This is a genomic window from Amycolatopsis sp. NPDC049868, assembly GCF_044461365.1.
Lineage (GTDB): Bacteria > Actinomycetota > Actinomycetes > Mycobacteriales > Pseudonocardiaceae > Amycolatopsis.
In genome coordinates this window covers 109622-221333 of sequence record NZ_JBITKV010000002.1, presented here as the reverse complement: position 1 = coordinate 221333, position 111712 = coordinate 109622, and the positions used below count along the sequence as shown (strand labels likewise).

Sequence of the window (111712 nt, the reverse complement as noted above, 5' to 3'; positions counted from 1 at the left end):
ATGATCGCCCGACGGAGTGACCGCTCTGGCGTGTCCGATTCGTGCGGACTAGGCAAGGGGCATGCGCCCCGTCCCCACACTCGCCCTCGTCCTGTCCGCGGCCGCATTGGCCCTGACCGCCGGCGCCGGGCCGGCCACCGCCGTCCCCGGCTCCCGGGTCCACGTGATCACCGCCAAGAGCGGCCTCACCATCTACAAACCCGATCTGGTGCCGCCCGGCGCCCGCGCGCATGTCTTCGGGTTGACCTCCAAGGCCTTCGGCACCTCGACCGCGATACTGGTGACCGGCCTGCTGCCCAACCGCGAATACGGCGCCCACGCGCACACGAAGCCCTGCGGCGCCACCGGAGATCTCGCCGGCCCGCACTACCAGAACGTCGAAGACCCGGTGAAGCCGTCGGTCGACCCGGCCTATGCCAACCCCCACAACGAGATCTGGCTCGACCTCACCTCCGACGCCACCGGCCGCGGCGTCGCCGTGTCCAAAGTGGACTGGACGTTCACCGACCGGCGCGCGAACTCGATCGTGATCCACGAAACGCATACGCACACCGACCCGGGCCATGCCGGGACCGCGGGGGCCCGGCTGGCCTGCGTGACCGTCGGTTTCTAGAACCCCCAGGTGCGTTCAGGCCGGATCCTGATCCGGACGCTGTACTCCCGGTCGAACTTTCCGACGTCGTAGTCGATCGCCGGGTAGTGCTTCTCGTACTTGTCGAGGAAGCCCGGCTGCTCCGACGCGAGACCGTCCGGCAGGATCTCGGCCTTGCCGCCGATCACCAGGATCGAGCCCCCGTGCTCGTCGCTGTTGAAGTGGAGGCTGACCTCGGAGTTGGCTTCGATGTGGCGGGTCTTCGCCGTGTCCGGCTGACTGAAGACGATGAAATCCTCACCGTCGAGCACGAACCACACCGGGCGCGGCGAAGGGCGTCCCTTCGGGCTGATCGTGGTCAGCCAGGCGACGTTCTCCTTCGCCCGCTCGGCGAGCCGCGGATCGGGTTGGTAGGTCATGAACCGACCAACCACGGCCCCGCGGCTTTTCTTCCTCGTCCGCTCAGCGAGACGCGACGAGCTTCGCGTAACGCGTCCCCGCGCCGAGCAGCACCAGCCCGGCGATGAGGAAGGCGGCGACCCTGGCCAGGCCGTCGAGCGCGGAGAGATCGAACAGGACCAGCTTCAGCACCGCGGCGCCGACCAGCACGAACCCGATCACCCGCAGGTTGACCGCCGAGATGCCGCGGATGAGCAGTACCAGCGCGGCGACCGTCCACGACACCGTGATCACCACGTGGCCGAGCAGGAAACCCGACCGGCCCGGAACGACCAGCAGCGCACCGCACAGCACCAGCGCGCCCGCGCCGTAGAGCCCGCAGACCCCGGCGAGGAGCCACGGCACCACGTTCTCCGCCGCGGCCTTGAACAGCCCGAGCCGGTGCGAGACCCACGGAAGCGCGATCGAGGCGGCCAAGATCGCCAGTGCCACCAGGAACGCGGCGGCGAGGTCGGCGTCCGGACGGTTGCGGATCAGGAAGAACAGCGTCGGCGGGACGTCGAAGGCCAGCGCGATCAGGCCACCGATGACGGCGAAGCCGAGGCCACCGAAGAGCGCCACGTGCTTCTTCGTCCACAGCGCGACCAGCGCCAGCAAGACCGCTTCGCCGATGAGGATCCCCGAGCGGGCGCTGCCGTCGAACAGCGTCATCGTCGTCTGCAGGGCCGCGACGAGCCCGGCGGCACCCGCGAGCTCACCCGTCCAGCCGTCGAGCCACTGCCCGGCCGCCCACACCGCGAGCAGCACCAGCGCGACCGAGGCGGTGACGAGCACGGCCGAGGTCTTCGGCAGGAACAGCGCGGCGAGCAACGACGGCGCGGGGGCGACGGCGAGCAGCGCGAGCGCGGCGGCGTCCCCGGTCCGCTTGAGGGTGACGATCAGGGCGAGGACGAGTCCGACTCCGCCCGCGGCCAGGGCGGCGGCGGTGTTGCCCGTGCTTCCGCCCAAGCCGACGAACGCCGTGCTGCAGACCGAGGCGAGCAGCGGCGGAATCCCGGCCGCGACCGCGACCGACGGCCACGACTGGCGCAGCTGCACCGGCGTCGAAGCGACCTGGACCACGAGCAGGAACGCGACCAGTTGCGGGGTGAACCCCTGCGTGATGATGGGCGCGCAGATCACGCAGCCGAGCACGACGGCCGTCGCGAGCAGCGACGACTTCCACCGCACGGCCAGCAGCAATCCGCCGACCGCGATCAGGAGCCCGATCGCGAGCCCGGCGTAGGCCGGGAGGTACTCGTACATCGTCGTCGCGGCGATGGCGTCGAGGTACAGCGCGCCGATGCCGGTCGCGGCGAGCGCGAACGCACCCGTGCGGCCCGCCGGCGTGCGATGCAGGCGGAGCCCGATCCCGACCAGCGCCGCGCCGAGCACGGCGCCGCCGAGCACGCGCGGCAACGGGCCGAACCAGCCACGCTGGATCGCGAGCACGAGGAACAGCACGATGCCGAGCAACGTGACCGCGCCGCCGATCCAGGCGAGCAGCCTGCTGCCGGCACCCTCCTTGCCCAGCTTCTCGGCGAGCGACACCTTCGGCGCGGGCTGGTACGGGCGGTAGGGCTGCTGCGGCTGCTGATACTGCTGGCGGTACTGCTGCTGCCACTGCGCGTACTGGGCCTGCTGATACTGCTGCTGGTACTGAGGGGCCTGCGGGAAGTAGTGCTGGTACGGCTGCTGCGGCTGGGCCTGGTGCGGCTGCTGCGGCTGCTCGGCCTGCGGCTGCTCTGTCCGCGGTGTCGCCTGCTGCTCTTCCTGCTGCCCGGCGGGCTTCTCCGCCTGCTCAGGTGCCTCTTCGTGCTTCGGCTCCGCCGCGGACTGGACGGTCCGCAGCTCAGTGCCGACCCGCGCGAGGCGGGCCCCAAGGTCGTCGATCTCCCCGGCGAGCCTGAGGAGCACATCCCCATCGGTGGTCATGGCGATCAGCATGCGGCCTGACGCCCGCCGGCGGATCCGTAGCACTACTCAATCGTGATGACGATGTGGTCGCGACCTGCAAGATCATCGTGATCGTGCCCATACGCGGAGCGCCCGCAAGAGGTCGACGTACCGGAAGCCCGGCCAGTTGACGTCGCAGAAGTACAGCCGGGAATCCTTGGCCTGCCAAAGCAGGAATCCGGACAGCCGGACCTCGCCGCTGGTCCGGATGATCAGGTCCGGATCGGGACAGCCGACCGTGTACAGATGCGCGGAAAGTGCGTCCACGGAGACGGACTCCGCGATCTCCACAAGGGACTTGCCGTCAGCCGCCCCTTCGAGCACGAGATCTCGGACGGCGTCGACGATCTCCTCGCGGCTTCCGTACCCGATCGCGAGGGTCAGCTCGGGCCCTGTCGCGTCCCGAGTGTCCTCTTCGGCCTGCTTCAGCACTTCGGCCGTGGACGACGGCAGCATGTCGAGACGTCCCACAGGCGCGACACGCCAGTTCGCGCCAGGCGCGGTGAGCCGCTCACGGACGACGTCCTCGATCACCTGCATCAAGAAGGCCATCTCCGGCGACGCGCGCTTCGTCAGGTTGTCGACCGAGGCAAGGTACACCGTCACGTGCCCGATGCCGAGGCCTTCGCACCACGACATCAACCGGGCGATGTGCTGTGCTCCGTGACGATGCCCTTCACGGACGTCCGCGAAGCCCATCGCGCGGGCCCAGCGGCGGTTGCCGTCGATGATCACGCCGACGTGGCGGGGCAGAGGACCTTGCAGGAGACGAGCTCGGAGCCGTCGCGCGTAGAGGTCGTCGAGTCTGGTCCGGGCGCTCATGAAGGCGAAGCTACCGAAATCCGGCGATGCGCAGCGGCAAGGAGACGACCTTTTCCATCCCCTCTCGGAAGATGTCTAGCCCGGCCTTGACGCTTGCGTCTACCCCTGCCTAGACATACGCTGTGAGAAGACGAGACGTCATCAAGAAGATCGCTGTCGCCGCCAGGCGGCAACGCGCGGCATGGGTCCTGGAACGGGAACTTGCCAACCACACCATCTACACCTTGAACGGCGTGGTGGTGCCCATCCCCCGCCATACCGAGCTGGGCGAGGTCTTCGCCATCGACATCTTCAAGGAATGCGAGGGCGTCCTCGGGAAAGGATGGTGGAGGAAGTGAAGACCTATCACGCCGAAGTCACTCGCGATGGCAGATTCTGGCTCATCCGCGTCCGCGAGATCGACCGCTCGACCCAGGCACTCCGTTACAAGGACGTCGTGACGATGGCCAACGAGCTCATCGAAATCATGGACGGCGTCAAGGACGACGAGTACGACCTGCATCTCGAGGTGCACCTGCCGAGTTCGGTGAAGGACCACCAAGCCCGCGCCGAAGTCCTGCGCGAAGAGGCCCAACGCAAGCAGGCCGAAGCGGCCGCGGAACACCGTGCTGCGGTCCAAGAACTGCTCGCTCTTGGCGTTTCACAACGCGAAGCGGGTGAGATACTCGGCATGTCCTTCCAGCGAGTCAGCCAGCTGGCGAAGTCTTCCTGACAAGACGCCGTCCCCGATGGGGTTGTCCATAGTGCACTGGATCGGGAGACAGGCGCGGCCTCGCCAGGGGAAACCGCTGGTCGGTCCGTCTGTCGTGGCGTCGTTGTGCACAGCTCAACAGCACCTGTGTCTGTGGATCTGCCGATGGTCGCGCCGTGTATCTGCCGGCGGCGGAACCCGGCCCACCTGCGAGTGACAGACACCACAGGCGACAATGGAGGACGTGACAGCCACCCTGAGCAAGCCCAGCCTGAAGATCGGCCCCTACGAGGTCGATCCGCCGGTCGTGCTCGCTCCCATGGCGGGCATCACCAACGTCGCCTTCCGGCAGCTGTGCCAGGAGTACGGCGCCGGCATCTACGTCTGCGAGATGATCACCGCCCGCGCGGTGGTCGAACGCCACCCCGGCACCATGCACATGATGACCTTCGGCGAGAACGAAAAGCCCAGGTCCATGCAGCTTTACGGGGTCGACCCGAAGACCATGGCCGAGGCCGTCCGCATCATCACCGGCGAGGGGCTCGCCGACCACATCGACAGCAACTTCGGCTGCCCGGTGGCGAAGGTGACGCGCAAGGGCGGCGGAGCGGCGTTGCCGTTCAAGCGCAAGCTGTTCGCCGACATCGTGCGCGAGTCGGCGAAGGCCGCGGCCGAGGCGGGCGTGCCGTTCACGGTCAAGTTCCGGGTGGGCATCGACGACGACCACCTGACGTACCTCGACGCCGGTCGTATCGCCGAGGCGGAGGGCGCGGCGGCGGTCAGCCTGCACGCGCGCACCGCCGCACAGCGCTACTCCGGCCAGGCCGACTGGACGAAGATCGCGGCCCTCAAGGAAGCCGTCACCAGCATCCCGGTGCTCGGCAACGGCGACATCTTCTCCGCCGAGGACGCGCTGCGCATGGTCGACGAGACCGGTTGCGACGGCGTCGTCGTCGGCCGCGGCTGCCTGGGCAGGCCGTGGCTGTTCGGTGAGCTGGAGGCCGCCTTCGCCGGTCGCCCGCAGCCGACGCCGCCGAATCTCGGCGAGGTCGCGAAGGTACTGCGCCGTCACACGGAACTGCTCGTGGAACACGACGGCCACGACAAGGCCATGCGCGACATCCGCAAGCACATGGCTTGGTACTTCATGGGTTTCCCGGTCGGTTCGGAGCTGCGACGCGGCTTCGCGATGTTGTCCGGCATGGACCAGCTCGACGACCTGATCGCCAAGCTCGACCACGACGCGCCGTTCCCCACCGCGGCCACCGGTCCGCGCGGGCGGCAGGGTTCGCCGGGCAAGGTCACGCTGCCGCACGGCTGGCTCGACGACCCGGACGACGACTGCGTCCCCGAAGCCGAGGACATGCACTCGGGGGGCTGAAACGAAAAACGCTCCCGCCGGGCGGCGGGAGCGTTTCGTTCACGACTCAGGTTCCCCTGGTCTTGTAGGCGAAACTTAGTACCGGGCCATGTTGCTCTGCTCGATGAGACACGCCTCGTAGGTCGGGTACGGCCCGAGATGACATCCCGGGTTGCCGTCACAGACCCCGAGCACCGAAACCGGCGCCGCCAATGGACGGTCGAGGAACACTCGTCGTCAATCCCTTGCCGCCTGCCGGAAACCGGAGGCCCGTAGAGTCGGCGTCGTGATCGAGCAGCTGAGCGTTCCCACCGCGGCCGGTTCCTTCGACGCCATCGCGGCGGGCCCCGAGGACGGCCGCCCCGTGCTGCTGCTGCACGGGTTTCCCGAGGCCGCGGTGGAATGGGAGCACCAGGTCGCGACGCTCGGCGTGCTCGGCTATCGCGCGGTCGCGCCGGATCAGCGCGGCTACTCCCCGGGCGTCCGGCCGGAACAGGCGTCCGAATACGGGATCGACGACCTCGTCGGTGACGTCATCGCGATCGCGGATCGCTTGGGGTGGAACGAATTCGATCTTGTCGGACACGACTGGGGCGGAGCCGTCGCGTGGTGGACGGCCGATGCGCATCCCGGCAGGCTCCGCAGTCTCGCCGTGATTTCGACGCCGCATCCGGCGGCGCTGGCGGCGGTCATGAAGACCGACGAGGACCAGCATCTCCGTTCGGCGTACATGACCGAATGGCGGCAGACCCGCGTCACCGAACGGCGGATGCTCGAGAACAACGCCGAGGCGCTGCGCCGCATGTTCGACTGGAAAGTGCCGCCGAGCAAGGTCGACGAGTACATCCGACGCCTGTCCGAGCCGGGCGCGCTGACCGCCGCGCTCAACTGGTACCGCGCCGGGCGGCCCGGCGGGAAGATCGGCCCGATCGAGGTACCGACGCTCTACATCTGGAGCACCGAAGACGCCGCCTTCGGTTCGACGGCCGCGCTCGACACCGCGAACCGGGTCACCGGCCCGTACCGCTTCGAGATGATCGAGGACGTCTCTCACTGGGTCGTGGAAGAGGCGCCCGAAGCCGTCACATCTTTGCTCGTGGAGCACCTTTCATCCCACTAACAGGGGTAACTCTGGTCGCGGTACCGGTTACAGCGAGCCTGCTGGTTCAGTGGGTCCGATGAAGAACATGACCGAAGCGGACACCGAACGCATCGTCTACGTCACCGAGGACGGCGAGCCGACCGGCGAGACCGCACCCAAACTGGCCGCCCACCACGAGCACACCCGGCTGCATCTGGCGTTCTCCTGCTATCTGTTGCGCAGCAGCGACCAGGCCCTGCTGATCACCAGCCGCGCCGCCACCAAGAAGGTGTGGCCCCGGGTCTGGACCAACAGCGTCTGCGGGCACCCCGCACCGGGTGAACCGATCGAAGAGGCCGTCCGGCGGCGCGCCGCCTTCGAGCTCGGACTGCCCCGGCTGAACGGGCTTCGATGCGTCCTTCCGGCCTACCGCTACTCCACGCCGCCGTTCGAAGGCGTGGTCGAGAACGAGTTCTGCCCGGTCTTCGTCGCCTGGGTCGACGACGATCCGGAACCGCATCCCGACGAGGTCGGCGACTGGCGGTGGCTGAGCTGGAATGATTACGCACTGTTGCTGAATGACGATGTGACTGACGTGAGTTACTGGGCGAAGGATCAGTTTTCGCAGCTCAAGGACGCCGAGCCGTTTTCGTCCTTACAGAAAGGCACTTCGGTGCGTGACAATGGTGCCGGACCGTCGTCCTCTTGAGCGATATTCACTTTGGCCCGTACTCATACCTCAAGAGATCCCTCCTATACGACGAAAACCAATTCGTGGCGGAGGTGAGCGTGGCAGCCGACGACGAGGCCGCGCTCCCATCGGGCGCGCCGACCACCGATCTGCTCAGCCTCCACGAGTCGATCGCCGGGATATTGGCCATGCAGGGCGACTGGCGACGCGCGTACCACCACCTCAAATCCGCCTTCGACCTCGCCAGGGCGGGCAACCTGCGGGACACGCTGACGTCCAGCTACAACCGCCGCTACCTCGACCAGTGGCTGCACGGCCCGGCCGTCGACCACCGCGGCCCGCCCGGCGTCGCGATCGCGCTGGTCGACCTCGACCTGTTCAAGGACGTCAACGACACGTTCGGGCATCTGGTGGGCGATCGGGTGCTCCGCGAAGTGGCCGACCTGCTGCAACAGGGACTTCCGCCGGAGGCGTTCTGCGCCCGCTACGGCGGTGAGGAGTTCGCGCTCGTCATCCCGGACGTCGACGCCGCCCGCGCCGTGCGCATCGCCGACACCGCCCGTATCCGGGTGGCCCGCCATCCGTGGCGCCGCATCCGTCCCGGTCTCTCGGTGACGATCAGCGTGGGGCTCGCGCACGAAAGCCGCGTGGAGCCGGATCTCGCGGCCGAACCGGAACGGCAGTTGCGTAGCGCCGACACTTTGTTGTATATGGCGAAACGGGCAGGACGAAACAAAGTGGCCTATCGGGATAAGGAATCTTCACGCACGATTCCGCATCCGATGAACGCCGCGGAGTCCGCCGGCGCTTAAGCACTCCCCAACCACTCACACAGTCGACTGTCGCACTCTGCGTAGTGGTTTCACCCCTTTTAACGCAGCTTTAACCACGACCGCTCACCCGATCGCATGGACCGTTCGGCGATTCTCAGTACCTTGGGTGAAGAAAATTCCGGGATGGTTGTCGCCACGAACCAGAGGTGTCCGTACGATAACGAAAGAGCTTCGACGCCAGGCCTGAAAGGAGACCGAGTGCCCGACGAGCACCACAACCCGGGGACCGGTCGCCACAGCAACACCGACGGAAACGCCGGTGAGCGCGGCCGCAGGGCTCGACGCCGCTCGATGGACACCCACGGCGGGATCAGCGTTTCCGACGTCGTCGCACGTCATACCGGTGAACGCCCGATCTTCGACCCCTCCGCCGAGGCGCCCGCTCCGCGCAGGCTCCGGCAGAGCGAGCCGTCGCCCGAACCTGGAAGACCCGGTGCGCGAGCCGCCCGGACCGAACCGCCCGCACCTCGCCGCCCTCGTCCGGCCGCCCCGGCCGAAAGCCCGGCACCCGCGCCTCGCGCGGCCAAACCCGCCGCGCCGCGTGCCCCGATGCCGCCGCGGAACCCGCAACCCGACGAAACCCCGCGCCCGCCTCGCGCGCGCCAGCCGCGCCGCACCTCCCAGGCCGCGCCCAGCCCCGAAGCGCCGACGCAGCGCCGCCCGCCGGTGGTGAACCCCGGCGCGCAGCAGCAGCCCGCGGTACCGCCGCCCCCGCGTCGTCCCCGCCGCCCGGCGCAACGACCGGCGCAGCAGGCGCCGGTCCCGCAGTCGCCCGGTGTCCCGCCGCGGTCCGAGATGGACCGGCTCACGATGACCGACGAGCTCGAGGCGATCGACGACGCGACGATCACCAAGCGCAAGATCGATCACACCCTCGCCCGGTTCTCCGCCGCGCACGACGAACTCGAGGCCGAAGAGGCCAAGAAGCGCGAGCGCCGCGAGCGGCTCGCCTCCCGCCCCGCCGCGCTGCTGGAGCAGACCCGCACGGCATTGCAGCGGGTGGTCATGACCACCGATGCCGAGGTGGGCGAGGAATCCGCGCCGCAGACCCGGCTACAGGAGAAGAAGGAACGCAAGACCAGGCAGGCGGCCAAGGCCGGCCGGATCGCCGCCGCCGTGGTCGCCGCGCTCGTGTTCCTCTCCATCGGTTCGGCGTGGGGCGCCCAGACCTGGTTCGACGCGAAGTTCAACAACGTCGCCTCGCTCGACGAGGACTCGGCCGACATCCAGGACGCCGCGGGCCAGACCGGCGACGAGAACTTCCTGATGGTCGGTTCCGACACCCGTGACGGCGCGGCCGCCGAGGACGGGGTCGGCGACGCGGACGGCACGCCGGGCGCCCGTTCGGACACGGTCATGATCGCGCACGTCCCCGCCGACAGGCAGCGTGTCGTGATGGTGTCCTTCCCGCGCGACCTGGAGATCAGCCGCCCGGAATGCAAGCGCTGGGACCCGGCGACGTCGTCGTACTCGGAAGAGACCTCGCCGGCACAGAAGATCGCGAAGCTGAACACGGCCTACGCGGTCGGCGGCCCGCAGTGCGTCACGAAGGTCATCCAGCAGATCACCGGCATGAAGATGAACCACTTCGTCGGGATCGACTTCAACGGCTTCAAATCCATGGTCGACGCCGTGCAGGGCGTCACCGTGTACAACGAGAAGCCGGTCGACGACGGCACGCTCGGCATGATCATCCCGCAGGCGGGCGAGGTCCGGATCTCCGGCGACCAGGCGCTGAACTACGTCCGGGCGCGGCACGTCAAGGGCGACCCGACGTCGGACTACGGCCGGATCAAACGGCAGCAGGCCTTCCTCGGCGCGCTGCTGAAGACGGTGATGTCGAAGGAAGTCATCCTGGACACCGGTAAGCTCAGCGGTTTCATCGACGCGTTCGCCAAGGCCACCTTCGGCGAGAACCTCGGCATCAAGCAGATGATGACGCTGGCGAAGTCGATGCGCGGGATGGGCTCGGACAAGGTCAAGTTCCTCACCGTGCCCACCACCGGCGAGGCGAACGGCCGCGGCAACGAGGTGCTGGTGCAGAGCAAGGCGAAGGCCGTCTTCGAGGCGCTGATCAACAACACCCCGCTGGAAGAGAAGGCCCCGGCGCCGCCCGCTGCCGGCACAGCTGACACGGCGCCGACCAGCACCGCCAAATCGGGTGGCGCCAAGAAGAGCAGCAGCTCAGGCTGAGGATCATTCGTTAGTCCGGGTTCACGTCAGGTTCACTCTGGGATGCGGCTTTTGGTCCCTCTTGCCCGTAGGGTTGGGCCATGCGTGAGGCTTACCATGTCGAACTCGAACAGCTCGCCGAGAACCTAGCGAGCATGTCCCTCCAGGTCGCCGACGCGATGGAGCGGGCGACCCGGGCGTTGCTCGAGGTCGATCTCGGACTCGCCGAGCAGGTCATCAGCGACGACGCGAAGGTCGACGACGCGCGCGCCGAATGCGAGGAGCAGGCGTACGCGCTGCTGGCCCTGCAGGCACCTGTCGCGACCGACCTCCGGACCGTGCTCGCCGCGATCCACGCGGCGGAAAGCCTGGAGCGGATGGGCGATCTGGCGCTGCACGTGGCCAAGGCCGCGCGCCGCCGCCACCCCGACCCCGTACTGCCCGAAGAGGTGAAGGCGGACTTCGCCAAGATGGGCGAGGTCGGCGTGAGCCTGGCCCGTCAGGTCGAGCAGGTCATCAAGTCCAAGGACGTCGAGGCCGCCCGCACGATCGAGTCGGACGACGACGAGGTCGACGAGATCCACAAGCACCTGTTCACGGTCATCATGGACCGGAACTGGGACCACGGCGTCGCCGCGGCCGTGGACGTCACCCTGCTGGGCCGCTTCTACGAGCGCTTCGCCGACCACGCCGTCTCGGTCGCGCGCCGGATGATCTTCGTGGTGACCGGCAAGATGCCCGGCTACGGACCCGACGAGTTGTAAGGGGACTTTCCCCGCATAGGACATAGCGAAGGGGCCCTTCACCGCATCTCACGCGGTGAAGGGCCCCTTCGTCATGCTTGGCGCCCGGGCGACCGCTCAGGGCGTGTCGCGAAAGCCACTTTCGGGACATCTGATGTCCTGAAAGTGGCTTTCGCGACGTGCCTCAGGCTTCACGCGCTCAAAGATCAGCCGAAGCGGCCCGAGATGTAGTCCTCGGTCGCCTTCTCGTCCGGGTTCGAGAAGATCTTCTCCGTGTCGTTCAGCTCCACCAGGCGCCCCGGCTGGCCGACGCCCGCCAGGTTGAAGAACGCGGTCTGGTCCGAGACCCGCGCCGCCTGCTGCATGTTGTGCGTCACGATGACGATCGTGTACTCCTTCTTGAGCTCACCGATCAGGTCCTCGATGGCGAGCGTCGAGATCGGGTCGAGCGCGGAGCACGGCTCGTCCATCAGCAGCACGTCGGGCCGCACGGCGATCGCCCGCGCGATGCAGAGCCGCTGCTGCTGACCACCGGAGAGGCCGCCGCCCGGTTTGTTCAGCCGGTCCTTGACCTCGTTCCACAGGTTCGCGCCGCGCAGGGCGCGCTCGGCGACGTCGTCGAGTTCCTTCTTGCCCTTGGTGCCGCCGAGGCGCAGGCCCGCCACCACGTTGTCGCGGATGGACATCGTCGGGAACGGGTTGGGGCGCTGGAACACCATGCCGATCGTGCGGCGGACCTGCACCGGGTCGACCCCGGCGCCGTAGATGTCCTCGCCGTCGAGCAGCACCTCACCCTCGACGCGGGCACCGGGGATGACCTCGTGCATACGGTTCAGCGTGCGCAGCACCGTCGACTTGCCGCAGCCCGACGGGCCGATGAACGCGGTGACGTTCCGCGGCGGCACCGAGAGGGTGACGCCGTCCACGGCGTGGAATTTGCCGTAGTAGATGTCCACGTCTTTGACGTCGATTCGTTTGGCCATCTCAAACAGCTCACTTCTTCTTCGGGGCGACAAGACGGGCAAAGAGCATGGCGAGGAGGTTCACGATCGCGATGATCAGTACCAGGGTGAGCGCCGCACCCCAGATCCTGTCGAACGCGACGGTACCTTCGTCGAACGGGTTGCTGACCCGTTCGTTGTTCATCAGAAGCGGCAGTGCGGCCTGTTCGCCACCGAAGATGTCCCAGTTCACGTAGGCGGAGTACCCCACGAGGACCAGCAGCGGCGCGGTCTCGCCCATGACCCGGGCGAGCGCCATCATGATGCCGCCGATGATGCCGGACAGCGCGGTCGGCAGGACGATCTTCATGATCGTCTTCCACTTCGGCACGCCCAGCGCGTACGAGGCTTCGCGCAGGTCGTCCGGGACGATCCGCAGCATCTCCTCCGAGGAGCGCACGACCACCGGGATCATCAGCAGCACCAGGGCGAGTGACACGGCGAAACCACTGCGCGGCAGGCCGAAGGTCGTGATCCACAGCGCGTAGATGAACAGCGCCGCGACGATCGAGGGGACACCGGAGAGGATGTCCACCATGAAGGTCGTGATCTTCGCGAGTTTGCCGCGGCCGTATTCGACCAGGTAGATCGCGACCAGCATGCCGATCGGGACCGCGATGACCGCGCAGACCAGGCCCTGCAGCACCGAACCGATGACCGCGTGCACGACGCCGCCGCCGACCTCGTCCGACAGCACCGAGCCGAAGTCCTCGGTCCACCAGTTGCTGTAGGGGATCCGCTTGACACCGTTGATGACCACCGTGGCGAGCAGCCACACCAGCGGCACGACGGCGATCAGGAACGACAGCCAGATCAGCGCCGTCGCGAAGCCGTTCTTGACCTTCCTGGCCATGCTGACCTGCTGGAAGGCGGGGGTGGTGGCGGGGGTCTTTTCGAGCGTGGTGGACATGCTCAGTCCCCCTTCTTGGCGATGACGGATCGCGCGATGAAGTTGACGACGAGCGTCAGCAGGAACAGCACGAGACCCGCCGCGATGTACGCGCCCGCCGAGATCTCGTTGTTGAGTTCCGCGTAGTCCGCCGCGATCTTCGAGGCGAACGTGGCGCCGCCGTCGAAGAGGCTCCAGGTGAACTCGCGGCCGACCGCGCCGGTCAGGATGATCGCGAGCGCGATCGTCTCGCCGAGCGCGCGGCCGAGGCCGAGCATCGAAGCGCCGATGTAGCCCGCCTTGCCGAACGGGAGCACCGTGGTGCGGATGACCTCCCAGCGGGTGGCGCCCAGCGCCAGCGCGCCCTCGATATGCGGGGTCGGGGTCCGCTCGAAGATCTCACGGGACAGCGAGGTGATGATCGGCAGGATCATCACGGCCAGCACGATGCCCGCGGTGAAGATGGTGCCCCGCAGGTCCGGCGAGACGTTGCCCGCCGCGAAGAGCGGGATCCACGAGAAGGTGTCGTTGACCCACTGCGAGAACGGCTCGATCGCCGGCGCGAAGACCATCAGGCCCCACAGGCCGTAGATGATCGAGGGGACCGCGGCGAGCAGGTCGATCACGTAGGCGAAGGGCCGCGCCAGCCGCTTCGGCGCGTACTGGGTGAGGAAGAGGGCGATCCCGAGCGAGATCGGCATCGCGATGATCAGCGCCAGCAGGGACGAGTACACCGTGACCAGCAGCAGGCCCATGATCCCGAAGCGCATGTTGTCCGGGGTGGTCTGCCAGACCTGGCTGGTCAGGAAGTTCACGTTGTCGGCCTGGAGCGCCGGGATGGCCTGCACCAGCAGGAACAACCCGATCAGGCCGATCAGCGAGACGACGAAGACGCCGGCTCCGGTGGTCAGGATCTGGAAGATGCGGTCACCGGGTCGCACCGTCCTGGAATTGGGGCTCGCGAGGCGCACCGAGGACTGCTCGGGCGGTGACGCGGCAGATTGCTCCGAAATCGGGTCCTCCGTGAAGGTCTCGCGGACGCCAGAACGCCCACCGGGGTCGCCGGTGGGCGTTCTGGGCGAAGACGAATCGCTCATCGACTAACTTCTGTCCAGCCTGCTACTGATCAACCTAGAGGTCGTCGACTGATCAGGCGATGGCCTTGACGGCGGTCAGGACCTTGTCCTGCAGGCTCTGCGGGATCGGCACGTAGCCCTTCTCCGAAAGCGGCTTCTGACCATCGGTGGCGGAGACGTTCAGGAACGCCTTGACGGCCTTGCCGACCTCGGCGTCCGCGTACTTGGAGCAGACGATCTCGTAGGTGACGAGCAGCAGCGGGTACGCGCCGGCCACGTTGCTGGAGTAGATCGCGTCCAGGTCGAGGGCGAGGTCGTTCGAGCCCTCCTTCTTGAACTTCGCCGCGTCGAGGGACTTCGCGACGTTCGCCGCGCTGAGCTCGACACCACCGGAGCCGCTGTCGATGAGGGCGGTGCTGATGCCGTCCTTCGCGAACGCGGACTCGACGTAGGTGATGGCACCGTCGGCGGACTTCACGGCGTTGGCGACACCGTTGGACTTCTCCGCGCCGTTGCCGACACCGCCGTTGAACTTCTTGCCGTCACCCTGGGTCCAGGCGCCCTTGGACGCGACCTTCAGGTACTTCTGGAAGTTGTCGGTGGTGCCCGACTCGTCGGTGCGCGAGATGACCTGGATGGCCTTGTCCGGCAGGTTGAGGCTTTCGTTGCCCTTGACCGCCTTGATGGCCGGGTCGTTCCACTTGGTGATGCCACCGTTGAAGATCTTGGCGGTGACCTCGGGGGTCAGGGTCAGCTTGTCGACCCCGGAAAGCTTGTAGGCGACGGCGACCGGGCCGACGACGAGCGGGAGGTTCCACGCGTCGGAGGCGCACCGGGCCTTGGCCTTCTCGGCCTCTTCGGCCTTGAGCGCCGAGTCCGAACCGGCGAAGTCGACCTGGTTCGCGTTGAACTGCTTGATGCCGGCGCCCGAACCGCTGGGGTTGTAGTTCACCTTCTGGCCGGAGCACTTGGCGGCGTAAGCCTGCACGAAGATGTCGATCGCGTTCTTCTGCGCGGACGAGCCCTCGGCCGAAAGGGGGCTCTTGCCGCCGCATTCGACGTTGGCCGCGCCACTCGGAGCGGCGGCGGCACCGGTGCTGCCGGGCTTGGTCGCCGCCGGGTCGGATCCACAGGCGCCGAGCACGAGGGCGGCGGTGGCCACGATGCCGATCGCGCCCGCGGGCCGCATGATCTTCACTGCATTTCCTCCACTGGGAGACTTTCGCCGGATCGGTGGAACGGGAGCGTTCCTTCCGGACCCGGACACTAAGCACTGACAGTGGACAGGCGGCCGTCTAAGGGTGAACGGCAAGTGAACAAGGCAGCCGATGTGAGCAGCGCGACTACTCCGAAAGTGGCCCGTGTCCCGCCCGTGACCTGCGCGTCTGCTCTCCGTGACCGGTCAAGTGCCGCCCGTGTGAACGCGGTTACCGTGCGTACTGAACGTCTACCTCGTATCGGGTGAACCCGAGCTTCGAATACACGGCCAGTGCGGGCGCGTTGTCCCCTTCGACATACAGGATCACTTGCCCCAGCCCGCGATCACGGAGATACCGCAGCCCGGCGAGCGTGAGGGCCTTTCCGAGGCCGCCGCCCTGCGCGTCCGGGTCGATGCCGACGACGTAGACCTCGCCGGCGGGCTCGCCGCCGAACCGGCCGGGGACCGCGTCGTGGACCTTCGTCCAGTGGAAGCCGACGACCTCGCCGTTCTCTTCCGCGAGGAAGAAGCCTTCGGGGTCGAACCAGGCGTCCTTCTCAGTCGCCCGGACCTCGTCGGCGGTCAACGCGCCCTGCTCGGGATGCCAGTCGAAGGCGCGGGCGTTGACCCGCACCATCGCCTCCTCGTCCTGGCCGGGGACGAACGTGCGCAGCGTGACACCTTCGCGCGTGACGGGTTCCGGCCAGTCGGCCGTCTCCACGTCGGCATGGAGGATCAGCAGCTCGCGGGCGCGTTCGAACCCTTCGGTCCCGGCGAGGTGGACGGCGGCGGGGTGGTCGCCGTGCGCCCAGACACGCAGCGGCTTCCCCGCGGCCTGTTCGACGAGCGCCCTGGTGAGCGCCCGGCCGTGGCCGGAGCGGCGGTGCGCGGGATGGACGAACAGTTCGGCGACCTGGTTGCCGTGCGAGTCACCCTCGGTGTCCAGGTGCGCATACGCGACCAACACGCCGTCGACGCGACCGAGGAGGTGCCGCCCACCGTCGAAACCGGTGTCCTCCGGGCGGCCGTCGGCCTCGCGCACGGCGAGGAGGAAGTCGTGGATCTCTTCCGTTTCCGGTTCACCGGTCCACACCAGATCAAGCATGAAACCGACCCTACCGGGGAACCTGCCGGGTGCCCGGGCGTCTTGTCAGACAGGAAAGGGGACTCAGTGCGAGGAAAGTTCGCTCGGCTCGTAGACGCTCGCGTCCGGGGCGACGGCCTGCTTGGCCGGCCCCTTGGACGGCCGCTCGAACTTGTAACCGACGTTGCGCACGGTCCCGATCATCTGCTCGTGCTCCGGTCCGAGCTTCGCCCGCAGACGCCGGACGTGGACGTCGACCGTGCGCGTGCCGCCGAAGAAGTCGTAACCCCAGACCTCCTGCAGCAGCTGGGCCCGGGTGAACACCCGGCCGGCGTGCTGCGCGAGGTACTTGAGGAGTTCGAACTCCTTGTAGGTGAGTTCGAGAGTGCGCTTGCGCAGCTTCGCGGTGTAGGTCGCTTCGTCGATGACGAGGTCACCGACGCGAAGCTCGGCGTCGACCTGCGAGGCACTGCCGTCGCGGGTGGTGACCAGCCGCAGCCTGGCGTCGACCTCGGCGGGACCGGCCGTCGGGAGGAGGATGTCGTCGGTGCGCCATTCCGCGCTGACCGCGACCAGCCCGCCTTCGCCGACGACGGCGATGACCGGGGTGGAGGTCTCGTCCTCACCCGCGCCCTTGAGCAGACGGCAGAGGCTCTTCGCGGAGGCGAGATCAGTGCGCGCGTCGAGGACGATGACGTCGCGGTGGCCGGCGTCGAGCAGCGCGGTCACTTCCGGAGCACGGACGCGTACGGTGTGGGGCAGCAGATCCAGGGCGGGCAACACCGTGGTGGCATCTGCTTCCGCGGTCAGTACCAGAAGGTCCAGGCTCATCGCCGCACCGCCTTCGCTATTGGCCGCCTCGAACGTGGCGACAGCCGGTGCTTAGTGAGAATAGCGGGTGAACGGCCGAGGACCTACCCCGTGCTGGATCGATCACACCTGGCCAAAGAGGTTTACGAAGGAGACTTGACGAGATGGTGAGCAGGCCAGTGGCGCACGACGGACGACCGTCCCCCGGCCGGTCCGCCAAGCGACCGAAGCGCCGCGGCCGGGGCTGGCTCATCGCCCTCGCGGTACTGGTGGTGCTGCTGGTGGGGGCCGATTTCGGAGCGGCGGCGTTCGCCGAGCACACGATCTCCCAAAAGGCCCGCGAACAGCTGAACCTGGCCAACGACCCGGCGGTCACGGTGCACGGTTTCCCGTTCCTGACCCAGGCCCTTTCCGGTGACTACAGTCACATCACGATCAACGCGCAGGGCGTCGCCGTCCCGCCGAAGCTGCGTGACGTGGACTTCAACGCGGACATGAGCGACGTCACGGCGCCGCTCTCGGACCTGACGTCCGGCAACACCAAGGCGATCACCATCGGCACGCTCAAGGGTGAGGTGACGATCAAGGCCGCCGACATCGCGAAGCAGGCCCCTCTCGACAAGATCGAGAACCTGAAGATCGAACCGGTCACCGAGGACTACGTCCGCAACGGCGACAGCGGCCAGGGCGAGACGAAGCCGACGGCGACCAACGAGAACGGCGAACCGGTGGACACCGCCAGCGCCGGGATCCGGGTTTCGGGCAACGTCCAGATCGCCGGGCAGAAGGTGGAGATCTTCTGCTTCGCGATGATCGAACTCGACGGGCAGAAGATCCGTCTCGAGCCGAAGCGGCTGCAGTTCGGGAATGACAAGGAGACCACCGTCGTTCCCCAAGCCGTACAGGACGCGCTGCTGCCGAACTTCAACGCGACCATCGACACCGGCACGATGCCGTTCTCGGTGACGCCGACGTCGGTACGCGTGAACAGCGGCTCGGTGACCATCAAGGGTGAAGGCAAGAACGTGGCCTTCAGCGGAGCGAAGCCTCAGGGGTGACTTGCGGATGACCGGAGTGTGGGTGCTGCTGGGCGTCTTGGTGCTCGGCGGGGTCGCGGGCGCGCTGATGCGAGCGCGCAACGGCCGGATCCGCGCGGCCAAGCCGGGCGCGCCCACACTGCCCGGTCGCGTCTCGGGCGCCCTCGCGCCCGAAGGTGTCACCCTGGTCCAGATCTCCACCACGTTCTGCGCGCCGTGCCGCCACACCCGCGTGCTCCTCTCGGCGCTCGCGGACAAGACCGACGGCCTCACCCACGTCGATCTGGACGTCACCGAAACCCCCGAAGTCGCACAGGCACTTTCGATATTGCGGACTCCGACGACGCTGGCCTTGACGCCGGACGGCCGGGAGGTCTTCCGCGTCGGCGGCGTTCCCCGAGGTCAGGAGCTTCTCGAAGCCCTGAAGCCCCATCTGGCGAACGTCTGATCCCGAATTTTGGGAAGCGTCCCAAGGTGTGAACACGGTTCCCAACCTGAGGGAGCTCTGCGTACCCTCGTGCCCGTGAACAGGCTGCCCCGAACCTTGCTGACCCAGCGCCGCGCAGTGGATCTGTGCCGCGTTCGCAGCAGCCTGTGTCCCGGCGTTCGCTGAACCTCGCCTGCGCGTGCCCGTCCGGCACGCATCTCCTTCCCTCTCGTTCGCAGGAGGAACCATGTCCGCAGGACCGGCAGTCGACCCCCGTGGTCCGCGTTTCGCCGCCATCCTGACGACGATCGTGCTCGCGGTCGTGCTCATCACCCAGTGGTGGCCACTGCTCGCGGCGCAGGCGGTGGTGTTCGCGATCGGTGCCTTCATCGGACTGAAGCCGGCGCCGTACTCCCTGCTCTACCGCTACCTCGTCGCGCCGCGGCTCGGCCCGGCGACCGAACGCGAGGACGCCGCCCCGCTGCGGTTCGCGCAGGCCGTCGGGTTCGTGTTCGCCGTCGCCGGCACCGTCGGTTTCGCCGCCGGCCTGACCGCGCTCGGCTTCGTCGCCACGGCGTTCGCGCTGTTCGCGGCCTTCCTCAACGCGGCGTTCAACTTCTGTCTCGGTTGCGAGATGTACCTGCTCATCAAGCGTTTCAGCCCCAGCCCTCGCGCGTCCTAACCCAGAAAGAGAGTCAGCTCCATGAGCCGTGAAGACGTCCTGGTCACCACCCAGTGGGCCGAGGAGAACCTGGACACCCCGGGTGTCGTGTTCATCGAGGTCGACGAGGACACGACCGCGTACGACAACGGACACATCCGCGGGGCGGTGAAGTTCGACTGGCGCAAGGACCTGCAGGACGGGGTCCGCCGCGACTTCGTCAACAAGGAGGGCTTCGAGAAGCTGTTGTCCGAGAAGGGCATCTCGAACGACGACCGCGTGATCCTCTACGGCGGCAACAACAACTGGTTCGCCGCGTACGCGTACTGGTACTTCAAGCTCTACGGCCACGAGAACGTGCAGCTTCTCGACGGCGGCCGCAAGAAGTGGGAACTCGACGGCCGCGAGCTGAACGCGGACGAGGTCAAGCGCGAGGCCACCACGTACCAGGCCAAGGAGCAGGACCTGTCGATCCGCGCCTTCCGCGACGAGGTCGTCCAGGCCATCGGCGGCAGCAACTTCGTCGACGTGCGTTCCCCCGACGAGTTCTCCGGCAAGCTGCTCGCCCCGGCGCACCTGCCGCAGGAGCAGTCGCAGGTCCCGGGCCACATCCCGGGCGCGCTGAACGTCCCGTGGGCGAAGGTCGCCAACGAGGACGGCACCTTCAAGACCGAGGACGAGATCAAGGAGCTGTACTCCGACGAGGGCCTCGACGAGTCGAAGTCCACGATCGCGTACTGCCGGATCGGTGAGCGTTCGTCCATCGCGTGGTTCGCGCTGCACGAACTCCTCGGCTACGACCAGGTGAAGAACTACGACGGTTCGTGGACGGAATACGGCTCGCTCGTCGGCGTGCCGGTCGAGTTGGGAGCTAAGTGATGGCAGACGACAGCTGCGGCGCACCGGTCCAGGAGGCCACGCCCGCCGATTACGACACCCGCGGCCAGGTCGTGCTGGCCGGCAAGGTGACCGGTACGGAAGGCCCCATCGGCGGCGCCTTCGTGCGGTTGCTGGACGGCGGCGGCGACTTCACCGGCGAGGTGGTCTCGTCGGCCGACGGCGACTTCCGCTTCTACGCGGCCCCCGGTGACTGGACGGTGCGCGCGCTGCACCGCTCCGGCAACGGCGAGGCTTCCGTCACCGCGCAGGGACCCGGCGTGCACCAGCTCGCCATCTCCGTCGCCTGACGTTTCGCGCGTGAAGGCCCCCTTCCCTCGGCTCAGCCGCGTGAAGGGGGCCTTCACGCGCGTGTGGGCACTGCCACGCGACCTCGGCAGGCCTGTCGGGGCAGGTAGCGACTAAGGTGCGTGTCGTGGAGATCCTGTTTACGACCCTGCTGGTGCTCGCCGGCGTCGCGATCACCTGGTTCGCCGTGTACGTCGTCTACCGGCTTTACGCGGACCAGCGCTGACCCATGACGGCTAGTGGCGACGAGGCCATCCAGGCCGCGGAAAAGCGCGCGGAAAGCACGCGCGACCGGAACCTTCCCCAGTTCGACGACATGCCCGTCCCGGGCGACACGGCGAACTTGCGCGAAGGCCCGAACCTCAACGACGCCTGCCTGGCGCTCCTGCCGCTCGTCGGTGTCTGGCGCGGTGAGGGCGAGGTCGACTACCCGACCATCGAGGGCCCGTACCGGTTCGGCATGCAGCTGACCATCGCGCACGACGGCCGCCCGTTCCTCACGCACGAGGCGCGCGCCTGGCTGCTCGACGAGGACGGCAAGGTCATCCGTCCCGCCGCGCGCGAATCCGGGTTCTGGCGCCCGCAGGCCGACGACACGATCGAGCTGCTGCTGACCCACAACACCGGCATCGTGGAACTCTTCTACGGCAAACCGCGTGGCAAGGCCTCGGTCCCGGCCTGGGAGCTGGGCACCGACGCGGTCGTCCGCACGTCGACGGCCAAGGACGTCACGGCTTCGCAGCGGCTCTACGGCATCGTCAACGGCGAACTCGGCTACGTCGAGGAGCGCGCCATGATGGGCCAGGAACTGCAGCCGCACACGTCGGCGCTGCTGCGCCGCGTGGTGGGCTGACCCCGACCTCATGCGGTGGCGTGCCTACGGCGAGCACGCCGCCCTGCTCGACTGCGCTTCCCTCACCGAAACGATGGCGGCGCACGCGACGGTCTCCTCCGCGCGCCCGGCCGGGATCACCGAGCTCGTTCCCGGCGCCCGCAGCCTGCTCGTGGTGGAAACCCCGGGCTCGGGCGCGCTCGCTGCCGTCCGCGAGCTGCTGGCGGACGCCGACCTCGAACATCCGCCGCACGGCGAATCCCGCGAGATCACTCTCGACGTGACCTACGACGGTGAGGATCTCGAACTCGTCGCCCGGGACGCCGGAGTGTCCATTGAGGACGTCGTCCGGCTGCACACCGGCGCCGTCTACACCGTCGCCTTCACCGGGTTCGCACCCGGATTCGGTTACCTGACCGGACTTCCCGAGCCGCTCCGGCAGCCGCGGCTGCCGGCTCCGCGCACTCGCGTGCCACCGGGTTCGGTCGGTATCGCGGGTGAGTTCACCGGCGTGTACCCGCGCGTCTCGCCCGGCGGCTGGCGGCTGATCGGCCACACCCGGACCGTCCTGTTCGACCCCCGCGCCGACCCGCCCGCGCTGCTGGCACCCGGCGACCGCGTGCGGTTCCGGAGTGCCGGATGAGGGCCCTCGAAGTGGTCGAGACCGGCCCGCTCGCGCTGATCCAGGATCTCGGCAGGCCCGGCTACGCGCATCTCGGCGTGCCGCCGTCGGGCGCGCTGGACGTCCCGGCGCTGAAACTGGCCAACCGGCTCGTCGGCAACGACGAGGACGCGGCCGGGGTGGAATGCCTGTTCGGCGGGCTGCGGCTGCGCGCGACGACGTCCTGCACGGTCGCGGTGACCGGCCCGTCCGTCGCCGTCGAGGTGGACGGGCGTCCCGTCGGCTCGCACGCTCCGGTGTGGCTGGCGGGCGGTCAGGTCGTGGCGATCGGCGCGCCCGCCACCGGCTTACGGTGCTACCTGGCGGTTTCCGGCGGCATCGCGGTCGACACCGAACTCGGCAGCCGGTCGAGGGACGTCCTTTCGGAGATCGGTCCCGCGCCGCTGAAGAAGGGCGACGTCCTGCCGCTCGGCACAGCGTCCGTGCCCGGAGGCGCCGACGTCGTGCTGCCCACGACGGCACCGGCGGAACTGGTCGTGCGGGTGGACCCGGGCCCGCGGGCGCACTGGTTCGAGAACCTGGCGGCGGGGCTCGCGAAGACGTGGACGGTGACGACGGAATCCAACCGCGTCGGGCTCCGGCTCGACGGGCCAGCGTTGACCCGCGGGGACGAATACACGGAGCGGGAGCTGCCGAGCGAAGGCCTGTTGACCGGCGCCGTGCAGGTACCGCCGAACGGGTTGCCGGTGGTGTTCTTGGCGGATCATCCAACTACCGGTGGTTATCCGGTGGCGGCCGTGGTGAGACAGGCGTCACTCCAGGCCCTCGCGCAGGCCAGACCCGGAACCCTTCTCCGCTTTCACTCGTCCACGAGGGTGTGGAACAGGTAAAGGTCGACGGTGGCACGGGTGTCATCGACACGAATTCGGTACCAACCCAACCGGAACTGCCGCAGTCGCTGCGGATCGCGCTGGCCACCGGCCAGATGCGGCGTCCGCTCGGCGACACGCTCCGCCCGCTTCTCGAACTCTTCGCCGACGGCGAGTACCAGGTCACCGGACCCGAGCGGCTCGCCGAGGACCGCTACCTGACCCCGAGCGCCGACTGGCCGCCCGCCGACGTGTCCCGGGTCGGCTACTACCGGACCGCGATCAAGAGCGGGCACCGGCCGGTCGCGGTCGTGCTGGAGACCACCGACGCGACGGTGATCCTCGACGGGCACCACAAGATCGCGGCCTACCGCGAGGAAGCGATCCTGCCCCACCTGCTGATCATCAGCCCGCTCGGCTGATGGACGGCCCGCGGTTCCGCGATCCCCAGACCCGGATCGAGGACTTCGCGGACGAGCCGATCCTCGTCGTCTGCCCGCGCTGCTCACTCCGCGCCTCGGTCACTCACGAACGGCTGACCTGTCCCGCGTGCGGCCTGGTGCGCGAAGACTCCCGGCCTGATTTCCACGCTTGGAACCGGCCCACCGATCCGTTCTTCCACGAGCCGCTGTGGCTGCGCGCCGACTGCTGTGGCGGGAACACCCTCTGGGCGTTCCACGAAAGTCACCTCGACCTGCTCGAACGATTCGTCGCGGCGAAGCTGCGCGAACGCGGGCTCGGGAGTCGTCCCGGCATGACCTTGGTCGCCCGGCTGCCCGCCTGGATCACGACGGCGAAGCACCGGGACGAGGTCCTCCGGACCATCGCCAAGCTGCGCGCGACGCTCAGCTGATCGCGTACTCGCTCTCGTAGGCGGCGGCCAGCTCGGCGTGGATCGCGCTGGAGTCGGTGAGCGCGGCGCCGTCCAGTGTGTGCACCCTGGTCAGCTTGCGGACCGACGAGGCGAGGAACAGCCCTTCGCCACCGGTGAGGTCCGAAACCTTGAGCGGCTCGACCTTGACCGACCAGCCCGCGCGTTCGGCGCCACGGAACAGCGCCGCCTGCGTCGTCCCCGGCAGGATGCCGATGGTCGCCGGCGGCGTGTAAAGCGTCTTGTCCTTCGCGAGGACGACCGTCGAAGTCGGTCCTTCGAAGACCGTGCCGTCGGCGGCGGTGAAAATCACATCGCTCGCGCCACGGCGGCCCGCCTCCCGCAACGCCGCCATGTTGACGCCGTACGAAATCGACTTCGCGCCCAGCAGCAGCCACGGCGCGCGCTCGGCGAGCTCAGGCTCGATACCGCGTTCGAGGGTGATCGCCGCGACGCCTTCGACGCGGGCCCGCTGGACCTTCTCGTCGATCTCCACACCGAGCGCGAACCCGAACGGCTTCGCCTCCGGATCGCCATCGATTCCCCTGGTGTACACCAGTTTCAGCGCGATCTCGGCAGGGCCCGACCAGTTGTCGATAACCGTCTGCGCGGCCCGCTCCCAGACCGCGAGGTCCGGCTCCGGCAGGTCGAGCATGGCCGCGGAACGGGCCAGCCGCTCCAGGTGCGGCCGGAGCTCACGAGGCCGTCCGTCGACGACGAGGATCGTCTCGAACACGCCGTCGCCGCGAAGCAGTCCCAGATCGTCTACCCGCAGGTGGGCGGCTTCGGGGTCGGCCAGGGTCCCGTCGAGGAAGGCAAGCACGCGCATGGGGACACGGTACTCACTAGCATGGGTTTCATGCCCTACCGCTCCCCCTTGCTCGACCTTCCCGGACCGATCGCGGCACCCGACGGGCATCCGGAGGAAGGTGTCCCGTGGCATTGGGGTGATCCCTTCGCCGAGCAACGGACCGCGGCGCGCGGCGCGGTCGTGATCGACCGTTCGCACCGCGAAATCCTGGCCGTGACCGGGGAAGAACGGTTGTCCTGGCTGCATTTGGTGATCTCGCAGCATGTCACCGGGCTCGCCGAGGGCACCGGCACCGAAGCGCTCGTGCTGGACAGCCAAGGCCGCGTCGACACGCATATGGTCGTCGCGCACGCGGACGGCACGGTGTGGCTGGACAGCGACCGGGGCGCGATGGCGTCCAGCGCGTTGCCGTCCGGCGGCAAACAGACACTGCGCGAGTACCTCGAAGCGATGAAGTTCTGGTCCAAAGTGGACATCCGCGATGTCTCGGACGAGCTGGCGCTGCTGACCGTGCTCGGCCCCGACGCGGACCGCGTGCTGGACTCCGTTGGCGTCTCCGTGGGCTCGGACCCGTACTCGGTCGTGGCGATCCCCGGCGGTTTCGCGCGGCGGATGCCGTGGCCGGGACGGCACAGCGTCGACCTCGCCGTGCCCCGCGCCGAACTGGCCGGCTGGTGGCGGCGCCTGACCGACGCCGGCGCGCGACCGGCGGGCAGCTGGGCCTTCGACGCGCTGCGGGTCGAATCACTGCGGCCGCGGCTGGGCGTCGACACCGACGAGCGCACGATCCCGCACGAGGTGAACTGGGTCGACTCCGCCGCGCATGTGGCGAAGGGCTGCTACCGCGGGCAGGAGACGGTCGCGAAGGTCCACAACGTCGGGCGGCCGCCGCGGTACATGGCGCTGCTGCACCTGGACGGTTCGCCGGAGATCACGCCGGAGACCGGCGATCCGGTGGTGCTCGGCGAGCGGACGGTGGGGCGCGTCGGCAGCGTGGTGCAGCACCACGAACTGGGTCCGATCGCGCTGGCGCTGGTCAAACGCTCGACGCGGCCCGGCGCGGAACTGCTGGTGGGCGCCGAGGACCGGGTAGTGCAGGCGACCATCGACCCGGACTCGGTTCCGGGTGAGGCACCGGCTCCTGGACGGGAAGCGGCTCAGCGGTTGCGGGGCTGAGGCTGCTTCTCTGACTTGCGTCGTTCCGTGCTGCTTGCCGCTGTCCGCTGTCCGTGAAGGCCTCCTTGAGGGACTCTGGGTCCCTCAAGGAGGCCTTCACTACCCGGCGGCATGGCACTTTGGCCTCATCCGCCACTTTCGCCACAGCGGCCGCGCGTGAAGGCCCCCATCCCTCGGCTGAGCGCTGGAAACTCGGCCTTCACTCGCGACCGAAGTACATGAAGGTCCCCTTCACTGCGCTAGACGCAAGGAAGGGGGCCTTCATGTACTTCACGGCACCCATCCACAGGTTGTCCACAACTCCGCCCACCTGTGGACAACTCCGCCGACCAGCACTTTTCCCCGCCCACCCCCGGTAGACTGGACCAGGGGCCGCCCCCGGGACGGGTGGGGGGCGGGCTCTGGAAGGGACCCACGGAGCAGCGGCCCGGCGGAGGGTGCCGGGAGGGGCGGAGATCCTTGTGGTATCGCTCCCTGCGGAACATTTCCGCTGGAGCGCGATAAGCTACGCGGGTGATCGAAGTCCGGCCCGGTGGTCGCCGTCGTATCGACCGCGTGCTCGGCCCTGGGTATCTCAGCGACCTCGGCGAGCTGACCCTCTCCGTGCTGCGCGAGCGCCGTGACGAGGCCGCGCAGGAGGAGACCGACCTGTCGTACCTGCGGCGCCTGCTCCACGCGCGCATCGACATCGTGCGGGCCGAGCAGGAGCGCCGGAGTTCCGGCGGCGAGAGCAGCGTCGTCGAGCGGCTGGCCGCGATCCTGGCGGACAACGCGATCGGCCCGGCCACGGGGTCGGGGAGGCATCAGCGGCTGGAGCCGTCCCGCGCGGGCGAGCACCGGCGGTTCGCCGAGGCCCTCATCGGCGACACGGACCTTTCCGACGTCAGCACGCTCTCGGACGAGAAGCTGGTCAACGCCCTCAACCGCTACGCCGACGAAGAGGTCTCCGTCTCCTCGTACCGCCGCGAGGTGCAGGGTGTGATGGACACGATCAACGCCGAGATCGCGACCCGCTACCGCAAGGGCACGGCCTCGGTCGACGACCTGCTCGACACCGAACGCGGCGGGTCCGTGTGACGAATCCGGCCCTGGTCGAGGTCGTCCGATCCGGTTTCGTGGAGAGCGTGCACCGCGGCGCGCTCGTGATCACCGCCCCGGACGGCTCGGTGCGCTTCTCCGCGGGCGACATCGAGCGGCCGGTCTACCCTCGCTCGTCCAACAAACCTCTGCAGGCCGTCGGGATGCTCCGCGCCGGCCTCACGATCGGCGACGAGGAGCTCGCGCTGGGCTGCGGATCGCACAACGGCGAGCCCGGCCACGTCGAGGGCGCCCTGGCGATGCTTTCCCGCGCGGGGCTCACCGAGGACGCGCTGGCCTGCCCGCCCGCCTTCCCGCTGCACGAGCCCAGCATGCTGGCCGTGGCGCCGGCGGGGAAACGCCGGGCCGCGATGAACTGCTCCGGCAAGCACGCCGCGATGCTCACGACCTGCGCACAGCTCGGCTGGCCGACCGGCGACTACACGGCCGAGATCCACCCGCTGCAGAAGATCATCCAGGACGCCGTCGCCGACCTCACCAGCGAGACGATCGAGACGGTCGGCGTCGACGGCTGCGGCGCCCCGCTGTTCGCGTTCTCCCTCACCGGCCTCGCCCGCTCCTTCGGCAGGCTGGTCACCGCCATGGGCGGGCCGGAACGCCGGGTCGCGGACGCGGTCCGCGCGCATCCGTGGCAGGTCGCGGGCACCGGCCGCGAAGACACCGTGCTGATGCGGACCATCGACGGCCTGCTCTCGAAGGGCGGTGCCGAGGGAGTGCACGCGTTCGCCCTCCCGGACGGCACGGCACTGGCGCTGAAGATCGACGACGGCGCGGCCCGTGCCCGGCTCCCGCTGCTGCTCGCGACCCTGCGCCACCTCGGCATCGACCCGGGCGACGAAGCAGCCGGACTCGCGCGCGACGCGGTGCTCGGTGGCGGGAAACCGGTCGGCGAGCTGAAGGTCACCGCCGGCCTCTTCGGCTAGTTCGCGCGTTCCCGCGCGGCCAGATCGCCCCAGAAGTCCCGCAGATCGGCGAACAGTTCCGCCAGCTCGTCGACATTGCCGGTGCGGAGCGCGTCGAGAATGTCGTGCACCTCTTCGGCGGTCGTGTCGGCCTGCAGGATCGGGTCGGCGAAGAGCTGCACAAGACCGCCGTAGTCGAGCTCGACCGCGGAGCCGGGGTGGAAGCTGTCGAGCCAGCGCCGCGTCTCGAGCAGCACCCGGCCGGGCCCCGAGTCACCGAAGGTCGCTTCGAGCAGGTCCCCGACCTCGCGGGCGCGATACCGCGCGTCGGCGATGGACACCCGCCACGACACCTCGCGCTCCGGGTCGTCGCGTCCCTTGCCGAGTTTGACCCGGCGCATCCCGGGATCGAACAGGACGAACCACGGGAGCGGAACGGTCCACGTCGTCGAGAGCGTGTGCGAGGCCGAGGCGGACAAGTCGCCGATAGCGGACTTCGCCCGCGAGCGGATCATGTCCAGCGACGCGCCGCCCGCGTCGAGCACCGCGTTCTTCAGCGCGGGATGCGCGTCGCCGAGGAAGGTCACCAACGCCGCGGCCGAGCGCGCGCGGATCTCCATCGGACAGATCAGCGGACCCGGGCCGGCGTCGCCGTGCTCACCCTCCGGCACGTCTTCGGGGTCCAGGACGAGAACGTCGGTGACGAGACTGGGGGCGGCCCTGCCGTCCGCGAGTTCGGCGGGCAGCAACCGTCCGACATGCTGTGACTTGAGCCACAATGCCTGCTCGCGCGTCCCCGCGGCCGAACGATCGAGCCGGGCCGCTTCGACGGCCTCGAGCAGGCGTTCGTCCGGAGGATCCCCCAGCGCGAGCAGGGGCTCATAGACGCGGAGATAAGCCGCGAACGGACGGGGCACACGAGCATCGTGGCACGCCGACCTGCGACTATCGCCACCGACCGGCCGGTAACCGGCGTTCGGGGAACACTGTCGCCACCGGCACACCGTGCCACGTCGCATCCAACCCCCCGGACACGGTACGGTGTCAGCAGGAAAGAATTGTCGAGACGATGCGGGGCCGCCGATTCCCCCGGCCGCCCCGCCCCTGTGCGAGGGGGTCGAGCCATGGGGCGCGGCCGGGCTAAGGCCAAGCAGACGAAGGTGGCGCGCGAGCTCAAGTACAGCTCGCACGAAACCGACTTCGATGCTTTGCAGCGCGAGCTGTCCAGTAGTTCCTCGGAAGACAGGCACGAGGACGACAAGCGGTACGACGAAGACCCGTACGACGGGTACGACGAATACCGCCGCTGAGCAACGCGTGACACGCGAGGGTGGATCCGGGCTTGCCCCGGTGACCACCCTCGCGTGTCGCGTGCTGCCCAAAATATGAGGAGGTGCCATGTCTGACGTAGCGCGAGTAGGTGTCGTCGGGGCCGGGCTCATGGGCTCGGGCATCGCCGAGGTGCACGCGCGGGCCGGGCTGGACGTGATCGTCACCGAGGTGAACCAGCCGGCGCTGGACTCCGGGCGGGCGCGGATCGAGAAGTCGCTGCAACGCGGCGTCAAGAACGGGAAGCTCTCCCAGGAAGACGCCGACGCCGCGCTCGGACGACTCCGCTTCACCACCGAGATCGGCGAGTTCGCCGACCGCGACCTCGTCATCGAGGCCATCCTGGAACAGGAGCAGGCCAAGGTCGAGGTGTTCCGGTCGCTGGACAAGATCGTCGAACGTGAGGACGCGCTGTTCGCTTCCAACACGTCCTCGATCCCGATCATGAAGCTCGGGATGGCCACCGGCCGCCCGCAGCAGGTGGTCGGTATCCACTTCTTCAACCCGGTCCCGGTGCTGCCGCTCGTCGAGCTGGTGCCCTCGCTGCTGACCAGCGACGACACCGCCCGCCGTGCCGAGGAGCACGCGACGACGGCGTTGAGCAAGACGGTGATCCGGTCGCAGGACCGGGCCGGGTTCATCGTGAACTCGCTGCTCGTGCCGTACCTGCTTTCGGCGATCCGGATGATCGAGTCGGGCTTCGCGTCCGCGGAGGACATCGACCGCGGTATGGAGCTCGGCACCGCGCACCCGATGGGCCCGCTGCGCCTGTCGGACCTGATCGGCCTGGACACCATCAAGGCGATCGCGGACTCGATGTACGCCGAGTTCAAGGAGCCGCTGTACTCCTCGCCGCCGCTGCTGCTGCGCATGGTCGACGCCGGCCTGCTCGGCAAGAAGACCGGCCGCGGTTTCTACAGCTACTCCTGACCCGAGCCACTCAGCGACGGAGCGCCGCGACCGATTTCCGGAGGCCGCAGCGCTCCAAAGCGTCGAGAACCTCAGAGGCGCTGGTAGGCGGAGCACGGCGTGAGTCCACGATTCGCCGTACCGCTTCCACGACCACTCGCTCGCAGAGCTCGATCCGATCGAGGACCCGCTCCGGGAGTCCCGCGGGTTCTCGGTCACGATGACACGAGCCTGCGCCTTGATCGCGATTGCGAGCACATGGCGTTCAGACAAGTCGATTGTGGCGATGAGTGGTTCGTAGCCGGCGACGAGACAATCCCGGACCGAGGCCTTCATCAGGTGCCGCGTCCTGCCAGCTTGCAGGATCGATCAGGCCGGTTCTTCCGTAGGTTCCGGAAGAATTCGTCGAGAATCTCGTCCGTCCGCTTGGCCTGGACGTAACCGCTCTACGCGATCCAGCGCAGGAGAACACGCAGAACGTTGTGATGCGGCGGCTAGGTCAGCCCCATCTCCTGATTCAGGGCGGAAAGCTCGTCCGCGGCTTCGCGGCGCCGTTGGTCGTCTTCACGCAAGTAGTCGTGAAGGGAACTGGCTTTCACGCGCCGGTGCTTACCGACCGTGCGGTACTCGATCCGGCCCGCTTCGAGCAGACCGATGAGGAACGGTCGCGAGACGTTGAGCAGGTCAGCCGCCTGCTGCGTGGTCAGCTCGGCATGTGACGGGACGATAGCCACGCTCTCACCCGCCGCCACCAAGGCCAGCACCCGAGCCATCAGGTCGACGACCCCGCGGGGGACGACCACGGACTCCTCATGCTCATCGACGAGGACGCGCACGGTGTCCCTTTCATGCCGCCGGGCCAGGTAAGCCTCGACGTGCGGGAGTGCCTCGAGTGCCACGTCGATGTCGCGGCGCCCTGGGACGATCTGGTCAATGGTCAGCGCAGTCATCACTGCTCCTGTGTTCAACGTGGTCCCAGTATCGGCTCTCAAACGAATTATTCGCAACAAACGCAATAAACGCAACTCGATGGTGCGTTCAGCTTGCGTGAGGGCACACCTAGACTCGGGAGCGTGGGACAGGGACAGCTGCGCGCGGGTTTGGTCGGTGCCGGTCCGTGGGCGAAGACGGTGCACGCGCCAGGTCTCGCCGATCACCCCGGGACGACGTTGCGCGCGGTCTGGGCCAGGCGTCCCGAAGCCGCGAAGGAGCTGGCCGAGACGCACGGCGCCCAAGCCGTCGACAGTTTCGACGAGCTGCTCGACCAGGTGGACGCGGTCGCGTTCGCCGTGCCGCCCGCCGTTCAGGCGGAGCTGGCGGTCCGGGCGGCGGAAGCGGGCAAGCATCTCATCCTGGAGAAGCCGATCGCCGCGGATCTCGACGGCGCGCGGAGGCTCGCGGACGCGGTGGAGGCCGCCGGCGTGGCCGCCCTCGTGGTCCTGATCCTGCGTTTCTCGCCGATGACCCGCGAGTGGCTCGACGGCATCAAGGAAGCGGGCGGCTGGCGGGGCGGCGGGGCTCGATGGCTTTCGGGCGCGTTGCTCGGCGGCCAATATCAGTCCTCGGCGTGGCGGCACGACTCCGGCGCGCTCGCCGACATCGGCCCGCACGCCCTCGATCTGCTGGACGCGGCGCTCGGTGAGATCACCGGCGTGCTCGCGGCGAACCGGACCGATGACGATCTGTGGCACTTGCTGTTAGCCCACGAGGGTGGCGCGACCAGTACGGCCACCCTGTCGCTGCGGCTGCCGATCCAGCCGACGGTCGTCGAAGTCGCCGTCTACGGCGAGCACGGTTACCGCACTCTCGGCCGGAAGCCGGGCTCGGCGGGCGAGTCGTACACCGCGCTCCTGGACGATTTCGCCGCGATGGCCGCGAGCGGGACGACCTCGCACCCGTGCGACGTCCGCCGCGGACTGCACCTCCAAAAGCTGCTCGAACACGCGCGGGAGCTCGCCGGACACGGCAAGTAGTACACAGGTCACCCACAAGGCTTTTCCTTGTGCGATAACGCCTTCTTCCGGTTACTTCGCGGCCGTCCACAGGTTTGTCCACAGGTTCCTTTGTGGACGGTTCCGATCATGGGAAAACCTTTTCCGCCACCGGAAAAGATCACCTCTTAGTGCAGCCACTCCGCCATGCCGAGTTGATCTTGTGATGCGAAGGTGATCTTGGGCGCTCCGGAAGGGAAGGTCATGGGTGAGCTGCTCCGCGCTTTCGGTGTGATGATCCCGTTGACGATCACCGCGATCCCGTACGCACTGCTCGGGTGGCCGCTGCTCGCGGCGCATCGACGGCGGCGAAGACAAGCCGACCCCTTCTCAGCGTCGGCTACGGCCGCTGTCGACATGACGCTCGTTCTGACCTGTTTCCTGGTGTTGTGCCTGGTCACGATGCCGGTGACCGGCGCGCAGGGCAGCAGGCTGAGCCTCGAACCCGGCACCGACCTGCGCCTCGCGCTGAACGACAGCGCCAACCTCTGGCAGGCGCTGGGCAACGTCCTCATGCTGAGCCCGCTCGGCGCCCTGCTCCCGATGCGGTCGCGCCGCCTGCGGTCTCTGGGCCGGATCGCGCTGGGCGCGCTGGCCGTCTCGGTGCTGGTGGAGGGTACGCAATATCTGATCCAGGCGGGCCGGGTGACCTCGGCGGACGACATCCTGCTGAACACCCTGGGCGCCGTGGCGGGTGCCGCGATGAGCAAACGTCTGTGGCGCAGCTTGGACGTCCGGCCGCCGGTGAAGATCCCGGCGCAGGTCCGGCGGGTGTGCGACGCCCCGGTCCGGCTGCGGGTCCCGAGGTCGGTCTGGGACGAGCGGTACTCGGCCGTCGCGCATCCGCGGCGACGGTAAATCGGTTGACCATCGTGCGAAGGTGATCGCGAAAGCCCTTCCTACAGAGAAGAGGGATGCCTCATGCCTGACGCCTTCAGCGGCGTCGGCACGAGCTAGCCGGCGCCCACGCCAGCCCATCACGCACGCGGTTCCTCCCGTGCGTCTCTTCTTCTTGCCCGAAAGGCTTTCCACCAGTGCTTTCCGAGACGATTCGTGCTCTTCAGTCCTACATCCGCCTCACCGCGGCGAAATTCCGCGAAACCGAGCGGATCGGGCCGTTCCTGGCCACGTACTACCTCGAATCCAGCAGCCCTTTCCTCAACTACGCGATCCCCGACGACGGCGCCGTCCCCACCGAGGACGACGTCGCCGCACTCACCGAGGCGTTCCGTAAGCGCGGGCTCGCGCCGCGTCTGGAGTTCCTCACCGAAGCCGTTCCAGCTGCCGAAGCCGTGCTCGTCCGGTGCGGTTACACACTGGAGCGGCGGGTTCCGCTGATGATCTGCACTCCGGGGCAGGTCGCCGAACAGCCGAAACCGGCCGGGATCAGCCTGGTCACCCCGAAAACCGGGAGCGAACTCCGGCAGATGATCCGGGCGCAGAACGTGGCGTTCGGGGAGACCGACCCCGATGAGCACCTCGACCCGTCGCCGGATCAGCTGAGCGGCGAGACCATCTCGGTGATGGCGGTCGGCGAAACCGGGGAGGTCGTCGGCGGCGGGGTCGCGACCGCGATCCTCGACGGCGCGTCGGAGATCGCCGGGATCGGGGTGCTCGAGGAGTACCGGAGCCGCGGGATCGCCGCGGCGATGACGGAGTACCTGACACGTGAGGCACACTCGCGCGGCGGCCGGTCGGTGTTCCTGACGCCGGGCGCCGGGCAGGCGGAACGCGTCTACGGCCGGGTCGGGTTCGAGACCGCGGCCGAATGCGTGCACCTGTCAGTCGTCTGAAAAGCCGCCGCGGCGGGACTTCTTGACCTCGCCGCGGCGCTTCTTCGACGCCAGGCGGCGTTCCTTCGAACCTCGTGAGGGTTTGGTGGGACGCCGCTTGGCGGCCGGGGGCGCCGACGCGTCCGTCAGGAGCATCACCAGCCGCGCCCGCGCGGCTTCCCGGTTCATCAACTGGGAGCGGTGTTCGGACGCGGCGATCGTGACGACCCCGTCGACGAGGCGCGACGAAAGCCGGTCCAGCATCCGCGCCCGGAGATGCTCCGGGACGGACGCCGAACCGGCCACGTCGAAGGACAGTTCGACCCGCGAGTCCGTGGTGTTCACGCCCTGCCCACCCGGGCCCGAAGACCGGGAGAACCGTTCGCTCAATTCGGCACCCGGGATCACGAACCGGGTACCGATCACCACGTCATCAGCCACGGACCCAGTGTGTCACCCGAGGCCAAGCCGTTAAATCAGAAGCGGGGGTGGTCGCCCGACAGGACGGCGCGCGGGCCGTCCGGGTCGTCCGCGGGCTGCACGTCGCCGAGGATCCACGCCGGCACGTGCCGCGCGGTCAGCATCGCGAGCGCCCGGTCGACGTCGTCGGGGCCGACGATCGCGACCATGCCGACGCCCATGTTGAACGTCTTCTCCAGTTCGGCGCGCTCGACCTTGCCTCGGTGGCCGATCAGCGCGAACACCGGTGCCGGGGTCCAGGTGCCGCGTTCGAGCCGGGCGACCAGGCCGCGCGGCATGACCCGGGCGAGGTTCTGCTCCAGGCCACCGCCGGTGACGTGCGCGAACGTGCGGACGTCGGCCTCGGCCGCCAGCGCGAGGCAGTCCTTCGCGTAGATCCTGGTCGGCTCCAGCATCTCCTCGCCCAGCGAGCGGCCGAACTCCTCGACGTGCCCGTCGAGCGGCATGCGCGCGATGTCCAGCAGCACGTGCCGGGCGAGCGAGTAGCCGTTGGAGTGCAGGCCGGACGAGCCGAGCGCGAGGACGACGTCACCGGGGCGGACCCGCTCCGGGCCGAGCACGTTCGACGCTTCGACGACACCGATGCCGGTACCCGAAAGGTCGTAGTCGTGCTCGCCCATCAGGCCGGGGTGCTCCGCGGTCTCGCCGCCGAGCAGCGCGCAGCCCGCCTGGACACAGCCTTCGGCGATGCCGCCGACCAGCGCCGCGATCTTCTCCGGCACGACCTTGCCGACGGCGATGTAGTCCTGCATGAACAGCGGCTCGGCGCCGGTGACGACCAGATCGTCGACGACCATCGCGACCAGGTCGATGCCGACCGTGTCGTGTTTGTCGAGCGCCTGCGCGACGGCGATCTTGGTGCCGACCCCGTCGGTCGACGAGGCCAGCACCGGCTCTTTCCACTTGTCCAGCTTCAGGGAGAACAGCCCGGCGAAACCGCCGACGCCGCCCATCACCTCGGGCCTCGTGGCCCTTTCGGCGTGCGGTTTGAGCAGCTCGACGGCTTTGTCGCCGGCGTCGATGCTGACGCCGGCGGCGGCGTACGTGGCGCTCGTGGACTCGCTCACGGAAGCGGACTCCAACTCTGGAAGAGAGGTCTAGGGACGCCGGATGGCGTCCTCAGCACCGTACCCGGCAGGGCTGACGGGCTTCGCCGCGCCATTCACCGAGTCCAGGCTCTCCAGCAGGTGCTTCCCGATCAGCGCGTCTTCGGGCAGTGCGATCGGGTACTCGCCGGAGAAGCACGCGGTGCACAACCGCGACTTCGGCTGCTCCGACGCCGCGACCAGCCCGTCCAGGGAGATGTAGCCCAAAGTGTCCGCACCGATGGAGCGGCGGATGCCGTCGAGGTCGACGCCGTTGGCCACCAGCTCGGCGCGGGAGGCGAAGTCGATGCCGTAGAAACAGGGCCAGCGGACGGGCGGCGACGCGATCCGGACGTGCACCTCCAGGGCGCCCGCCTCCCGCAGCATGCGAACCAGCGCGCGCTGGGTGTTGCCTCGGACGATGGAGTCGTCGACCACCACGAGCCGTTTGCCGCGGATGACGTCGCGCAGGGGGTTCAGCTTCAGCCGGATGCCCAGCTGCCGGATGGTCTGCGACGGCTGGATGAAGGTGCGGCCGACGTAGGCGTTCTTCACCAGGCCGGTGCCGTAGGGGATGCCGGAGCCCTGCGCGTAGCCGATGGCGGCCGGGGTGCCGGATTCGGGCACCGGCATGACCAGGTCGGCGTCGGCCGGGTGCTCGGCGGCGAGTTTGCGGCCGATCTCGACGCGGGTGGCGTGCACGCTGCGGCCGGCGATCGAGGTGTCGGGGCGCGCGAGGTACACGTACTCGAAGACACAGCCCTTGGGCTCGGGGTTCGCGAACCGCGAGGAGCGCAGGCCCTCGGCGTCGATCGCGATGAGCTCGCCGGGCTCGACCTCGCGGACGAACGACGCTCCGCAGATGTCGAGGGCGGCCGTCTCGCTCGCGACCACCCAGCCGCGTTCGAGCCTGCCGAGCACCAGCGGGTGCACGCCGTGCGGGTCGCGCGCGGCGTACAAAGTGGACTCGTCGGCGAAGACCAGGCAGAACGCGCCCTTGAGGGTGGGCAGCAGTTCCAGCGCGGCGGCTTCGATGCCCTTGTCGGCGGCGTTGGCCGCGAGCAGCCCGCACACCAGGTCGGAGTCGCTGGACGAACCGGTCAGCCCCGCGTGCGGCTTCAGCCCGGCCTCGACCGTGCGATCCCGCAGCTCGGCGGTGTTGACGAGGTTCCCGTTGTGCGCGAAGGACAATCCGCTGCCGGTCGCGGTGGTGCGGAAGATCGGCTGCGCGTTCTCCCAGATGGTCGCGCCGGTGGTCGAGTAGCGGCAGTGCCCGACGGCGATATGTCCCTGCAGCGACTGCAGGACCTGCTCGTCGAACACCTGGCTGACCAGGCCGAGATCCTTGAAGACGACGATCTGCGAACCGTCGGAGACCGAGATGCCGGCCGCTTCCTGGCCGCGGTGCTGAAGTGCGTAGAGCCCGTAGTAGGTCAGCTTCGCGACCTCTTCTCCGGGCGCCCAGACACCGAAGACACCGCATTCCTCGCGGGGTTCCGGATCGGGCTGGTCGGTCACGGGCTGTCCGGCGAGGGACGGGTCGGAAACCACCGAGGTGCTCCCAGGGAGAAAGAGGGCAGGCCGCCACCAGTGTAAACGGTGGGCAGGAGATCAACGCGCCGCACGAAGTGGCACTGGACACGCTTCGGTTGATGACCGTGAGTGACGAGCGGGTGTCAAGACCCGTCACTCACGACCCCCGACCAGCCGACCGCTCCCCCTCGACAGAGGCGGTCGACTGTGCTTAGGAGCTGTCAGCCCGCGGCAAGCCATTTCGATGTGCCACCGCGGCCGGGGACCCAGCAGCCCTTGGCCGCGGTCTCCGGAAGATAAAGCGAGCCGGGCGTGCGCTCGTCCGGGAGCGCGAGCAATGCCGTCAGCACCGTCGCCGCGTCGCCGGCGGACCGCCACAGCCAGACCTCGGGCTCGAGGATGTCCTCCTCGGTGCCGGGCATGCGGGTCGCGACGACGTCGTCCTCGGCGTTGAGCCGGACCACGTCGACCACGTTGTCGTGGACTCGCACGCCGACCACGGCCATGACCTCGCCGTTCGCGTCGCACGGGTGCACGAACTGGTACCCGCGGTGGATCAGTTCCTGCAGGCCGCTTTCGATGTCGGTGATTTCCGCGGTGATGGTGTCACCTGAGAACGTCATCGAATTCGCCGTCCTTGGCACCCGCGAGGAACGCGGCCATCTCCGCCTGCGTGTAGATCAGCGCCGGACCGGTCGGGAAGCGCGAGTTGCGCATCGCGATCTCTCCGGAAGCGAGCGGCGCCACCTCGACGCAGTTGCCGATCGCGTTGCTGTAGCTGGCTTTGCGCCATTGCGCGCCGGTAAGACGATCGGCCGGGATGCCGTTGTCGAACTGTTCAGCCATGGTCCCCACCTTCCCCGACAGAAGACTTCGGGCGATGCATCTGCATGTGCATTTGCCTGTGATCCCAAAGTTAGCACGTGTGACTGCAGCGGTAAATGCACGTGCAGAAGTTTCTGCAGAATTCGCGTGCAGTGATGACTTAGGTCCTCTTTCGTACCACCAAAGCGTGATCGCCACAGCCACCATCGAGTGACCAACTACTGTTCGTGGTCGGTTTTTTGGCTGCACGCAAGAAAAGCCCGCTCGTCACCGCAACGGCGGGATAACCCCACAACGGTGAGTGACTCAGATTTCGGCGCGGCGCTTCATCAGCATCTGTCGGCTGCGGTCCGGCGTCTCCGCGTCGACCGCGAGCATGTCCAGTGCCCGGCTGTATCGCTCGATCTCGTCGCGCTTGTCGATGTAGTGCGCGCCGGTCAGGTACTCGGTGTACGCGATGTTCGGCAATTCCTCTTCCGCGAACCTGAGCAGCGAGAACGCGCTGTCCGCGGAGTAACCGCTCCGGTCGAACGGGAGGATCTGCACCGAGATGTTCGGCTGCTGGATCATCTCCAGCAAGTGGTCGATCTGGGCCTTCAGCACCTCGCGGTCGCCGATCGGCCGATGGAGCACCGACTCGTCGAGCACCAGCCACAACCGCGGCGCGTCCGGCCGCGACAGCATCTTCTGGCGCCGCATCCGCAGTGCGACCCGGCGGTCGATCTGCTCGTTGACCATGTCCTTGCGGCCGTGGCTCATGATCGCCCGCGCGTAGTCCTCGGTCTGCAGCAGACCCGTGACGTACAGCGGCTCCCAAACCTGGATACGGGCCGCGGCCTCTTCGAGCCCGACGAGGTCGTTGAACCAGCTCGGCATCAGGTCGCCGTAGCGGCGCCACCAACCCGGCTCGTTCGACTCCTTGACCATGTCGAGGAACTGCTGCCGCTCACCGGGATCGGTCATCCCGTACATGGTCAGCAGGTCGGCGACGTCGCGTTCCTTGAAGCCGACCCGGCCGAGCTCGAGACGGCTGATCTTCGACTCCGAGCCGCGGATGCTGTAGCCGGCCTCCTGGCGCGTGATGCCCGCGTCCTCGCGCATCCGGCGGAGCTGAGAGCCGAGGATCATCCGCCGCGCGGTGGGACCCAGGGACTGCTCACCGCCAGGCGGGGTGACCGCGTTCATCGACCGGGACCTTTCACACGACGACACTCACAGGAGAACAAGCCGATTACTGAAAGTACACGTTTGGGCCTCGACACGACAGGCATGGCTCGGTTTACCGGTCGCGCACGTGGTTCTACTCTACGTAGAGCCCGAGACTTCCGACACAGTTTTGTGAGGTTCAAGATGCCCGACGCCCCGACCCGGACGGAACGAGTGCCTGTGGGTGTCGACCCGACCCGGGCCAGCATCGCCAGGGTGTACGACGCCTTCCTGCTCGGCAAGGACAACTACGAGATCGACCGGGAGGTGCTGCGCAAGGTCCAGCAGGCCGCCCCCGAAGCGCAGGACCTGGCGACCGAGAACCGCGGCTTCCTGATCCGCGCCTGCCGGTTCCTCGCCAGCCAGACGGGCATCACGCAGTTCCTGGACCTCGGATCCGGCCTGCCGACGGCCGAGAACACGCACCAGGTCGTGCAGCGGATCAACCCGGAGATCAAGGTCGTCTACGTCGACAACGACCCGGTCGTGCTCGCCCACGGGCGCGCGCTGCTCGAAGAGAACGAGAACACGCACTTCGTCTCGGACGACATCTTCGAGCCCGAGCGGATCATGGAGAACCCGGACATCCGGCGGCACATCGACTTCACGCAGCCGATCGCGTTGCTGCAGCTCGGGACCCTGCACCACTACAACGGGCCGCACGACGAACCCGCCAAGATCATGAAGAAGTACATCGACGCGCTGCCGTCGGGCTCCTACGTGGCGATCTCGCACTTCTCCGACCCGGAGGACGAGCTGTCCGAGACCGCCCGCAAGATGGAGGACTTCTTCATCCACAGCCCGATGGGCTCGGGCACCTTCCGCACCAAGGCCGAGATCGAGGAGCTGTTCCACGACCTCGAAATGGTCGAGCCCGGCGTCAAGCTGTGCGTGGACTGGTGGCCGGACGGCCCGCGGATCAAGGAGCTGAACGCGGCCCAGCGGACGATCTCGGGCGGCATCGGCCGTAAGGCTTAAGACCGCCTTCCGGCTGCTATGAACGGTCCGTTCCTTGCAAATTTCGCAAGGAACGGACCGTTCATTGCACGCCGGAGCGGGGTCAGATGCGGACCAAGGGCAGCCAGCGGGCCAGATCGGCCCTGCTCCCGGAGGCGGTGACCCGCCCCGATTCGACGGCCTCGGCCCAGCCGAGCAGCCCGGTCGCCAGTTCCAGCCACGTGCGCGGATCCGTTTCGACAACGTTCGGCGGAGTCCCGCGGGTATGGCGCAATCCTTCGACACACTGCACAGCCGCGAACGGCGGCACCCGCACTTCGACACTCTTCCCGGGGGCGTCCCCGGCCAGCGTCCGCAGGCTCAGCCGCACCGCCGCGGCCAGCTCGGGACGGGCCGGATCCGGACCGGATCCGCTCAACCAGGGGGAAATCGCCGCGATCGCGGCTCGTAACTCAGCGGGGTCGACCGAACGCGAAGAGGCCATGGGAGAACAGTAGAGTGAGCGCGAACAAACCTTCAGGCACCCGGAACGTGGGGATGGCGATGGCTCAGCGGGACGAGGCGGATCGGTTGGCGTCGAGCCCGGCGGGCAAGAAGAAACCGGGCAAGCCGAAGATCACCGAAGAGATGCGCGCCAACGCCAAGGCCAACCCGAACAGCTGGCTTTATGTCATCGACGAGGCCTTCGACCCCGACGGCCCGGTGCCGTCCTGGGCGGTCGTCGGCGCGTACCCGGTGAACGGCGGGGGCGAGATCGTCGAGGACTTCCACCCCAACGATCGCTACCGCCCCTCGCCGAAGGCGCTCGGCTTCCCGGAGCCGCGCAACGAGCTCGAACAGCTGCTCCAGCTGGTGCGCACGAACCACCGCCCGGCCGCCGACCTGCCGCGGGTCATCCTCGACTCGACGCTGTTCGTCTACGCCCTTTCCCCGGTGCAGCGCACGGTGATCGGCTTCCACAACACCGACGGCAAGGTGCTCGTGCCCGCGTACACGGCCAAATCGCTGGTCCCGCGCGAATGGCCGCACGCCCGCGCGGTGCTGGGCCGGGACATGGTCCCGCTGCTCGCCGGGCACCCCGTGACGATCAATCCCCACGACCGGCTCACCGCGATCGTTCCCTCGGAGCACCTCGACAAAGCCCTTTCAGACGAGCGTCGTTAGGCCCCGATTAACCCACTCGGCCCAATTTTTTCGGCCGGAAAGCAACTCTTTCGGGTGATGTTCGAGTCGCTGATTCCCTTTCCCCGGGGGATCGTGGCGACGTGATGAGTCGCAGAGTGTGTTCGAAAGGCTGGGGGGCCGTCCTCGCGGCGGGGGTTTTGCTGCTCGCGCAGACCCCCGCCGTCGCACGGGAAAGCGGGCCCAGGTACGACGGGGCAGAGGAGCACTACGCCGGTTCACAGATCGCGCTGCACGAAGGCGTCAACGTGTCGGTGGGGCCGCTGTACGGCGGCGAGGCGCAGACGCTCGGCCACGACGTCAGCGGCCATCAAGGCGACGTCGACTGGCCCGGGGCGGCCAGGACCGGCGCGAAGTTCGTCTACGTGAAGGCGACCGAGGGCACCGGCTTCGTCAATCCCCGCTTTCCCCAGCAGTACAACGGTTCCTACGGCGTCGGCCTGATCCGCGGCGCCTACCACTTCGCGCGCCCCGACATCTCGGACGGCGCGGCGCAGGCGCACTACTTCGTCGACCACGGCGGCGGCTGGTCCGGCGACGGCAAGACGCTGCCGGGCGCGCTCGACGTCGAGTACAACCCGTACGGCGAGACCTGTTACGGCAAGACGCCGGCGCAGATGGTCGCGTGGATGGCGTCGTTCGCCGAGACCTATCTGTGGCGGACCGGGCGGCATCCGGCGATCTACACGTCGACGAGCTGGTGGAAGCGCTGCACCGGCAACAGCGCCGTGTTCTGGCAGAACCCGCTGTGGATCGCGCGCTACAACACGGAGATCGGCGAGCTGCCCGCGAGCTGGAAGACCCACACCATCTGGCAGTTCTCGAACAAGGGCAGTCTTCCCGGTGACCAGAACTGGTTCAACGGCACGATCGACCGCGTGCGTGCGCTCTCGCTCGGCTGAACGATCACCCGAGTGGGCGTTACAAGATCACATAGCTCACTCTAATTGGAAATGAAAATCACCCACGCGTAGTACCAATTTCACGGAAGTTAGTGACAAACCCGGCACCCGTCGTCAACAATCGTGCCCGGACGGCTACCACCTGCAAGGTCGCCGTCCTCAGCGAGGGTTATCCGTGAAGGGATTGTCGTGATGCGCACTTCCCGAAGAATCGCCATCGCCGTCGGCTCCGCGCTGCTCCTGCTCAGCAGCACGGTCGAGGCGTCGGCCGCCCCGTCCCCCGAGATCATGTCGATCGAACAGGATCTCCAGCAGAACAACCACACGATCGGATCGCAGATCCGGCGCGTGGAAGGCGACACCTCCACCCCGGACTCAAGGGCCAAGGCCGCCCAGCCGCAGCCCGAGGTCGGCGTGCTCGCGACGGTCGCGGGGATCGACGTGGCCAGTTACCAGGGCAACGTCGACTGGAACTACTGGTGGAACCAGGGCAAGCGCTTCGTGTGGACCAAGGCCACCGAAGGCACGAGCTACAAGAACCCGTACTTCGCCCAGCAGTACAACGGTTCCTATAACAAGGGCTTCATCCGCGGCGCGTACCACTTCGCCCTGCCGAACGTTTCGAGCGGCGCGGCGCAGGCCGATTTCTTCGTCAACAACGGCGGCGGCTGGTCCGGGGACGGCAAGACGCTGCCGGGCGCGCTGGACATGGAGTACAACCCGTACGGCGCGACCTGCTACGGCCTGAGCCAGTCGGCCATGGGGTCCTGGATCCGGGCGTTCCACGACCGGTACAAGGCGCGTACCGGCCGCTGGCCCGTCATCTACACCTCGACCAGCTGGTGGAGCACCTGCGTCGGCACGTCGCAGAACTTCGGTGGCACGGTCCCGCTGTGGATCGCGCGCTACGCGTCCACCGTGGGCACGCTGCCCTACGGCTGGGGCTACTACACCGTGTGGCAGTACACCTCCAGCCCGCTCGACCAGGACACCTTCAACGGCGCTTACGACCGCTTGCAGGCACTGGCCAACGGCTGAGCCACGCATTCCGTGACGAAACGGCTCCCGGCCCCGGCCGGGAGCCGTTTTCGCGCGCAGCCTTCGGCGCACGGTACCTTCCCCTTGAAATCCCTGGCACGAGCGGATCCGGAACCAGCGCTGACCGCCGGTCGTCTGATCTGAAGCCTCAGGCCCCAGTACGGAAGGCGAGACCGATGACCTACCCACCCCAGCCAGGCCAGCCCTACGGCCAGGACCCCCAGGGACAGCAGCCGCAGCAGGGTGGCTGGGACCCGAACCAGCAGTACGGTCAGCCGCAGCAGCAGGGCTGGGACCAGACGCAGCAGTACCAGCAGCCCCAGCAGGGCTGGGACCCGAACCAGCAGTACCAGCAGCAGCCGCAGCAAGGCTGGGACCCGAATCAGCAGGGCTACCAGCAGGGCTACGGTGGCCCGCCCGCGCCGCCGTCGAAGAGCAAGACCGGACTGATCATCGGGATCGTGATCGGCGTGGTCGTACTGGCCGCGTTCGGTGTCACCGGGTTCGTCGCGCCGGGCTTCCTGCTCAGCAAGGACGAACCCGTGGCCGCGCCGCCGTCGTCGTCCCAGCCCGCGCCGACCTCCGAGCCGAAGAGCAGCCCGAAGTCGAGCACGACCAGGACCCCGCGGAGCACCGAAAGCGGTGGCAGCAGCTCCGGCGATCCCGAGGGCGTCAAGGTCATCCAGGAATTCCTCGCCAGGATCTCGTCGGGCGACCGGCCAGGGGCGATCGCCTTGGCCTGTGAAAACCGGCGGGCGAGCATGGGCTCCGTGCTCGACGTCTTCCTTCCGCCGGGCTCCACGGCAGAGGTCAAGAAGACGCAGGGAACCACCAACCTCGTCATGGCCGAGATCACCGGCAAGGTCGAAGGCGAGGACGCCAAGGGAACGATGTTCGCGCAGAGCCAGTCCGGCTCCTGGTGCGTCTCCTCGCTTCTGGTCTCCAAGGCCCGATGAAGCGGTTCCTCCGCTCCCCGTTGCTGTGGACGTTCGTCCTCTCGTTCGTCCTGTTGCTCGCGGTCGGCGGCTGGTTGCTGACGGATCCGGCGACCAGCCGCAGTGAGGCGCTGAAGACCGGCGGTGTCGCCGGCGCCGCCATCGTCGCGCTGTACGCGTTGTGGCTCAACGACAGACGGCGCCGGGTGGAGGAACGGCGGCAGGAGGTCGAAAGGCAGCGGCAGGAACTGGAGCTGCGGCGGGCCGACCAGGACCGGGACCGGATCTCGGACGAACGGTTCGCGAAGGCCGTCGAGCTGCTCGGGCACGACGCCGACCAGGTGCGGGTGGGGGCGCTGCACGCGCTGGCGGGGCTGGCTCGCGGTCGCGAGCTCTATCGGCAGACCGTGCTGGACATCCTGTGTTCGTACCTGCGGCGGCCGTTCAAGCATCCGCGGTACAAGGACACGGCGAAACGGGCCGGGAACACCGCGCCGGAAGAGGGGACCGCGGAGGAGGACCAGGAACTCCAGGTGCGGCAGACCGCGCAACGGCTGATCGGGGAACTGCTCCCGGCCGCGGACTCCGAGGGCACGCCCGGGTACGACCTCGATCTGACCGGCGCGGTGCTGGAGTACTTCGACCTGTCGGACCGGAAGATCGGCAGGCTTCTGCTCCGCTACGGCGGGCTGTACAGCAGCACGAACCTGTCCGGCTGCGTGTTCCTCGGGCCCGTGTACCTGACCGGTGCGGGTACCAAGAAGGACAAGCGGATCGGCTACTTCCGGTGCGACAACGCCAAGTTCGAGCAGCGGGCGTGGTTCAGCGGGGTGCAGTTCAGCGAGGACGCCGAGTTCCGCGGCACGGTGTTCGCGGGCGAGACGTCCTTCAAGGACAGCGTCTTCGCGAAGGACGCCGTCTTCGCCGACGCAGAGTTCAAGGGGACGCTGGACCTGCGCCGCGCGCGGTTCGACGGTTTCGCGGATCTGAGTTTCCGTGAGGCGCCCGGCACGGTGTCGCTGTACAACACGTCGGTGGAACCGGCGAGGGATCACGAACTCCCGGCGGACTGGTCCGTCGAAACCCTCCCGGACGGCCGCGCCCGGCTCACGGTGAAGGACCGATGAGGCGCCTGCTCAAATCGCCGCTCCTGTGGACGTTGCTGTCCTCGGTCGTGGTACTCGTCGGGGTTACCGCCTGGCTGCTCACGGATCGCGCGACCAGCCGCGGCGACGCGCTCAAGACCGGTGCGCTGGCGGGCGGGGCGATCGCCGCGCTCTACGGGCTGTGGCTCAACGACCGGCGCAGGCGGACCGAAGAGGACAGGCACGAGATCGAGCGCAGCCGGATCTCCGACGAGCGGTTCGCCAAGTCGATCGAGCTGCTGGGCAACGAGGCCGATCAGGTCCGGGTCGGCGCGATGCATTCGCTCGCGGGGCTGGCCAGGACCCGGCCGGAGTACCGGCAGACGGTGCTCGACGTGTTGTGCGCCTACCTGCGGCGGCCGTTCGACCACCCGAAGTTCCCGAGCGACACCGAGTGGGACAACGAGAACCGGGCCGGGGCCGAACGCGAACGGCTGGTCCGGCGCGCCGCCGAGCGGCTGATCCGCGACATCCTTCCCCATACCGGCACCACTGGGCCGACGCTGGGGCTCAACCTCAGTGACGCCCGGCTCGACAAGCTCGAACTGCTCGGCAGGCGCGTCGGCTGGTTCGGGGCGGATCGTTGCGAGGTGGCGAGCTACGTGGATCTCACCGACGCCCAGATTTCCGGGAAGTTCTCGCTCAAGGACGTGACCATCCACGGGACGCTCGACCTCACGAGGGCGAGCTTCGAACGCAAGGTGTCGCTGAACCATCTCGTCGTGGGGAAACCCGTCGACTTCAGCGTGGCGACCTTCGCGGAGCCTCCGTCGCTTGAGGGCGCGAAGTTCCCGTCGGGTTCGGTACTGCCCAAAGAGGACTGAAGGACGCTTTCCCCGCATGTGATGCGGGGAAAGCGTCCTTCAGCTTCAGTCGAAGAGGGCCGGGAGCGCGCGCTCCCACGGCTCCCGAAGCTCGTCCAGCATGAACTCCGTGATGCCCTGGAGTTCGAGCGAGCCCGACTCCGGGTCCACCACACCGGTCTTGCGCCACGGCAGGCCGCGCGCGGTGAGCATCTCGGTGAACCGCAGTTCCTCGGTACGCGGCACGGCGACCAGCACCCGGCCCGCGGACTCGGAGAACAGCTGCACGAACGGATCCTGCTCCGCGTCGAGGAAGACGCGGGCGCCGCACTGTCCGATGAGGACGGTCTCGACGAGCGTCTGGATCAGGCCGCCGTCGGAGATGTCGTGCGCGGCGGAGATCATGCCGTCGCGGGAGCCGGCGATGAGGATGTCGGCGAGCAGCTTCTCACGTGCCAGGTCCACACGAGGCGGACGGCCGCCGAGGTGACCGTGCAGTTCGCGCGCCCAGGCGGAGCCGTCCAGCTCGTCGTGGGTTTCGCCGAGCAGCAGCAGGGTTTCCCCGGCCTCGGCGCCGATCCCGGTGGGGATGCGGCGGGTGACGTCGTCGATCACGCCGAGCACGCCGACCACCGGCGTCGGCAGGATGGCCACGTCACCGGTCTGGTTGAAGAAGCTGACGTTGCCGCCGGTGACCGGGATACCGAGTTCGACACAGCCGTCGGCCAGACCGTGCACGGCCTGCTCGAACTGCCACATCACGCCCGGGTCGGTCGGCGCGCCGAAGTTCAGGCAGTCCGAGACCGCGACCGGCTTCGCGCCACTGGTGGCGACGTTGCGGTACGCCTCTGCCAGCGCGAGCTTCGCGCCCTCGTACGGGTCGAGGTAGACGAACTTGCTGTTGCAGTCCGTCGAAACGGCGACACCGCGGCCGGTCGACTCGTCGATCCGGATCACGCCGGAGTCCGACGGCTGCGCGGACACGGTGTTGCCGCGCACGTAGCGGTCGTACTGCGAGGTCACCCATTCCTTCGACGCCTGGTTCGGCGACGAGATGAGCTTGAGGATGTCGGCCCGCAGTTCGTCCGAAGTGGACGGACGCGGCAGCTTCGCCGAGGTGTCGGCCTGCAGAGCGTCCTGTGTGGACGGACGCTGGATCGGGCGGTCGTACACCGGCCCCTGGTGCGCCACGGTGTGCGCCGGGACGTCGACGACGACCTCGTCGTTCCAGGTGATGACGAGGTGCTCGCCGTCGGTGACCTCACCGATGTCGGTGGCGATGACGTCCCACTTCTCGCACACCTTCATGAACGCCTCGACGTTCTCCGGCGAGACGACCGCGCACATACGCTCCTGCGACTCGCTGGACAGCACCTCCGCCGGGGTCATTCCGGTGGCACGCAACGGAACCCGGTCGAGGTAGATATGCATACCGCCGTCACCGGCCGCCGCGAGTTCCGACGTCGCGCAGGAAAGCCCGGCGCCGCCGAGGTCCTGGATGCCGACGACGAGCTTCTGCGCGAACAGTTCGAGACAGCACTCGATGAGCACCTTCTCGGTGAAGGGGTCGCCGACCTGGACGCTGGGCAGCTTCTTGCGGCCGCCCGAGCTTTCGTCGCCCGAGAACGTGTCGCTGGCGAGGACGGACACGCCGCCGATGCCGTCGAGGCCGGTGCGCGCGCCGAACAGGATGATCTTGTTGCCCTTGCCCGAGGCGAAGGCCAGGTGCAGGTCTTCGACGCGCATCGCGCCGACGCACAGGGCGTTGACCAGCGGGTTCCCGGAGTAGCTCTGATCGAACACCAGCTCGCCGCCGATATTCGGCAGGCCGAGGCAGTTGCCGTAGCCGCCGACGCCGGCGACCACGCCGGGCAGCACGCGGCGGGTGTCGGGGGCGTCAGCCGGGCCGAAGCGCAGCGCGTCCGCCACCGCGAGCGGGCGCGCGCCCATCGCCATGATGTCGCGCACGATGCCGCCGACGCCGGTCGCGGCGCCCTGGTACGGCTCGACGTAGGACGGGTGGTTGTGGCTCTCGACCTTGAAGGTGACCGCCCAGCCCTCGCCGATGTCGACGACGCCCGCGTTCTCGCCGATACCGGCGAGCATCTTTTCCTTCATCTCGGGAGTGGCGGTCTCGCCGAAGTAGCGCAGGTGCTTCTTCGAGGACTTGTACGAGCAGTGCTCGCTCCACATCACCGAGTACATCGCCAGTTCGGCGTCGGTCGGACGGCGGCCGAGGATCTCCCGGATCCGGGCGTACTCGTCGTCGGCGAGGCCGAGCTCGACGTACGGCTGGGTCTGCTCGGGGGTCGCCTCGGCGTGTTGAGTGGTGTCAACGGTGCTGGTCACGGTGTCCGCATCAGGGTTCGCCACGGCCGCCAGAATAAGGGAGGGGGTTGTTCACCCGTCGGTCGCCCACGGATAAATCGGTCGCGCCCGCGGTGGTGATCCGCTTACCGTCGATAATCGTGCTTTCCGCCACATATCCCCTTCCGCGACTACGACTGCCCGCCAAGCCGACCGCCTGGCGGTACCTGGTCAGGATGATGCTCGCGCGCCCGGGGCTGCTCGCCGTCTCGGCGATCAGCGGCGCGCTGTGGTCGCTGCCGATCGCCCTGCTGCCGGTCGCGATCGGCCGGGGCATCGACGCGATCGGCCGCGGCGACGGCGATTCCGTCTGGCTGTGGGGCCTCGCGGCCGCCGGGCTCGGGATCGCGCAGACGCTCGCGGGCACGGTGCAGCACTTCGCGTCCTACGGCTGCTGGATCCACGGCGCCGGGGTGACGCAGCGGCTCGCCACCGAACACGCCACGAAGCTGGGCGCGAACCTGCGGGACACGACCACCACGGGCGACGTGGTCGCGATCACCACCAGCGACATCAACCCGATCGGTGACTCCTTCGAGGTGCTCGGGCGGGCCTTCGGTTCGCTGATCGCGTTCCTCGTGTGCGCGACGGCGCTGCTGACGACGTCCCCGCTGCTCGGCGTGGTCGCGCTGATCGGTGTCCCGCTGGCGGTGGTGGGCATCGGGCCGCTGCTGAAGCCGCTGGAGAAGCGCCAGACGAAGCAGCGCGAGGAGAAGACCGAGGTCAACGCACTGGCCGCGGACATCGTCTCCGGCCTGCGGATCCTTCGCGGGGTCGGCGGCGAGAAGCAGTTCCTCGACCGCTTCCGCCGCTCAAGCCAGAAAGTCCGCGCGGCCGGTGTCCAGGTCGGACGCAGCGAAGCGTGGCTCGCGGCCGCGGAGATCGCGCTGCCGGGCCTGGTCACGGTGGCCATCACCTGGCTGGGCGCGCAGGCGACGATGAACGGCACCATCCGCGTCGGCGAGCTGATCACGTTCTACGGCATCTCGGTGTTCCTGGTGATCCCGGTGACGACGGCGACCGAGTTCGCCGGTGTGCTGAGCGCCGCGCTGGTTTCGGCGCGGAAGGTGTGCAAACTGCTGTCCACCGAACGCACGCTCGCCGAGCCGGAGCACCCGGTGCCGCTGCCGGAAGGCCCGCTGGACCTGTACGACGAGACGTCCGGGATCAAGGTCGAGGCCGGGAAGCTGACCGTCGTCGACGTCGGGGCCGACGCCGAAGCGGTCGCGTCGCGGATGGCGCGGTTCACCGATCCGGGTGAACCTGCCCTCGTCGGCGGGGTTCCGGTGGACCGGGTCGCGCTCGACGAGCTGCGGCGGCGGGTCGTGTTCGCGCACAACCAGGACATCTGGTTCTCCGGTGTGCTGCGCGAACAGGTCAGCCCCGCCGAGCCTGGCGACGTCGAAATCACCGAAGCGCTGTACGCGGCGGACGCCGAGGACATCGTGGACGCGCTGCCCCATGGCGTCGACGAGGTGATCGGTGAACGCGGACGTGAGGTTTCCGGCGGTCAGCGGCAGCGGCTGAACCTGGCCCGCGCGCTGGCGACCGACGCCGACGTCCTGCTGCTCGACGAGCCGACCTCGGCCGTCGACGCGCATACCGAAGCCCGCATAACCGAACGCGTCGCCAAGCTGCGGCGCGGCAAGACCACCGTCGTGTTCAGTCAAAGTCCTTTGTGGACACATGTGGCCGATGTGGTCGTGAGTACGAAAGTGGTCGCCTGAAGACGGAGTTGCAGCGTGCTCACTGTCTTCGACCGCCATCTCGGGGGTAAGGAAATGACAGCATGAAAAAGCTGCCGCTGGCAGACAAGAAAGACGTTCGACGATGGATCAAGGAGACCGCGCGGGCCAACAAGCGCGAGTTCTCCGTGATGCTCGGCCTGTTCTGCGTCGCGACCGCGATCGGGCTGGCCGGGCCACGACTGCTGGGCGCGCTGGTGGACGAGGTCGTCGAAGGCACGACGACCGCCACGATCACCTGGCTGGCGATCGCGTTCGTGGTCGTGCTGGGCGCGCAGGCGTGGTTCAAGGGTTTGGCGCGGCTTCGCGCGCGAGTGTTCGGTGAGCGGATCCTGGCGAAGAACCGCGAGGAGTTCGTCGGGAACGCGCTGAACCTGCCGCTCGGGACGGTCGAGGCCGCGGGCACCGGTGACCTGCTCAGCCGGGCGACCACCGACGTCAGCCGCATCGACCACGCGGTGCGCTTCGGCGCGCCGGAGATCCTGATCGCCGCGGTCACGGTGGTGTTCACCGTGGTGGCGATGGTGATCACCTCCCCGTTCCTGGCGCTGGGCCTGCTGGTCGCGCTGCCGCTGCTGGTACCGGTGAACATCTGGTACCAGCGGCGGATCCCGGACGTGATGCGGGGGATGCTGGACAAGTGGTCCGAGCTGCAGTCCACCACGCACGAGACCGCGGAGGGTGCGCGGACGGCCGAGGCGCTGAACCTGACCGGCCGCCGGATCCGGACCGGGCACGACGGCCTCGACGCGTCGATGCTGGGTGAGCGCGAGGTCCGGGCGCTGCAGATGCGGTGGATCCCGTCGCTGGAGATCAGTTACGTGCTGCCGGTGCCGGTGATGCTCGGGCTGGGCCTGCTCGCCTACTCGAACGGCTGGGAAGGGCTCGGCACGATCACCGCGATGCTGCTGTACTCGCAGGTCATGACGGGTCCGCTGAACGAGGCGCTGTTCTGGCTCGCGGACATTCAGGTGGCGGGTGTCTCGCTGCGGCGGCTGCTGGGTGTGCGGCCCGCTGCGCCTTCTGGTGCGGTTTCGGAGGCGCCGCGCGGCCAGGACATCGAGGTCCGCGACGTGCGCTTCGGCTACAACGTGGACCGCGAAGTGCTCCACGGGATCGACCTGCGGGTACCCGCCGGGGAGCGGCTGGCGATCGTCGGGCCGTCCGGTGCCGGCAAGTCGACGCTGGGACGGCTACTGGCCGGGATGTCGGCGCCGACGTCGGGCTCGGTGCGGATCGGTGGCGCCGAGGTGTCGACGCTGCCGGACGACGTCCTGCGCGGCGAAGTCCTGCTGCTGACCCAGGAGCAGCACGTGTTCGCGGGGACGCTGCGGGACAACCTCACGCTCCCGGCCGGGGGCTGGTCCGACGAACGGCTGCTGGCCGCGCTGGCCTCGGTCGGGGCGTCGGAGTGGGTGGCGAGCCTGCCCGACGGGCTGGACACGAAGGTCGGGGCCGGGGCGGTCGCCGTCCCGGCGGCGATGGCGCAGCAGCTGGCGCTGGCGCGGGTCGTGCTGGCCGACCCGCACACGCTGGTGCTGGACGAGGCGACGTCGCTGCTGGACACGGGTTCGGCGCGGGAGCTGGAGCGGTCGCTGAGCGCGGTGCTCGAAGGGCGCACGGTGATCGCGATCGCGCACCGGCTGCACACGGCGGCCGCGGCGGACCGGGTCGCCGTCATCGAAGGCGGCCGGGTGACCGAGCTGGGTTCGCACGCTGAGCTGCTGGCGGCGGGTGGGCCCTACTCGGCGCTGGTGGCCGCGGCCTCCTGAAACGCCAGGAAAGGACCGTTCCTTGCAAATTTCGCAAGGAACGGTCCTTTCCTAGCACGCGGTCAGGCGGAGACGCGTCTCCCCAAGGGCGCCCCGCGCCCGACGGAGACTTCACGTCGCGCGCCCTCTTTCGGGCCGAAGGCCCACGTGAACGCGATGAAGGGGCGCCCTCCGCACTCAACGTGAGTCGCGTACGGAGCGGCGCCCCTTCGGCGCGTTTACGTCAGCGCGCGATCAAAGACAGCGCGTCTACCGCGCTGTAGAACATGCCGAGCCCGTCGTCGGAAGGCCCGGTGAGGGCGTCGATGGCGTGCTCGGGGTGCGGCATGAGCCCGACGACGCGGCCGTTCTCGCTGCGGATCCCGGCGATGTCGTTGCGTGAGCCGTTCGGGTTGCCGCCGACGTAGCGGAACACCACGCGGCCCTCACCCTCCAGCTCGTCGAGGGTGGCCTGCTCGGCGACGAAGCAGCCGTCGATGTTCTTCATCGGGATGAGGATCTCGGCACCCTTGTCGTACCGGGTGGTCCACGCGGTGTCGTTGTTCTCGACGCGCAGCCACTGGTCACGGCAGATGAAGTGCAGACCCGCGTTGCGGATCATCGCGCCCGGCAGCAGCCCAGCCTCGCACAGGATCTGGAAGCCGTTGCAGATGCCCAGCACCGGCATGCCCTTGTGGGCGGCCTCGATCACCGACGACATCACCGGCGCGAACCGGGCGATGACGCCGGCGCGCAGGTAGTCGCCGTAGGAGAAGCCGCCGGGGACGACGACGGCGTCGACACCCTTGAGGTCCTCGTCCGCGTGCCACAGCGGCACGGCCTCGGCGTCGGCGTAGCGGACCGCGCGGGCCGCGTCACCGTCGTCGAGCGTGCCGGGGAAGGTGATGACCCCGATGCGGGCGCTCACGCGTCCACCCGCTTGATGGTCCACTGCTCGATGACGGGGTTCGCGAGGAAACCTTCGGCGATCTTTTCGAGCGTCGCGTCGTCGACGGAGTCGTCGACCTCGATCTCGAAGTGCTTGCCCTGACGGATCTCGGTGATCCCGGTGAAGCCGAGACGACCGGCCGCGCCGAGCGCGGCTTGGCCCTGCGGGTCGAGGATTTCGGGCTTGGGCATGACGTCGACGACGACTCGGGCCACGGCAGGCTGCTCCTTATTCACGCAGGTCGTGGGTACCGCCCGAGCCTACTTCACTACGGTTGCCGCATGACCTACGGGCAACCGCAGTACGGGTACATGCCGCCGCCGAAGAAGTCGAAGACCGGGCTCTGGATCACGCTGGCGCTGGTCTTCGTCCTGATCGCGGGCGGTGTCGCGTTCACCGGCTTCGTGACGCCGGGGTTCTTCAAGACCAAGGCCGACACCACCTCGCGCGCGACGCCGGGGCAGCTGGGCCAGTCGTTCGTGAACGGCGTCGGCGAGGGTCGCGTCAGCCAGCTCTGGTGCCCGATCCGCTCGAAGCGGTCCTACACCTTCGAGCAGATGATGGCCGTCTCCGAGGGCGCACAGCTGAGCACGCCCGCGCGTCAGCGTGCGGCGCAGGAGTACTCGGCCGCGTTCACCGCCGGGGGCCAGACCGTCGGGATCGCGATGATCCCCGGCGAGGGCGGCTGGTGCGTGCGCGACGCCAAGGTCGGCGGTGAACCCGAGCCGCTGCCGAGCGTCGAGACGAAGCCGTCGCCCCGCCCGGACGTCAAGACCGGGGAAGAGGCGGGGAACAAGTTCGTCGACGCGATCAACGCGCGCGACATCCCGGCGGCGTTGTCCGTGCTCTGCGAGAAGGTGCCGGACACGACGCGCGACGGCGTGCAGCAGGTCATCCACGGCGAGGCGAGGTACACCGTCGACAAGGCCGACGTGCTGACCACCGCGAAGCAGACGATCCTGCACCTCGCGGGCGAGGTCGACGGCGTCCGGAACCCCGGCCGGATCGAGACCGAGGACGACGCCGAAGGCGGCCCCTGCGTGACCTCTTTTTCACCCGACTCCGACTGAGCTCGCACCGATCCTTCGTCTGGGGGATGCTCGGAGCGCGGCGCTGGGCCAAGATGAGCCCATTGGCGGGGCGTCAACACCGGGCGAGCAGCAGGAGGCACCGTGGCCGATCAGGACTCCTTCGACTACGTGATCGTCGGCGCGGGCAGCGCGGGATGCGTACTGGCGAACAGGCTGAGCGAGGATCCGTCGGCGCGGGTGCTCCTGCTCGAAGCGGGCGGCGAGGACGACGCCGACGAGATCCACATCCCCGCCGCGTTCCCCGGTCTGTTCAAGACCAAGTGGGACTGGAACTACGAGACGGTCGAGCAGAAGCACACCGGCCAGACGCTGTACTGGCCGCGCGGGAAGACGCTCGGCGGCTGCTCGTCGATCAACGCGATGATCTACATCCGCGGCAACCGCGCGGACTACGACGGCTGGCGTGACGGGCACGGCGCCGAGGGCTGGGGTTTCGACGACGTCCTGCCGTACTTCAAACGGGCGGAGGGGAACCAGCGGCTCGGCGGGCCACTGCACGGCACCGACGGTCCGTTGAACGTCGAGGACCGCCGTTTCACCCACGAGCTGTCCCTCGCCTGGGTCGATTCCGCGGTCGCCTGGGGCCTCAAGCGCACCGACGACTTCAACGGCGAGTCACAGGAAGGCGCGGGCGTCTACCAGGTGACCTGCAAGAAGGGCCGCCGCTGGTCGACGGCCGACGCCTACCTGCGGCCGGCGTTGTCGCGCCCGAACCTCACCGTGCGGACCAACGCGCAAGCCACCCGCGTCGTGTTCGAAGGCACCCGCGCCGTCGGAGTGTCCTATTTGGACCAGGGCGCCGAGACGACGGTGCGCGCTTCGACCGAGGTCCTGCTGAGCGGTGGCGCGGTGAACTCGCCGCAGCTGCTGATGCTTTCCGGCGTCGGCCCGGCGGAACACCTGCGGGAGCACGGGATCGACGTCGTGGCCGCGCTTCCCGGCGTCGGCGACAACCTCCATGACCACCCGGCCTGCGGGATCATCTGGTCGACGCGCGGCACCACCGACCTGGTGGACGCGGCGACACCCGGCGGCCTGGTGCGCTACCAGCTCACCAAACGCGGCCCGCTGGCTTCGAACATCGGCGAGGCGGGCGCGTTCTTCCCCGCCGCGGACGGTGTCTCGCCGCCGGACATGCAGATCCACGTCGCGCCGACGTTGTTCTACGACAACGGGATGCGCGAGCCGACGGTGCCGGGCTTCACGTCGGCGGCGACCCTCGTGGACGTCGCGAGCCGGGGGCGCCTGCGGTTGAAATCGGGGAATCCCTTGTGGAAGCCCGAAATCGATCCGGCGTACTACGCGGAGTCCGTCGACATGGAGAAAATGCTCGCCGGGATGCGCGCCCTGGTGGAGATCGGGAAGTCCGGCCCGCTGGCGCGGTATCTGGACAAGCCGTTCCTGCCGGAGCGGCACGACCTGACCGACGAGGAACTGGCCGACTACGTGCGCGAGAAGACGCAGACGCTGTACCACCCGGTGGGGACCTGCTCGATGGGGACGGGCGAGAACGCCGTCGTCGATCCGTCGCTGAAGGTGCGCGGGGTGGAGGGGCTGCGCGTCGTGGACGCTTCGGTGATGCCCGTGGTGCCGCGGGGGAATACGAACGCGCCGACGATCATGGTGGCGGAGAAGGCCGCGGACCTCATCCGGGGTGCTTGACCGGTCCTTTCACGCCTCCGTAAACGCTAGGAACGGTCCTTTCCTTGCAAATTTCGCAAGGAAAGGACCGTTCCTAGCACGCGGGGGTTGACAGGCGGCGGATCAGCGTTTGCCGTGCAGAACGGTGATCAGCTTCGCCACCAGAGCGTCGGTCTTTTCCTTACGGGAGAACGAGGTCAGCACGATCGGCGCGGTGAACCGCTGCCGCGCCACGGCCTTCGGGCGGGCGAACTCGCGCAGGCCTTCCGGGCCGTGGATCCGGCCGAAGCCCGAATCGCCGACGCCACCGAAGGGCAGCGAAGCGATACCGGCGAAGGAAAGCGGCGCGTTGATCGACGTCATGCCGGTGCGCAGCCGTCCGGCCAGTTCGAGGCCGCGCGACTTCGAGAACACCGTCGAGCCGAGGCCGTACTTCGTGTCGTTGGCCTTCTCGACGGCTTCGTCCATGTCGCGGACCTTGGCGATGGTGACGGTCGGGCCGAACGTCTCCTCCTGGACCGCTGCGGAGTCTTCGGGCACGTCGACGAGCACCGTCGGCTGCACGTAGCGGTCTCCGACCGCGTCGACGCCGCCGACCAGCGCCTTGCCGCCGCGCTCGATGGCGTCCGCGATGTGGCGCTTGATCACCGAAAGCTGCGAAGGCATCGTCACCGGGCCGTACTGCGCGGCCGCGTCCGAACCGGCCCGCACGTCCTTCGACTTCTCGACGACCTTCGCGACGAACTCGTCGTGCACGCGCTCGTGGACGTACACGCGCTCGACGCCGATGCAGGTCTGGCCCGAGTTGGAGAACGCGCCCCAGACGGTCGCGTCCGCGGCGGCCTCGAGGTCGGCGTCCGCGTCGACCAGGACCGCGTCCTTGCCGCCGGCCTCGATGATGACCGGGGTCAGCGTCTCGGCGGCCGCGGCCATGATCTTCTTGCCCGTCCCGGTCGAACCGGTGAAGGCGATCTTGTCGACGCCGCCCGTGACGAGCGAGGCGCCGGTCTCGCCGAAGCCGGTGATCAGCTGCAGCACCGGCCACTCCGGGACGACCTCGTTGAACGCGTCGACCAGCCATTTCCCGACGCCGGGCGTGTACTCGCTCGGCTTGAAGACGACGGTGTTGCCGGCGGCGAGCGCGTAGGCGATGGAGCCGAGCGGGGTGAACACGGGGTAGTTCCACGGGCCGATCACGCCGACGACGCCGAGCGGCTGGTACTCCACCGTCGCCGCCTGGTTCGACATCATCAGCCCGGCCGCGCGGCGCTGCTTGCCGAGGATCTTGCGCGCGTGCTTACCGGCCCACGCGATGTGCTCGATGGCGAGGACGCTCTCCAGCTGCGCGTCGGCGATCGGCTTCCCGGTCTCGTCGCGCACGACCTGGCACAGCTGCGGCAGCCTGCGGGTGATGACGCCCTTCCAGCGGCGCAGGCGTTCGGCGCGCCCGTCGTAGCCGAGCCCGGCCCACCATGCGGCGGCGTCCTTCGCGCGGGCGATGGCGGCGCGGACGTCCTCCTTGGTGTGTACCGGGTAGGTGCCGACGACCTCGTCGGTCGCCGGGCTGAGGGAATCGAAGGTCTCCCCCACGCTGTGCGCGGTCGGCTTCGGCTGGACTGCGGTCATCGACTTCTCCCGTGTCTCGGCTCAAAGCCCAGGCTACGACGTTACTGACGGCGTGCCAATAGCTCGCCTGGGGCGTGCCACCAGCATCGCACAGGAGACGAGCGCCGCAAGGACGCCGAGAAGGGGGCACAGCCAGACCGGCAGGACACCGATCGCCAGCGAGCCCAGCCCGAAGCCGGACGCCTGCACGGTGAAGGCCAGTGAGAACCCCTCCGACCGGCGGCGTTCCGGCAGCAGCTTCTGCAGGTTCACCGACGAGACGGCCATCAGCGGACCGGTGCAGAGCCCGATCAGCGCGACCCCGCCGAGCAACCCGGCCCACCCGAAGCCCGTCGAAACGATGATCCCGCCGAGCACGAAACCGGCCAGGAACAGCCGCGGATCGCCGACCTTCCCCCGCGCCGCGTACAGCGCGCTCCCGCCGACGCTGGCGGCGCACAGCACCACGATGACGACCGCCGTCGCCGAATCGGGGGCGCCGAGACGCTGGACGAGCGGCAGCAGCCCGACTTCGATGGTCGACAGCAGGAGCCCGACGGTGAACAACCCCGCCAGCCAGGGCACACAGGCGGCGACCGGGATCGGCTGCCGTTCGACCGTCCTTTGTGGATCTCGCTGGACGGTCCGCCGCGGCACGAGCAGCGCCGCGAGCAGGGCGACGACGGCCATCGCGAGGACCGGAATAGCAGGTCCGGACGTCGCCAGGAGCGCCACCAGCAGCGGTCCGCCGACGATGACGCCTTCGAGGATCATCGCGTCCACCGAAACGGCCCTCGGCAGTTCCTCTTCGGTCACCGTGCCGGCGAGCAACGTCCGGAAACCGCCGTTCAGCCCGCCCGCGACCAGTCCCGGCGGGATCGCCAGCGCGAGCAGCGCCCAGTCCGGGGCTCCGGCGGAAGCGACCGCGGCCAGCAGGAACAACCCGGCGGCGACCAGGGGAAGCAGGACGACGAGACCGCGGGCGGGGCCGACGCGGTCGAGCAGCCGTCCGGTCGGCACGGCGCCGACCATCTCGGCGGCGACGAAAACGGCCATCATGACCCCGCCGAGCCGGTACGAACCGGTCGTCGCGGTGGTCAGCACGGTGAAGGCCAGTGGCGCCATCGTCGCGGGCAGCCGGTTCAGCTGCACCCCCGCCGACCAGCGCCAATACCCGGGATTACGCAGCAACGTCATGCCATGAACACTGCCGAACCAAGTCTGGCGCGGACCATTGATTAGGACATAGCCTAATCAGATGATCGAGCTGGTCCTGACCGCCGAGAGCGCCAACCGCGTCCGCTTCGGCATCTCCCCGCTCGACGAGACCATGGGCGCGATGCAGACCCTGCTCGGACGGCGCGGGCATCCGAGTCATCTGCCGTGGCTGCGCGAGGCGGCCGCGAAACTGCCGGACCTGCCCATCGACGCCTTCGCCAAGGTGATGAGCGCGCGGCACTACATCACCGACTTCCTCAGCCCGCCGCCGAGCGGCCCGGAGACCACCGCGTCCGCCCAGCTCGCCGAAATCCGCCGCACGGCACCGGACCAGGTCGCCCACGAACTGTCCAAAGTAGACGCCGACCTGAGCGGGCTCCCCGAAGATCCCACCAAGGCAAGGGATCTGCTGGCGGCCCAGATGGAGATCGCCTGGACCGAACTGGTCGAACCACACTGGCCACGGATGCGCCGGTTCCTCGTCGCCGACATCGAGGAACGTTCACGACGGCTGGCCGCGGGCGGTATCGCGCTGGTACTGGAGGACATCCACCCGCGCGTAAGGCTGGTCGACGACGTCCTGATGATCGAGATGAAGGAACGCGGCCGCGTCCGCCTCGACCGCCGCGGCCTACTGCTGATCCCCGGCGTCTTCGCATGGCCCTCGGTCGGCGTGATCACGATGGAGCCGTGGCAGCCTTCGCTGCTGTACCCGGCCCGTGGCGTGGCCGAACTCTGGTCGGATCCCGAACGGCCGCCCGGCGCGCTCGCGGGAGTGCTCGGCCGGACGAAGGCCGCCTTGCTCACGACGCTCAACGAACCGGCGAGCACCACCGAGCTGGCACGACGGCTGGGCTTCTCGGCGCCGACGGTCTCGCAGCACCTGACCGCAATGCACGCGGCCGGCCTGCTCGACAGCCTGCGACGCGGCCGCGAAGTCCGTTACCGGCGTACCGAACTTGGCGACGCCCTGCTCCGGGCATAGGCTGGAATCGACCTACCGCGAAGGAGAACACCGATGCGTATTGTCCATTTTGGACACGCTTGCACACTTCTCGAGACCGAGGGCGCGCGGATCCTGATCGACCCCGGCACCTTCTCGGCGGGTTTCGAAGGCGAGCGCGAACTGGACGCGATCCTGATCACCCACCAGCATTTCGACCACCTCGACGCGGACAGGCTGCCCGCGCTGCTGGAGGCGAACCCTGGCGCGCGGCTGATCGTCGACCCGGGTTCCGCCGAAGCCGTGCGGAAGATCGGTGCCGAGTTCCAGATCGCGAACCCCGGTGACGCCTTCGAAATCGGTTCCAGTGCCATCAACGTCGTCGGCGGCGAGCACGCGGTGATCCACGAGGAGATCCCGGTGATCCCGAACGTCGGCTACATCGTCGACCACGGCGCCTTCTACCACCCGGGTGACTCGTTCTTCGTGCCGGAACAGAAGATCGACGTCCTGGGCCTGCCCACCGGCGCCCCGTGGCTCAAGGCCGGCGAGGCGGTCGACTACCTGCGTGCGGTGTCGCCGCGCCTCGCCGTCCCGATCCATGAGGCCGTTCTCGCGCGGCCGCAGATGCACTACGGCCTGTTCGCGAACCTCGCCCCGGAAGGCACCGAGGTGAAGGTGCTCGACGTCGGGGAGCCGGTGAAGCTTTAGCGGTAAGCCAGTTTCCGCACCAAGATCTCCGCCGGTCCCCGATACGCCCGGCGGTGCATCACGTACGCGACGACGACCGTCAGCAGCCACACGCCGAGCCCGCAGGCGGCCGCGACGAACGTGCTGCCGCCCAGCCCCAGCATGAACGGGGGCGCCAGGATCAGCCACGCCACCGACTGGAACAGGTAAGCGCTCAGCGTGCGCTGACCGAGGGCCGAGATCGCGGTGACCATGACGCCGCGGCGCTTCTCGCCGACCGCCATGCCGACGAGCCCGAACAGGCTGATGTAGCCGATCGCGCCGAACAGCCCGGCTCCCTCGTACATCAGCTTGGCGAGCCCGGCGGTCTCCTCGTCGAAGCCGACGTAGTCACCGGCGAAAAGTCCCATCGGCAGCGCGCCCGCGATCGCGACCCCGAAACCGCCGAACAGGCCGAAGAGGAGCAGTTTCCGGTTCGGCTCCTCCAGGACACGTTTCTTCGCGGCCCAGGCGCCCACCCAGACGAAGAGGATCGACGACAGCAGGACCGCCGTGGTCATCGGCCATTCGACGAGCCGTTCGCGCACGGCGTCGCCATACGTCGGCGCCAGTGACGACACGTCCACGGCGGACGGGACGGGCGCGCTCCCGGAGTTCCCGGTGAGCACCAGGTACATCAGCACGGCGAGGTAGCAGACGCCGAAACCCAGGTACAGCACCGGAAGCCGATAGAAACCCTTGCCGCGTCGCAAAAGCAGCAGGGCGAACACCATGCCGATCACGCCGTACGCGCCGAGCACGTCGCCGGAGAAGAACAGCACCCCGTCGACGGCGCCGAAGACGAGCAGCCACGCGTGACGACGGAGCAGGATGCCCCGCGTGCGCGGCCATGGCTGCCCCAGCGCCTCCTGGCGATCGGCGAACTGCACCATCCCGTAGCCGAGCATCATGCCGAACAGCGGCAGCGCGCACGCGTGGACGAGCACGAACAGCACCACGAAGTACGGCCGTTCCAGGCCTTCCGGCGTCTGATCGACGCCAGGCGTGTTGCCGAGGAAGATGCTCGCGGTATGCGCCAGCGCGACCAGCAGGAGCGCGAATCCCCTGGCCAGATCCGGTGCGAGCACGCGCTCGCCCGTCGGTGTCGATGTCATGATCCCCCTTTAGTATCCAACGTACACTAATTGGTGTCCGACGGATACTAATGACGGAGGAGGTGTTTGTCAGCTCGCGTCGACGAGAGCGGCGATGCCGTCGAGGACGACGTCGAGGCCGAAGTCGAAATCGGAATTCTGTTCGGTACCGCCGAGGCCCGAGGTCAGGAAGCCCACGGCGTCGGGGAACCGCTCCGGGTCGATCAGCTCGGCGAGCCCCTTACCGTAGGCCTGCTCCGCCTGTGCCTGGCTCAGCCCACTGTCCTTCCGGCCCTCGGCGAGCTGGAGGGCTTGCGCGCACGCGAGGCGGACATAGCCGCCGATCAACACGAGGATCCCGCCCTTGGTCCCCCAGTCGAGACCGGTGTCGCGCAGCGTGCGCAGGATCGCGTCCATCCAGGCGACCGCGTGCGGACCGGCGGGCGGGCCGGACAGCGGCAGCTCGACCAGCCACGGATGGCTCATCAGCACGTCGCGGTTGGCCTCGGCCAACGTGGTCAGCTCGGCCCGCCAATCACCGGTGGGCTCCACCAGCGGCGGATCGCCGACGGCGAAGTCGGCCATCAGCTCCAGCAGCTCCGCCTTCGAACCGATATGGCGGTACAACGACATCTTCGTGACGCCCAGGTCCTTCGCCACGTTCGCCAGCGTCACGTTCGCGACGCCTTCGCGATCGGCGAGGTCCACCGCGGCCGCCACGACACCGTCGATGTCGAGCACGGACGGCCTGCCGCGCGTCGGGCGTTCCGACCGGCGCCAGAGCCGCATCAGCGTCGCCGGTGCGCCGGCCTCGTCGGTCATCCCGACAATTTAACCCGCGTTCGCGAGAGCGAGCCGTAGGTGGTTCCGAAGGCGCGGTTCTCCAGCGAGACGTCGACGGCGTCGAGGAACGCCTGCCGCAGTCCCGGGCGGGCGAGGTCCGCGGCGTCGATGCCGAGCCGCACCAGCCCGCCGCGGCGCGCGGCCCTGGCGGCGGCCAGCACCAGCGCGAAACACCGGACGGTCTCCGTGCGGTGCGACGGTCCGCCGAACTCCTGCACCCTGGCGCGCTGAACGTCGCCGGACACCAGGTCCCGCACCGAGACCAGATCCGCGCACAGCCGGAACCCGTGCTCGCGCAGGGCCTGCAGGGTGCCCTCCGACGCGATCCAGCGCGGCGGCGCGAAACCGTCGACGGCCATGCCGTTGGCGTCCAGCGCCGCCTTGGCCGCGATCAGGCGCAGCCGCGCCTCGTGCGCGGGCAGCGCCGCGAACTCGGCGCGTTTGCCCAGGTAGACGGCGCGGTGCGTCGGCGGGATCTGGTGGTCGTACCCGTGCAGGAGGACGGAGTCGCCGCCGGCGCGGCGAGTCCGGACCCACTCGGTCACGGGGCCCTCGCCGGTGCGAGCGGCGTAGAGCACGGACAACGGGACCCTGCGCCGGTCGAGTTCGGCCGCGAGATCGGCACAGCGGTGCAACGTCCGGGTGGTCACGCCGGACAGGGAAACCAGCAAACGTGCATCCACTCCACCAGTGAGCCAGCCGCGGCTTGCGCCGGACTGACGACGGAGTGAACGCCGCAGGTCAGGCGGGCCAATCCTGCAACGACCGGCCGGTGATGCGTTCGTAGGACTCGATGTACCTCGCCCGGGTGGCGGCGACGATGTCATCGGGCAAGGGTGGAGACCCCGGTCTGTCCCGGCGGTGCCAGCCGGACGCGGGGCTGGTGAGCCAGTCCCGCAGCGGCTGCTTGTCGAACGACGGCTGCGGGCTGTCCGGCGCGTATCCACCGGCAGGCCAGTAGCGCGAGGAATCCGGGGTCAGCACCTCGTCGGCGAGCACGAGGTTCCCCTCCCGGTCGACGCCGAATTCGAGCTTCGTGTCCGCGAGGAGGATGCCGCGTTCGGCGGCGAACTCCGCGCCGCGGCGGTACACCGCCAGCGTCGCCTCGCGGACCTCCTCGGCCCGCTCGCGGCCGAGTTGACCGACGACGTCGGCGAAGGCGATGTTCTCGTCGTGCGAGCCGTGGTCGGCCTTGGTCGCGGGCGTGAAGATCGGCTCGGGAAGACGGGATGAATCGGTCAGACCGGGCGGAAGTTCGACACCGCAAACCGTGCCGCGCGCGCGATAATCGGCGAGACCGGTACCGGTGAGATAACCGCGGGCGACGGCTTCGAACGGCAGCATCGCCAGCCGCCGCACCAGCAGCGCGCGGCCGCGGACCTCGGCGGGGATGCGTTCGTCTTCGTAGGAGACCAGGTGGTTGGGGAGGACATCGGAGAGCAGGGAGAACCAGAACACGCTCATCGCGGTGAGCACCCGACCCTTGTCCGGGATGGGCGTGTCGAAGACGACGTCGTAGGCGGATATCCGGTCGGACGTGACGAGCAGCAGATGCTCGTCATCGACGGCGTAGAGCTCACGGACCTTGCCGGCGGCGATCTTCGGGTATTCGAGCGTCGTCACGGCTGCACCCTAGCGATCAAGGATGATGGCTGATCATGCCGATCCACTGCGTTTCGTTCACGACCGACTACGGGCTGAGCGACGGTTTCGTGGCCGCGTGCCACGGCGTGATCGCGCGGATCGCGCCGTCCGTACGGGTGATCGACGTGAGCCACGAGATCCCTCCGCAGCAGGTCAGGACCGGCGCCGAGGTGCTCGCCCAGACCGCGCCGTATCTGCCGGAGTCCGTCCATCTCGCCGTCGTGGACCCCGGTGTCGGCACCGCCCGGCGCGGTGTCGTGGTGGTCACCGAGCGCGGAATGCTCGTCGGCCCGGACAACGGGCTCCTCATTCCCGCCGCCGAAACACTCAGCGGAGTGACAGCCGCGTACGAACTCGCGGCGCCGGAGTACCGCCTTCCGGTGACATCGTCGACGTTCCACGGGCGTGACGTCTTCGCCCCCGCGGCGGCACATCTCGCGCTCGGCGTCGCGCCCGAGGAGTTCGGGCCGCGCGTCGACGACCTCGTGCGGCTGCCGGACCCGTTCGTCGCGGTGTTCCCCGGCAAGCTGGTGGCCGAAGTGCTCACGGTCGACCACTTCGGCAACGTCCAGCTGGCCGCGAGCCCGGCCGACCTCGAACTGGCCGGGCTGGCGGGCACGGTCTCGGTCAGCAGCGAACACGTTCTGGTGAACGCGCTGGTCGGCGACACCTTCGGCACGGTGCCGCCGGGCCGGAACGTGCTCTACACCGATTCCGCGGGACGGCTCGCGGTCGCCGTGAACGGCGGTTCGGCCTCGGCGGTGCTCAGGCTGGGGCCCGCCCAGGAGTGCACGATCACTTCGTCGCCGACGGCCACCTGACCCGGCCCGGTCACCGCCATCTTGATCCCGAACGAGACGCCGCCCTCGGGTTCGCGGCGGTAGTCGGCGAGCGACCGGATCGGTTCGGGGCCGGCCTTCGCACCGGTCTCCTGGTCGACCATCGGCACCGTGCAGCGGATGCAGACCTTGGCGTACCCCAGTTCGAGGCCACCGGCGGTGAGCGAGCGGACGTCGTCCTCGCGATGTGGCTCCGGCCAGCCCGCGACGACGATGTTGGGCCGGAAACGGTCCATCGGCACGGCTTCGGCACCGCGCGACGCGATGCGCTCGTTCAGACCGTCCAAAGAGGACTCGGAGGTCAGCAGGATCGCGTGCGCGTCGGCGAAGGCCGCGGTGCCGGGGATCTCGCCGTTGGTGACGCGTTCGTGCTCGGGCGCGAGCCCGACGAACACCGACGGCAGGCCGAGGACGTCGGAGAACCACTCTGCGGCCTCCTCGCCCTGGTGGACGCCCTTGCCCTGCCAGGTGAACGTCGCGGCGGGGTGCCTCGGCGCGTCCGCGACCGTCTCGACCAGCAGCTCTTCGACACCGGGAGCGGCGAGGCGCAGGCGGGCGCCGTCGTCCAGGACCTCGGCCCGGATCGAGGCCATCACCGGATGCTTGCGCTGGCTGCGGAACTCGCCCTCCGGGGAGACGACCATCCAGGCACGGTCGAACCTCAGCCCCGCGGGGGTGACGTCGGCCGTTTCGACCGGCGTGCCCGCGCAGCCTTTGACCGGGTAATAGACCAGCTTCGCCACTCTCGCCATAGCCGCAGGTTAGCGAGTCGTCCGGCAGGGGCGTCGCGAAAGCCACTTTCGCGACATGCGCCCGGCTCAGAGCACCTGCGACAGGAAGCGCTGCAGCCGCTCGCTCCGCGGAGTGTCGAAGATCGCCTCCGGAGCACCCTGTTCGACGATCTTCCCGTCGTCCATGAACGCGACCTCGTCGGCGACGCCGCGCGCGAAACCCATCTCGTGGGTGACCACGAGCAGCGTCAGCCCGCGCTCGGCCAGCCCCGCCATCAGGGTGAGGACCCCCTTGACCAGCTCCGGGTCCAGCGCGCTGGTCGCCTCGTCGAACAGCATGACCTCGGGCTCCATCGCGAGCGCCCGCGCGATCGCGACCCGCTGCTGCTGCCCGCCCGAGAGCGCGCTCGGCCGGTACGGCGCCTTGTCGGCGAGGCCGACCTCGGCGAGGCGGGCGTGCGCGATCTCCGCCGCCTCCTCCTTGCCGAGCTTGCGCACACTGCGCAGCGGCAGGGTGATGTTGTCCAGCACGCTGCGGTGCCCGAACAGGTTGAAATGCTGGAACACCATCCCGACCCGCTGGCGTAACGCGTCCGGATCCGACGAGATGACGCTCTCGCCGCCCAGCAGCAGGTCGCCCGAGTCGGGCTCCTGAAGGCGGTTCACGCAGCGCAGCAGCGTCGACTTGCCGGAGCCCGACGGCCCGATGATGCAGGTCGTGCGCCCTTTCTCGACCTTGAGGTTCACGCCCTTCAGCACTTCGAGGGTGCCGAAGGAGACGTGGATGTCGCGGAGTTCGACGCTGGAAGACCGTACGGCGGTCGTCATGACATCGGCACCTTTCCGGCGTTCAGGAGTTCCGTCTCGGGGCCCTCGTCGTCGACGCGGACCTTCCTGCCGGTGCGCAGCTTCTTGTCGATGTAGTTGACCAGATGCGTCAGCGGCACGGTGATCACCAGGTAGAACACCCCAGCCGCGACCAACGGCGAGAGGTTTCCAGTGTTCGCCGCACGGTCAGCACCGATCCGGAATAGCTCCCGCTGTTCGGTCAGGAACCCGAGGAAGTACACCAACGTGGAGTCCTTGACCAGCGCGATGAACTGGTTCACCAGCGCGGGCAATACCCGCCGTACCCCCTGCGGTATGACAACCAGCAGCATCGCTTTGGTGTAGGTCAAGCCCAGCGCGCGACTGGCTTCCATCTGTCCTTTTTCGACACTCTGGATACCCGCGCGGAAGATCTCGCCGATGTAGGCGGCGGCGATCAGGCTGAGCGCCAGAATGCCCAGCGGATAAGGATTCCGGGCCAGTGACGGGATGAGAATCGCCCCGCCCTGCCCGATCACCAGGATCGTCAGGATCGCGGGCAGACCACGGAAGATGTCGGTGTACACCCGAGCGGGCCAGCGCAGCCATGCCTTGCTGGACAGGCCCATCGTGGCCAGCACCATACCGAGCACGGTGCCGATCGCAGCAGAACACACAGACAGGATCAGCGTGTTCAGCAATCCAGTACCCAGCAGCTCGGGAATAGCCTGCTTGATGTACTCCCAGTTCAGGAAGGTGTTGAGGAAGTCGTTCACTTACTTCTGCCCGGCCTTGAACTCCGCGGGCACCGGCGCGTTCGGTTCGAACCGCTGGTGCACCCTTTCCCAGGTCCCGTCGGCGATGACCGCCTTGAGCCCGGCGTTGATCTTGCCCGCCAATTCGGTGTTGCCCTTCTTGACCGCGAAGCCGTGCGGAATCGTCGTGGTGATCGCCTTGACCACCTTGAGTTTCGCTTCCGGGTTCTTCGCCGCGTAGTCCTCGGCGGTCGCCTGGTCGAAGATCGCGCCGTCGATCGCGCCCGACTTCAGCGCGGCGAGCGCGGCGGCGTCCTGCGGGAACTTCACCGCCTGCGCGGTGGGCGCGTTGGCCGTCAGCCAGCTGTCCGACACCGTGCCCTGGACGACCCCGATCCGCTTGCCTGCCAAGGAGTTCTCATCGGTGATCGCGACGCCTTCGCGGGTCTCGATACCGAGCGACTGGTAGTTGTACGGCGCCGAGAAGTCGACGGTCTTACGGCGTTCGTCGGTCTGCGAGATCCCCGAGCTGCCGATGTCGAACTTGCCGGTGGCGACCTGGCCGAGCAGCGCCGAGAACTCGGTGGAGACGAACTCGAGTTTCAGCTTCTGGTGCGCGGCGATGGCCTTCAGCAGCTCGTTGTCGAACCCGGTGAACACGCCGTTCTCCTGATAGGCGTTGGGTTTCGAGTCGCTGAGGGTGCCGACGCGAAGGGTGCTCTCGCCGGCGTCTTCACCACCGCCGCACGCCGCCAGCACCGTCACGAGGACAGCGCTGACGGCGGCGAGTGACTTCTTCATCGTGATCCTCACGCCTTGAACTGATCCGGGACCGGAGCCGTCGGCAGGAACTTCTCGTGCAGCTTGACCCAGGTGCCGTCGGCGATGACCTGCTTGAGGCCCTCGTTGATCTTGGTGAGCAGCTCGCTGTTCCCCTTCTTCACCGCGAAGCCGTGGGGCACGTCGGTGGTGAAGGACTTGACGACCTTGAGCTTCGCGTCGGCGCTCTCCTTGACGTTCGTCTCGGCGATCGCCTGGTCGAGGATGTAGGCGTCGACGGCGCCGCTCTTGAGCGCGGCCAGCGCCGGGGCGTACCCCGGGAAACGCACGGCCTGCGCGTCGGGCACCGTCGAGGTGAGCCACTTGTCGCCGACGGTCGCCTGGATGACCGCGACCCGCTTGCCGGACAGGCCCTTCTCCTCGGTGATCGGCGAACCGTCCTTGGTCTGGATGCTCATGACCTCGAAGTTGTACGGGCTGGAGAAGTCGACGTTCTTCTTGCGCTCGTCGGTCTGCGCGATGGCCGAGCTGCCGATGTCGAACTGGTTGTTCGCGACCTGGCCCAGCAGCGAGGAGAAGTCGGTCGACGCGAACTCGAGCTTCAGGTTCTGCTTGGCGGCGATGGCCTTCAGCAGTTCGTTGTCGAAGCCGGTGTAGTTGCCGTTCTCGACGTAGATGTTCGGCGGCGCGTCGCTCAGCGTCCCGACACGCAGGGTCTTCTCGGTGGCGGACTCACCGCCACCGCAGGCGGCGAGCACGGCGACGAGACCGGCGGCCAGCGTGGCGAGCAGGGTTTTCTTCATGGCGTCAGACCCCCGGGTTCTGCACGGGCAGGCCGGGGCCACCCTTTTCGAGTTCCTTGGGCAGCGGCTCGGTCTTGAAGAACTGAGCGTGCAGGCGGGCGACGGTGCCGTCCGCCACGGCCTTCGCGAGGCCGTCGTTGATCTTCTTCAGCAGTTCCTTGTTGTCCTTGCGGACGGCGAACGCGGACGGCGTGTCCTTGGTCTCGACGGTGTAGCCGAACTCCAGCGGCACATCCGGGTTCTGGTCGATGTACTTCTGCCCGATGTCCTTCGGCACGACCCAGCCGTCGAGGCTGCCCGCCTTCAGCTGCGCGAAACCGGCGTTGTAGTCCGGGAAGCGGACGACGTTGGCGCCGGGGACCTTGCCGGTGGCGAAGTCGTCCTGCACCGACGCCTGCACGACGCCGAGCCGCTTGCCGTTGAAGGCGCCGACGTCCTTGAGGGACGCGCCCTTCTTCGTGAGGATCGTGGTGAACCCGGTGCTGTAGCCGTTGCTGAACGCGACGGTCTTCTTGCGGGCCTCGGTGGTGGAGATCGTGGAGCTGCCGATGTCGAACTTGTTGGTGGCGACGGCGGCGAGCAGACCGGCGAATTCGGTGCCGACGAACTCGACCTCGAAGCCCTCTCGCTTCGCGATGTCGCGCAGCAGTTCGTTGTCGTAGCCGGTGAAGTTGCCGTTCTCCAGGTAGATGGACGGCGGCGCGTCGGTCAGGGTGCCGACCCGCAGCTTCTGGGCGCTCGCACCCGCGTCACCGGAGCCGCAGGCGGCGAGGGCGAGGGTGGCCGCTCCGGCCGTGACGACGGCGACGATTTTCGACAGCGTGGATCTCATCGCTTCTTCCGTGGGTTCGGCGCGCAAGGCGCGATACAAGCACGCCAGGCCGCCTCATGGGCGGCCTGGCGCTCCGGGTTCAGCGATCGAGATTAGGCATTTCGCCCGATCGAGTAACTTCGTCTCAGTATCTGATATCGCGCGACCGGGATCACGCTGCCAGGACGCGAGCTGAAGAACTCGCAGCTCACGAGGGTCTTCGTGGCGCCCTGCCATCGTGATCCCGGGGCCTGCCGGCCAAAACGCGCGACTCCAAGGGATCAAGAGACCTTGGTCACCGCAGCGACGATCAGAGGATCGGGGCCGGCGAGTAGTTCGCCGCCTCCGGGAAACGCTCCAGGATTCCTTCGACACGTGACGCGATCGCGGCCACCTGACGCGGTGCGACACCGGTGAACGAGATGCGGTCGGCGAGGAGTTTGTCCAGCTCACCGCGGTCGAGCGGGATGCGCTCGTCGGCGGCGAGCCGGTCGAGGAGGTCGTTCTCCGCCAGGCCCTGCTCCCGCATCGCGAGCGCGACGCCGACGGCGTTCTCCTTGATCGCCTCGTGAGCGGTTTCACGCCCGACACCCGCGCGGATCGAGGCCATGAGCACCTTGGTGGTCGCGAGGAACGGCAGATAGCGATCGAGCTCACGTCCGATGACCGCCGGGAAGGCGCCGAACTCGGCCAGCACCGTGAGGAAGGTCTCCAGCAGACCGTCGAGCGCGAAGAACGCGTCGGGCAGCGCGACCCGGCGGACGACGGAGTCGGACACGTCGCCTTCGTTCCACTGGTCGCCGGCGAGCTCGCCGATCATCGACAGGTAACCGCGCAGCACCACGGCGAGCCCGTTGACCCGCTCGCAGGAACGCGTGTTCATCTTGTGCGGCATGGCCGACGAGCCGACCTGACCGGGCTTGAAGCCCTCGGTGACCAGCTCGTGGCCCGCCATCAGGCGGATCGTCTTCGCGAGGCTCGACGGGGCGGCCGCGAGCTGGACGACGGTGGACAGCACGTCGAAGTCGAGCGAACGCGGGTACACCTGGCCGACGCTGGTGAACACGTTCTCGAAGCCGAGGTGGGCCGCGACCCGCGACTCCAGTTCGTCCAAAGTGGACTCGTCGCCGAGCAGGTCGAGCATGTCCTGCGCGGTGCCGACCGGGCCCTTGATCCCGCGCAGGGGGTAGCGGCCGATGAGGTTTTCGAGCCGGTCGAAGGCGACCAGCAGTTCGTCGGCGGCGGTGGCGAACCGCTTGCCCAGGGTCGTCGCCTGCGCGGCGACGTTGTGCGAACGGCCTGCCATCACCGTGTCGGCGTGCTCGACCGCGATCGCGGTGAGCCGGGCCAGCACCGCGCCGACGCGGCCGCGCACCAGCTCCAGCGAGCGCAGCACCTGCAGCTGCTCGACGTTCTCGGTGAGGTCCCGCGACGTCATGCCCTTGTGGACGTGCTCGTGCCCGGCGAGCGCGTTGAACTCCTCGATGCGGGCCTTCACGTCGTGCCGGGTGACCCGCTCGCGCGCGGCGATCGAGTCGAGGTCGACCTGTTCGAGGACGCGTTCGTAGTCGGCGACGACACCGTCCGGCACCTCGACGCCGAGGTCGGCCTGCGCGCGGAGCACGGCGAGCCAGAGCTCGCGCTCCAGCACGACCTTGCGTTCCGGGGACCACAGTTCGACCAGCTCAGGCGAGGCGTAGCGGCCGGCGAGCACGTTGGGGATGCGGGGCTTGTCCGTCACGCGGCCAGACTAACCGGCGCTAGGCGAGGGCCGCCTGGAGCATGCGCGCGGCGGCGGCCCGAGGCTCCGGGTCGACCTCGATCAGCGCGTTGACCACGGCGCCGTCGACCAGCGCGACGAGCCGTTCCAGTTCGGCGGCGTCCACAGGAGTGCCGGAGCGCGCGAAGATCTCGTGAAGCAGTTCGTACAGCTGCGCGGACAGCGTCCGCATCAGGGGACGAAGGTACGGACGACGCCCTGTCCCGACGAGGCGTTCGTAGCGCAGGAGGACCGCTTCGGCGTCGGCCTCGCGATCCGGGCGGAGCGGGCCGAGGAGCATGTCCAGCACCAGGTCGACGGTGGCCTCGACGCCGCGGTTGCGGGTCGCCAGCTCGTCGAGACGCTGCCGCCCGTCCTCCAGTTCCACTTTCGCGTGGTGCTCCACCGCGGCGGTGACCAGTTCTTCGAGCGAGTCGAAGTAGTACGTCGTCGAAGCCAGCGGCAGACCGGCCCGCTCGGCGACCGCACGATGCCGCACGGCGTCGAAACCGCCCTCGGCCAGCAGCGACGAGGCGGCCTCGATGAGCTCGGCACGGCGTCGCTCACCCTTCGGTGTGGTCGCTGCGGCTGTCATGGCGGTCTATTTTGCCAGCTGGCTCAGTAGCGGGCGGCGAGCACGCCGACCAGCCTGTCGACGTCGGACTCGGGAAGCGCGGGCCTGCCGGAGCCGTCGCCGAGGCTCACCACGACCACCAGAGACCCCTTCGCGGTGGTCCGCCGCGCCTCGGCCGCTCCGGTGGGCATCACCGGGACGGACGAGCCCGCCGGGTAGACCGCCACGGAGACCGTGCCGCCCGGCACCTGGAACCCCGCCGACCTGGCTCCCGTCGTACAGATGTCGCCGGGCGTCGACTTGGCGACATCCACGGGGACCGGGAGCTCGCCAGCGAGGGCGGTGGCGAGCTCCCGGTCCACCTGGTCGCACCCGTAGGTGCCTTCGGCCACCAATGGGCCGGTCTTCTCTACTCCGCCGCCCCCCTGCTGAGGCGGCGGGTTCGAGAAGTTCGAGGACTCCCCGTCCTGAGGACGTGCGGACGCCGCCCCGGGTTGCCCCGCGGAAGCCGCTTCCTGATCGGATTTGGCCGCGGTCCCCAGCTCGGAGCCGGTTCCGCCGAGCACGCCGAACATGCCCACTCCGGCCAGCACCAAAACCACCGCACTACAGGCCACCGCGATACCGTTTCGGCGTCGCGCGGTGGCGCGTTTCGAGGCGCGGACCACGTCGGCGGTGTCGAAGGTCGGCGACGGCGCGTCGCCGGGGGCGTCACGGAACAACGCCTTCAGGTCATTCTCGTCCATCCCGTGCCACCTCCTCCTTCTCCATGACCTGCCTGAGATTCGCCAGCCCGCGCGCGGTCTGGCTCTTGATGTTCCCTTCGCTGCAGCCCAGCGCCTTCGCGGCCGCACCGACGTCCAGCCCCTCGAAGAACCTGAGCACCAGCACGGCCCGCTGCTTCGGGGGCACTTCGCGCAACGCGGCCAGCAGGTCTTCCCTGGTGACGACCTGTTCGCCGAGGTCGAAGCCGTCCTGCGGCGGTTCGGGCAGCTCTTCGGTCTGCCACTCCCGCCGCCACGGCCGCCTCGACTCGTCGATGGCCGCCCTGACCAGCGTCTTCCGCACGTAGGCGTCGGTCGCCGCCCGTTCTCTGATCTTCTTCCACCTCCGGTGCAGCGCGACGAACGCCGTCTGCGCGAGATCGTCCGCACGATGCCAGTCACCGCAGAGCATGTACGCGGTCCTGCGCACGGAGTCCCGCTTCGCGGCGAAGTACTCCGCGAATTCTTGTTCGTCGCGCTGGTTCACGCGGTTTTTGTCTCCGCTCTTGCCTCGTCGGTGGGTAGGACGGAACCGGGGGCGTCCACGGTTGCATGAGCGGGCGCAGCGGACCAGCCGGGGAGGAGGTTCATGGCGGGCCCGTCGATGTGATGTGATCGTACCGTGACCTCGCGCTCTCTCCCGCCGATCGATTTCCGCTCCGACACCGTGACCCGGCCGGACGACGTCATGCGCCAGGCCATGGCGAAGGCCGACGTCGGCGACAACGTCCTCGACGGCGATCCGACCGTCGGCGCACTGGAACAGCGCGCCGCGAAACTCCTCGGCATGCCCGCCGCGCTCTGGACGCCGACCGGGACCATGGCGAACCTGATCGCGCTGAGCATCCATGTCCAGCGCGGCGACCGGTTCCTGGCGCCGCGTGGCTCGCACGTCATCACCGACGAGCTCGGTTCCGCCGCCTGGCTCGCGGGCGGTATGCCGGAGCCGCTGGAGCACGACGCCGGGCCGGGGCGGCCGACGCCGGAAACGCTTTCGGCCGCGATCGGCGTCCCGCGCGGGCCGTACTACGCGCTGCGCACCCCGCTGTTGTGCCTGGAGAACACGCACAACACGGCGGGCGGCGCGGTCACCCCGCCCGACGAGCACGCCCAGCTGGTCGCGGTGGCGAAGGAGGCCGGGCTGACCGTGCACCTCGACGGCGCCCGCATCTGGCACGCGTCGGTCGCGCTGGAGGTCCCGCCCGCGGCGCTCACGGTCGGCGTCGACACCGTGTCCGCCTGCTTCTCCAAGGGGCTCGGCGCGCCCGTCGGCTCGGTGGTGGCCGGCAGCGAGGAGTTCGTCGAGAAGGCACGGCGGATGCGCCAGATGCTCGGCGGCGGCGTCCGCCAGGGTGGCGTGCTGGCCGCGGCGTGCATGGTCGCGCTGGACCGCATCGGCGACCTCGCCGAGACACACGAGAACGCGACGCGGCTCGCGGCCGGATTCGCCGCGCACGGCTGGGAGGTCAACGCTCCCGAGACCAACATCGTGCAGGTCACCGCCCCTGACCTCGAAGGACGGCTGGCGTGGCTGGCCGGGCTCGGGATCCTGACGCTGCCGAGCTCGGGGCGGATCCGGTTCGTGGCGCACCGGGACCTTTCGGCCGCGGACATCGAAGAAACCCTTCAACGCATCAAGACTGGGGCCTGAACATGAACTGGATCGTCTTCGACTACGGCGACGTCATCAGCGCGCACACCGACGCGCTGCCGACCCTGGCCAAGGCCTTCGACCTCGAAGTCGCCGCCTTCGAGCCGCACTACTGGGCCGAGCGGGACCGGTACGACTCGGGCGGCTCGGACCTCGAGTACTGGCAGAGCGTCGGCCGCGCGCTGAACGTCCCTGTCGACAAGGCGTTCGCCGACGAACTGACCCGCATCGACGTCGAGGGCTGGACGCATCTCGAACCGGACGTTCTCGAACTGCTGGAAGGGCTGCACGAAGCCGGCGCCGCGCTCGCACTGCTCTCGAACGCGTCGTCCACCTTCGGCCGCTGGGTGCGCGAGCAGGAGTGGGCGAAGCTGTTCCGCGTGAAGCTCTTCTCCGGTGACCTCGGCTGTATGAAGCCCGACGCGAAGATCTACCGGATCCTGCTCGCCGAACTCGGCGCCGAACCGGGCGACTGCCTGTTCTTCGACGACCGACAGTCCAATGTGGATGGTGCACGGGCGGTGGGAATGCGAGCCGAACGCTGGGTCGGCGTGACAACAGCGAAATCCGGCTTCGGCTCTTCGGAGGAATAATTCACCCTCACCGCTCATCCGCTTACGCGCGGTGAAGTGGATGACCTACGCTGAACGCGTCCAAACCGAGTTACCCGGTAGGTGCCCATGTCAGCGGACCAGCGCCCGTTCGTGCCCGTCGATTTCGACCGGCCGAGTATCGCGAGGGTCTTCGACGCGCTCATGGGCGGTCAGGACAACTACGAGGCCGACAGGGTGGCGCTGCGCCAGATCCTGGAGATCTCGCCGGACGCGCGGAGGATGGCCAAGGAGGTCCGGCACTGGCTGGTGCGGACCGTGCGCTACCTGACCGACCGGGAAGGCATCGACCAGTTCCTCGACCTCGGCTCCGGCTTCCCGAGCATGGACAACACGCACCAGGTCGCGCAGCGGTACAACCCCGAGGCGCAGGTCGTCTACGTCGACCGGGATCCGGTGGTGCAGGCGCACGGCCGCGCGCTGCTCGCGGCGAACGACTTCGCGCATATGGTGGCCGCGGACCTGACCGAACCGGCCGAGGTCGTCGAGCAACTCGCCCGCACCCACCGGCTGGACTTCGAGCGGCCCGTGGGGCTGGTCCTGTGCGCGATCGTCCATCACCTCCAGGACCTCGACGAGGCGCGGAAGATCGTCCGCGCCTACGTCGACGCGCTGGCCCCGGGCTCGTTCGTCGCGCTGCTGCACCAGCACAACCCCGCCGACGGCTCCGAAGCCGCCGACGTCGCGACGGCACTCGAGAAGCGCTTCAACGGCACGGGGCTGGACACGCTGTACCGCACGCGTGACGAGATCGAGTCGTTCTTCGAAGGACTCGATCTCATGGAGCCAGGGCTGACGTACCCGCACCTGTGGTGGCCGGACGGCCCGCGCTTCACCCCGCTTTCGCCCGTGAACTTCACGTCGCTCGGCGGGGTGGCACGTAAGCCCTAACGGCGGAGCTGCTTCGGGGTGCCCTTCCCCTTGATGGCGCCGTACGCGGCCGTGCCGAGGAAGACCGCGCCGCCGATGACGGCGATCCAAAAGACGGCCTTCACGAGGAAACCGAGCACGGACCCGAGCACCATGAAGGCCACCCAAGCCAGGATCAGCCCGCCGACGATCTTCCAGAACATGGCATCCTCCGATTGCCTCACCGTGCCCGAGCGGGCCCGGTGAGTCCAGGTTGTCAGGCGGAGCTCGCGAGCGCCTTCATTCCGCCTAACGTTCAGGGTGATTTCCGGGTTCCCCCTGACCGAGCCAGTCGCCGAGCCTGCGGACACCCTCGTCGATGTCCTCGCGAGAACCCGCGAAGGAGAACCGCACGAACCGGCCGCCGTCGACCGGGTCGAAGTCGATCCCGGGAGCGATCGCGACGCCGGTGTCGGCGAGGAGCCGCTGGCACCAGCTGAGGCTGTCGTTCGTGTACGCGGAGACGTCGGCGTAGGCGTAGAAGGCGCCTTCGGCGGGCGCGAGCTTGTCGATGCCGATGCCCTTGAGTCCGGCGAAGAGGACGTCGCGGTTGGCCAGGTAGCGCTCGACGTGGCCGTTGGCCTCCGCGTACGCCTCCGGGGTGAACGCGGCGACCGCGGCGTGCTGGGAGACCACGGGCGGGCAGATGGTGAAGTTGCCGGTCAGGACGTCGATCGCGCGATGCAGCCGCTGGGGCGCGAGCATCCAGCCGAGCCGCCAGCCGGTCATGGCGAAGTACTTGGAGAACGAACCGAGGACGAGCGCTTCGTTGCCGTACTGCCAGGCGCAATCGAGCCCGGCGCCGTAGGAGATCCCGTGGTAGATCTCGTCGCTGATCAGTTGCACACCGCGTGACGCGCACCAGCCGCTGATCGCCGCCAGTTCACCCGGCGGCAGGACGGTGCCGGTCGGATTGCTCGGGCTGGCCACGATGAGTCCCTTGATCGGCCCCAATTCGTCGAGCAGCGCGACAGTCGGCTGGAAGTTCGTGCCCGCGCCGGTGGCGAACTCGACGACCTCGCAGCCGAGCACCTTCAGCAGATTGCGGTAGGCCGGATAGCCGGGCCGCGCCATCGCGACGCGGTCGCCCGCCTCGAAGGCACTGAGGAACGAAAGCAGGAAGCCGCCGGAGGAACCGGTCGTGATGATGACGTCCTGCGGGCTCACGTCGACCGGGTACGTGCGGTTGTAGTGCTCCGCGACGGCCTCGCGCAGCTCCGGGATGCCGAGCTGCTCGGTGTAGCCGAGGTTGTGCTCCTTCAGCGCCCGTTGCGCGGCTTCGAGGACGGGTCGCGGCGCCGGCGCGGACGGCTGCCCGGCGAGCAACGGGACCAGGTCGCCGTGACTGCGCTGCCGGGCCTGCGCGGCCGAAAGGACGTCCATGACATGGAACGGCGGGACATCGGAACGTGCGGCGGGGCCTGGGATGAGCATGAAGTGAGGCTAACTGGACTTTGCCAGGAGAACCGCGTAGCCGTCGAGGAGCCGCTGCAGGCCGAACTCGAAGAGCGTGTCGAGGTCGTAGTCGAACGGGGCACGCGAGACGACACCGGCGAAGTTCGGGAAACGGCCGCCGGAGACCAGGTCCCAGAGGATCGGCTCGTGCTCCGCCAGCCAGGCGTCGGCCGTGACCGCCGTTCCGGATTCGGTGTCGGCCTCCGCCTCGAAGCTGAGGGCGATGCCGCGCACGTGGTTGAAGATCGTGATGTGCGCGTACATGATCGTCGACGCCGGGAGGCCGTGACCGTCCAGTGCGCGGGTCGCCCAATCCGCGTGGGTGAGCAGATTCGGCAGCGGCTGCGGGCGGGTGATCGAGAGCGCCTGCGCGAGCCAGGGGTGCCGCCGGAACAAGGCCCACTGCGCCCTCGCCATCAGCTCCAGCTGGGCCCGCCAGCCAGGTGGCGGTTCGGGCGGGAAGCGGATTTCACCGAGGGCCATGTCCGCCATCTCGAGGATCAGCTCCTCCTTCGCGGTGACATGGCGATAAAGCGCCATCGTCGCGACGCCGAGACCAGAGGCGACGCGGCGCATCGAGAGCGCGCGGATGCCCTCGGCGTCGGCGATCCGGATCGCCGCCTTCACCACTCGCTCGCGTGACAGCTCCGTCTCGGTTCTCGGCGTGGTCTTCCGGGTGCGGCTCGCGACGACCGTGCCCGCGCCGGGTTTGGCGACGACCAGGCCGTCTCGTTTGAGCGTGGCGAGCACCTTGGTCGCGGTCGCCATCGCGACCCCCCACTCGGCGATGATCCGGCGGGTCGAGGGGACCTTGTCGCCCTCGCGAAGCTCACCGGACGCGATCCGGCGACGGATCTCGGCGGCGATCCGCAGGTAGGGCGGATCGGTCATGGTCGACTCCCTGCCATAGTGCACCTTTGCTCATCTTAACCGGCGCACTACCCAAATCGCACTAGTGCACTAGAGATTCCCTGCCACTTTTCCTGGGCTTTCGTGGTTGCGTCCATACGTTGTACGCAGTGCTTCAAACACCGTACACAAGGAGCGGACATGCGGAAGGTCCTGATTTCGGGCGCGGGCATCGCCGGTACGACGCTGGCGTACTGGCTGCGCCGGCACGGTTTCGCGCCGACGGTCGTCGAGCGGGCGCCCGCTCCCCGGACCGGCGGGCACGCGGTCGACATCCGCGGTACGGCGCTCGGCGTCGTCGACCGGATGGGGGTACTTGACCGCCTCCGGGAGCTACGGACGGACATGCGCGGGATGTCGTTCGTGAACGGCGAGGGCAAGACCCTCGTGAAGGTCACCGACCACACGCTGACCGGCGGGCTCACCGACAGCGAGGACGTCGAGATCCTGCGAGACGACCTCACCGACACGCTGGCTTCGGCCGCCCAGGACGGTGTCGAGTATGTCTACGGGAACTGGATCACCGGGATCTCGCAGCGCACCGACGGCGTCCGGGTCGCCTTCGCCCTCGGAGAGGCTCGGGACTTCGACCTCGTCATCGGCGCGGACGGGCAGCATTCAGCGGTACGATCGCTGGCTTTCGGTGCGGAGAAAGAGTTTTCGCACTACATGGACACCTATCTCGCGGTGTTCACCGTGCCGAATTTCCTCGATCTGGACCGCTGGCAGACCTTCCACATGACGCCGGGGAAACTGGCCGGGCTGTACAGCGCGCGAAAGAACACGGAGGCGCGTGCGGTGCTCGGCTTCCAATCACCGGAACTCGACTTCGACCGGCATGACCTTGAGCAGCAACGAAAACTGATCGCCGACCGGTTCGCGGGCCAAGGCTGGGAAGTGCCGCGGCTGCTTCACGAAATGGCGTCGAGCGAGCTGTACTTCGACTCCATGACCCAGATCCGGATGGACCGGTTCACCGAGGGGCGGGTCGCCTTGGTCGGCGACGCGGGGTATGGACCGTCGCCGCTTTCGGGGCAGGGCACCAGTTTGGCGCTCGTCGGGGCCTACGTGCTCGCCGGGTCGCTGGCCGTTTCCGGCGACCACCGTGCCGCTTTCGCTTTCTACGAAAGGGAAATGCGGCCATTCGTGCTCAAGAATCAAGCGCTGGCCGCGATGAACCAGAAGAATCAGACGCGGTTCCGGCAGTGGAAGCAGATCCAGTCGATGCGGATACTGCCCTATCTGCCGTTCCGGGATCGGCTGATGAAGTCGGCCATGCGACCGGTCACCGAAGCCGCGAATGCCCTGGCACTCAAGTACTACTGACCGCTCGCGAGCCGGGTTGTACATGAAGGCCCCCTTCCTGTACCTAGGCGCAAGGATGGGGGCCTTCATGTACTTGGGATGGCGGGTCGACTCGTGAGATCGTTTAGTAGCCCTGGTATCCGCCGCCACCGGCCATGGACTTCAGTCCCGGGTGGCCCTCGAAGCCGCCGTACCGCGAGAACGTGTACCGAACGCCCGCGATGATGTTGTCGACCGGGTTGTAGATGTCGTCGTGCCCGGGCAGCTTGTGCGCGTTGAAGGTCGGGTCGATGCACTGCATCAGCCCCTTGGACGGCGTGCCCTTCGCCGCGTTGGAGTCCCAGTTGTTGATGGCGTTGGGATTACCGCCGGACTCCTTCTCGATGATCGTCCAGATCTTCTGGATATCCGCCTCGGTCACCGGAATCCCGTTGGCCTGCAGGATCTTGATGGCCTCTTGGATCCACTGCTGGACGTTGCCCGGCGGCGTCGTCGACGGCGGGCCGCCGCTCGGGCCGAGGCCACCGCCCCCACCGCCACCGCCGCCTCCTCCACCGCCGCCACCACCGGCGTGGAGACCGCCGGTGCGCTTCGGGACGGAGCCGTCCTTGCCCGGCATCGGGACCGTGGAGTAGCCGCCCTGGATGTCCTTCTTCATCAGCTCTTGGGACTTCTGGATCATCTGGTTGGCCTGGTCGAGCAGGCCTTTGACCCGGCCGTCCGCGTCCTTGGCGATGCCGTTGATATCGGTCTTGGCCTTCTGGATGATCTCGTCGGCCGAAGGACTCGGCGCCGGCTTGTGATCCTTCTCGGCCTGCGCGGCGGCCGTGATCGCCGCGTTCTTGTCCGACTCCGCCTGGGTGTTCCTTTTGTTGACCGCCGCTTCGGCGTCTTCGTAGACGCCCTTCACCTGGGCCTTGATGTTGCCGAGATCGGTGTGGACGCGATCGAGGTCGTCGACGACCTTGCCCAACTGGTCTTCGACGTTCTTCCCGGCCTTGGTGATCGACTTGACGTACTCGAAGAAGGCCTCCGCGGCGGGCCCTGCCCAGACGCCGCCGTTCAACGCTTCGGTCGACGTCTTCAACGCCGCGCTGTGGTCACCCGCGTTGTCGGCGGCCGTCTTGAACTGCCTCGACGCGTTCTGAATGGCGGCGAGGTTGACCTTGCTGATCTGTTCGGCCTTCTGGACCAGTCCGTCCCAGCCGTCCGGCGTGCCGGCGCCGACACCGTTCAAAGCCACTGCTCAAGCCCCCTTGGTCTTCGGCCCCCAGGCCTGGCGAGTCGTCACAGGTCCCCGTGCACCTTCAGGTTGTCCACGTGGACCGCTTCGGTCTCCTTGATCAACCCCGCCGCCTTTCGCAGCACGAAAGCCGTGGCCTCCATCAGCTGGCCGGCCGAATCGAATTCGTTGTGCACTCCCTGCTTGAACTTGCCGACCGCGCCCTGCGCGTCGCCGTGCTCGTCCACTCCGCCGAAGGGGCTTTCCTTCTCGTCATCCATCCCGGTGACGCCTTTTTTGGTCTTCTCGAACTCGTCCTTGAGCTTCTCCACCTGACCGGCGGCGATCCCCATGGAATCCGGGTCGTACACAGGCACGGTTCGTCATCCCCTTCACGGAAAACTCGTATCCGCCCGATCTGACGCGTGGCCGGTCAGGACGGTTCCCGCGCATACTTTAAGACCTCGGCAGCAGGCCGTGTGCGTATCCACGCCAACTTCCACCCCGCCGATAATCGGGCGAATCAGAAATCGGCGACTTCCCGGATCCTCGTCGCCAGTAGCTGATTGTCCGCCGGGGTGATGGTCGCCCAATCCCGCCCGTCGCGGTTCCGCGCGACCTGGAACAGATACCGGCCCGCGTCCGTGTCGTAGAAGGCGACCACACCGTCCGCGCGCCGGGGGCGGCCGTCGCGGCCCGCGCGTTCGGCGCCGAACTGGCCGCGCGCCTCCTGGCCGAGCAGCATGCCCGCCACCTCCTGCGCCTGCCAGAGGGGCACGTCCAGGTCTTCCAGGGCCGTGACCAGTGCCTTCGCCTCGCCGCGGGCCGCGGCGTCGGCCTGGACGAGGACGTCGTGGGGGATGCTGATCGACTGGCCGACGCCCGGTCCGAGATCGCCCGCGACCGAGACGGCGGCTTCGGCCAGCGAGCTTTCGCGGGCGGGGATCAGCCACACCTGGCCGGAGTCGATCACGCCGAGCAACGCCTGATTGCCGACGCTGACCGCCTGGCCCTTGATCTCGCGATCGGTCCACACCCAGACGTCGATCGCGAGCCGGGGATGCGCGAACAGGTTCAGCATGTCGACCAGTTCGCCCGACGCCTGGTGTCCCCGCGCGAGCCCTCGCGCGCGCAGGGATTCCCAGGCCTCTTCGATCAGTGCCGCCCGTTCCGTATGGGTCGTTCCGGGGCTCGGCACGTCGAGTGCGACATGGCGGCGGGGCAGCCTTTCGGCTTCCCAGAGCATTTCGAACTCGAGTGCGGACAGCACCAGGCTGCCGTTGTCGTTCGGCACAGGTTCAGCGCGTTTCGGAGTTGCCGTGGTCACCGATCACGTCGGGCGACACCAAGCGCTCGTCGGTGAACAGGTCCTTGTCGTCGACGCCATAACGCCTGATGTGCTCCGCGTCCTCTTCGACGTCCTGGGTGGCCGCGCGCTCCATGAACTTCGACTCGGGCTTCGGCTGCTTCGCGCCGATCTTCTCCGAGCGCCGCATGGCCTCCTCTTCCGGAAGCTCGCCGATCGGCAGTTGTCGGGTCGGCTTCACGCCGCCTTCCTGGCGGGGACGGCGGTCGCGTTCCTTGTCGCCGCTCAGCGCGCCACCGGCGACACCGGCGCCGAGCGCGGCGGCACCGGCGCCCAGATCGCCCGCGGCCGGGCCGGTGATCTTCGGGACGGCGGGGAAGCCGCGACCGGATTCGTTGCCGGGGGCCATCGGCGCCTGCGGTCCGGAGCCGACCGAGCGGCCCTTGCCGAGCGCCTGGTCGCCACCGGCGCCACCGCCGACGTTGCCGAAGACACCGGGGCCGGAGCTGGAGCCGGGGCCTTTGCCGAGAGCGCCGTCGATACCGGGACCGGGCCCGAACGACTTGCCGAGCGGTTGCGCCGACGTGGTGCTGTTCGGCGGCGCGCTGCCGGTGGACGGGCCCGGCGGGACACTCGGGGTGTTCGGTGCGCCCGGCGGGACGAACGGCGGCGAGACGGGCGACCCGGTGCCCGGGTACGCCGGCCTGCCCTGTTCGGGCTGCGGGGACGGCCGGTTCGGCGTGACCCAGCCGGCGCCCGGCGCAGGCGCCTTGGACGGCACCGTCGGCGCGGCGGCCGCGGGAGCCGTCGCGCCCGGGGCGGGCGCCGCCGAAGCGGTCTTTCGAGCCGTTCCGCCGCCCATGGCGACGCCGTAGGCCGGGGTCGGGGCGTCGTAGGACGGCGCCTTCGGGTTGCTGACCGGCTGCGCGACCGGCGGCGGCACGTACTTCGACTCGACGGCCGCCGACGCGGGCCGCACGCTGCCGTCCGGGGTCAGATCCGTGGCCGTGCCCGCGAGGTCGAGCGGGCCGGACCCGCCACCCGCACCGGCGGTCGTCGTGGTCTGGGTCAGGTTCATCGCCTGCGGATCGGCCAGGGTGTCGGTCGACAGCAGGTTCTCGCCGCTCGTCTTGGCGTAGTCGTTCAACGCCTCCTGCGCCTGCGCCCGCGCGTTGTTCGCGGCACTGACGGTCTTGGCATGGTCGGTCTCGAACCCGATGAGGCTCAGCAGGACGTCACCGACGGTCAGGCCGCCGGCGCCCTTCCGGACCACGTCCGGATCCGGCAGCTTGTGCAGGGTCCGGTTGAAGGCCTCACCCTGGGCGAAGATCATCTCCGCGGAATGCGAGACCTTCGAGTTCGCGTCCTGGGAGAAGCCCGCCTGCTCGGTGAACACCTGACCGGCGGCGCCACCCGCCTCGCTCTGCCATTCCACGCCGAGCTTGCCCAGCTCGTCGCGCAGCGTCTTGTCGGTGTCGGCGAGCGCGCCCGCGACGGACTTCAGCGCGTCGACGGCGATGCCGATGCTGCCGGTGCCGTCGCCGCTGCGGAACTGCTCGATCTCGGTCGCGATCCCGGTGTCGGTGTAGCCGTCGAACCGAAGATCGCGGAGCCTGCCCGCGAGGTCGGAAACGTTCACGCCGCCCTCCCTAATTGCGTGCTTTCAAGGTCTGCAAAGCCAAATCGGCCGCCAGTGCGGACTTCTCGCACAGTTGCGGCATGGTGAACGCGCCGGCGGTGACGGTGACGGCCCGCACCGCCAGCGTCTGTCCTTTCGCGACGCCGACGAGCGTTTCGCAGTCGGACGGCGTCCCGGTGTCGCGGTGGTTCCTGATGGCGGGGAACCCGCCGACCTGCGCCGGTTCCGTCGTCATGCTGTTCTTGCGGCGTTTGCCGGTGAACCATTCTTCGACGTCCGCGGTGATCGTGCGGACGTAATAGCTGTGGAAGGGCTGCTCGGCGTCCGCGTCGAAGACACAGGTCGGGCCGTCGATCGGTTCCGCGGCCGCGCGCGGTTTGCTGTTGATCTTGAGCCGGTCGAGTTGCGGATCGGCGAGCAGGGCACACGGATCGGCACCCTGGAGGTTCAACTCGGCGGGTCTGGCGGGCAGCGCGGACGCCTTGGCACCCTGCGTGGCCGAAGCCAGCGCGGGTTCGTCCGGGAACGCCTGCCCGCCCGTGTCCGTGGTACATCCGGCCAAGGCGAGGGTGAGCACGCCGCCGGACACCAGCACACGGGGCCTACGCCCGGTGAACACCACGGTCCCCGAGCGCGGCGGCCTTGTCCGCATCACTGGTCTTGTACTCCTTGGCCGCCGTGCGGAGCTGGCTGACCAGCCCCCGCAGACCGGCCACGTACGCCCGGACCTGCGCGGCGTACGACTGGTCGCCGTCGGCCACGAGCTCGTTCCAGACGTTGGTCGCGTGCACGCTCACGGTGTCGTTGGCCGGGGTGTCGATCCGCAGCTGGTCGAGCCGCGTCATGAGCTTGTCCTGCAAAGCGTCGACCTGCTCTTCGACGATCTTCGCCACTTCGAGCAGTTTCGACGGATCGACTCTGATGTCGGCCACCGACGGTGGCGTCGGGACCGCCGACGTGAGGTCCTGGACCTTGCCCGATGCTGCCATTCCCCACCCCTTGGACACTGCGCACGGTGACCGGTCGTCCTGTCTGAGGCTACCAACGCGGATGTATCGGCTGCCTAAGCTTTGCCGGAAATACCGGGTTAGACGCACCCAGGACCGGGACGGTTCCGTCCGGAATTCACGAGACCGGGGTGGCGATCTCTCCCTTGGCGGCGAGCAGGGCGATGTCGGTGCGGTGGTGGGAGCCGGCCAGGTGGACCTTCTCGACCGTCGCGTAGGCGTCCTTGCGGGCGGCCTTCAGGTTCTTGCCGGTGCCGACGACCGACAGCACGCGGCCGCCGGCGGAGACCACGGCGCCGTCGTCGCGGCGGCGGGTGCCGGCGTGGAGCACGCCTTCGAGCTCACCGCCGGTGATGACGTCACCGGTCCTCGGCTTGCCGGGGTAACCGTCCGCGGCGAGCACGACGGTGACCGCCGCGCCGGAATCCCAGTCCAGCGGCGGCAGTTCGGCGAGCTTGCCGGTCGCCGTCGCGTGCAGGACCTTGCCGAGCGGGCTGCGCAGCAGCGCCAGGACGACCTGGGTCTCCGGGTCGCCGAACCGGCAGTTGAACTCGATGACCTGCGGGCCTTCGGAAGTCAGCGCGAGACCGGCGTAGAGCAGGCCGGAGAAGGTGGCGCCGCGCTTGTCGAGTTCGTCGACCACGGGCTGGACGATGCGGGCGACGACGTCGTCGACCAGGTCCTTCGGCGCCCACGGCAACGGCGCGTACGCCCCCATGCCGCCGGTGTTCGGGCCGGCGTCGCCGTCGCCGACGCGCTTGAAGTCCTGCGCGGGCAGCAGCGGGACGACCGTGCGGCCGTCGACGAAACAGAAGAGTGAGGCCTCCGGGCCGTCGAGGAAGGACTCCAGGAGCACCGGGTGTCCGCCGTCGAGCAGCATCAGGGCGTGCTTGCGCGCGACGTCGACGTCCGTGGTGACCACGACGCCCTTGCCCGCGGCGAGACCGTCGTCCTTGACCACCCAGGTAGGGCCGAAACGGCCGAGCGCGGCATCGAGGCGGGCCGGGTTGTCGACGACCTCGCAGTGCGCCGTCGGCACCTTCGCGGCCGCCATGACGTCCTTCGCGAAGGCCTTCGAGCCCTCGATCCTGGCCGCGGACGCGGACGGGCCGAAGCAGGCGATGCCGGCCTTCCGGACCGCGTCGGCGACACCCGCCACCAGCGGAACCTCGGGACCGACCACCACCAGGTCCGCCTGCCACTGCTTCGCGAGGGCGGAGACCGATTCGGGGTCGGCCGCGTCGACGCCGAGCTGCTCGGCCACCGAAGAGGTGCCGGCGTTGCCCGGGGCACAGGCCAGTGCGGTGACGGAAGGGTCTTCCGCGACCGCGAGGACAAGTGCATGCTCACGGGCGCCGGACCCGATTACCAGTACGCGCACGACGCACAGGGTAACCGGGCCGGAGACACCCGAACACGTCGCCGTCCTCGAGCGGGTGGTTCCATTCGGCGTTCACCCGGCGGTCAGGCCTCCGCCGGTCCGTCTTCGCCGACCGGACTCCTCCTGCGTCAAGGGTGGCGCGGTACCCCGAGTTCAAGTGAAAGAGGTCATCCACCATGCGAAAGCGCCTGGGCGTGCTCGCCCTGTCCGGACTCGCCGTACTCAGCGTCACCGGGTTGGCCGGCGCCGCCGAGCCGGGTGCCCGAGATGTGTCGGCGTCGGCCAAGGGCCACGATGGGCCGGTGATCGTCGGACACCGCGGCGCCCCCGGCTACCGCCCGGAGCACACGCTCGCCTCGTATGAGCTCGCCTACCGTCAGGGCGTCGACTGGGTCGACGTCGACCTGGTGCCCACCAAGGACGGCCAGCTCGTCGCCCGGCACGAGAACGAGATCAGCGGGACCACCGACGTCGCGAAACACCCCGAGTTCGCGAACCGGAAGGCGACGAAGGTCATCGACGGCACGTCGTTCACCGGCTGGTTCACCGAGGACTTCACGCTCGCCGAGCTGAAGACCCTGCGCGCGACCGAGCGGATCCCGCAGCTGCGGCCGAACAACAAGATCTACGACGGCCGCTACCAGATCGCCACCTACCAAGAGGTGCTCGACCTGACGCGTCGCCTTGGCCGCGAACTGCGCCGCGAGCTGGGGACGTACCCGGAGATCAAGCACTCGACCTACTTCTCGTCGATCAAGAACCCGACCGAGCCGAAGCTGGTCGAGCTGCTCAAGCGCAACGGGCTCAACCACCCGAAGGCGCCGGTGATCATCCAGTCGTTCGAGGTGTCGAACCTGATCGAGCTCTCGCGTCAGGTGCGAGTGCCGCTGCTGCAGCTGACCTCGGCGAGCGGCGCTCCGGCCGACTTCGTCGCGAAGGGTGACCCGCGGACGTACGCCGACCTCGTGACGCCGGCGGGCCTGAAGGAGATCTCGAAGTACGCGGACTACCTGGGCCCGGAGAAGGCGCAGGTCATCCCGGTGGTGAACGGTGCGCTGGGACAGCCGACCAAGCTCGTCGCCGACGCGCACCAGGCCGGGCTGAAGGTCGGGCCGTACACGTTCCGCAACGAGAACAACTTCCTCCCGCAGAACCTGCGTTCGTCGGCGAACCTCGCCGAGTACGGCAACGCGTTCGCCGAGCAGGAGGCGTTCCTCAAGGCGGGTGTCGACGGGTACTTCGCCGACCACCCGGACACCGCGCTGGAGGCCGTGAAGGCGTTCCAGGGGCGCTGACCTCGCTGTACGTGTCTGAAGGCGGGCGGGCCGGTCGTAGGGGTGTGTGGAAATAGGGACGTTGAACGTCTCTACTTCCACACACCCCTTACACGCAGTAGCGCTTACACCCCACCAGCTACATCGAGTGGCCCATCTGGGGGCAAAAGCGAGGCCTCCTGCTCGCGTCGCCGTCTTCGCGCTCCCACGTCGAGTGTCAGGAAAGGGTCGTTCAGGACGAAATCCGTCCTGAACGACCCTTTCCTGACATCTGGGGACGGTTTTCTTGACGAGTCCTTGACATGCGCAGGTCGGCGGGCCTAATTTCGGCGGATCTCAATGGTCTGTCCGCATACCTTTTAAGTGGGTGCCCGATGGATGTCTCTGACAAGCAGGCCGCAGAACCCGCCGACGAAGACAGTGCCCGGCTCCACCAACTCGGCTACGCGCAGGAACTCCGGCGCACGATGTCGACCTTCTCCAACTTCGCCGTCTCCTTCACGATCATCTCGATCCTCTCGGGCTGCCTGACCCTCTACGGGTTCGGCATGAAGACCGGCGGACCCGCAGCGATGATCTGGGGCTGGCCGCTGGTCGGCCTGTTCGTCATCCTGGTCGGGCTGGGCATGGCCGAGGTCTGTTCCAGCTACCCGACCGCGGGCGGCCTCTATTACTGGGCGGCGAAACTCGCCCCGCGCAACGGCGCGGCGTGGTCGTGGTTCACCGGCTGGTTCAACCTCATCGGGCAGATCGCCGTCACCGCGGGGATCGACTTCGGCGCGGCGCTGTTCCTCAACGCCTTCCTCGACCTGCAGTTCGGTTTCGAGGCGACGCCGGGCAACACGATCCTGCTGCTGGCGATCATCCTGGTGGTCCACGGCCTGCTGAACACCTTCGGCGTCAAGATCGTGGCGCTGCTGAACAGCATCAGCGTGTGGTGGCATCTGGTGGGTGTGCTGGTCATCGTCGGGGTGCTGATCATCGTGCCCGCCAAGCACCAGGACGCTTCCTTCGTCTTCGGCGAGTTCGTGAACAAGACCGGCTGGGCTTCACCGGTGTACGTCTTCTTACTGGGGCTCCTCGTCGCGCAGTACACGCTGACCGGCTACGACGCCTCGGCGCATATGACCGAGGAGACCAAGAACGCGGCGAAGGCCGGGCCGCGCGGCATCATCAACTCGATCCTCGTCTCCCTGGTCGCCGGGTGGATCCTGCTGATCGGCCTCACGTTCGCCATCCAGGACTACGACGGCGCCGTGGGCTCCGAGACCGGGGTGCCGCCCGCGCAGATCTTCATCGACGCGACCGGCGCGACGACCGGCAAGTTCCTCCTGCTCATCTGCATCGGTGCGCAACTGTTCTGCGGGATGGCGTCGGTAACCGCGAACTCGCGGATGATCTACGCCTTCGCCCGCGACGGCGCGATCCCGGGTTCGAAGTTCTGGCACCGCATCAACAAACGCACCCAGACACCGACCAACGCGGTGTGGCTGGCCGCCGGCGGCGCTCTCCTGCTCGCCCTGCCATACTTGTGGAGCGCGACCGCCTACGCGGCGGTGACCTCGATCGCCGTCGTCGGCCTTTACGTGGCCTACGTGATCCCGGTGTTCCTGCGGGTGCGCAAGGGCGACGACTTCGAACCGGGGCCGTGGAACCTCGGCCGCTGGGGCAAGCCCATCGGGACCATCGCGACCGTCTGGGTGTGCTTCATCTTCGTGCTGTTCATGCTTCCGCAGGGATCACCGGTCACCATCGACAGTTTCAACTACACGCCCATCGCCTTCCTTGTCGTACTCGGTGGTGCGGCGGTGTGGTGGTTCGCCTCGGCACGCAAGTGGTTCACGGGCCCGAAGGTGCAGGGTTCCGAGGAAGAACTCGCCGCGGTGGAAAAGGAACTCAAGGAACTGGGGTAGCGGCGGCGTTCTCCCGGGAGCGGCCGGCGCGGACTCCGGTCACCGCGGCCGCTCCCAACGCCCCGACTCCGGCGAAGGCGTAGAAACCCCACGGATACGCGATCCCGGCGGTCAGCAATGCACCGCCGAGGATCGGGCCGCTGATCGCGCCGACCCGGCCGACACCGGCCGCCCAGCCGATTCCCGTGGCGCGTTGCCAGTCCGGATACGTCTTGCCGATGTAGGCGTACACGAGCACCTGCGCGCTGAACACGAAACCGCCGGTGAGGAACACGGCCGCGTACAGGGCGACCGCGGGCAGCTTCACGCTCAGCAGGGCCAGGAACACCGCCGCCCCGAGGAACCAGAAGATCACCGCCGGGCGCACGCCGACCTTGTCCGCCACCCGCCCAGCGACGAGCAGGCCGACGACGCCGCCGAGGTTCAGCGTGAGCAGCAGCCCGAGCGCCGCGCCCAGCGGGTACCCGGCCTGGCGCATGATCTCCGGCAGCCAGGTGTTGAGCCCGTAGACGAGCAGCAGCCCCATGAACGACGTCACCCAGAACGCGATGGTGGCGCGCAGGAGCCCGCCGCGGAACAGCCCGCCGACGACTTGGGTCGCCGAATTCTCCTGCGTCTCCCGCGCCCGCTCGAAGGACTCGGATTCCGGCAGGTACTTGATCATCAGCGGCACGAGCACCAGCGCGGGCAGCGCGCCCGCGACGAACATCGCGCGCCAGCCGAGCGGCTGGATCAGCCAGATGCCGAGCAGGGCCGTGAGCACCGCCCCGACGTGATAGCCGGTCATCACCGTGGTGGTCGCACTGCCGCCTTTCCCCTTGCGGGCGTACTCGGTGACCAGCGCGATCGCCGTCGGCAGACAGCCGCCGAGGCCCAGCCCGGCGAGGAACCGCAGCAGACCGAAGACGAACGCCGACGGGGAGATCGCGCAGAGCGCGGTGAACGCCGAGAAGGCGGTGACCGCGATGATCAGCGCCTTGCGACGGCCGATGAGGTCGGTGATCGTGCCGATCGCCATCGCGCCGATCATCATGCCGATCAGGCCGAACGTCGAGATCACCGACGCCGTGCCCGGTGTCAGGCCCCAGACGTGGTCACGGAGCAGCGCGGGCAGCACCGTACCCAGGACGACCAGGTCGAATCCGTCGAGCAGTACCGCCGTCCAGGCGAGTGGGACCACCCACGAACGGGCCGCGGCAGGGGACATGGGGACCTCCAGCTGTGTTCGCTATGCGCACGAGTATGCACAATCCGAACGCTGTGAGCAAGGCCACTGGGTCGCTGGATGTCATGAAAGGGGCGTTCAGGACGATGAATGTCCTGAACGCCCCTTTCATGACACTTGAGTCAGCGCTTGGCGAGGTCTCCGAGGACACTCCAGGTGCGGAGCCGCTCTTCGGTGTTCCGGATGCCGCTCTGTGCCGCGACGACCTCGGTCGCCCCGGCGTCGAAGTACCGCTGGATCTCGGCCGCGACGGTCTCCTCGTCCCCCGCGATCACCAGCTCACCGGCGGAATCCACCCCCTGGGCGTCGAAGACCGCGCGATAAGAGGGGATGTCACGGAAGAACGCGTACTGCCGGTCGACCGTGGCGCGGACGGCGTCGGGATCCCCGGTCACGACGACCGGGACCATGGCGATGATCCGCGGCGCCTGCCGGCCGGCGGCGGCCTTGGTGATCTCCGGGACGATCAGCTCGGAAAGGGCCTTCGGCCCGGCGAGGAACGGGATCGTGCCGTCGGCGAGTTCGCCGGTGACGCGCAGCGCCTGCCGTCCCATCGCGGCGACGATCACCGGGATGTCCGAAGACCCCGCGACGGAAAGCGACGCCGCGAAACCCTTGGCGTGCGCTCGGACCGTCTCGCCGTGGAAGTCGACTTCGCCGCCGCTGAGCACCTGTCGGAGGATCGTGAGGTACTCGCGAAGGTGTTTGATCGGCGACGGGTACTCGATGCCGTACGCCGGTTCGAGCCAGTTCTTCGCACCGGTTCCCAGGCCGAGCACGAACCGGCCGCCGGTGGCCGCCTGCGCGGTCTGCGCGAGACCGGTGATCAGCAAGGGATGCCGCGGGTAGATCGGGACGACGCTGGTCCCGACGGTGATCCCCGGGACCGCGCGGCCCGCGAGGGCGGCGACGGTGATCGCGTCGTGCTCCATCTGCTGCGAGAACCAGACGGACGTCAAGCCCGCGTCGGCGGCCTGCCGGGTCTGCGTGATGAGTTCGTCGACGATGTTGACGGCGTCCGCGGTGTCCCCGGACGGGAGTGCCACTCCGATGGTCATGTTCAACGGCAACGACGCCGTCTCACGGATATTTCGCCGTTCACCAGTTGAGATCATGCGCGCGGATTCCGGTGTTGGCTCACCCTGGGCGGCGTCCGACACCTCGATTTTGGAGAGACCCGATGTCGCTGACCGATGTCATCGAAGGAACCAAGACCGCCGTCGACGCCGACCCGCGCAACGCCGCCGTCTCGTTCAGCGTCGCCAACGCGCTGAACCCCGGGACCGCGACCCGGGTGGACGTGCGGGTGCGCGACCACTCGTTCGCCGTCGACGAGCCCGCCGCGCTCGGCGGCACCGACACCGCGGCGAACCCGGTCGAGTACGCGCTCGCCGCGCTGGGCTCGTGCCAGGTGATCACGTACCAGTTCTGGGCGGCGAAGCTCGGTGTGCCGCTCGAAGGCGTGCAGGTGACCGTGGACGGCGACATCGACCTTCACGGGTTCTTCGGATTCTCGGAGACCCGGCCGGGCTTCGGGGATGTGCGCGTTTCGGTCGAGCTGAGCGGGCCCGCCGGGGCGGAGGTCTACGAGGACCTGAAGCGGCAGGTGGACGAGCACTGCCCGGTGCTGGACCTGTTCCGGAACCCGACGCCGGTGAAGACCTCGCTCACCTGAGACGCCAGGAACGGGCCGTTCCTTGCGAAATTTGCAAGGAACGGCCCGTTCATAGCGCGCGAAGGGGGGTCAGACGAACTCGTGCCGCACGATGGTCTGCTCCCGCCCCGGGCCGACACCGATCGCCGAGATCCGCGCGCCCGAGAGCTCTTCGAGCCGCTCGACGTAGGCCCGCGCGTTCGCCGGCAGCTCGTCGAAGGTGCGGCAGCCCGAGATGTCCTCGAACCAGCCCGGCAGCTCTTCGTAGATCGGCAGCGCGTGGTGCACGTCGGTCTGCGTCATCGGCATGTCGTAGGTGCGGAACCCGTCGACCTCGTAGCCGACGCACACCGGCACCTTCTCCAGCCCGGACAGCACGTCCAGCTTGGTGAGGAAGTAGTCGGTGATGCCGTTGACCCGCACCGCGTAGCGCGCGATGACCGCGTCGAACCAGCCGGTGCGCCGCGAGCGGCCGGTGGTGACACCGAACTCGCCGCCCTGCTTGCGCAGGTATTCGCCGGACTCGTCGTCCAGCTCGGTCGGGAACGGGCCGGAGCCGACGCGGGTGGTGTAGGCCTTGAGGATGCCCAGCACCGTTTCGATCTTGCCGGGGCCGATACCCGAGCCCGCGCTCGCGCCGCCGGAGGTCGGGTTCGACGACGTCACGAACGGGTACGTGCCGTGGTCGACGTCGAGCAGGGTGCCCTGCGAGCCTTCGAGCAGCACGGTCTCGCCGCGTTCGAGGGCCTGGTTGAGCTGCAGGCGCGTGTCGGCGATGCGGTGCGCGAACTTCTCGCCCGCGGCCAGCACCTCGTCGGCGACCTGGTTCGCGTCCAGCGCCTTGCGGTTGTAGACCTTGACCAGCACCTGGTTCTTGAACTCCAGTGCCGATTCGACCTTCTGCCGGAAGATCTTCTCGTCGAGCAGGTCCTGCACGCGGACGCCGACGCGGGCGATCTTGTCCTGGTAGCAGGGGCCGATGCCGCGGCCGGTGGTGCCGATCTTGCGGCTGCCGAGGTAACGCTCGGTGACCTTATCGATCGCCACGTGGTACGGCATGATCAAGTGCGCGTCGGCGGAGATCAGCAGCTTGCTGGTGTCGACGTCGCGTTCTTCCAGCCCGGCGAGTTCGTCGAGCAGCACGCCCGGGTCGATGACGACACCGTTGCCGATGACGTTGGTGACGCCCGGTGTGAGGATCCCGGACGGGATGAGGTGGAGGGCGAAGTTCTGCCCGTCGGGAAGGACTACGGTGTGGCCCGCGTTGTTACCGCCTTGGTAACGCACGATCCACTGGACGCGGTCGCCGAGCAGGTCGGTGGCCTTGCCCTTGCCCTCGTCCCCCCATTGGGCCCCGATCAGCACGATGGCCGGCATGTGACACTCCAGGTGTTCGGCGACTTGTGGTTTGGCGCTGGTAAATGCCGGTGCATGAGCGTAACGGAGGGCCTTCGGGTGCGCGGAATAGTGGTGGTCTGTCCGGAGGGCGAGCCCACCCTCCCGGAGATCGACGACGTCGAAATGGTGCACGTCCCGAGCCGCCCCGGCAAGGCGGATATCGACCCCTTGCTGGGGGAACACGATCACTTGGTGGTCGCGGGCACCGATGCCGACCTCGCGGCGGTCGCGCTGCGGCTGTTACGAAAAGAACAGCTCTCGGGCGTGTCGCTCGGCTTCGTGCCTTCCTCCCCGGACTCCGACGTCGCCCGCATCTGGAGCCTTCCGACGCAGCCGCTGCGCGCCCTCTCGCTCGCGTTGCGCGGCGAGGTCGACCCGGTACCGCTGATCCGCGACGACACCGGCGGCGTGCTGGTCGGACGCGGGGTGATCGGGATGATCCGCGGGGTGGCCTACTGCGACGAGCACACCGTCCTGCGCGGGCCCGCGCGCTCGATCGAGGTCGAGCCGGACACGAGCGGCCCGGGGCTGATGGTCCGGGTGACCAAGGGGACGCTGTTCAAGCGGCCGTCGACGCAGTACGCGCGGGCGTTCCAGCTCGGCTGTATCCCGACGCGGCCGAGCAGCGACGGCGTCGCCCATCCGCGCGCCATGAGCCGGTGGACCTGGTATCGGCACACCGAGGACCTCCGGCTGGTCCGCGGGCTGGACTAGAGGGTGTCGCCAAACTGAAGTCCGCTGGTCGGGCGAGGGCACGCGCGCGCGTTTCTCTTCGGCCGGAGGCCTCGGATTTGCGAAGGCGGGCCGCTGACACGGCCGAGCGAGTGGCTCGCCTTGCCGCGGCCCGGCTGCGGAAATCCGAAAGCGCGCTCTGACAGACACCGACTAGGCCGTTCGGCTCAGAACCTTCAGCTGGACTTTCCGAAGATTTTTCGGCTGCGTACACCGCGTCCTACCTGCACGTGACACCCTCCGTTCACGAATAGCCAGCAGAGTGTCATCCGATGGTGTTGCGTGGGCCATATCCGTGCCGCATGGTGACCAGGTCCCCAAACCTGACACGGAGGCAGCAATATGCCAACTGTGCTTGCTGTTCGTCGCTCCTTCACCGTTCTCGCCGTCTCGGCGATCGTCTCCGCGGGCGTGGTGGGTGTCGCCGAGGCGACGCCCCCGGGCATCCCTTCGGCCGACACCGCCAAGACCCAGCTCGCCTCGCTGACCGTCAAGCCGGACGGTTCGTCGACCGGGTACAGCCGCGACAAGTTCCCGCACTGGTCCGACCAGGGCAACAGCTGCAACACCCGTGAGGTCGTGCTGAAGCGGGATGGCACGAACGTTCAGCAGGACAGCAGTTGCGCCGCCGTCTCCGGCAGCTGGTTCAGCCCGTACGACGGCGCCACCTGGCGCGCGGCGTCCGATGTGGACATCGATCACGTCGTCCCGCTGGCCGCCGCGTGGCGCACCGGGGCGTCGTCGTGGACCACCGCGCAGCGGCAGGCGTTCGCGAACGACCTCAGCGCGCCGCAGCTGATCGCCGTCACCGACAACGTCAACCAGGAGAAGGGCGACAAGTCGCCGGACGCCTGGAAGCCGCCGACCGTCGGCTACTGGTGCACCTACGCGAAGATGTGGACCACGGTGAAGTTCAAGTACAAGCTGAGCATCAAGTCGGCGGAGAAGACCGCGCTGACGGACATGCTCAACCGCTGCTAGACCGGTTTTCCCGTGAAGGCCCCCTTCCCTCGGCTCAGCCGAGGGAAGGGGGCCTTCACGCGCGACCCACGCTGTCAAGCGAAAAGGTGGGACGTTTCGCGGGCTGGGAGCCGGGCTCAGCATGTGGGCGGGCCTCAAGGTCGTGATTAGCGTGAATCGGGCAGGCGCAAGCAAGAAAGCGCCCCGTTCCCCGCTGGAGGCCAACCGGTGTCCCGAACCGCCGCCACGTCCTTGCTCGCCCTCACCGCACTTGTCGCCACCGCCTGCTCGTCCGCGGGCGGTTCGACGGGCGCCGACGCCGGGCCACCCAAACCCGGTGGCACGCTGCGTCTCGGGATCTCGTCGAGCCCGGACTGCATCGACCCGCAGCAGGTCGGCACCAACGCTTCGCTCAACGTCGGCCGCCAGCTGGTCGATTCGCTGACCGACCAGGACCCGGCCACCGGCGAGATCAAGCCGTGGCTGGCCGAAAAGTGGGAGAGCAACGCGGATTCGACCGCGTTCACCTTCCACCTGCGCGACGGCGCGACCTTCTCCGACGGCAGCCCCGTCGACGCCGCCGCGGTCAAGACGAGCTTCGACGCGATCAAGGCGCTCGGCCCGAAATCGCAGCTCGGCTCGGGTTATCTGGCCGTGTACAAGGGCACGACGGTCGTCGACCCGAAGACGGTCGAGATCGAGTTCTCCGTTCCCAGCGCACAGTTCCTGCAGGCCAGCTCGACGATGTCGCTCGGCGTCCTCGCACCCGCCGCGTACCGGAAGACCGCCGACCAGCGCTGCCAGGGCGACGGCCTGATCGGCTCCGGCCCGTTCGTTTTCGAGAGCCTGAAACAGAACCAGGAGATCGTTCTCGCGAAACGCAAGGGCTACGACTGGGGCTCGTCGCTGTTCAAGCACCAGGGCGAGGCGTACCTCGACAAGATCGCCTACAAGATCGTGCCGGAACCCGGCGTGCGCACCGGAAGCCTCGCTTCCGCCCAGCTCGACGCCATCACCGATGTCCAGCCGGTCGACGAACCGCAGTTCACCGGCAACGGGTTCACCGAGCCCACCCGCCCTAATCCCGGCATCGTGTTCAACCTGCACGCCAACGTCACCAAGGGTGTGCTCACCGACGAAAAGGTCCGCCAGGCGGTGGTCAAGGGCATCAACCGGCCCGAGGTCACGAATACCGTGCTGACACCGAACTACAAGCCCGCGACCAGCATCCTCGGTTCGGCCACACCGTTCCACGCCGACCTTTCCCCGCTGCTCGCCTACGATCCGGCCGGTGCGACCGCGCTGCTGGAAAGCGCGGGCTGGGTGCCCGGACCCGACGGGATCCGTACCAAGAACGGGCAGCGGCTGACCGCGAAGGTCGTCTTCTCCCTGGTGTTCAACCAGAACAAGAGCGTGCTCGAACTCGTGCAGCAGCAGTTGCGCAAGATCGGTTTCGATCTCCGGATCGAGCAGCGGACGACGGCCGAGACCGTGCAGGTCACGCAGAGCGGGGACTACGAGTATCTCTGGTACAACACCACCCGCGCGGATCCGGACATTCTGCGCAACTTGTTCTCCACCAAGGCGAACAACCGCAGCAAGCTGTCCGCCGGCAACCCGGTCGACGCCCCGCTCGACGCGCAGTCGTCCACTGTGGACCCGGCGAAGCGGAAGCCCGCCGCCGAGGAAGCTCAGCGCGCGATCATCGAGCACGGCTACTCGGCGCCGGTGTTCGAGCTGACCCAGGTGCTGGCGCACGGGCCGAACGCGCACGGTGTCGGGTTCGAGGCGTCGTCGCGGCTTCAGCTGTTCGATGCCTGGGTGTCCGGCTCGTGACACGGTATCTGCTCCGGCGGATCCTGCAGGCCGTCTTCGTCCTGTGGGCCGCGTTCACCGTGTCCTTCGTGATCCTCTATCTCCTGCCGGGCGACGCGGTCAGCGCGAAGCTCGGCGGGGGTGAGGCCGGCCTTTCGGTGACGCCGGAGCAATTGGCCGCGGCGAAGGCGGAGTACGGACTCGACGATCCGTTGCCGCTGCAATACGGAAAGCGGCTGCTCGCGGCACTGCACGGGGACTTCGGCCGCTCGATCGCCACCGGGGACGACGCCACGAACATGGTCGTCTCGGCGCTGCCGCCGACGCTGGCGGTGACCGGGTTCGCCCTGGTGCTCGCGATCCTGTTCGGCGGCGGGATCGCGATCGCCGGCACCGTCACCCGGTACCGCCGCCTGGGCGACCTGCTGCTCGCGTTGCCGCCGCTGGGGATCTCGCTTCCGCCGTTCTGGGTCGGGCTGCTGCTCGTGCAGTTCTTCTCCTTCCAGCTCAGGCTGTTGCCCGCCCTGGGCTCGAACGGCTTCGAGTCGCTGATCCTGCCCGCGATCACGCTCGCCATCCCGACCGGCGCGATCATCGGGCAGGTGCTGGCGAAAAGCCTCCGCACGCAGCTCGCCGAGCCGTACGCCGAGATCGCGCTGGCGAAAGGAGCGAGCCGGTTGAGAGTCCATTTCGGACACTTGCTGCGTAACGCCGCGGTGCCGACGCTCACCATCGCCGGCGTGGTCGCGGGGAACCTGATCGCGGGTTCGGTGATCACCGAGACGGTGTTCTCCCGCGACGGCCTCGGCCGGGTGACGTCGTCGGCGGTCACCGCGCAGGACATCCCGGTGGTACAGGCGGTGATCGTGCTCGCCGCGCTGGTGTTCGTCGTCATCAACCTGCTCGTCGACCTCGTCTATCCGCTGCTGGACCCGCGGATCCGGCACCGGGAGACGGCCGATGCCTGACGTACTCGTCCGCACCCGGCGGCGGCCGGGCCTGGTCCTCGCGATCGCCGTACTGGCCTTCGCCCTGCTGGCAGCCATCGTGCCCGGCCTCTTCACCGGACAGGACCCGCTCGCGGGCGTCCCCGCGGAGAAGATGCAGGGCCCTTCGCTCGGCCATCTCTTCGGTACCGACGAAACCGGGCGGGACATCTTCGCCCGTGTGGTCCACGGTGCCGCGCTTTCGTTGCAGGCGACGGTGATCGCCGTCGTCGTCGCGCTCGTCGCCGGTTCCGCGCTCGGCCTGCTCGCCGGGTTCCGGGGCGGCGCCCTCGATTCGGCGATCATGCGCTGCGTCGACGTCCTGCTGGCGATCCCGTCGATCCTCCTGTCCCTGGCGCTGGTCACCGCGCTCGGCTTCGGGACGACCAACGTCGCGATCGCGGTCGGGGTCGCGAACCTCGCGCAGTTCGCCCGGCTGATGCGGGCCGAAGTGCTGCGTGTCCGCAGTGGCGTGTTCGTCGAAGCCGCTCGCGCGGGAGGAGTGCGCTGGACCGGTGTGCTCGGACGGCACGTGCTGCCCAACGCGCTCGGCCCGGTGCTCGCGCTCGCGACGCTCACCTTCGGCACGGCCGTGCTGGAGGTGTCCGCGCTGAGTTTCCTCGGCTACGGCGCCACCCCGCCGACCCCGGAATGGGGCTCGCTCGTCGCGGGCGGCCGCGGTTTCCTCGCCACCGCATGGTGGATGACGACCTTCCCCGGGCTCACCGTCGCGGCGGTGGTGCTGTCCGCGAACCGGCTGTCCAGAGCGATCGAAGGAGACGTGCGGTGAGCGAACTGCTGACCATCCGCGATCTCGCGGTTTCCTACAAATCCGTACCGGCCGTGGACGGTGTCTCGCTGTCCGTCCACAAGGGACAGATCGTCGCCGTGGTCGGCGAGTCCGGCTCCGGCAAGAGCACGACGGCGCACGCGGCGATCGGGCTGCTGCCTCGCGGCGGGCGGGTCGACCGCGGCGAGATCACCTTCGACGGCCGCGACCTCACGAAACTCTCCGACCGCGCTTGGCGTTCGGTGCGTGGCCGCGAGATCGCCTTGGTCCCGCAGGATCCGACGGTGTCGCTCAATCCCGTGCACCGGATCGGTGATCAGGTCGCCGAGGTGCTGCTGATCCACGGCCTCGCGGACAAGCGCGCGGCCGGGGCGGAGGCGGTGAAGCTGCTGCGCAAGGCCGGGATCACCGATCCGGAGGCGCGGGCGCGGCAGTATCCGCACGAGCTGTCCGGCGGGCTCCGGCAGCGCGCGCTGATCGCCGCCGCGCTCGCCGGACGGCCGAAACTCATCATCGCCGACGAACCGACCAGCGCGCTCGACGTCACCGTGCAGCGGCAGATCCTCGACCATCTGGAAGAACTCGCCGCCGAAGCGGGCACCGCCGTCCTGCTGATCACCCACGACCTCGGCGTCGCCTCGGATCGCGCGTCGCGGATCGTCGTGCTGTCACAGGGAAGCGTCGTCGAGGAAGGCACGACCGGCGAGATCCTCGCGGCGCCCGCACAGAAGTACACGCAGGACCTGCTCGCCGCCGCGCCGAGCCTGTCCGACAGTCCGCTGAGGGAGCCGAAACCACCGTCGTCCGATGTCCTGGTCTCGGTCCGGGGCCTCGGCAAAACCTTCGGGACAGTCCGGGCCGTCAACGGCGTTTCGTTCGACATCGCCCGCGGCCGGACGCTCGCGCTGGTCGGCGAATCCGGTTCGGGCAAGTCGACCACCGCGCGGCTGATCCTGCGGCTGGAGACGCCGACCGACGGTGCCGTCGAGTTCGACGGCCAGGACATCACCGCGCTGCGCGGTGAGGAGCTGCGGCGGCTGCGGCGCCGCTTCCAGCTGGTGTACCAGAACCCGTACGCGTCGCTGAACCCGAAGTTCAGCATCGAGGACGTCATCTCCGAACCGCTGCGGGCCTTCGGTGTCGGCACGAAGGCGGAACGCCGGGCGCGGGCGGCGGAACTGGTCGGCCAAGTCGCCCTGCCGTCTTCGGTGCTGAAACGCAAACCCGCCGAACTGTCCGGCGGCCAACGGCAACGCGCGGCCATCGCGCGGGCGCTCGCCCTGCGCCCGGAGCTGATCGTCGCCGACGAACCCGTGTCCGCGCTGGACGTCTCGGTGCAGGCGCAGATCCTGCGGCTGCTCGCCGACCTGCAGGACGAGCTCGGCCTGACGTACCTGTTCATCTCGCACGACCTCGCCGTGGTCCGGCAGATCGCGGACACCGTCGGCGTGCTGCGCGGCGGCGAACTCGTCGAACTCGGCCCGGCGAAGGACGTCCTCGAACGGCCGAGCGCGGACTACACCCGGGAACTGCTCGCCGCCATCCCGGGCCGGAAACCCTTGGAGACACGATGAAGTTCGGGCTCTTCTCCCTGGTCGCCAACCATCCCGATCCGGTGTCCGGTGCCACCCCGACCCAGCACGAACGCCTGCGCCGGGTCGTCGACGAGGCGATCTTCGCCGAGGAGCTGGGATTCGACGCGTACGGTGTCGGCGAGCGGCACGGCGAACCGTTCCTTTCCTCGGCGCCACCGGTGATCCTCGCGGCGGTCGCGGAACGCACGAAACGTGTCCGGCTGCTGACCACTTTGACCGTAATCAGCGTGCTCGACCCGGTCCGCGTCGCCGAGGACTACGCGACGCTCGACCAGCTTTCCGGCGGGCGGCTGGAACTCATGATCGGGAAGGGCAACGATCCGCGGCATTTCCCGCTCTTCGGCCTCGAAGAGGAGCGGCAATGGGAGTACCAGGCCGAGAAGTTCGCCCTGCTGCGCCGCCTGTACCTGGAGGAGGGCGTGACCTGGGAGGGCGAGTTCCGCACGCCGCTGGCCGACGTCACGACGCAGCCGCGTCCGTTCCACCGCCGACCGCGGATCTGGCACGGGAGCGCGTCGAGCACCGAATCGACCGAGCTGGCGGCGAAGTTCGGCGACCCGCTGTTCACCGCGAACGGCTTCCACCCCAAGAAGAAGTACGCCGATCTGATCGACCACTACCGGCGGCGGTGGGCGGACTACGGCCACGATCCGGCGGACGCGCTCGTCGGTTCCGGCGCGGGCGGGCTGTACGTCGCCAAGACCTCGCAGGAGGCGCTGGACGGGTACCGGCCGTACTTCGAAGCGCTGATGAAGACACCCGCGTATCAGCACAACAAGTCGGAGTTCACCACGCTGGAGGACAAGATCGCAGGCGGTTCCGCCCTCGTCGGGAGCCCGGAACAGGTGATCGACAAGATCGGCGACTACCACGCGTCGTTCGGGCACGAGGTGCAGGCGGTGTCGGTCGACGGACTGGAAGCCGGGGAAGCGCGGGACGTCCTGGAGCTCTTCGCCGCCGACGTCGTCCCGATCGTGCGGAAAGAACTGCCCTCGCGGGTGTGGGAGAGCTAGTACCTTCGGAAAGGTGCGCATCCTCTTCACGTGTCGCCCGGCCTACGGCCACCTGTACCCGTTGATGCCCTTGGCGATCGCCGCCCGCGACGCCGGGCACGGAGTGGTCTTCGGCACCGGCGCGGCCTTCCTGGACAAGGTCCGCTCGCTCGGCTTCGACGCGCACAAGGTCGGGATCTCGATCCAGGACGCCAGTGACGCAGCCGATGGGGATCCGCTGGAGGCGATCCTCACCACCTTCGCCGAGCTCCTGCCGCGCGCCACGATCGCCGATCTGACGCCGCTGCTCCCGGTGCTCCGGCCGGATCTGGTCGTCTACGAGATGAGCGACGTCGGCGCGTCGGCGGCCGCCCGCCGGGCCGGGATCCCGGTGGTGTCCCACGTGATCGGCCGCTCGATGCCCGCCGAGCTGATGGCCGCCGCGGCGGATCGGTTCGCCCCGCTGTGGGACGGGAAACCGCCGGCGAACCTGATGCTGGGCGACGCCGGGATCGACGTGTGGCCGGACCTCGTCCGCGACCCGGCACTCACCGCGCTGCCGACGGTCTTCCGGCTCCGGCCGGTGCCGTGGAACGAGCCGGGCACGGTGCCGTCGTGGCTCGACGGACGCGACCGGCCCCTCGTCTATCTGACACTGGGCACCGTCGCCTTCGGCGCCACCGGCGTGCTGCGCGCGGCGATCGACGGCCTCGCGCGGCTGCCGGTGGACGTCCTGGTCGCCCGCGGCCCTGGCGACCCCGGCGAATTCGGCGACCTGCCGCCGAACGTCCACATGACCGGGTTCGTACCGCAGTCCGAAGTCCTTCCGCGCGCGGACCTGGTGGTGCACCACGGCGGAACCGGGACCGTGCTCGGCGCGCTTTCGGCGGGCTTGCCGCAACTGGTGCTGCCGCAGGGCGCGGACCAGTTCGTCAACGCGGAAATGCTGGAGACGGCCAACGCCGGGCGAGCACTGACCGGGGACGAGGTGACCGCGGACGCCGTCGAGGAGAGGGCCAAGACCCTCCTCGACGACGCCCGCGTGCGCGAGGTGGCGGCCAAGGCCCGTCACGAGATCGCCGCCATGCCCGCGCCGTCGGAGGTCGTCCGGCGGCTGGAGGAGTTCGCCGCGCGTTAAGTGATCAGTTTCAAGATCTCCCGTGCCACGATGTCGTTCTGCCGGAACGGGAGCGCGTTGGTCCGTGGCCGGGTGAACGCCCCGGCCGACCGCGCCGACGTATGCGGGCCGAGCGCGAACCGGCGCGGATGCGGACGGCCCTCGCCGTCGAGCATCCGGCCGTCGGAGACGCGGGTGTGGATACGGCCGGCGAGCAGTCTGTCGCCGGTGACCGGGTCGAGGACGGCTTCCTCGCCGAGCGCGCCGCTGTCACGCAACTGTCGCAAAAGGACATCGGACGCCCTGGCCACGCTCGGCTCGGGCAACCTTGCCTCGACAAGGGTCCGCGCCTCGGTCTCACCGGGGAAGCTCGCACCGGAAGCGACGAAGGTCCGGCGTTCCTCGTCGGCCGAGACCCGCATTTCGGCACCCAAGAAGGAAACGAGTCCTGCTTCTTGGAGCGCGAGCAGCTCTTCGAGCCGTCGCGGCGGCGGACCGCTGGCGAAATAGGAGAAGAAGCCGAGGAACCAGCCGTCCAAATCGGACAGTTGGGATACCGCGTCGAGCCGTCCGGTCTGCACCAGCGCGGGAAGCTGCCCCATCACGGAAAGCAGTGCCATGAACGCGCCCAGATCCGCGCTGTACTCGGCGTCCGCCCTGCGACTCAAGTCCGCTTCGATGTACTCGCGCAGCTCCTTGCCGTACTCCTCGGCGGTGCCGAATTCCGCTCCCGCCATCGGCCGGTCGAGCCTGGCGAGATCGAGCCGGTCGTCCGGCGCCGGAACCGCCCGCGCCACCAGCGCGTCGAGCGCGCCGGGCGCGGCGTCCGCGAAAGCGTCGGCGAAGACGGCGAAATCCATCCGCACCCGCTCGGGATGAGCGGTGAACAGTTCGCTGTAGTAGGCCCACGCGATCTCCTTCGAGATCAACGGCCAGACGTCGCGGCGGAAGTCGATCCGGCCGGGCACCTCGCAGAGCTTCCCGATCGCGTAGGCGTCGAAGAATTTGGGCAACCGCAAAGGTTTCCCACGTAGCCGGTAGCCGATCTTCGAGTGGTACGGCACACCGCGACGCGAACCGACGTGCAACATGGGTTCGGCACCGCTGGGGTGGTACTTCAGCCCACCGCACGCCTGCTCTTCGAACCGGCCACCGCGGCCTTCGGTCAGCAGCAGCATCAGATCGACGAACGCGAGGCCGAATCCGCGCACCAGCACGGTTTCCCCCGGCCCGATCGCCGAGTAGTCGACGTCGGCGGTGTAGCCGGCCGGGTAGTAGGCGAGGTCGTGCCGGGCGGCGAAGCCGGCGAGTTCGGTTTCGCGTTCGTCCGGTTCCGCGTCGAGATGCCCGACGGTGAACAGGACCGCGTCCACGGCGAGGGGTTCGGCCCGGTCTTCCAGCCAGAGCGACTGCGGATCTCCGTCGTCCAGCCGCACCGCGCGGGTCCGGTGCTCGACGACCTCGATCCCGGCAGGCAGCCCGGCGCGTACCTCGCGGTGGAACCAGGCGAGGTACGCGCTCTGCAGCCGTCGCGTGGGGAAGTGATCGCTTTGCAGTGCCTCCAGTTCGGCGCGCAGGCTCTCGTCGACCTCGGCGCCGAGCTCGCCCGCACGGACCAGCCGCGCCCACTCGATCAGCGAAGGTCCCGGGCGGATCGGCCCGTCGATCTCCACGGTGTCGTCGGTGAACACGGTGACGTCCTCGGGCATGGAGTTCATCCGCAGCAACGGTGACTGCTCGTAGCGCCAGACCCGCCCCGCTCCGGCGGGGAAGGGATCGACGAGATGCACCACCAGCCGCCGCCCGCCGAGGAGCTCGGCGGCGTTGGCGCCGAGCCGTTCGAGCACGCCCACCCCACGTGGACCGGCGCCGACCACCGCGAGCACGTAGGGAAGGTCTGCGGTACTCACGAAGCCGAAGCTACGCCGGGACTCCGGACCGTGTGCGGGTTCTCAAGGAGCGGAACCCGTTGCCACGGCGAGGAACCGGCGCGTACTCGTCGAACAGGGGGACACGGACGAGAGGGACGGACGATGCCGGTCGAATTCCTGGGTATCGGAGGCACCAACGACGGTTCGGAGACACATCCGCGCTCGGGTGGCGTCTTCGACAAGGACTACACACTGCGTCTCGCCCGGGCGCACGAGGAGTTCGGCTGGGACCGGGTGCTGTTCGCGTACGGCTCCAGCGGGCCGGATCCGGCGCAGGCGGCCGCGTACGTCGCGGCGAAGCTCGACAAGCTCCAGATCCTGCTGGCGCACCGGCCGAACGTCTCGTACCCGACCTTCGCGGCGAAGACGTTCGCCACGCTGGACCAGCTCTCGGACGGGAAGCTCACGGTCCACTTCATCACCGGCGGCAGCGATCACGAGCAGCAGCGCGAAGGCGACTACCTCACCAAGGACGAGCGCTACTCACGTACGCGCGAGTACATCCAGATCGTGAAGCGGGCTTGGACGTCCGAAGAACCTTTCGACCACGAAGGCGAGCACTACCGCTTCGCCGACTTCGTCCTCGACGTCCGGCCTGTGCAACAGCCACGCCCTGACGTCTCGTTCGGCGGCTCGTCTCCGGCGGCGTACGCGGCGGGCGGGGCGGAAGCGGACATCTTCTGCCTCTGGGGCGAGCCCCTCGCGCAAACGGCCGAGCAGATCGAGTCCGTCAAGGCCGCGGCGAAGGCCGCCGGGCGGACCGACGTCCCGCGCATCCAGGTCGCCTTCCGCCCGATCATCGCGCCGACCGAGGAACTCGCCTGGGAGAAGGCGTATCGCACGGTCGACGCGATCAAGGCCAGGACTGGAGTCAAGCAGCTGACCCGGCGGCATTCGCTCACGAACCCGGAGAACACCGGCTCGCAGCGGCTCCTCGCGGTCGCCGCCGAGGGCGAACGGTTCGACCGGGCGCTGTGGACCCCGACGGCGGCCGCGACCGGCGGTGCCGGCAACTCCAACGCCCTGGTCGGCACGCCCGAAACCGTCGCGCAGGCCCTGCTCGACTACTACGACCTCGGCGTCGACATCCTCTCCGCCCGCGGCTACGACATGCTCGGCGACACGATCGACTTCGGCCGTCACGTCATCCCGATCGTGCGGGAAGAGGTCGCCAAACGCGACGCGGCGAAGGCGGCTTCGGCGCGCGAGGTACTCGCCGTCGACGGCTGAGCCGTTCACTCCACCGAATGGCCGATCGGTCATCCATTCGGCGGTCGACGTCGGCGGCCCTGATCGCTCCGGCCGTCGCGGAGCGGAGTCGAAGCGGGTTCGGGCGGAGGCGGCGCGGCGTCCGCGCGACCCGTCGCCGCGGCGCGACCTCCCCGGCCCGGGTGACGCCGTCCCGCCCGCCTTTCTCCCGGCGAAAAATCCTCAACGACCTAAAACCGCTGGTCTGTACCGCGATTCCGGTCACCGGGACATCTTCGCGGACGGCCGTTCATCCACGAAAAAGATCTCCAACTCCAGAAACCCGGCGAAAGAACCTAGCCAATCACCAACAGTCAGGAGACACTTACGTGAACGAATGACGCTTCGTGACGAGCTCGTGACCGCGTTACTCTCGGTCACGAGTTTCTCGCGTAATAAGGACCCTATTGGGGGCAACATGGCTTCGGCCGGACGGGTCACTTACCGAGAGGTGTTCGGTGTAGCCGAGTTCCGTTCGCTCTGGTTCGCCGAGCTGTTCTCGATCTTCGGTGATCAACTCGCCAGGGTCGCCCTCTCCGTCCTCGTCTTCACCGAAACCCGCTCCGCGACCCTGACCGGTCTCACCTACGCGCTGACCTACGCCCCGTCGCTGCTCGGCGGCATCTTCCTCACCGGCTTCGCGGACCGGTTCCCCCGGCGGACCGTGATGGTGGTCGTCGACCTGCTGCGGGCCCTGCTGATCGCGCTGGTCGCGGTGCCGGTACTGCCGTTCTGGGTCCTGTGCGTCCTCGTCGGCGGCGTCTCGCTGCTGAACCCGCCGTTCAAGGCGGCCCAGCTGGCCTTGCTGCCGCAGATCCTCGAAGGCGACCGGTTCGTCGTCGGCATGGCGATCCGCAGTATGACCGTCCAATCGGCGCAGCTGGCGGGATTCGCCGGCGGCGGTCTCCTGCTGACCGCGCTCGAACCCCATATCGCCCTCGCGCTGGACGCGGTCACCTTCGTGGTCTCGGCGCTGTTCGTCCGGTTCGGGCTGAAGTCGCGTCCGGCCGCGGCGTCCGGTGAGAAGCGCAAGTCGTTCTTCGCGTCGATCGGCTCGGGCGGCAAGATCGTCTTCGCGAGTTCCGGGCTGCGCTCGTTGCTGCTGTTCACCTGGCTGATGGGCCTGCTGCCGGTGTACGAGGGCATCGCGGCGCCCTACGTCGCCTCGTCGGGCGGCGGGCCCGAGATCATCGGTCTGCTACTGGCCGCCGACCCGATCGGCAGTGTGATCGGCGCGTTCATCTATTCGCGCTGGGTGCCGGCGCACGTCAGACCGAAACTGATCGGGCCGCTTTCGGCGCTGACGGCGCTCCCGCTGCTGCTGTGCTTCCTGCAGCCGGGTCCGTGGGCGTCGATCGTGTTGTTCGTGTTCTGCGGCGGCTTCGGGACGGTGGCGCTGATGCAGGCGACCGCGTCGCTGACGCTGGCCGTGCCGGACGAGAGCCGGGCACAGGTCATGGGGCTGTCGAACACCGGATTGACCACGACGATGGGAGTGAGTCCCCTGATCGGCGGCATCCTGGCGGATCAGGTCGGTCCTCAGTCGACCGTCGGCGTCTTCGGGCTTGCGGGATTGGCGCTGACCGTCCCGCTCGCGTTGAGCTGGTTCCGGACGCTCAGCCGCGACCCGGAACGGTGGCAGGAAAAAGACGCCGCACGCGCAGAACATTGAGGTGTTCCACGCGCCGGCCCGATCGCGCGGACGTCTGGCGCGCGCCCCAGTTCACTGATCCCTACCGGCCATCGCTGGCACCTTTCCCTCGACCTCTCAGAGAAAAGTACACACCTAGGGAGCTTGTCGACAGCCCGCAAGTCGGTAGAAGCTGTCCGTAAGTAGGGGGTTTCGGAGAATGACGCAAGAGTCAGGGGGAAAGATGATCACATCGGAGGAACGCGCTGGACATCGTTCGGCTCTCACGGTAACGACGTGGGAGCTGTGGAAGAGGCCTCGACACTGGATCGCCTACACCGGGCTGTCCGTCGCGACGATGCTGGCACTGACGGGGGTCTTCGCCGCATCGATCACCATCACGTCTTCGCAGGTCTTGCTGTGTTTCCTGCTCGCGGGGCTCGCCATCGCGCACACCGAGGCGACCCGCCGGATCGAGCGCCAGCGGCGCAGCATGAGCGTCACCCCGCATATCAACATGACCTCGGTCTGGGTCCTGCCCGGCGCGATCCTGCTTCCGCCGCAGTTGACCGCGCTTCTCGTAACCGTGATCTATCTTCACCTCGGATACCGCAGTTGGGCAGGCCTTCGCACGGTCAACCCCCATCGAACTGTGGCGAACGCCACATCGATGACGCTGACCGCGTTCGCCGCCTGGGCGGCCGTGCAGATCGTCGGCGCCGACGCGGCGTCGGTGACGTCGATCTGCGCCGCCAGCCTCGCCTTCTTCCTGATGAACGCCGTCTTCACCGGTACCGGCCTGTACTTCGCGGCACCCAAGAAGGCGACCGTCCAAACGCTCCTCGGCTCGTGGGACGACAACATCCTCGAAGCCTCGACGGTCTGCATCGGCGCGCTCGTGCTCGCCGTCCTGCCGCATCAGCCGGTGCTGGTGCTGCTCGTCTTCCTGCCGCTGTACCTGCTGCAGCGTTCCGTGCTGATCAAGCAGCTCGAAGAACTCGCGACCACCGACCAGAAGACCCAGCTGCTCAACGCCACGACCTGGCAGCAGGGCGCCGTCCGCGAGGTCTCCCGCGCCGAGCGCGAGAACGGCCAGTTCGGCGCGCTGATGATCGACCTCGACCACTTCAAGAGCATCAACGACACCTACGGCCACCTGGCGGGCGACGACGTGCTCAAGGGCGTCGCGGCGCTGGTCAAGGCCGAAACCCGGACGCAGGACCTCGCCGGCCGCTTCGGCGGTGAGGAGTTCGTCGTACTCCTGACCTCGTCTTCGAAGCAGGAATCCGTCGCGGTCGCCGAGCGGATCCGGCAGCGGATCAGCGAAATGGTCATCAAGACCCAGGACAACGAGGGCAACGCCGTGGTCATCGAGCAGCGGACGGCGTCGGTCGGCGTCGCGACGTTCCCGCTCGACGGCCGGACGATCGACGAGGTCATGGCCTCGGCCGACGCCTCCGTCTACGCGGCGAAACGCAACGGCCGCAACCGCGTCGTCTCGTCACCGGATCTCGCTTCGGTCGCCGAAGCAACCCTGGAGGCCGTCGCGGCCTAGCGCAGTCTCTCCATCACGTCGGCGGCCGCGGTCCGGAGGCGGACGACGCCGCCGACGGTGAATTCGGTGAGCAGGTCGATGAGCGCGTCCGCGTCGGGTGGCTCACCGTCCCAGCTCGCCTGGACGAGCGCCTCGGTCATCGCGAAGAACAGCGTGACCAGTGCCCTGTCCGCGCGGCCGGAGTCGACGCCGTGGCGTGCCCAGCGCTGACGGCTCGCCTCGGTGTAGACGCCCGCCAGGCGTTCCCGAAGGCGGGTGAGGGCCGGATCGCCCATGCGCTCCGCTTCGCGCAGGACGGGGAACGCGTCGGGGTTCGCCGCGACGAAGGCGAACATGTTGGCGTAGTTGGCGCGGGCCCAGGACCGGAGTTCGGGCTGCGAGAGGTCGAGGGCGGGCGCGCCGATCGCCTCGAAGGCGCGTTCCTCGACGTCCGCGACGACCTGGGCGAACAACGTCGCGCGATCGCCGAACTGCTCGTAGACGGCCTGACGGGACACCCCCGCGCGCCGGGCGATCTGCTCGATCGTCGCGGCCTGCGCGCCGTGCACCGCGAACACGCCGGCGGCCGAACCCAGCACCCGCGCGCGTTGCTCGCCGACCGGGAGTTTGCGGGGTCTCCCTCGCGGCGCCGGACTTGACATTGTGCGCCACCTCACTGACTCTCTTTTTCGACACATCTGTCGAAAATGTTTGTGCTCAACGAGGAGCAGACATGCGTCCAGGATCCCGGCGCGGAGTGTCCGCCGCCGTCTCAGCGGCCACCATCGCGGCCTTGCTGACCTTCGGGGCACAGCAGGCCGGCGCCGCCCCGTCCTTCTACGATCCCCCGTCGCCGCTGCCCGCGGGTGCTCCCGGCGACATCATCCGGCACGAGCCGTCCACCTTCTACGTCGATCCCGTGAAACTCGTCAAGGCCGACGCGGACGTCCAGCGGATCATGTACCGCAGCACCGACACCCATGGCCAGGCCAACGCCGTGACCGGCACCGTCCTGACCCCGAAGAAGCCGTGGACCGGCGCGGGCGAGCGGCCGGTCGTCGGGTACGCGGCCGGGACTCAGGGCGTCGGCGACCAGTGTGCGCCCTCGAAAGCCCTCTCGGCGGGCATGGAGTACGAAGGCCCCTTCATCGCCGGGCTGCTGCTTCGCGGCTACGGCGTCGTCGTCACCGACTACGAAGGCCTCGGCACTCCCGGCGTCCACACGTACGTCAACCGCGTCGCCGAGGGCAACGCCGTCCTCGACTCGATCCGCGCGGCGCAGCGCCTGCCCGAAGCGAACCTGCCGGACAACGGTCCGGTCGCGACCGCGGGTTACTCGCAGGGCGGCGGAGCGTCGGCGTCGGCCGCCGAACTGCAGCCGTCGTACGCGCCCGAACTCAAGCTGAAGGGCTCGTACGCGGGCGCCGTCCCGGCCGACCTGGCCGAAGTCGGCAAGAACATCGACGGGCACTACGCCTTCGGCTTCCTCGGATTCACGCTGGTCAGCATGGACGCGGCGTACCCGGAGCTGAACATCCCGTCCCTGCTGAACGCGAAGGGCGCCGAAGCGTTCGAGAAGGTCAAGCAGGAGTGCACTGTGGACGCGATCTTCGCGCACGCGTTCACGCAGTCGAAGGACCTGACGAAGGACGGCAGGCCGCTGACCGCGTATCTCGGCGAAGAGCCGTACAAGACGCGAGTCGGCGAGCAGCTCATCGGTGCTCGTAAGCCGGGCGTGCCGACGTTGGTCGTCCACAGTGCTCTCGACGACATCGTCCCCTACGCGCAGGGGCGGACCATGGCGCGCTCTTGGTGCGAGAAGGGCGCGAAGGTGCAGTTCTCGACTTCGCTGGTCCCGACGCACGTCGGCGGAGCGATCCGGGCCTTCCCGGAGGCTTTCGCTTGGCTTGAGGGACGCTTCGCGGGGCTGCCGGCCTTCGGGAACTGCGGGCTGTTCTAGGGGTCACCTGGTGCTATGAACGGTCCGTTCCTTGCAAATTTCGCAAGGAACGGACCGTTCATAGCGCGCTACTTGAGGCCGGTGGCTTCCGCGGCGGCGGGGTCCGAGTCGCTCAGGAAGGTCTTGCAGCGGTCGTGCTCCTCGGTCTCGCCGATCTTGCCGGCGGCCTTGCCGAGGACGGCGAGGGCACGCAGGAAACCCTGGTTCGGGCGGTGCGACCACGGCACCGGCCCGTGTCCCTTCCAACCCGCGCGGCGAAGCTGGTCGAGGCCGCGGTGGTAGCCGGTGCGGGCGTACGCGTACGCGGCGACGGTCTCGCCGGCGTCGAGCGCCTTCTCGGCGAGGGCGGCCCAAGCCTCGCTGTAGTCAGGGTGCTCGGCGGCGACGGCGGCCGGATCGGTCCCGGCGTCCAGCGCCGCCTGCGCGGCGGTGTGCTCGGGGAGATGCGTCGGCTGGGGGCCGAGGAGGTTCGTCATACGGGCCATTGTGCCGACCCGTCTCCCCAAGGGCGCCCCGCGCCCGACGGAGACTTCACATCGCGCGCCCTCTGTCGGCCGAAGGCCACGAAAGTTCGATGAAGGGGCGCATCTCGGATCACGCGACCATCGTCGGAGAACGGCGCCCCTTCGGCGAGCTTTCGTCAGCGCGCGATCAGCAGCGCTGTGACTAGAAGAACAGGCTCCCGAGAATGCCCCCACCGGCCAGCACCAGAGCGGCGACGAGGACCGCCGCGACAAGTCGTTTCGGCATCATGGCGGCACACCTTGCCCTGCTTCGCACGCCGATCGCAAATCCACCACCCCTACGGGTGAACCCCGATTTTCGACCCCAAATGCCCATCCCGTGATCTGGAGCAGGGAAGATGACCCGCATGACAAAGGCGACAGAAGTGACCGGGGACCTTTCGCCGGGTGTCATCCCCCGCAGCCCGATCGCGAAGACGAGGCTGTTCTTCAAACTCCATTGGCACCGCGGCGCGCCGGGACAGGCGACGCCGGACTGGGTGCTGAAGTTCTGCTACTCGATGTGGCTGGCCGCGTTCGCCTTCAAACTGGTGGGCTCGTCCTGGGACATGTCGTGGCATTTCATGTGGCTGCGCGACGACCTCGCCCCGCCGCATCTGATCAACACCGTCGGCACGGTGATCATCATGGTGCTGGTGGCGATCCACAGTTACACCGGCATGGGCGCCGACCGGCGTTCGCTGCGGCTGATGCAGATCGGGCTCGTGGTGTTCCTCATCGCGGCGCCGCTGGACGTCATCAACCACCGCGTCAACGGTCTCGACCTGACCGCGTGG

Annotated in this window: 115 protein-coding genes (1 of these 115 only partly in view); 61 read left to right on the top strand and 54 right to left on the bottom strand. The window is 68.5% G+C overall.

All coding sequences use genetic code 11. The features are described 5' to 3' along the window. The first annotated feature begins 61 nt into the window (after window positions 1-61). A complete protein-coding gene (locus ACIBTM_RS09140) occupies window positions 62-613 on the top strand; it encodes a superoxide dismutase (protein ID WP_395876004.1) in 552 nt (183 codons plus the stop codon). Here ACIBTM_RS09140 and ACIBTM_RS09135 read toward each other — a convergent pair. From ACIBTM_RS09135 to uppS, 3 genes are all read right to left on the bottom strand, one after another. Next, complete coding sequence (locus ACIBTM_RS09135; RefSeq protein WP_395876003.1) at window positions 610-1011, bottom strand: TIGR03667 family PPOX class F420-dependent oxidoreductase; 402 nt, start codon at window positions 1009-1011, stop codon at window positions 610-612. The two genes, ACIBTM_RS09140 and ACIBTM_RS09135, sit on opposite strands and share 4 nt — an antisense overlap. Window positions 1012-1054: 43 nt before the next feature. Next, window positions 1055-2977: a DUF2339 domain-containing protein gene (locus tag ACIBTM_RS09130; RefSeq protein ID WP_395876002.1), complete on the bottom strand. Its 1923-nt coding sequence runs from the start codon at window positions 2975-2977 to the stop codon at window positions 1055-1057. A gap of 72 nt (window positions 2978-3049) precedes the next feature. Further along, entirely contained in the window at window positions 3050-3808 is a 759-nt protein-coding gene (gene uppS / locus ACIBTM_RS09125; RefSeq protein ID WP_395876001.1) for a polyprenyl diphosphate synthase, read from the bottom strand. 122 nt (window positions 3809-3930) lie between these two features. Here uppS and ACIBTM_RS09120 point away from each other — a divergent pair, with 122 nt between their 5' ends. From ACIBTM_RS09120 to phoU, 8 genes are all read left to right on the top strand, one after another. Further along, the gene (locus tag ACIBTM_RS09120) at window positions 3931-4146 is read left to right on the top strand and encodes a hypothetical protein (RefSeq protein WP_395876000.1); all 216 of its coding nucleotides are present in this window, start codon (window positions 3931-3933) and stop codon (window positions 4144-4146) included. Further along, on the top strand, window positions 4143-4520 hold the full coding sequence (locus ACIBTM_RS09115; protein ID WP_395875999.1) for a hypothetical protein: 378 nt from the start codon (window positions 4143-4145) through the stop codon (window positions 4518-4520). Before ACIBTM_RS09120 ends, ACIBTM_RS09115 begins: the two co-directional genes overlap by 4 nt. 214 nt (window positions 4521-4734) lie before the next feature. Beyond that, window positions 4735-5880 (top strand): tRNA dihydrouridine synthase DusB, encoded by a 1146-nt coding sequence (dusB, locus tag ACIBTM_RS09110; RefSeq protein WP_395875998.1) that lies wholly within the window; start codon window positions 4735-4737, stop codon window positions 5878-5880. Window positions 5881-6145: 265 nt separating this feature from the next. Next, the gene (locus ACIBTM_RS09105) at window positions 6146-6979 is read left to right on the top strand and encodes an alpha/beta fold hydrolase (RefSeq protein ID WP_395875997.1); all 834 of its coding nucleotides are present in this window, start codon (window positions 6146-6148) and stop codon (window positions 6977-6979) included. A 58-nt stretch (window positions 6980-7037) separates the two neighbouring features. After that, complete coding sequence (gene idi / locus ACIBTM_RS09100) at window positions 7038-7649, top strand: isopentenyl-diphosphate Delta-isomerase (RefSeq protein ID WP_395875996.1); 612 nt, start codon at window positions 7038-7040, stop codon at window positions 7647-7649. Between the two features lie 65 nt (window positions 7650-7714). Then, a complete protein-coding gene (locus tag ACIBTM_RS09095) occupies window positions 7715-8443 on the top strand; it encodes a GGDEF domain-containing protein (RefSeq protein WP_395875995.1) in 729 nt (242 codons plus the stop codon). A gap of 816 nt (window positions 8444-9259) precedes the next feature. Further along, a complete protein-coding gene (locus tag ACIBTM_RS09090; protein WP_395876768.1) occupies window positions 9260-10657 on the top strand; it encodes an LCP family protein in 1398 nt (465 codons plus the stop codon). An 80-nt stretch (window positions 10658-10737) separates the two neighbouring features. Beyond that, complete coding sequence (phoU, locus tag ACIBTM_RS09085; RefSeq protein ID WP_016337999.1) at window positions 10738-11400, top strand: phosphate signaling complex protein PhoU; 663 nt, start codon at window positions 10738-10740, stop codon at window positions 11398-11400. A 185-nt stretch (window positions 11401-11585) separates the two neighbouring features. On the opposite strand, the gene pstB is transcribed toward phoU, so the two are convergent. The 6 genes from pstB to ACIBTM_RS09055 all read right to left on the bottom strand — a co-directional run bounded on the left by pstB (window position 11586) and on the right by ACIBTM_RS09055 (window position 17458). Next, entirely contained in the window at window positions 11586-12362 is a 777-nt protein-coding gene (gene pstB, locus ACIBTM_RS09080) for a phosphate ABC transporter ATP-binding protein PstB (RefSeq protein ID WP_016338000.1), read from the bottom strand. A gap of 10 nt (window positions 12363-12372) precedes the next feature. Then, the gene (pstA, locus tag ACIBTM_RS09075) at window positions 12373-13290 is read right to left on the bottom strand and encodes a phosphate ABC transporter permease PstA (RefSeq protein ID WP_395875994.1); all 918 of its coding nucleotides are present in this window, start codon (window positions 13288-13290) and stop codon (window positions 12373-12375) included. Between the two features lie 2 nt (window positions 13291-13292). Then, entirely contained in the window at window positions 13293-14210 is a 918-nt protein-coding gene (pstC, locus tag ACIBTM_RS09070; protein ID WP_395876767.1) for a phosphate ABC transporter permease subunit PstC, read from the bottom strand. Window positions 14211-14418: 208 nt separating this feature from the next. Then, a complete protein-coding gene (gene pstS / locus ACIBTM_RS09065) occupies window positions 14419-15543 on the bottom strand; it encodes a phosphate ABC transporter substrate-binding protein PstS (RefSeq protein ID WP_395875993.1) in 1125 nt (374 codons plus the stop codon). A gap of 229 nt (window positions 15544-15772) precedes the next feature. Further along, entirely contained in the window at window positions 15773-16648 is an 876-nt protein-coding gene (mshD, locus tag ACIBTM_RS09060) for a mycothiol synthase (protein WP_395875992.1), read from the bottom strand. Window positions 16649-16711: 63 nt separating this feature from the next. After that, entirely contained in the window at window positions 16712-17458 is a 747-nt protein-coding gene (locus ACIBTM_RS09055; RefSeq protein WP_395875991.1) for a DNA-binding response regulator, read from the bottom strand. A gap of 143 nt (window positions 17459-17601) precedes the next feature. Here ACIBTM_RS09055 and ACIBTM_RS09050 point away from each other — a divergent pair, with 143 nt between their 5' ends. The 10 genes from ACIBTM_RS09050 (at window position 17602) to ACIBTM_RS09005 (ending at window position 23923) form a co-directional block, all read left to right on the top strand. Further along, window positions 17602-18495, top strand: a complete 894-nt coding sequence (locus ACIBTM_RS09050; protein ID WP_395875990.1) for a DUF2993 domain-containing protein — start codon at window positions 17602-17604, stop codon at window positions 18493-18495. A 7-nt stretch (window positions 18496-18502) separates the two neighbouring features. Continuing rightward, window positions 18503-18922, top strand: coding sequence for a TlpA family protein disulfide reductase (locus ACIBTM_RS09045; RefSeq protein ID WP_395875989.1), 420 nt, complete (start codon window positions 18503-18505; stop codon window positions 18920-18922). Window positions 18923-19148: 226 nt separating this feature from the next. Further along, window positions 19149-19583 (top strand): DUF4395 domain-containing protein, encoded by a 435-nt coding sequence (locus tag ACIBTM_RS09040; RefSeq protein ID WP_395875988.1) that lies wholly within the window; start codon window positions 19149-19151, stop codon window positions 19581-19583. Between the two features lie 21 nt (window positions 19584-19604). Then, window positions 19605-20441, top strand: a complete 837-nt coding sequence (locus ACIBTM_RS09035) for a sulfurtransferase (RefSeq protein ID WP_395875987.1) — start codon at window positions 19605-19607, stop codon at window positions 20439-20441. Beyond that, window positions 20441-20749: a DUF1416 domain-containing protein gene (locus tag ACIBTM_RS09030; RefSeq protein ID WP_395875986.1), complete on the top strand. Its 309-nt coding sequence runs from the start codon at window positions 20441-20443 to the stop codon at window positions 20747-20749. The genes ACIBTM_RS09035 and ACIBTM_RS09030 overlap by 1 nt, the downstream gene beginning before the upstream one ends. A 227-nt stretch (window positions 20750-20976) precedes the next feature. Further along, window positions 20977-21600, top strand: a complete 624-nt coding sequence (locus ACIBTM_RS09025; RefSeq protein ID WP_395875985.1) for an FABP family protein — start codon at window positions 20977-20979, stop codon at window positions 21598-21600. Between the two features lie 10 nt (window positions 21601-21610). Further along, the gene (gene pxpB / locus ACIBTM_RS09020; protein ID WP_395875984.1) at window positions 21611-22222 is read left to right on the top strand and encodes a 5-oxoprolinase subunit PxpB; all 612 of its coding nucleotides are present in this window, start codon (window positions 21611-21613) and stop codon (window positions 22220-22222) included. After that, entirely contained in the window at window positions 22219-23091 is an 873-nt protein-coding gene (locus tag ACIBTM_RS09015) for a biotin-dependent carboxyltransferase family protein (protein WP_395875983.1), read from the top strand. Before pxpB ends, ACIBTM_RS09015 begins: the two co-directional genes overlap by 4 nt. Further along, complete coding sequence (locus ACIBTM_RS09010; RefSeq protein ID WP_395875982.1) at window positions 23079-23492, top strand: hypothetical protein; 414 nt, start codon at window positions 23079-23081, stop codon at window positions 23490-23492. Before ACIBTM_RS09015 ends, ACIBTM_RS09010 begins: the two co-directional genes overlap by 13 nt. Next, on the top strand, window positions 23492-23923 hold the full coding sequence (locus ACIBTM_RS09005; RefSeq protein ID WP_395875981.1) for a TFIIB-type zinc ribbon-containing protein: 432 nt from the start codon (window positions 23492-23494) through the stop codon (window positions 23921-23923). The genes ACIBTM_RS09010 and ACIBTM_RS09005 overlap by 1 nt, the downstream gene beginning before the upstream one ends. On the opposite strand, the gene ACIBTM_RS09000 is transcribed toward ACIBTM_RS09005, so the two are convergent. Beyond that, entirely contained in the window at window positions 23916-24770 is an 855-nt protein-coding gene (locus ACIBTM_RS09000; RefSeq protein WP_395875980.1) for an aminodeoxychorismate lyase, read from the bottom strand. The two genes, ACIBTM_RS09005 and ACIBTM_RS09000, sit on opposite strands and share 8 nt — an antisense overlap. Before the next feature lie 30 nt (window positions 24771-24800). Here ACIBTM_RS09000 and ACIBTM_RS08995 point away from each other — a divergent pair, with 30 nt between their 5' ends. The 3 genes from ACIBTM_RS08995 (at window position 24801) to ACIBTM_RS08985 (ending at window position 27949) form a co-directional block, all read left to right on the top strand. Beyond that, window positions 24801-25928: a YgfZ/GcvT domain-containing protein gene (locus ACIBTM_RS08995; RefSeq protein ID WP_395875979.1), complete on the top strand. Its 1128-nt coding sequence runs from the start codon at window positions 24801-24803 to the stop codon at window positions 25926-25928. Between the two features lie 513 nt (window positions 25929-26441). Beyond that, window positions 26442-27005 carry an aerial mycelium formation protein gene (locus ACIBTM_RS08990; RefSeq protein WP_395875978.1) on the top strand — a complete coding sequence of 188 codons (564 nt, stop codon included), beginning with the start codon at window positions 26442-26444 and terminating at the stop codon, window positions 27003-27005. Beyond that, a complete protein-coding gene (locus ACIBTM_RS08985) occupies window positions 27002-27949 on the top strand; it encodes an asparaginase (RefSeq protein ID WP_395875977.1) in 948 nt (315 codons plus the stop codon). Before ACIBTM_RS08990 ends, ACIBTM_RS08985 begins: the two co-directional genes overlap by 4 nt. Here the strand turns inward: ACIBTM_RS08985 and ACIBTM_RS08980 are convergent. Next, window positions 27946-28845 (bottom strand): hypothetical protein, encoded by a 900-nt coding sequence (locus ACIBTM_RS08980; protein WP_395875976.1) that lies wholly within the window; start codon window positions 28843-28845, stop codon window positions 27946-27948. The genes ACIBTM_RS08985 and ACIBTM_RS08980 overlap by 4 nt on opposite strands. A 207-nt stretch (window positions 28846-29052) precedes the next feature. Here ACIBTM_RS08980 and ACIBTM_RS08975 point away from each other — a divergent pair, with 207 nt between their 5' ends. Together ACIBTM_RS08975 and ACIBTM_RS08970 are read left to right on the top strand one after the other, a co-directional pair. Further along, a complete protein-coding gene (locus ACIBTM_RS08975) occupies window positions 29053-29238 on the top strand; it encodes a DUF3073 domain-containing protein (RefSeq protein ID WP_016338022.1) in 186 nt (61 codons plus the stop codon). 88 nt (window positions 29239-29326) lie between these two features. Beyond that, window positions 29327-30187 carry a 3-hydroxybutyryl-CoA dehydrogenase gene (locus ACIBTM_RS08970; RefSeq protein WP_395875975.1) on the top strand — a complete coding sequence of 287 codons (861 nt, stop codon included), beginning with the start codon at window positions 29327-29329 and terminating at the stop codon, window positions 30185-30187. A gap of 473 nt (window positions 30188-30660) precedes the next feature. Here the strand turns inward: ACIBTM_RS08970 and ACIBTM_RS08965 are convergent, their stop codons facing one another. Further along, entirely contained in the window at window positions 30661-31116 is a 456-nt protein-coding gene (locus ACIBTM_RS08965) for a helix-turn-helix domain-containing protein (RefSeq protein WP_395875974.1), read from the bottom strand. A 123-nt stretch (window positions 31117-31239) separates the two neighbouring features. On the opposite strand from ACIBTM_RS08965, the gene ACIBTM_RS08960 reads away from it, so the two are divergent. The 3 genes from ACIBTM_RS08960 to ACIBTM_RS08950 all read left to right on the top strand — a co-directional run bounded on the left by ACIBTM_RS08960 (window position 31240) and on the right by ACIBTM_RS08950 (window position 33950). Next, entirely contained in the window at window positions 31240-32139 is a 900-nt protein-coding gene (locus ACIBTM_RS08960) for a Gfo/Idh/MocA family protein (protein ID WP_395875973.1), read from the top strand. A gap of 222 nt (window positions 32140-32361) precedes the next feature. After that, window positions 32362-33015: a VanZ family protein gene (locus tag ACIBTM_RS08955; protein ID WP_395875972.1), complete on the top strand. Its 654-nt coding sequence runs from the start codon at window positions 32362-32364 to the stop codon at window positions 33013-33015. Between the two features lie 176 nt (window positions 33016-33191). Beyond that, a complete protein-coding gene (locus ACIBTM_RS08950) occupies window positions 33192-33950 on the top strand; it encodes a GNAT family N-acetyltransferase (protein WP_395875971.1) in 759 nt (252 codons plus the stop codon). Here ACIBTM_RS08950 and arfB read toward each other — a convergent pair. The 6 genes from arfB to ACIBTM_RS08920 form a co-directional block, all read right to left on the bottom strand. Further along, window positions 33939-34370 carry an alternative ribosome rescue aminoacyl-tRNA hydrolase ArfB gene (gene arfB, locus ACIBTM_RS08945; RefSeq protein WP_350579378.1) on the bottom strand — a complete coding sequence of 144 codons (432 nt, stop codon included), beginning with the start codon at window positions 34368-34370 and terminating at the stop codon, window positions 33939-33941. The two genes, ACIBTM_RS08950 and arfB, sit on opposite strands and share 12 nt — an antisense overlap. A gap of 35 nt (window positions 34371-34405) precedes the next feature. Continuing rightward, window positions 34406-35476, bottom strand: a complete 1071-nt coding sequence (gene purM, locus ACIBTM_RS08940) for a phosphoribosylformylglycinamidine cyclo-ligase (RefSeq protein WP_395875970.1) — start codon at window positions 35474-35476, stop codon at window positions 34406-34408. A gap of 30 nt (window positions 35477-35506) precedes the next feature. Next, entirely contained in the window at window positions 35507-37045 is a 1539-nt protein-coding gene (gene purF, locus ACIBTM_RS08935) for an amidophosphoribosyltransferase (protein ID WP_007032554.1), read from the bottom strand. 203 nt (window positions 37046-37248) lie between these two features. Then, complete coding sequence (locus ACIBTM_RS08930; protein WP_378372318.1) at window positions 37249-37650, bottom strand: hypothetical protein; 402 nt, start codon at window positions 37648-37650, stop codon at window positions 37249-37251. Beyond that, window positions 37634-37873, bottom strand: a complete 240-nt coding sequence (locus tag ACIBTM_RS08925; RefSeq protein ID WP_034312579.1) for a DUF397 domain-containing protein — start codon at window positions 37871-37873, stop codon at window positions 37634-37636. The genes ACIBTM_RS08930 and ACIBTM_RS08925 overlap by 17 nt, the downstream gene beginning before the upstream one ends. 285 nt (window positions 37874-38158) lie before the next feature. Continuing rightward, the gene (locus tag ACIBTM_RS08920) at window positions 38159-39037 is read right to left on the bottom strand and encodes a helix-turn-helix transcriptional regulator (protein WP_007032551.1); all 879 of its coding nucleotides are present in this window, start codon (window positions 39035-39037) and stop codon (window positions 38159-38161) included. A gap of 201 nt (window positions 39038-39238) precedes the next feature. Here ACIBTM_RS08920 and ACIBTM_RS08915 point away from each other — a divergent pair, with 201 nt between their 5' ends. Continuing rightward, on the top strand, window positions 39239-40036 hold the full coding sequence (locus ACIBTM_RS08915; RefSeq protein WP_395876766.1) for an SAM-dependent methyltransferase: 798 nt from the start codon (window positions 39239-39241) through the stop codon (window positions 40034-40036). 82 nt (window positions 40037-40118) lie between these two features. On the opposite strand, the gene ACIBTM_RS08910 is transcribed toward ACIBTM_RS08915, so the two are convergent. Then, window positions 40119-40499 (bottom strand): sterol carrier family protein, encoded by a 381-nt coding sequence (locus tag ACIBTM_RS08910; RefSeq protein WP_395875969.1) that lies wholly within the window; start codon window positions 40497-40499, stop codon window positions 40119-40121. Window positions 40500-40552: 53 nt separating this feature from the next. On the opposite strand from ACIBTM_RS08910, the gene ACIBTM_RS08905 reads away from it, so the two are divergent. From ACIBTM_RS08905 to ACIBTM_RS08880, 6 genes are all read left to right on the top strand, one after another. After that, a complete protein-coding gene (locus tag ACIBTM_RS08905; protein WP_395876765.1) occupies window positions 40553-41179 on the top strand; it encodes a type VII secretion system-associated protein in 627 nt (208 codons plus the stop codon). A 104-nt stretch (window positions 41180-41283) separates the two neighbouring features. Further along, the gene (locus tag ACIBTM_RS08900; RefSeq protein WP_395875968.1) at window positions 41284-42099 is read left to right on the top strand and encodes a lysozyme; all 816 of its coding nucleotides are present in this window, start codon (window positions 41284-41286) and stop codon (window positions 42097-42099) included. Window positions 42100-42291: 192 nt separating this feature from the next. Then, on the top strand, window positions 42292-43137 hold the full coding sequence (locus ACIBTM_RS08895) for a lysozyme (RefSeq protein ID WP_395875967.1): 846 nt from the start codon (window positions 42292-42294) through the stop codon (window positions 43135-43137). A 176-nt stretch (window positions 43138-43313) separates the two neighbouring features. Next, entirely contained in the window at window positions 43314-44093 is a 780-nt protein-coding gene (locus ACIBTM_RS08890) for a Twin-arginine translocation protein TatA (RefSeq protein WP_395875966.1), read from the top strand. Then, window positions 44090-45199 (top strand): pentapeptide repeat-containing protein, encoded by a 1110-nt coding sequence (locus ACIBTM_RS08885; RefSeq protein ID WP_395875965.1) that lies wholly within the window; start codon window positions 44090-44092, stop codon window positions 45197-45199. Before ACIBTM_RS08890 ends, ACIBTM_RS08885 begins: the two co-directional genes overlap by 4 nt. Next, on the top strand, window positions 45196-46041 hold the full coding sequence (locus ACIBTM_RS08880; protein ID WP_395875964.1) for a hypothetical protein: 846 nt from the start codon (window positions 45196-45198) through the stop codon (window positions 46039-46041). Before ACIBTM_RS08885 ends, ACIBTM_RS08880 begins: the two co-directional genes overlap by 4 nt. 45 nt (window positions 46042-46086) lie before the next feature. Here ACIBTM_RS08880 and purL read toward each other — a convergent pair whose 3' ends face one another. Continuing rightward, entirely contained in the window at window positions 46087-48369 is a 2283-nt protein-coding gene (purL, locus tag ACIBTM_RS08875; protein WP_395876764.1) for a phosphoribosylformylglycinamidine synthase subunit PurL, read from the bottom strand. 119 nt (window positions 48370-48488) lie between these two features. Here purL and ACIBTM_RS08870 point away from each other — a divergent pair, with 119 nt between their 5' ends. Next, window positions 48489-50114: an ABC transporter ATP-binding protein gene (locus ACIBTM_RS08870; protein ID WP_395875963.1), complete on the top strand. Its 1626-nt coding sequence runs from the start codon at window positions 48489-48491 to the stop codon at window positions 50112-50114. A 62-nt stretch (window positions 50115-50176) separates the two neighbouring features. Continuing rightward, window positions 50177-51904 (top strand): ABC transporter ATP-binding protein, encoded by a 1728-nt coding sequence (locus ACIBTM_RS08865; RefSeq protein WP_395875962.1) that lies wholly within the window; start codon window positions 50177-50179, stop codon window positions 51902-51904. 223 nt (window positions 51905-52127) lie between these two features. Here ACIBTM_RS08865 and purQ read toward each other — a convergent pair whose 3' ends face one another. Continuing rightward, window positions 52128-52811 carry a phosphoribosylformylglycinamidine synthase subunit PurQ gene (gene purQ, locus ACIBTM_RS08860; RefSeq protein ID WP_395875961.1) on the bottom strand — a complete coding sequence of 228 codons (684 nt, stop codon included), beginning with the start codon at window positions 52809-52811 and terminating at the stop codon, window positions 52128-52130. After that, complete coding sequence (gene purS, locus ACIBTM_RS08855; RefSeq protein ID WP_125784867.1) at window positions 52808-53047, bottom strand: phosphoribosylformylglycinamidine synthase subunit PurS; 240 nt, start codon at window positions 53045-53047, stop codon at window positions 52808-52810. Before purS ends, purQ begins: the two co-directional genes overlap by 4 nt. A 66-nt stretch (window positions 53048-53113) precedes the next feature. On the opposite strand from purS, the gene ACIBTM_RS08850 reads away from it, so the two are divergent. Both ACIBTM_RS08850 and ACIBTM_RS08845 read left to right on the top strand, forming a co-directional pair. Further along, on the top strand, window positions 53114-53902 hold the full coding sequence (locus ACIBTM_RS08850) for a hypothetical protein (protein ID WP_395875960.1): 789 nt from the start codon (window positions 53114-53116) through the stop codon (window positions 53900-53902). Between the two features lie 102 nt (window positions 53903-54004). Beyond that, complete coding sequence (locus ACIBTM_RS08845; RefSeq protein WP_395875959.1) at window positions 54005-55585, top strand: GMC family oxidoreductase; 1581 nt, start codon at window positions 54005-54007, stop codon at window positions 55583-55585. 102 nt (window positions 55586-55687) lie between these two features. Here the strand turns inward: ACIBTM_RS08845 and ACIBTM_RS08840 are convergent, their stop codons facing one another. Both ACIBTM_RS08840 and ACIBTM_RS08835 read right to left on the bottom strand, forming a co-directional pair. Continuing rightward, a complete protein-coding gene (locus ACIBTM_RS08840) occupies window positions 55688-57190 on the bottom strand; it encodes an aldehyde dehydrogenase family protein (protein ID WP_395875958.1) in 1503 nt (500 codons plus the stop codon). Between the two features lie 33 nt (window positions 57191-57223). Beyond that, window positions 57224-58366, bottom strand: a complete 1143-nt coding sequence (locus tag ACIBTM_RS08835) for an MFS transporter (protein WP_395875957.1) — start codon at window positions 58364-58366, stop codon at window positions 57224-57226. 61 nt (window positions 58367-58427) lie between these two features. Between ACIBTM_RS08835 and ACIBTM_RS08830 the strand changes: the two genes are divergently transcribed. Then, entirely contained in the window at window positions 58428-59372 is a 945-nt protein-coding gene (locus tag ACIBTM_RS08830; protein WP_395875956.1) for a DUF5937 family protein, read from the top strand. Window positions 59373-59405: 33 nt separating this feature from the next. Beyond that, the gene (locus tag ACIBTM_RS08825) at window positions 59406-60041 is read left to right on the top strand and encodes an MBL fold metallo-hydrolase (protein WP_395875955.1); all 636 of its coding nucleotides are present in this window, start codon (window positions 59406-59408) and stop codon (window positions 60039-60041) included. Here ACIBTM_RS08825 and ACIBTM_RS08820 read toward each other — a convergent pair. The 4 genes from ACIBTM_RS08820 to ACIBTM_RS08805 form a co-directional block, all read right to left on the bottom strand. Next, window positions 60038-61174 (bottom strand): DUF418 domain-containing protein, encoded by a 1137-nt coding sequence (locus tag ACIBTM_RS08820; RefSeq protein WP_395875954.1) that lies wholly within the window; start codon window positions 61172-61174, stop codon window positions 60038-60040. The two genes, ACIBTM_RS08825 and ACIBTM_RS08820, sit on opposite strands and share 4 nt — an antisense overlap. 69 nt (window positions 61175-61243) lie before the next feature. Further along, the gene (locus ACIBTM_RS08815; RefSeq protein ID WP_395875953.1) at window positions 61244-61975 is read right to left on the bottom strand and encodes a TetR/AcrR family transcriptional regulator; all 732 of its coding nucleotides are present in this window, start codon (window positions 61973-61975) and stop codon (window positions 61244-61246) included. Continuing rightward, the gene (locus ACIBTM_RS08810) at window positions 61972-62679 is read right to left on the bottom strand and encodes a DUF2334 domain-containing protein (protein WP_395875952.1); all 708 of its coding nucleotides are present in this window, start codon (window positions 62677-62679) and stop codon (window positions 61972-61974) included. The genes ACIBTM_RS08815 and ACIBTM_RS08810 overlap by 4 nt, the downstream gene beginning before the upstream one ends. A 58-nt stretch (window positions 62680-62737) precedes the next feature. Next, window positions 62738-63619, bottom strand: a complete 882-nt coding sequence (locus tag ACIBTM_RS08805) for a phosphoribosylaminoimidazolesuccinocarboxamide synthase (RefSeq protein WP_395875951.1) — start codon at window positions 63617-63619, stop codon at window positions 62738-62740. A 35-nt stretch (window positions 63620-63654) separates the two neighbouring features. Here ACIBTM_RS08805 and ACIBTM_RS08800 point away from each other — a divergent pair, with 35 nt between their 5' ends. Beyond that, window positions 63655-64461 (top strand): S-adenosyl-l-methionine hydroxide adenosyltransferase family protein, encoded by an 807-nt coding sequence (locus tag ACIBTM_RS08800; RefSeq protein ID WP_395875950.1) that lies wholly within the window; start codon window positions 63655-63657, stop codon window positions 64459-64461. Here the strand turns inward: ACIBTM_RS08800 and ACIBTM_RS08795 are convergent. From ACIBTM_RS08795 to ACIBTM_RS08750, 10 genes are all read right to left on the bottom strand, one after another. After that, on the bottom strand, window positions 64344-65231 hold the full coding sequence (locus ACIBTM_RS08795; RefSeq protein WP_395875949.1) for an MOSC domain-containing protein: 888 nt from the start codon (window positions 65229-65231) through the stop codon (window positions 64344-64346). The two genes, ACIBTM_RS08800 and ACIBTM_RS08795, sit on opposite strands and share 118 nt — an antisense overlap. A 66-nt stretch (window positions 65232-65297) precedes the next feature. Beyond that, window positions 65298-66038: an amino acid ABC transporter ATP-binding protein gene (locus ACIBTM_RS08790; RefSeq protein ID WP_395875948.1), complete on the bottom strand. Its 741-nt coding sequence runs from the start codon at window positions 66036-66038 to the stop codon at window positions 65298-65300. Then, the gene (locus tag ACIBTM_RS08785; protein ID WP_395875947.1) at window positions 66035-66793 is read right to left on the bottom strand and encodes an amino acid ABC transporter permease; all 759 of its coding nucleotides are present in this window, start codon (window positions 66791-66793) and stop codon (window positions 66035-66037) included. Before ACIBTM_RS08785 ends, ACIBTM_RS08790 begins: the two co-directional genes overlap by 4 nt. Further along, complete coding sequence (locus ACIBTM_RS08780) at window positions 66794-67573, bottom strand: ABC transporter substrate-binding protein (RefSeq protein ID WP_395875946.1); 780 nt, start codon at window positions 67571-67573, stop codon at window positions 66794-66796. An 8-nt stretch (window positions 67574-67581) separates the two neighbouring features. Beyond that, a complete protein-coding gene (locus tag ACIBTM_RS08775) occupies window positions 67582-68355 on the bottom strand; it encodes an ABC transporter substrate-binding protein (RefSeq protein WP_063271958.1) in 774 nt (257 codons plus the stop codon). A 4-nt stretch (window positions 68356-68359) separates the two neighbouring features. Next, a complete protein-coding gene (locus ACIBTM_RS08770; protein WP_395875945.1) occupies window positions 68360-69187 on the bottom strand; it encodes a substrate-binding periplasmic protein in 828 nt (275 codons plus the stop codon). A 289-nt stretch (window positions 69188-69476) separates the two neighbouring features. After that, the gene (gene purB / locus ACIBTM_RS08765; RefSeq protein WP_395875944.1) at window positions 69477-70907 is read right to left on the bottom strand and encodes an adenylosuccinate lyase; all 1431 of its coding nucleotides are present in this window, start codon (window positions 70905-70907) and stop codon (window positions 69477-69479) included. A gap of 19 nt (window positions 70908-70926) precedes the next feature. Then, entirely contained in the window at window positions 70927-71520 is a 594-nt protein-coding gene (locus ACIBTM_RS08760; RefSeq protein WP_360131239.1) for a TetR family transcriptional regulator, read from the bottom strand. 23 nt (window positions 71521-71543) lie between these two features. Further along, window positions 71544-72245, bottom strand: a complete 702-nt coding sequence (locus tag ACIBTM_RS08755) for a hypothetical protein (RefSeq protein WP_395875943.1) — start codon at window positions 72243-72245, stop codon at window positions 71544-71546. Then, entirely contained in the window at window positions 72232-72750 is a 519-nt protein-coding gene (locus tag ACIBTM_RS08750; RefSeq protein WP_038521447.1) for a SigE family RNA polymerase sigma factor, read from the bottom strand. Before ACIBTM_RS08750 ends, ACIBTM_RS08755 begins: the two co-directional genes overlap by 14 nt. Window positions 72751-72885: 135 nt before the next feature. On the opposite strand from ACIBTM_RS08750, the gene ACIBTM_RS08745 reads away from it, so the two are divergent. From ACIBTM_RS08745 to ACIBTM_RS08735, 3 genes are all read left to right on the top strand, one after another. Next, window positions 72886-73914: a threonine aldolase family protein gene (locus tag ACIBTM_RS08745; RefSeq protein ID WP_395875942.1), complete on the top strand. Its 1029-nt coding sequence runs from the start codon at window positions 72886-72888 to the stop codon at window positions 73912-73914. A gap of 2 nt (window positions 73915-73916) precedes the next feature. Beyond that, the gene (locus tag ACIBTM_RS08740) at window positions 73917-74507 is read left to right on the top strand and encodes an HAD family hydrolase (RefSeq protein ID WP_395875941.1); all 591 of its coding nucleotides are present in this window, start codon (window positions 73917-73919) and stop codon (window positions 74505-74507) included. An 87-nt stretch (window positions 74508-74594) separates the two neighbouring features. Further along, entirely contained in the window at window positions 74595-75416 is an 822-nt protein-coding gene (locus ACIBTM_RS08735) for an SAM-dependent methyltransferase (protein ID WP_395875940.1), read from the top strand. On the opposite strand, the gene ACIBTM_RS08730 is transcribed toward ACIBTM_RS08735, so the two are convergent. The 3 genes from ACIBTM_RS08730 to ACIBTM_RS08720 form a co-directional block, all read right to left on the bottom strand. After that, window positions 75413-75598 carry a hypothetical protein gene (locus ACIBTM_RS08730; protein WP_007032516.1) on the bottom strand — a complete coding sequence of 62 codons (186 nt, stop codon included), beginning with the start codon at window positions 75596-75598 and terminating at the stop codon, window positions 75413-75415. The genes ACIBTM_RS08735 and ACIBTM_RS08730 overlap by 4 nt on opposite strands. Before the next feature lie 85 nt (window positions 75599-75683). Beyond that, entirely contained in the window at window positions 75684-76868 is a 1185-nt protein-coding gene (locus tag ACIBTM_RS08725) for a pyridoxal phosphate-dependent aminotransferase (protein ID WP_395875939.1), read from the bottom strand. Between the two features lie 9 nt (window positions 76869-76877). Then, window positions 76878-77780, bottom strand: a complete 903-nt coding sequence (locus ACIBTM_RS08720; RefSeq protein WP_395875938.1) for a TetR/AcrR family transcriptional regulator C-terminal domain-containing protein — start codon at window positions 77778-77780, stop codon at window positions 76878-76880. Between the two features lie 159 nt (window positions 77781-77939). Between ACIBTM_RS08720 and ACIBTM_RS08715 the strand changes: the two genes are divergently transcribed. Then, a complete protein-coding gene (locus tag ACIBTM_RS08715; protein WP_395875937.1) occupies window positions 77940-79124 on the top strand; it encodes an FAD-dependent monooxygenase in 1185 nt (394 codons plus the stop codon). A 103-nt stretch (window positions 79125-79227) separates the two neighbouring features. Here the strand turns inward: ACIBTM_RS08715 and ACIBTM_RS08710 are convergent, their stop codons facing one another. The 7 genes from ACIBTM_RS08710 to purD all read right to left on the bottom strand — a co-directional run bounded on the left by ACIBTM_RS08710 (window position 79228) and on the right by purD (window position 85658). Beyond that, the gene (locus ACIBTM_RS08710) at window positions 79228-80346 is read right to left on the bottom strand and encodes a transglycosylase SLT domain-containing protein (RefSeq protein ID WP_395875935.1); all 1119 of its coding nucleotides are present in this window, start codon (window positions 80344-80346) and stop codon (window positions 79228-79230) included. A 44-nt stretch (window positions 80347-80390) separates the two neighbouring features. Further along, a complete protein-coding gene (locus ACIBTM_RS08705) occupies window positions 80391-80702 on the bottom strand; it encodes a hypothetical protein (RefSeq protein ID WP_038521469.1) in 312 nt (103 codons plus the stop codon). A gap of 146 nt (window positions 80703-80848) precedes the next feature. Continuing rightward, entirely contained in the window at window positions 80849-81619 is a 771-nt protein-coding gene (locus ACIBTM_RS08700; RefSeq protein WP_350574802.1) for an ESX secretion-associated protein EspG, read from the bottom strand. A gap of 4 nt (window positions 81620-81623) precedes the next feature. Next, complete coding sequence (locus tag ACIBTM_RS08695; protein ID WP_395875934.1) at window positions 81624-83270, bottom strand: hypothetical protein; 1647 nt, start codon at window positions 83268-83270, stop codon at window positions 81624-81626. Window positions 83271-83280: 10 nt separating this feature from the next. After that, on the bottom strand, window positions 83281-83922 hold the full coding sequence (locus ACIBTM_RS08690) for a DUF3558 domain-containing protein (protein ID WP_395875933.1): 642 nt from the start codon (window positions 83920-83922) through the stop codon (window positions 83281-83283). Next, window positions 83873-84259, bottom strand: coding sequence for a type VII secretion target (locus ACIBTM_RS08685; RefSeq protein WP_395875932.1), 387 nt, complete (start codon window positions 84257-84259; stop codon window positions 83873-83875). The genes ACIBTM_RS08690 and ACIBTM_RS08685 overlap by 50 nt, the downstream gene beginning before the upstream one ends. A gap of 136 nt (window positions 84260-84395) precedes the next feature. Continuing rightward, a complete protein-coding gene (gene purD, locus ACIBTM_RS08680; RefSeq protein WP_395875931.1) occupies window positions 84396-85658 on the bottom strand; it encodes a phosphoribosylamine--glycine ligase in 1263 nt (420 codons plus the stop codon). A 176-nt stretch (window positions 85659-85834) separates the two neighbouring features. On the opposite strand from purD, the gene ACIBTM_RS08675 reads away from it, so the two are divergent. Both ACIBTM_RS08675 and ACIBTM_RS08670 read left to right on the top strand, forming a co-directional pair. Further along, window positions 85835-86953 (top strand): glycerophosphodiester phosphodiesterase, encoded by a 1119-nt coding sequence (locus tag ACIBTM_RS08675; RefSeq protein ID WP_395875930.1) that lies wholly within the window; start codon window positions 85835-85837, stop codon window positions 86951-86953. Between the two features lie 353 nt (window positions 86954-87306). After that, complete coding sequence (locus tag ACIBTM_RS08670) at window positions 87307-88845, top strand: amino acid permease (protein WP_395875929.1); 1539 nt, start codon at window positions 87307-87309, stop codon at window positions 88843-88845. On the opposite strand, the gene ACIBTM_RS08665 is transcribed toward ACIBTM_RS08670, so the two are convergent. Together ACIBTM_RS08665 and ACIBTM_RS08660 are read right to left on the bottom strand one after the other, a co-directional pair. Then, complete coding sequence (locus tag ACIBTM_RS08665) at window positions 88829-90052, bottom strand: MFS transporter (RefSeq protein ID WP_395875928.1); 1224 nt, start codon at window positions 90050-90052, stop codon at window positions 88829-88831. The genes ACIBTM_RS08670 and ACIBTM_RS08665 overlap by 17 nt on opposite strands. A gap of 140 nt (window positions 90053-90192) precedes the next feature. Further along, entirely contained in the window at window positions 90193-91128 is a 936-nt protein-coding gene (locus ACIBTM_RS08660) for an LLM class F420-dependent oxidoreductase (protein ID WP_395875927.1), read from the bottom strand. Window positions 91129-91250: 122 nt separating this feature from the next. On the opposite strand from ACIBTM_RS08660, the gene ACIBTM_RS08655 reads away from it, so the two are divergent. Beyond that, complete coding sequence (locus ACIBTM_RS08655) at window positions 91251-91745, top strand: OsmC family protein (protein ID WP_240596636.1); 495 nt, start codon at window positions 91251-91253, stop codon at window positions 91743-91745. A gap of 69 nt (window positions 91746-91814) precedes the next feature. Here the strand turns inward: ACIBTM_RS08655 and ACIBTM_RS08650 are convergent, their stop codons facing one another. Next, window positions 91815-93101: an adenylosuccinate synthase gene (locus ACIBTM_RS08650; protein WP_395875926.1), complete on the bottom strand. Its 1287-nt coding sequence runs from the start codon at window positions 93099-93101 to the stop codon at window positions 91815-91817. Between the two features lie 54 nt (window positions 93102-93155). Between ACIBTM_RS08650 and ACIBTM_RS08645 the strand changes: the two genes are divergently transcribed. The 8 genes from ACIBTM_RS08645 (at window position 93156) to ACIBTM_RS08610 (ending at window position 102130) form a co-directional block, all read left to right on the top strand. Beyond that, on the top strand, window positions 93156-93836 hold the full coding sequence (locus ACIBTM_RS08645) for a hypothetical protein (RefSeq protein WP_228694811.1): 681 nt from the start codon (window positions 93156-93158) through the stop codon (window positions 93834-93836). A gap of 360 nt (window positions 93837-94196) precedes the next feature. Then, window positions 94197-94835: a DUF1524 domain-containing protein gene (locus tag ACIBTM_RS08640; protein ID WP_395875925.1), complete on the top strand. Its 639-nt coding sequence runs from the start codon at window positions 94197-94199 to the stop codon at window positions 94833-94835. 207 nt (window positions 94836-95042) lie between these two features. Further along, window positions 95043-96650: an ABC transporter substrate-binding protein gene (locus tag ACIBTM_RS08635; protein WP_395875924.1), complete on the top strand. Its 1608-nt coding sequence runs from the start codon at window positions 95043-95045 to the stop codon at window positions 96648-96650. After that, window positions 96647-97597: an ABC transporter permease gene (locus tag ACIBTM_RS08630; RefSeq protein WP_395875923.1), complete on the top strand. Its 951-nt coding sequence runs from the start codon at window positions 96647-96649 to the stop codon at window positions 97595-97597. Before ACIBTM_RS08635 ends, ACIBTM_RS08630 begins: the two co-directional genes overlap by 4 nt. Beyond that, window positions 97590-98405 (top strand): ABC transporter permease, encoded by an 816-nt coding sequence (locus tag ACIBTM_RS08625; RefSeq protein WP_395875922.1) that lies wholly within the window; start codon window positions 97590-97592, stop codon window positions 98403-98405. The genes ACIBTM_RS08630 and ACIBTM_RS08625 overlap by 8 nt, the downstream gene beginning before the upstream one ends. After that, window positions 98402-99979: a dipeptide ABC transporter ATP-binding protein gene (locus tag ACIBTM_RS08620; RefSeq protein WP_395875921.1), complete on the top strand. Its 1578-nt coding sequence runs from the start codon at window positions 98402-98404 to the stop codon at window positions 99977-99979. The genes ACIBTM_RS08625 and ACIBTM_RS08620 overlap by 4 nt, the downstream gene beginning before the upstream one ends. Beyond that, complete coding sequence (locus ACIBTM_RS08615; RefSeq protein WP_395875920.1) at window positions 99976-101013, top strand: LLM class flavin-dependent oxidoreductase; 1038 nt, start codon at window positions 99976-99978, stop codon at window positions 101011-101013. Before ACIBTM_RS08620 ends, ACIBTM_RS08615 begins: the two co-directional genes overlap by 4 nt. Window positions 101014-101026: 13 nt before the next feature. After that, window positions 101027-102130: a glycosyltransferase gene (locus tag ACIBTM_RS08610; protein ID WP_395875919.1), complete on the top strand. Its 1104-nt coding sequence runs from the start codon at window positions 101027-101029 to the stop codon at window positions 102128-102130. Here ACIBTM_RS08610 and ACIBTM_RS08605 read toward each other — a convergent pair. Further along, window positions 102127-104019, bottom strand: coding sequence for an FAD/NAD(P)-binding protein (locus ACIBTM_RS08605; RefSeq protein ID WP_395875918.1), 1893 nt, complete (start codon window positions 104017-104019; stop codon window positions 102127-102129). The genes ACIBTM_RS08610 and ACIBTM_RS08605 overlap by 4 nt on opposite strands. Before the next feature lie 123 nt (window positions 104020-104142). Here ACIBTM_RS08605 and ACIBTM_RS08600 point away from each other — a divergent pair, with 123 nt between their 5' ends. From ACIBTM_RS08600 to ACIBTM_RS08590, 3 genes are all read left to right on the top strand, one after another. Beyond that, window positions 104143-105270: an LLM class flavin-dependent oxidoreductase gene (locus ACIBTM_RS08600; protein WP_395875917.1), complete on the top strand. Its 1128-nt coding sequence runs from the start codon at window positions 104143-104145 to the stop codon at window positions 105268-105270. 436 nt (window positions 105271-105706) lie between these two features. Continuing rightward, window positions 105707-106960, top strand: a complete 1254-nt coding sequence (locus ACIBTM_RS08595) for an MFS transporter (protein ID WP_395875916.1) — start codon at window positions 105707-105709, stop codon at window positions 106958-106960. 202 nt (window positions 106961-107162) lie between these two features. Then, window positions 107163-108473, top strand: coding sequence for a GGDEF domain-containing protein (locus ACIBTM_RS08590; protein WP_395875915.1), 1311 nt, complete (start codon window positions 107163-107165; stop codon window positions 108471-108473). Here the strand turns inward: ACIBTM_RS08590 and ACIBTM_RS08585 are convergent. Further along, window positions 108470-109051: a TetR/AcrR family transcriptional regulator gene (locus ACIBTM_RS08585; protein ID WP_395876763.1), complete on the bottom strand. Its 582-nt coding sequence runs from the start codon at window positions 109049-109051 to the stop codon at window positions 108470-108472. The genes ACIBTM_RS08590 and ACIBTM_RS08585 overlap by 4 nt on opposite strands. Window positions 109052-109185: 134 nt before the next feature. Here ACIBTM_RS08585 and ACIBTM_RS08580 point away from each other — a divergent pair, with 134 nt between their 5' ends. Then, on the top strand, window positions 109186-110412 hold the full coding sequence (locus tag ACIBTM_RS08580) for a lipase family protein (RefSeq protein WP_395875914.1): 1227 nt from the start codon (window positions 109186-109188) through the stop codon (window positions 110410-110412). 68 nt (window positions 110413-110480) lie between these two features. On the opposite strand, the gene ACIBTM_RS08575 is transcribed toward ACIBTM_RS08580, so the two are convergent. Further along, the gene (locus ACIBTM_RS08575) at window positions 110481-110888 is read right to left on the bottom strand and encodes a DUF3151 domain-containing protein (protein ID WP_395875913.1); all 408 of its coding nucleotides are present in this window, start codon (window positions 110886-110888) and stop codon (window positions 110481-110483) included. Between the two features lie 395 nt (window positions 110889-111283). Here ACIBTM_RS08575 and ACIBTM_RS08570 point away from each other — a divergent pair, with 395 nt between their 5' ends. Continuing rightward, window positions 111284-111712, top strand: partial view of a hypothetical protein gene (locus ACIBTM_RS08570; RefSeq protein WP_395875912.1) — the start only. 777 nt of this gene lie beyond the right edge of the window; only the first 429 of its 1206 coding nucleotides appear in the window; it begins with the start codon at window positions 111284-111286; the stop codon falls past the right edge of the window.

Bases quoted from the DNA above. Each gene is read 5' to 3' on its own strand.
- ACIBTM_RS09140 (WP_395876004.1), top strand. From the start codon at position 62: ATGCGCCCCGTCCCCACACTCGCCCTCGTCCTGTCCGCGGCCGCATTG.
- ACIBTM_RS09135 (WP_395876003.1), bottom strand. From the start codon at position 1,011: ATGACCTACCAACCCGATCCGCGGCTCGCCGAGCGGGCGAAGGAGAAC.
- ACIBTM_RS09130 (WP_395876002.1), bottom strand. From the start codon at position 2,977: ATGCTGATCGCCATGACCACCGATGGGGATGTGCTCCTCAGGCTCGCC.
- uppS (WP_395876001.1), bottom strand. From the start codon at position 3,808: ATGAGCGCCCGGACCAGACTCGACGACCTCTACGCGCGACGGCTCCGA.
- dusB (WP_395875998.1), top strand. From the start codon at position 4,735: ATGGAGGACGTGACAGCCACCCTGAGCAAGCCCAGCCTGAAGATCGGC.
- idi (WP_395875996.1), top strand. From the start codon at position 7,038: ATGAAGAACATGACCGAAGCGGACACCGAACGCATCGTCTACGTCACC.
- ACIBTM_RS09090 (WP_395876768.1), top strand. From the start codon at position 9,260: ATGGACCGGCTCACGATGACCGACGAGCTCGAGGCGATCGACGACGCG.
- phoU (WP_016337999.1), top strand. From the start codon at position 10,738: ATGCGTGAGGCTTACCATGTCGAACTCGAACAGCTCGCCGAGAACCTA.
- pstB (WP_016338000.1), bottom strand. From the start codon at position 12,362: ATGGCCAAACGAATCGACGTCAAAGACGTGGACATCTACTACGGCAAA.
- pstA (WP_395875994.1), bottom strand. From the start codon at position 13,290: ATGTCCACCACGCTCGAAAAGACCCCCGCCACCACCCCCGCCTTCCAG.
- mshD (WP_395875992.1), bottom strand. From the start codon at position 16,648: ATGCTTGATCTGGTGTGGACCGGTGAACCGGAAACGGAAGAGATCCAC.
- ACIBTM_RS09055 (WP_395875991.1), bottom strand. From the start codon at position 17,458: ATGAGCCTGGACCTTCTGGTACTGACCGCGGAAGCAGATGCCACCACG.
- ACIBTM_RS09050 (WP_395875990.1), top strand. From the start codon at position 17,602: ATGGTGAGCAGGCCAGTGGCGCACGACGGACGACCGTCCCCCGGCCGG.
- ACIBTM_RS09045 (WP_395875989.1), top strand. From the start codon at position 18,503: ATGACCGGAGTGTGGGTGCTGCTGGGCGTCTTGGTGCTCGGCGGGGTC.
- ACIBTM_RS09040 (WP_395875988.1), top strand. From the start codon at position 19,149: ATGTCCGCAGGACCGGCAGTCGACCCCCGTGGTCCGCGTTTCGCCGCC.
- ACIBTM_RS09035 (WP_395875987.1), top strand. From the start codon at position 19,605: ATGAGCCGTGAAGACGTCCTGGTCACCACCCAGTGGGCCGAGGAGAAC.
- ACIBTM_RS09030 (WP_395875986.1), top strand. From the start codon at position 20,441: ATGGCAGACGACAGCTGCGGCGCACCGGTCCAGGAGGCCACGCCCGCC.
- ACIBTM_RS09025 (WP_395875985.1), top strand. From the start codon at position 20,977: ATGACGGCTAGTGGCGACGAGGCCATCCAGGCCGCGGAAAAGCGCGCG.
- pxpB (WP_395875984.1), top strand. From the start codon at position 21,611: ATGCGGTGGCGTGCCTACGGCGAGCACGCCGCCCTGCTCGACTGCGCT.
- ACIBTM_RS09015 (WP_395875983.1), top strand. From the start codon at position 22,219: ATGAGGGCCCTCGAAGTGGTCGAGACCGGCCCGCTCGCGCTGATCCAG.
- ACIBTM_RS09005 (WP_395875981.1), top strand. From the start codon at position 23,492: ATGGACGGCCCGCGGTTCCGCGATCCCCAGACCCGGATCGAGGACTTC.
- ACIBTM_RS09000 (WP_395875980.1), bottom strand. From the start codon at position 24,770: ATGCGCGTGCTTGCCTTCCTCGACGGGACCCTGGCCGACCCCGAAGCC.
- ACIBTM_RS08995 (WP_395875979.1), top strand. From the start codon at position 24,801: ATGCCCTACCGCTCCCCCTTGCTCGACCTTCCCGGACCGATCGCGGCA.
- ACIBTM_RS08975 (WP_016338022.1), top strand. From the start codon at position 29,053: ATGGGGCGCGGCCGGGCTAAGGCCAAGCAGACGAAGGTGGCGCGCGAG.
- ACIBTM_RS08970 (WP_395875975.1), top strand. From the start codon at position 29,327: ATGTCTGACGTAGCGCGAGTAGGTGTCGTCGGGGCCGGGCTCATGGGC.
- ACIBTM_RS08965 (WP_395875974.1), bottom strand. From the start codon at position 31,116: ATGACTGCGCTGACCATTGACCAGATCGTCCCAGGGCGCCGCGACATC.
- ACIBTM_RS08955 (WP_395875972.1), top strand. From the start codon at position 32,362: ATGGGTGAGCTGCTCCGCGCTTTCGGTGTGATGATCCCGTTGACGATC.
- ACIBTM_RS08930 (WP_378372318.1), bottom strand. From the start codon at position 37,650: ATGACGTTCTCAGGTGACACCATCACCGCGGAAATCACCGACATCGAA.
- ACIBTM_RS08925 (WP_034312579.1), bottom strand. From the start codon at position 37,873: ATGGCTGAACAGTTCGACAACGGCATCCCGGCCGATCGTCTTACCGGC.
- ACIBTM_RS08920 (WP_007032551.1), bottom strand. From the start codon at position 39,037: ATGAACGCGGTCACCCCGCCTGGCGGTGAGCAGTCCCTGGGTCCCACC.
- ACIBTM_RS08910 (WP_395875969.1), bottom strand. From the start codon at position 40,499: ATGGCCTCTTCGCGTTCGGTCGACCCCGCTGAGTTACGAGCCGCGATC.
- ACIBTM_RS08905 (WP_395876765.1), top strand. From the start codon at position 40,553: ATGGCGATGGCTCAGCGGGACGAGGCGGATCGGTTGGCGTCGAGCCCG.
- ACIBTM_RS08900 (WP_395875968.1), top strand. From the start codon at position 41,284: ATGAGTCGCAGAGTGTGTTCGAAAGGCTGGGGGGCCGTCCTCGCGGCG.
- ACIBTM_RS08895 (WP_395875967.1), top strand. From the start codon at position 42,292: ATGCGCACTTCCCGAAGAATCGCCATCGCCGTCGGCTCCGCGCTGCTC.
- ACIBTM_RS08890 (WP_395875966.1), top strand. From the start codon at position 43,314: ATGACCTACCCACCCCAGCCAGGCCAGCCCTACGGCCAGGACCCCCAG.
- ACIBTM_RS08885 (WP_395875965.1), top strand. From the start codon at position 44,090: ATGAAGCGGTTCCTCCGCTCCCCGTTGCTGTGGACGTTCGTCCTCTCG.
- ACIBTM_RS08880 (WP_395875964.1), top strand. From the start codon at position 45,196: ATGAGGCGCCTGCTCAAATCGCCGCTCCTGTGGACGTTGCTGTCCTCG.
- ACIBTM_RS08865 (WP_395875962.1), top strand. From the start codon at position 50,177: ATGAAAAAGCTGCCGCTGGCAGACAAGAAAGACGTTCGACGATGGATC.
- ACIBTM_RS08850 (WP_395875960.1), top strand. From the start codon at position 53,114: ATGACCTACGGGCAACCGCAGTACGGGTACATGCCGCCGCCGAAGAAG.
- ACIBTM_RS08840 (WP_395875958.1), bottom strand. From the start codon at position 57,190: ATGACCGCAGTCCAGCCGAAGCCGACCGCGCACAGCGTGGGGGAGACC.
- ACIBTM_RS08835 (WP_395875957.1), bottom strand. From the start codon at position 58,366: ATGACGTTGCTGCGTAATCCCGGGTATTGGCGCTGGTCGGCGGGGGTG.
- ACIBTM_RS08830 (WP_395875956.1), top strand. From the start codon at position 58,428: ATGATCGAGCTGGTCCTGACCGCCGAGAGCGCCAACCGCGTCCGCTTC.
- ACIBTM_RS08825 (WP_395875955.1), top strand. From the start codon at position 59,406: ATGCGTATTGTCCATTTTGGACACGCTTGCACACTTCTCGAGACCGAG.
- ACIBTM_RS08820 (WP_395875954.1), bottom strand. From the start codon at position 61,174: ATGACATCGACACCGACGGGCGAGCGCGTGCTCGCACCGGATCTGGCC.
- ACIBTM_RS08815 (WP_395875953.1), bottom strand. From the start codon at position 61,975: ATGACCGACGAGGCCGGCGCACCGGCGACGCTGATGCGGCTCTGGCGC.
- ACIBTM_RS08800 (WP_395875950.1), top strand. From the start codon at position 63,655: ATGCCGATCCACTGCGTTTCGTTCACGACCGACTACGGGCTGAGCGAC.
- ACIBTM_RS08795 (WP_395875949.1), bottom strand. From the start codon at position 65,231: ATGGCGAGAGTGGCGAAGCTGGTCTATTACCCGGTCAAAGGCTGCGCG.
- ACIBTM_RS08790 (WP_395875948.1), bottom strand. From the start codon at position 66,038: ATGACGACCGCCGTACGGTCTTCCAGCGTCGAACTCCGCGACATCCAC.
- ACIBTM_RS08780 (WP_395875946.1), bottom strand. From the start codon at position 67,573: ATGAAGAAGTCACTCGCCGCCGTCAGCGCTGTCCTCGTGACGGTGCTG.
- ACIBTM_RS08775 (WP_063271958.1), bottom strand. From the start codon at position 68,355: ATGAAGAAAACCCTGCTCGCCACGCTGGCCGCCGGTCTCGTCGCCGTG.
- ACIBTM_RS08770 (WP_395875945.1), bottom strand. From the start codon at position 69,187: ATGAGATCCACGCTGTCGAAAATCGTCGCCGTCGTCACGGCCGGAGCG.
- ACIBTM_RS08760 (WP_360131239.1), bottom strand. From the start codon at position 71,520: ATGACAGCCGCAGCGACCACACCGAAGGGTGAGCGACGCCGTGCCGAG.
- ACIBTM_RS08755 (WP_395875943.1), bottom strand. From the start codon at position 72,245: ATGGACGAGAATGACCTGAAGGCGTTGTTCCGTGACGCCCCCGGCGAC.
- ACIBTM_RS08740 (WP_395875941.1), top strand. From the start codon at position 73,917: ATGAACTGGATCGTCTTCGACTACGGCGACGTCATCAGCGCGCACACC.
- ACIBTM_RS08735 (WP_395875940.1), top strand. From the start codon at position 74,595: ATGTCAGCGGACCAGCGCCCGTTCGTGCCCGTCGATTTCGACCGGCCG.
- ACIBTM_RS08730 (WP_007032516.1), bottom strand. From the start codon at position 75,598: ATGTTCTGGAAGATCGTCGGCGGGCTGATCCTGGCTTGGGTGGCCTTC.
- ACIBTM_RS08725 (WP_395875939.1), bottom strand. From the start codon at position 76,868: ATGCTCATCCCAGGCCCCGCCGCACGTTCCGATGTCCCGCCGTTCCAT.
- ACIBTM_RS08720 (WP_395875938.1), bottom strand. From the start codon at position 77,780: ATGACCGATCCGCCCTACCTGCGGATCGCCGCCGAGATCCGTCGCCGG.
- ACIBTM_RS08715 (WP_395875937.1), top strand. From the start codon at position 77,940: ATGCGGAAGGTCCTGATTTCGGGCGCGGGCATCGCCGGTACGACGCTG.
- ACIBTM_RS08690 (WP_395875933.1), bottom strand. From the start codon at position 83,922: ATGCGGACAAGGCCGCCGCGCTCGGGGACCGTGGTGTTCACCGGGCGT.
- ACIBTM_RS08685 (WP_395875932.1), bottom strand. From the start codon at position 84,259: ATGGCAGCATCGGGCAAGGTCCAGGACCTCACGTCGGCGGTCCCGACG.
- ACIBTM_RS08675 (WP_395875930.1), top strand. From the start codon at position 85,835: ATGCGAAAGCGCCTGGGCGTGCTCGCCCTGTCCGGACTCGCCGTACTC.
- ACIBTM_RS08670 (WP_395875929.1), top strand. From the start codon at position 87,307: ATGGATGTCTCTGACAAGCAGGCCGCAGAACCCGCCGACGAAGACAGT.
- ACIBTM_RS08665 (WP_395875928.1), bottom strand. From the start codon at position 90,052: ATGTCCCCTGCCGCGGCCCGTTCGTGGGTGGTCCCACTCGCCTGGACG.
- ACIBTM_RS08660 (WP_395875927.1), bottom strand. From the start codon at position 91,128: ATGACCATCGGAGTGGCACTCCCGTCCGGGGACACCGCGGACGCCGTC.
- ACIBTM_RS08655 (WP_240596636.1), top strand. From the start codon at position 91,251: ATGTCGCTGACCGATGTCATCGAAGGAACCAAGACCGCCGTCGACGCC.
- ACIBTM_RS08650 (WP_395875926.1), bottom strand. From the start codon at position 93,101: ATGCCGGCCATCGTGCTGATCGGGGCCCAATGGGGGGACGAGGGCAAG.
- ACIBTM_RS08645 (WP_228694811.1), top strand. From the start codon at position 93,156: ATGAGCGTAACGGAGGGCCTTCGGGTGCGCGGAATAGTGGTGGTCTGT.
- ACIBTM_RS08640 (WP_395875925.1), top strand. From the start codon at position 94,197: ATGCCAACTGTGCTTGCTGTTCGTCGCTCCTTCACCGTTCTCGCCGTC.
- ACIBTM_RS08625 (WP_395875922.1), top strand. From the start codon at position 97,590: ATGCCTGACGTACTCGTCCGCACCCGGCGGCGGCCGGGCCTGGTCCTC.
- ACIBTM_RS08615 (WP_395875920.1), top strand. From the start codon at position 99,976: ATGAAGTTCGGGCTCTTCTCCCTGGTCGCCAACCATCCCGATCCGGTG.
- ACIBTM_RS08600 (WP_395875917.1), top strand. From the start codon at position 104,143: ATGCCGGTCGAATTCCTGGGTATCGGAGGCACCAACGACGGTTCGGAG.
- ACIBTM_RS08595 (WP_395875916.1), top strand. From the start codon at position 105,707: ATGGCTTCGGCCGGACGGGTCACTTACCGAGAGGTGTTCGGTGTAGCC.
- ACIBTM_RS08590 (WP_395875915.1), top strand. From the start codon at position 107,163: ATGATCACATCGGAGGAACGCGCTGGACATCGTTCGGCTCTCACGGTA.
- ACIBTM_RS08580 (WP_395875914.1), top strand. From the start codon at position 109,186: ATGCGTCCAGGATCCCGGCGCGGAGTGTCCGCCGCCGTCTCAGCGGCC.
- ACIBTM_RS08575 (WP_395875913.1), bottom strand. From the start codon at position 110,888: ATGACGAACCTCCTCGGCCCCCAGCCGACGCATCTCCCCGAGCACACC.